Below are 115,343 nucleotides of genomic sequence, written 5' to 3' on the forward strand. Positions count from 1 at the left end.
CTGGGCTGGCTCTTTACTGAGCGGGTCCGCACCGGGCATTACACCGCCATGGGTGCTGCATCCGGCATGGTCGCCGGCCTGGTGGCCATCACGCCAGCGGCCGACGTGGTTTCCCCGCTCTGGGCCATGGTCATCGGCCTCTTGGCTGGTTTCGTCTGCTGCCTGGCCTGCGGGCTCAAGTTCCGCTTCGCCTATGACGACTCCTTGGATGTGGTAGGCATCCACGGTGTGGGTGGTTTATTGGGCACGCTGCTGATAGGCTTCTTTGGTACCGGCACGGGCTTCCTGGCCGGCGGCAATTTCCGGCAGCTGCTGGTTCAGTTCCTGGTGGCGCTGATTGCGATCATCTACGCAGCTGCAGTCACTGGTGTGATCGCCTTTGTGCTGGAGAAGACCATTGGTTGGCGAGTCAGCAAGGATCAGGAGGTCATCGGCGTCGATCAGAGCGATCAGGGTGAGAGCGCCTACGACTTCGGATCCATTCTGAACTGATCAGAGAGGAAGGCAGCATGAAACTCATTACCGCCATCGTTCAGCCCGGACGGCTGGATCAGATTAAACAGGCCCTGACCGAGGTCGGCGTGCACGGTATGACCGTCTCGTCAGCCCAGGGCTATGGCCGGCAGGGCGGCCATAAGGAGGTCTACCGGGGCAGCACTGTCAAGGTGGACCTGGTTCCCAAGGTGCGCTTGGAGGTGTTGACCGAGGATCGCCGGGTCGACGAGCTGGTCAACGCTATCGTCCAAGCTGCGGCCACCAACACCGTGGGCGACGGCAAGGTCTGGGTGCAGACCCTGGACTCGGTGGTCAGGGTCCGTACCGGGGAGACCGGCGTCGACGCCATCTGAGGCAGCTACCTGCTGCCGTCTGCATGGTCGTCTTCCTGCTGACCAGTTTCGCAGGATCCCATCGCTGTGGTTCATTTCATGGCCGAGCGGTCGGGGTCCTGCTTTTTTCTATGACTCTTCAGGCTTCCTTGACCTGGCCAATCGTCCCCATCCAGACATCGGTGCGCGTTCTCCAGCCATTGCAGATAGCTCTGACGCCGATGAAGAGGACATTGAGCACGGCCCAGAGCATGGCTATCCGCCAGGTGGGCGTCCAGCTCATGGCCAGAGCCGTCATGCCCAGCAGCCCGATCAGGTAGATCACAGCGGTCAGGGAGCAGGTGGCCGCCAGATAGCGATAGTCCCCGGCCCCGATCAGGATCCCGTCCAGGGCCCACATCCATCCGGCGATGGGCATGAAGACTCCCTGGACGATCATGCCCACGGTGATCAGCGACCTGATGGCGGGCGTGGGGCTGAACAGGGGGGCGGCGAAGAGGCCCAGGGCGATCATGACCAATCCGACCAGCACTCCCATGGCCATGCCGGCCCTGGCTGACAGGTCGGTCATGACCCGTGCCCGCGACCGCTGTCCGGCGCCCAACTCGGTGGCTGCCAGTGACTGACCGGCGATGCCCACGGCATCCAGCATATTCAGTCCGAAGTTCCAGGCCGAGTTGACCCCCTGATAGGCCGCCAGCACCTGCTCGCCCAAGTGGGCTGCAGCCACCACGGTCATAAAGAGGCAGACCCGCAGGGCCAGGGTCCGCAGGAAGAGCGGGAAGCCGTCGCCCATGCTGGCCGCCATGCCTGAGAGCCGGGGCCGCAGTTGGGCGCCTTCCCGACGGGCCCAGACCAGGGCGGGGATGGTCAGGAAGAGCCCCATAGCCCACTCGGCGATCAGGGTGGCCAGGCCCGAGCCCAGAATGTCCATGTGCAGGCCGAAGACCAGAAGGATCTCCAGGGCGGTGTTGAGGATGGCGCCTGACACGGCGGCTACCAGGGTGATCTTTACCTTTTGCAGTCCACGGAAGATGCCGTTGGCCGCGTAGACCAGGAGCATGGCCGGAAGGCCGAAGACCAAAGCATTCAGATAGGTCTGCGCCGCCTGCAGGACCGGCCCACGGGCTCCCATCAGGCTGCAGATGGGTCGGCTCAAAGCCAGGAGAACAGCGCAGACGACCAGGCCGATGACGAAGGCCAGCCACATGCCGTCCACACCGGCCTGCATCCCCTCCTTGCGGCGGCCGGCGCCCATGAGCCGGGCCACCTGGGAGGTGGTTCCGTAGGCCAGGAAGATGCACAGGCCCACAGTGGTCAGCACCACGGTGGATCCGATGGAGAGCCCGGCCAGGGCCGAGTCGCTGATGTGGCCCACGATGGCGGTGTCGATCATGACGAAGAGCGGGGAGGCGATCAGCTGGCCGAAGGTGGGTATGGCCAGTCCGGCAATGGTCCGGTAGGTCGCCCGCCGCTCTTCCGGTGTGATCGATCCGGTCTTGGTTTCGGGGATGTTCCTGTGGCTGCGCATGGACGCCATGCTAGTGCTCGGGCCTGAAGACACAACCCCTGGAGCCAGCCCGTGGACGCCCTGCGGGTAGATGACGTATCACCAAACAGCCCTGAGTGCAAGCTGGATTGACGATGTGGAAGACTGTCCCCAAGTTTTGCACAGAGTTATACCCATGAGGTGGATAAGTTGCGCACATGTCCTCTAGGACACGCCTTGAATGTGGATAACTTATTTTTCTGTACACATACAGGGCGACCCTGTGCCCGTCCAGTACGGTCGGCGCGTCCCGGTGAATGCCTTGAGTGAAATCCGTCTCTTGGGGCTGCCAAGGACGGTCCTCTTCGTAGAATCGTGGCTATGGCTTCCGACGACTACACCGACTACACCCATCCCGAACAGCGTCCCACCGATCATGCCCAGACCGGCCGCGACATGCTTTTCGACCGGGTGCCCCCGCATGACGACGATGCGGAGATGGCCGTGCTGGGCGGCATGCTCATGAGCAAGGATGCCATCGGCGAGGTCAGCCAAATGATCGACATATCCGACTTCTATCAGCCCAAGCATCAGACCATCTATGAGGCCATCGTTACCCTCTTCTCGGCCTCCCAGCCGGTGGATGCGGTTCTGGTGGCCAACGAGCTGCTCAAGTCCGGGGACCTGGAGAAGGTGGGCGGCACCGATTATCTGCACTCCCTGGTGGCCTCGGTCCCTACAGCCGCCAACGCCACCTACTATGCGGAAATCGTTCACCAGCGGGCCATCCTGCGCAATGTGATCGCGGCCGGCACCAAGATCGCCCAGCTGGGCTACTCGGCCGAGGGCTCACAGGCCGAGGACATCGTCAACCTGGCCCAGGCCGAGGTCTACGAGATGAGCGTGGGCAGGGTCCGCCAGGATTACGAGGCCATCGGGCCGGTCGTCCACGACACCCTGGACCAGCTGGACAAGCTGCAGAACGGCGACTTGGAGCGGGGCGTGCCCACCGGTTTCAAGAGCATCGACGACGTGACCCAGGGCCTGCAGCCCGGGCAGATGATCGTGGTGGCCGGCCGCCCCGCCATGGGCAAGTCCACCCTGGGCATCGACTTCGCCCGCGCCGCGGCCCTCCATAACAACATGACCACGGTGGTCTTCTCCCTGGAGATGAGCAAGAACGAGCTGGCCCAGCGCATCATCTCGGCCGAGACCGACATTCCCTTGGTGGCCCTGCGCCGAGCGGACGACATCACCCCTGAGCGCTGGAATACCCTGAACACCTTCTGGAGCAGACTCCAGGACGCCCCGCTCTTCCTGGACGATTCGCCCAACATGAGTCTGATGGAGATCCGGGCCAAGTGCCGTCGGCTCAAGCAGACCAACGACTTGAAGCTGGTGGTCATCGACTACCTGCAGCTGATGACCTCGGGCAAGCGGGTCGAATCCCGCCAGCAGGAGGTCTCCGACTTCTCGCGCGCTCTGAAGCTGCTGGCCAAGGAGCTGGAGGTCCCAGTGGTGGCGTTGAGCCAGCTCAACCGTGGTCCCGAGATGCGCAACGACAAGAAGCCCATGCTCTCCGACCTGCGCGAGTCGGGATCCATCGAGCAGGACGCCGACGTGGTCTTCCTGGTCCACCGGCCGGACTTCTACGACAAGGAGGACCGCCCGGGCGAGGCCGACATCATTCTGGCCAAGCACCGCAACGGCCCCACCGACACCTTCAAGCTGGCCTTCCTGGGCGAGAAGTCCAAGTTCAAGGACATGCCCCAGGACTACCAGCAGGGAGGGGTCTGATCATGCGTTCCACGGCTTCCAAGGCGCAGCCTGCCGATCAGCCCGGTCGTTCCCGTCGGCCTTGGCGCTCGCTCCTGGCCCTTCTGGTCGGCAAGGCGGTGCGCCACTTTTCGCGTCTGTCCCATCACGGCGGTTCGGCCCTGCCTGGCAAGGTGGTGGAGCGGATCGACCCGGGCTTCCTGGCCAGGACCCTGTCGGGGCTGCCTCGCGGGGTGGTTCTGGTCTCGGGGACCAACGGCAAGACCACCACTACCCGAATGGTCGCCTCCATGCTGGAGTCCCTGGGCCTCAAGGTCTTCACCAACCCGACCGGGTCCAACTTCACCCGTGGCGTGGTCTCGGCCTTGGTTTCCACCCTGGGGCTCTCCGGCCGGCTGCATGCCGATATTGCCGTCCTGGAGTTGGACGAGGCCTATGCGGTCCACTTCGTGCGACAGGTCAAGCCCCGCTACGCCCTCCTGCTCAATGTCATGCGCGACCAGCTGGACCGGTTCGGGGAAATCGATACTACTGCCCGGCTGCTGGGTCAGGTGGCCCAGGCCACCACAGGCACGGTGGTCCTCAACCGGGAGGATCCGCGCATCTCCAGCCTGGCTGCTCAGACGCCGGCCCAGACCGGTGTGGCCTACTTCGGCCTGTCGGACGATCTGCTGAGCTATTTCCCCACCGATGACGACATGCATGCCTCGGATCAGGATGCTGATGGTGCCGGTGCGGCAAGCGCTTCCCGCCCGGTCCGCCCCGGTCACCGGCTGCCAGCCGAGGTTACCCTGGAAAGGGTCATGGACCACAGGGCCGCCTTCCGTCTGGATGGTCGGCTTCTGGAGACCGATCTGCGTCTGGAAGGCGTCTACAACCTCTACAATGCGGCAGCTGCCCTGGCGCTGGTGAGGGTCGTTCTTGAGGACAGGGAGCCTGATGATGCGGCGCTCATGGACGCCCTGTCCAAGGTGACGCCCGCCTTCGGCCGCGGGGAGGTCATCACTTACCAGGGCGCGCCGGTTGAGCTGGTCCTGGTCAAGAACCCCATGGGCTTCCGCCTGGCCCTGTCCTCCTTCAACCCTGCCGGCCAGGACACCATGATCGCCATCCGCGACGAGTACGCGGACGGGCGTGACATGAGCTGGCTCTGGGATGTGGATTTCACCTCGCTCAGGGATACCGGCGTGGCCATGGTCTCCGGCACCCGGGCCTATGACATGGCCCTGCGCCTGGCCTATGACCAGGTGCCCACGGAGGCGATCGAGACCGACCTGGATCGGGCGCTGACAGCATTCCTTGAGGTGCATCCCGGCCGACCCAAGCGAATCTACTGCACTTACACGTCTATGCTCCGGCTCCGGTCCGCCCTCGGCAGGATCACGAGCGTTGACGATGCCGGGGTGGGCGCATGAGCGAGCGAACCAAAAGGAGCGCAGGAATGCGGCAGACACAGGATAAGGCCAAGGCTGTGGGAGACCATCCGCCGCTGCAGATCCTCTCCCTCTACCACCGTGACATGAACATCTACGGGGATTCTGGGAACATACTCAGCGTGACCCGCAGGGCTGAGCTGTACGGGTTCCGCCCCATGGTCCGCTATTACGATCCCGGTGATGCCTGGCCCGAGCGGATCGATATGATTCTGGGCGGCGGCGGCCAGGACCATGGCCAGGAACGGATCATCGACGACCTGCGGGAACGGGGCGGTCTTCTGCATGATCTGGCCGACCAGGAGGTGCCCATGCTGATGATCTGCGGGCTCTATCAGCTCTTCGGGCATTATTTCGAGACCTCCGACCATGAGCGCCTGGAGGGGGTCGGCATCCTTGACGTGCATACCGTTGCCAAGCCCGAGCGGATGATCGGCAACCTGGTGGAGCAGGCAGAGGACTTCGGCAGGGTGGTCGGCTACGAGAACCATTCGGGCCTGACCTACCTGGGGGAGGGGGCCCGTCCCCTGGGCATGGTGACCGAGGATGGCCGAGGCAACAACGGCAAGGACCACACCGAGGGGGCCCGATGGAAGAAGGTCATCGGCACTTATATGCACGGGTCGCTGCTGCCGAAGAACCCGGCCGTTACGGACTTCCTTATCAAGGGTGCGGCCGAAAGGCGGTACGGCCAGGGCACCTTCGCCCAGATGAAGGAGACCATGGGCCAGAAGAGCCGGAGCGAGCTGGAGCGTCTGGACTCCCTGGCTGATCAGGCCAGCCGTATTGCCGCATCAAGGCCACGGTGATAGGAGCCTGCGGTTCCTTCGGTTCCGGCACAGGGGCGTGCCAAGGAGGCAAGGCGCTGCGGTCCCTCTTGCCATGGTGTTGAATCGGATCGGTCAATGATAACCAGCTAGACTGTAAAGAGAGACGGCCGCTCGTCTCTTGGCGGTCAAAAGGGCCCGGTACTTCAAGGGCGTATGAATGCTGGGAGGCATATCATGTCGGATTTGCATATTGGTGACGGATTGCACAAGGTGCTTCTGGCTGGCATTGGAGCGCTGGCCACAGGCGTGGAGAAGGGCCAGGAGGTCATCGACAGCCTGGTGAAGAAGGGCGAGCTGACGGTCGAGCAGGGGAAGATTCTCAACACTGAGCTCAAACGGAACAGGAAGACCCCTCCCGCTCCTGAACCTGCTGACAGCGCTGCTGCACCGGCTGCTGGCGCGCCCAGGCCTGCGACCCATGTTGCTCCTGACCCCCGTCGTCCCGACCATGATCCCTTGGCGCCAATGCCGAATCGTCGGTCCGGGTCCATCCCCATCACCTCCAATGATCCCATTGCAGGTCAGCAGGGCTGAAAGGCAGTCAATTACTGTCAGCGTCGGTCGTCTGCGCCGGAATGTCTGCCGCTGGTCGGCCATGCGGATAAAGGACGCAGGTGAGTGGTGAGTATGGATGCCATGAACGGACATGATGCCCCGGTGCAGACCATTGGCCTCTTCGGGGTCGGCACGGGAGAGCGGCAGGGGGCGGCAGGAAGGATCCGGCACAGGCGTGGCAGGGCCCGTCGACTGGCTGAGATGATCCGCATCGCCAACCGGTTCGACATCATCCACGGGCTGACTCCGGTCACCATGCGTCGACTGTTCGAGGCGCTTGGGCCCACTTTCGTCAAGGTGGGCCAGATTCTCTCCATGCGTTCGGAGATCCTGCCGGAGGCCTTTTGCCGTGAGCTGTCCAAGCTGCGCGCCGACGCGGATCCCATCCCGTATTCCGTGGTGACCAGCACCCTGGCCGCCGAGTATGGCCGTCCGCTCGACCGGATCTTCTCCTCCATAGACCCTGTTCCCTTGGGGTCGGCTTCCCTGGCGCAGGTGCACCGGGCCCGCCTGGTCAGCGGTGAGGACGTGGCCGTCAAGGTCCAGCGCCCAGGGATTCAAGAGACCATGGCCCAGGACATCGACATCCTGCGCAGCATGGTCAAGTGGGCCTCCCGGTTCGTCCGCAGCACCCAGGTGATCGACATCCGAGGAGTGGTCGAGGAGCTCTGGGAGACCTTCCAGTCCGAGGTCGACTTCCAGCGGGAGGCCGCCAATCTGGCGGAGTTCAAGGATTTTTGCGGCTCATACGCCTACATCGACTGCCCGAAGCCCTATCCCGAACTGTGCACCAGGCATGTGGTGGTGATGGAGTACATCGACGGGATATCACTCTCACGGCCCGCCCAGCTGGTGGCCCAGGGCTATGACCTGAAGGAGATCGGCACCAAGCTGGTCGACAACTATGCCACCCAGATCATGGACCGGGGCTTCTTCCACGCCGATCCGCACCCCGGCAACATCATCATCCGCGATGGTTCCATAGTGCTGATCGACCTGGGGATGGTCGGCCGCCTGGACGAGGTGACCAAATCGGCTTTGAAGGACATGATTTTTGCAGTAGGCCGCGAGGATTCACCAGCCCTGGCTCAGGGGCTGCTCCGTTTCGCCGGTACGGGAGAGGCCAGAGCCGAGGACTACCCTTATCTTCTTGCCGACCTGGATGCGGTCGTCCAGCGGTTCGGCAAGCTGGATCTGGCCGATCTGGACATCGCCGAATACGTCAATGCCGTGATGAGGCTGGCCGCCCGGCATGGCATCAAGGTGCCGGGGTCGGTCACCATGGTGGCGCGGTGCCTGGTCACCCTTGAAGGACTCTTGGACGAGTTCCTGCCTGAGGCCAACATCGTGCAGATCATCACTGATCATGTCGCCTACAGCCAGAGCACGGGGTCCATCCTCAAGGAGGAGGCCCGGAAGCTGGGCATCCAGGGCGACCTGGCCCTGCATGGCCTTTTGGGCGCCCTGGCCGAGTCCCAGACCGCGACCAAGATGCTGACCCGGGGCCAGCTGCGCGCCAATGTGCAGCTGGTAGGCTCCGAGGAACCTCTGCAGCAGCTGTCCGACATGGTCAACAGACTGACCATGGCCCTCATTGTCGTCGGACTCTATGTGGGCTCTTCAATCGTCTACTTCGCCCGCGTCAAGCCGGTGGTCTTCGGCATCCCGGTGGTCAGCATGCTGGGGTATGTGGTGGCCTTCATTCTTTCGGTTTGGATAGTCCTGGACATCCTGATCAAGCACCGGGCCCTCAAGCGTCGGCGACGCAACGGCGAAGCCTAGGCTGAGAGCCGGTCCATCCTGCACAGATACTGTCAGATACTGTCAGATGCTGAATCAGTTGGCGAAATCCTCCACGGTCTCAGGATCCTCATGGTTCATGAAGGCGGATTTGCCGGTGTCCATGGCCCGCAGCCGGTCCATCTCCTGGTCGCTGAGCTGGAAGTCCCAGATGTCGAGGTTCTCGCGCATGCGCTCCCGGTGGGTGGTCTTGGGGATGACGATGACCCCGTCCTGGACCAGGAAGCGCAGGGCTACCTGGGCAGCGGTCCGGCCGTGTGATTGTCCGATCTCGGTCAGGGTCGGGTTGGTGAACATCCCCTGGCGGCCCTCGGCGAAGGGTCCCCAGGACTCGATCCGGGTGCCGTACTTGTCCATGTAGGCGCGTTCCTGGGGGCGCTGGTGGAAGACGTGGGTCTCCAGCTGGTTGACGGCAGGGACGATTTTGTTGAACTTGACCAGGTCCACATACCGGTCGGCGTAGAAGTTCGAGACGCCGATGGCCCGCAGGACCCCCTGGTCATAGAGGTCCTCAAGGGCGTGCCAGGCTGCGTAGTAGTCGTTGAAGGGCTGGTGGAGGAGGACCAGGTCCAGGTGGTCAGTGCCCAGCTTCTTCATGGACTCCTCGACCGAGGCCTTGGTCTTGTCGTATCCGTAGTTGGTGATCCAGACCTTGGTGGTCAGGAAGACCTGGTCGCGGTCGAGGCCGCTCTGGGCCAGGGCATCTCCGACGGCCTGCTCGTTTCCATAGGCCTGGGCCGTGTCGATGGCCCGGTACCCGGTCTCCAGGGCGTCCAGAACCGAGCGGCGGCACTCGTCTAGGTCGGCGATCTGGTAGACCCCGAAGCCTTCCATAGGCATGAGGACGCCGTTGTTGAGCTTAACGGACGGGACGGAGGCGGATAAATCATTCTGCATGGTATTGCGCTTCTTTCTTGGCAGATTGCTCGACGGAGTTGGCTAAAGGCGGGAGCGTGCCTCTCTGATCTGCTTGTTCAAGGATAGGGCCTTCAAGCAGCTTGAAGTCAAGCTCAGCAAAGCGCGTCCAGCCTCCTGCGATGCTAGCGTGGGTAGTGAAGTAGCTGATGGCTGGAGGCGATGATGGGGTCTAAAGCACGATTGGCCGGCAAGGTCGCACTGGGTCTGGGATTCGGTGTTTTGGGAGGCTGGTGCTGGGCCCTGGCCCCTGGCCTTTCAGTGGTTGCGGGCCGGAGAAAGCCCGTCGGTCTGTCCTTGCATCCCTACGCCCATAGGGGCCTGCACGACGCTGGCTCGGGGATGGAGACGGCCAATCCCAACCCTGGACAGACCGCCTACCTGCACCGTATCCATGACTGCCTGAAGATTGAATCCGATCGTCCCTCAGGCAGGCACGCCTCGGCCCAAGCCAAGTCCCCTCGGGTAGTGGCGCCTGAAAATTCTCTGGCTGCCTTCGAGGCGGCCTGCAGGGCCGGCTACGGGATTGAGCTGGATGTTCATCTCAGCCGGGACGGCCAGGTGGTGGTCATCCACGATGGAGACCTGCAGCGGATGGCTGGCGTCAACCGGGCAGTGGCGGACCTGACCTATGAGCAGCTGCAGAGGATTCCACTGTGCCCAAGCCCTGCCCAGGCTCTTGAGTCCGGGGAAGGAATTCCTGGCTCTGCCGACCACGATGGCGGTCCTGAAACGGAGGGCGGGGACGGGGGCCTCAACGATCCCGAGGCGCAGCATGTGCCTCTTCTGTCCGAGGTGCTCGCTCTGGTGGATGGCCGGGTGCCCCTGGTCGTCGAGATCAAGATGGACAGGGGCTTGGATCGGGAGCTCATGCGTCGGACCGATGCCCTCCTGTCCAGGTACCAGGGCCCCTATGTAATTGAGTCCTTCAACGTCCTGGCCCTTGCCTGGTATCGGGTTCACCACCCAGGCGTCACCAGGGGGCAACTGGTCGCCCCCTACCATGGCCGGGTGGACTCCCGCTCATCGGCCCTGCGCTGGATGGCCGGGTCCCTCCTCTTCAACTGGCTGGGGCGGCCGGACTTCGTGGCCTGCGAGTGGCACAGCGGGCACTCACTGCCCATGCGTCTCTATCGGTTCCTAGGTGGAACGCCCATTGCCTGGACCGTCCGCTCCGAGCATGCGCAGGAGGGGGCCAGTCCGGACTTTGATGGGATTATCTTCGAGTCGTATCTGCCTGAGAGCTGAACCAGCTATACAGGCCTGAGGCCGCGGCGGCCAGGCCTATCGCCCAGAGGGCCATGATCAGGAAGTAGCCGTAGGGGAGAGGCACGACGCTCATGTCCACCTGGCCGGACAACTGATGGAAGATGACGGCCAGTACCCCCGCCATGGCCAGGGCTGAAAGCAGGATGGCCGAAAGAGCATCGATTACTGACTCCCCAATCGAAGAGCAGACCAATGTTCCACGTGAAACACCGGCAGCCTGCATCCTTCGGTTCTCCTGGCGGCGCTCGTTGACTGCGATGGCGCATGCCTGGATCAGGAAGATGGCCGTCAGGACGATGGCCCCGTTGACCATCTGGGGCATGGCCCGCTGCACCTCCTGGGACCTTTGGATTTCGGAACGAATGTACTCCTTCTTGGTGCAGGCCTTGATGCCCTTCCTGTCCCATGAAGCATTGAGCTTATTGATCAGATCGTCTGTGCGAATTTCAGGGGCGGTCCTGGCCAGGGTGGTCGATCCGCTGTTGTCTGGCGCCAGCTGCAACAGGTCTGCATCCGTCATCAGGTATTGGCCCATCTGCCCTGTCGGGGTCATATCGACTACGGCGGTGATGGTCAGCGTATGGCCTTTGTCGTACCTGTCGATCAGAGTCAGCTTGCGTCCGATGGGGTTTTTCTCCTGAGCGCGGCCACTGGCAATAACGGCGATCTTGCCCGGCCCCAGATCCGCAGCGGAGCCCTCGATGAAGATTGGGCTAATGGTATTGACGCTCTTGCCTGCTTTGTTGACATGCATAGCCATGACGGAGGGTTCGCCATTGCCGCCGGTATCTTCCTTGTCTGCAGTTTTCCAGGATCCCTCGCTATAGGTGACGGCGGATTCGACGTCTGCAGTGGACCGAAGCTGGCGATCCAGGTCTCTTGGATCATTGCTCTCTGCAGTGATCATGGTTTCGGCAGCGACCGGCTTATACCGGCTTATGGCTTCTTGCGCCCAGCTGGACCGTACTAGGGCTATTATTCCGGTCACGATGACCAGCATCAGTATGATCGGCACTGCGACGGCGGTAGAGCTCCGGTTTTCCTTTCGTGCCCTTTGCCGTGCCAGGAGTCCTGCACCTCGGAAGGCCAGTTGGAAGGGGATGCCGATCAGGTTGGCGCAGGCCGGAACCAGGACAGGGGCCAGGGCGCCGATGATGACGAGCAAGCAGCCGGTTGAGGCCAGGATCTGGATTTCAATGTCCATGTCGTTGAAGCGGTGATAAATCATGGCCAGTCCTCCAGCCAGGCCAGCCAGGGCGATTATCAGGCGAAGAGGGCCGATTGACTTGGTTCCCGACCGATTCCCTGAGTCCTGCAAAGCCTCGATGGGAGAGATGGCGGTAATCCTTCTGGCAGCGAACCAGGTTCCTAAGAGGCCTGCCAGGAGTATCCCGGCGAAGGCGAGGACAATCCCCATGGGGTGGGGATGCGCGGTCATTTCTAGCGCTTCAAGGCCTGAGTTAATCAGGGACTTGGCGAATGCGGGCACCAGCAGGCATCCCGCCAAACTGCCCATGAGGGCGGCTAAGCCTACCGGAATCATGAATTCCAACAGGGAGATGAGTCTCACGGTCCTGGGAGAGGCGCCGGAAAGCCGCATCATGGCATACTCGCGACGACGGCGCTCGATCAGGAACCCCACGGAGGTGATGACCAGGAAGATGGAGACAAACCCGCATATGCAGGCGTACGTTATGGATATCAGTGCAGCGCCGTCTTGTAAGGACAGGGTCATAGCGCGGTCGTAGGAATTCATTGCGTGCGTATCCGGCATCCCGTCGCCCCTCCGAGCGGCAATGGCTACCTGGGCCCAGGCGCTGGTTAGGGCCGAAGCGGCCATGACCGCCAGGACCATGACCGTGTAGGAGGACCGATGCTCATGCAGAAAGGACTGCACCAGGGAGCCCAGTCCAGGAGTGCGTGCCTTGGTTCGACCTGCGGTTTGCGAGCCGCCCCCGCCCATCGGTCCTGGGGTCCTGGTTCCTGCCAGCGATCTACCTAGGGAAAGGGACTTGCCCTCCATGGTGTGCTCCTTTCTCGCCCTTGAATGCCGCTGTTCTTATTGCAACACCGGGCAAAGGCCCACTCAGGGTGTTTTCAGGGTCAGACCAGGGGAGAACCAGGGTGGCGATCAGCGATTAGGCACTCTCGTGCGAGAGGTGGGCAAGAGGACAGAGGGCGAGAGGGTGGAAGTCGAGGGATAGACGGTTGGGAGAATAGAGGTCGGGAGGATTACAGACATGATGACTGGTTCGCTAAGCTCCATGGCATTGCAGAGCTGGCAGTTTCTATAGCGACGACTTCATAGCGAACCTATCCTCGCTGACGGGGTAGGGGAGGGAAGCCTAGTCCATTTTGCACAGCATCCGACGGGACGGCCATCGAACACCGTTGAAAAAAGGACCCGAATCGTGCAGATTCGGGTCCTTGTCAGGTATGGGGTTCGTGCCCCGTCAGTTCGTTGGATCAGTCGATGACGCCGTAAAGGCGGTCGCCGGCATCGCCCAGGCCGGGCACAATGTAGGCGTGCTCGTTCAGTTTCTGATCGACTGCGCAGACCACCACCTTGAGGTTGATGGAGGGGTCCATCTCCTCCTTAAGGCGGTTCAGGCCCTCGGGAGCGGCCAGAATGTTGATGGAGGTCACGTCCTTGGCGCCGCGCTCGGCCAGGTATTTGGTGGCGGCGATCAGGGTGCCGCCGGTGGCCAGCATGGGATCCAGCAAGAAGCACTGACGGCCGGAGAGGTCCTCCGGCAGGCGGTTGGCGTAGGTGATGATGTCCAGGGTGTTCTCATCGCGCTTGAGGCCAAGGAATCCGACCTCGGCGGTGGGCAGCAGACGGGTCATGCCGTCAAGCATGCCCAGTCCGGCGCGCAGGATGGGAACCACCATGGGGCGCGGGGAGCAGAGCTTCTTGCCCACCATGGGAGCGACCGGGGTCTCGATTGGGTGGTCTTCGATGTCCAGATTTCGGGTGGCCTCATAGGCCTCAAGCATGACCAGTTCGCTGATCAGCTCGCGGAAGGTGTTGGAAGGGGTGTTTTTGTCCCGCAGTACGGTCAGCTTGTGCTCGATCAGCGGGTGTTCCAGTACGTGAAGTTCCATACCTCTCAGCGTAGCTCAGCGGGTCGGCTTCTGGTAGCGACCGGCAAGCCATGCTGCCTTCGATTTGGGAATGGAAATGAAAACGCCGAACCATGCAAGCGCCTGTCGGCGCAAACGCCGCTCGCAGCGGCAACAAACGGAGCCCGGGGCTTAGCCATGGTCCGGCGCAGTCCCCATTGTAGGGCATGCCGGAGTCTGATCTGTGCTCACGGCGCGCTTACGCTTCCGGCTTGAAAGGGCGGCGGGCTCTACTCCAGCCGTCCCCGCCGCCAGAGCGAGGCGCCCCGCATAAAGTCACGGGCTGTCTGATTGAGGGAGTTGACCGTGCGCTGTGCCGCGTCGACCTCCTTAGCTTCCTGACCGTCCAGCTGCCGGCTCTGGGCATCCCGGATGGTGGTCTTGATGCCGCGGGCGATCACGTCGCAGAAGGCTCCGGCCCGTTCCAGGGCTATGGCGAAGTCGCCTGTGAAGGCTCCGGAGAGGATGGAGTCGGCGGTTCGGATGATGTCGTCGGCCTCCGGGGCCTGGTCTACGCCGGCGATGGCTGATGCAGCGGTGTCGGTGGGTTCGCCCAGCCGCCACAGACGACTGATTCCGTCAGCGTCCTTACGCATCCAGCTGCGAAGCATGTAGAGCCGCCAAAGAATGCCGGGCAGGGAGTCGGGGTCGCTGTCGCTCCAGAGCTCGGCCACGACATCCACGCCTTCGCGGTCCACCAGGGTCAGAACCCGTTTTACTATGACGGGGTCGGCGCTGTGGTGGACCCGGTCCAGCAGGGAGGCTGCAGACACGTGGCTCATCTCGCTGATCTGCTGCGGATCCATGCCTCCGGAGAGCTGGTCGGCGATGGCCGGGTCCAGCTGGCCTGGGCGTGAGGGCCTGGATGCTCCGGTGCCGGATGCCACGAATCCCGTGCGGGAGGAGCGGATTGAGGATGAGCCGATTCTGGAGTTGCTGTCAGTAGACAATGGGAGTCACCTTCTGTATGTCGATGATGGTCGGATGATTGGGGTCGCCGGCCAGACTGAGGACGACGGCGTTGCCGGTGGGCATGAAAGGGGAGTCGTCGGGCAGCCGTTTGGACAGTGATCTACTGGAGCACAGCCCGCGAAGCTTTTCGAAGATGCCGCCCAGGACCGGACGATGCATGCAGATCATAGTGGTTCTGTTGCCTGTCAGCAGGTCGGCCATCTGCCTGTCCAACCAGCTGTGGGCCTGTTCGGGGCGTCGGTGGTAGGCGGACTCCGTCAGGCAGGCCACCATCTCCATGGGCAGGCCTACCTCGTCGGCGTAGGGTCGCAATGTCTGCACACAACGGATCCAGGGTGAGGACAGGAGGCGGTCGGGCGCGAAGCAGGCCAGCTCCCTAGCCAGGGCGTAGGAGGTGCCGGCGCCTTTGGGGGTCAGAGGACGATTCGCGTCCTTGCCTGTCCACTCCTTCCGTGCCACTGCCTTGCCGTGGCGGACGATGATCAGCTGACGGGCCCGGATGCCGCCCTGCTCCACCCGATCCACGAAGGTGTCCAGTATGGTTCTGTCGCTGGGGTGGGTCAATAGTTTGCGGGCGTCGGAGGCTCCGACCCATCGTATCTGGTCGACTTCCCTGGAATCAGGCCGGTGGATGGGCCCTAGCAGCGCGCTCTGACCGGCGGCGTGTTCCGGGTCGGTCGATGTGGCCATCCAGTAGCAGATATGTTTGAGTCTGCCGCCCTTGCCGCCCCGGCGTCGGCCCTCGTTGTTCAGCGGATATTCGGCATCCCCTAGGTATGGCCCCAGCCGGACAAGACAGCCTGTCTCCTCGCCGACCTCGCGCACGGCCGCCCGCATGTGGGTCTCACGATTCTCCAGCTTGCCCTTGGGCCAGCTCCAATCGTCGTACTTGGGACGATGAACCAGGCAGAGCTCCAGCTCATCAAGGTCGGAGCGTGGGCTGGCTCCTGGGGCTGCTCGGCCGTCGTCGCTGAATTTCATCCAGCCCTGGAAGCTTGTGCGCCACCGGTAGAGGATGGCTCCGGCTGCCTCGACCGTCCTGCTCATGGCCGGATGCCATCCCGATCATCCACCTCGGCGGCGGACCTGCCGGCCTGGAGGCGCATCATCATCGCCTGGCCCTGGGGGTTCGGGCGTGACGGTCGATCAGGTACTCCTGCGAGTCGACCAAAGGCCGGCCCTGGTCATCCCGGCTGTGGCGCACGTAGGTGCCGTCGGGCTGCATGTGCCAGGAACTGGTGGTGTCAGCCATCTGCAGATCCACATAGTCGATCAGCCCCTGCACCTGCTCGGGGGCAGTGATCCGGACCAGCGCCTCCACACGGCGGTCCAGGTTGCGGTGCATCAGGTCGGCAGAGCCTATCCAGACTTCTGGACCGGCGAGGGGGCCCTCGCCGATCTGGGGGCCCTGGGAGTTGGCGAAGGCGAAGATACGGCTGTGCTCCAGGAACCGTCCCAGGATGGAGTGGACTCGGATGTTCTCACTCAGCCCGGGCACGCCTGGCTTCAGGGCGCAGATGCCGCGCTCCACGATGTCGATGCGGACCCCCGCCTGGCTGGCCCGGTAGAGGGCGTCGATGATCTTTTCGTCCACCAAGGAGTTGACCTTGATTCGTATCCATGCAGGCTTGCCGTTCAGGGCAGTCTCTTCCTCGCGGGCGATCCGCTGCAGCAGCCCGGAGCGGACCGTGCGCGGGGCTACCAATAGGCGGTGGAAGGATGACTTGGGCGCATAGCCTGACAGCTGGTTGAAAAGCCGTGTCAGGTCCTGTCCCACCACCGGGTCACAGGTGAGCAGACCCAGGTCGGTGTACTGGCGGGCGGTCTTGGGGTTGTAGTTGCCGGTGCCTACGTGGCAGTAACGACGCAGGCCGTCCTGCTCCTGACGGACCACCAGGGAAAGTTTGCAGTGGGTCTTGAGTCCCACGATCCCGTAGACCACATGGACGCCGGCTCGTTCCAGCTGACGGGCCCAGGCGATGTTGGCCTCCTCGTCGAACCGGGCCTTGATCTCGACCAGGGCCAGAACCTGCTTGCCGGCGTGTGCGGCATCCACCAAGGCATTGATGATGGGCGAGTTGCCCGAGGTCCGGTAGAGGGTCTGCTTGATGGCCAGCACTCGCGGATCGGCCGCCGCCTGCTCCAGGAAGGCCTGAACCGAGGTGGAGAAGGAGTCATAGGGGTGGTGAAGGAGGATGTCATGCTCGCGGATGGCAGCGAAGATGTCCTGGGCCTGGCTGGATTCCACCTCGGCTATCTGCCGGTTGGTGGTGGGAATGAAGGGGCGAAACTTGAGGTCGGCCCGGTCGATGGACTGCAGCTCGAACAGGACCGTGCAGTCCAAGGGTGCGGGCAGTCGATAGACCTCCTCCTGGTTGACCCGGAGCTTGCTGGCCAGCAGCTGTGAGAGGAAGGGAGAAGCGGAGTCGGAAATCTCCAGGCGGATGGGCGGTCCGAACCGACGCTGCAGCAGCTCCTTCTCCATGGCGTTGAGCAGATTTTCGGCGTCGTCCTCTTCTACGTCAATGTCTTCGTTGCGGGTGACGCGGAAGGAGCGGGCCTCCTTGATGATCATGCCTGGGAAGAGGTATTCCAAGTGGGCGATGATCAGGTTCTCCATGGTGATGAACCCGTAGCGCTCCTCCCGGCCCTCCTCGTCGGTCAGATCGTCCACAGGAACCAGGCGGGAGAGATTGTCGGGAATCTTGACGCGGGCGAAGTGGGTCTTGCCTGAGGTCGGGTTCTCCACCAAGACCGCCAGATTCAGGGAGTTGCCTGAGATATAGGGGAAGGGGTGGGCCGGGTCGACGGCCAGCGGGGTCAGGACCGGAAAGACCTGGTTGCGGAAGAAGTTGGTGAGCCGTTCCTGTTCCTGGCTGCTCAGCTGTGTCCAGCTCAGCAGGATGATGCTTTCGGCGGCCAGATCCGGCAGAATGTGGTTGATGACATAGTGGGCATGCTCGTCCTGCAGCTTGTGCGCCTGCTCGGAGATGGCCCTCAGTTGTTGACGGGGGCTCATTCCGCTGGCGGCCGTCACAGCGATGCCGGTGTCCACGCGACGCTTCAGACCCGCCACGCGGACCATGAAGAACTCATCAAGGTTGCTGGCGAAGATGGCAGCGAAGTTGGCGCGTTCCAGCAGGGGCACGCTCTCGTCTTCGGCCAGCTCAAGCACGCGTTTGTTGAACTTGAGCCAGCTCAGCTCCCGGTCGAAATAGCGATCCTCAGGCAAGGGCGAGACCGGGTGATCCGAGTGCCTGGATACATGCCGTGCCTGGCCGTCGGTCTCGGCAATATGCTCCGCGATCTGGCTGCGTAGCAAGGCCTTGGAGGGTGCGTCAAATTTCTGAACCATACCATAGCACTCTATTCGCAGGTGCCGTCCTCTGCAATCGTCGATAACGCTTGTGGATAAATAGGAACGGCCCCCCGCAGGAGGCCGTTCCCACAAGGTCGATCCGGATGGAATCTCTGCACAACATCATCGTTGCAACGGTCAAGTCTTATACACCCGTTCAACGTATCGGTCCTAGTGGCCATACACTTTGTGGGCTTCCTCGTTCTCGAACCGTCCTTGTATATGCCATTATGCCAGTTTTCAGGCCGTTGGCAAGCATGACTGGCAGTTGGGGCGAAGCAAGTAATCGGCTTGGTCTTTTGTGCGATTGCGTGCATTACGGCGGGCTGAATACGCCAAGTTTGGAGGAATCTGTTGCTTCCCTGTGATCATCTGTGGCCTTTCATAGGTGTGGGCTCAAAAATGCTGCAGTTTCAGGCGTGTCGTAATCTCGATGGATTTATGCACAGTGAGGGTGAAGCGATGTGGAAACATGGGGTCATTCGACCACATAAGCTCTGGGGACTGGTGCTGATGCCAGGGGGCGGGTGTACTGGGAGCCATGACTGGAATGAGCATAGGTAGACCGCCGACGATGATACAAGGCGGCATGAAAGGGCGAGCGCCCGAATGGACTCCACGCTTTTTTAATTCAGTCGGGTTGTCTCCGGAACACCGACCAGGAAGAGTGGCGGGCGCGGCCCGACAGTTTGATTTTCCGGGATCCTCAGGATCAGGTCGCCTGCAAGACGAGGATGCCGTTCGATTCAAGCAACCCATCCTGTCCGATCGGCGGAGTGTAGGTAAAGATGCTGAACATGAGTCCGTCGTGGCCGGTCTGGTCTTTCTCTCGGCCTCGGGAGGAATTGGGCTGACAACCATGACGGCTCTGATGGGCAAACAGCTCCGAGACATGGCCTTGTCATGCGCTCTGGTGGATCTGGACCTGGACGGCGGAGGGATGGATGTCCTGGTCGGCGTCGAGGGAGCGCCTGGTATGCGGCTTGGGCGAATCCACGCGCCCTTAGGCCGGGTGGATCCTCAGGCACTCCGTGAAGAATTGCCGACTTGGGATGGCATCCCGCTGCTCAGCAACGATCCTTGGAGTGCCCCGCCACAGGGCTGGTGGGATCTGGATGCGGCAGTCAGCGCAATGGCTGGATTTGCTGATCTCTTGCTGATCGATGCCGGTCGGGGCCGGGGTCTGGGTAATCTGCGCTCGCTGAAAGGGCTGCCATCGCTGTTGATGGTGGACATGACCGTGCTGGGCCTTGCACGGGCGAAGGCGCTTCTCCATGCTCTGAACGGCCGGAGCAATGCTGGTGATCGAGCCCAAGACAGTCCATTGATTTCATGTAGGCCCCCCATGGCTCTGATTGGAATGATGCCCACACCGCACCGGGTCAGTCATGGCGTCGACCCGGAGCAGGCGGAGGATTTTCTGGGCCGATCGGTGGACGTGGTTCTTAAGCCGCAACAGAAGCTGTCGGCATCCGTTCTGGATGGGCGTGGCCTCGAACGGGTGCCGCGTGCTTATGCCCGGGCCCTTCATCCCCTGGTTGAGCGGATCGCAGGAATGATCGTCGTAGGGGAAAGAAGAGAAGAACGGATCTCTTCTCGCGGATCGGTTCGGTCCGGGGCTGTCAAATGATCATAGGAAGCGGGGAAAGCAATGAAGGTCGATTCTCTGACGACGATTCCGATCAGCCGCCCACTTTCGGATACTTGGATGGGCTGACGAACGATCCTGCGGTGACTGACATCGCAGTGACCGGGCAGGGCAATGTCTGGATCGACCAAGGCGCGGGCATGGAGGAGGTCCTGCTTCGGCCTGGATTCGCAGGCCCTCGAGCTGTGAGGGACTTTGCCGTGCAGTTATGCGCTCAGCTGGGACGTCGCCTGGACGATGCCCGGCCCATGGCTGACGCTTCCAGCAGGGAGGGGATCAGAGTCCACGCCGTGCTGGCCCCACTTGTTCCCGAGGGTGCCGCCATTTCCATCAGACTGCCCAACAGACACCCGCCAAGTCTGGAGGAGCTGGCTGCTGCCGGGCTGTGTCCCGCCAGCTGGCTCTTCATCCTTCGGGCGCTGGTGGTCAATCGGGCCAGCATTCTAGTGACTGGTGGCACGGGTGCAGGTAAGACCACACTCCTACGGGCCCTGCTAGGCATGTGTCCACGGGAGCAGCGGCTGGTCGTCGTGGAGGAGGTGCGTGAACTGGGTCGTATCGCCGGCCATGGGAATATGGTTTCCTTGGCTGTCAGAGAATCCAACGTCGAAGGGGCGGGGGGTGTTGGGCTGGTCGATCTGGTGAAAGCCACATTGCGCATGCGGCCCGATCGGATCATCCTGGGCGAGTGTCGTGGCGAGGAGATAGCTGATCTGCTGCGGGCTTTCAATTCCGGTCATAGGGGCGGCATGGCAACGCTGCATGCCGACAATGTGGAACGCGTTCCCGCCAGGCTGGCGACTCTGGGGTTGCTGGCTGGGTTGCAGCCGAGGGCCCTGGCTGCTCTGGCGCAGGGGGCGTTCGATGCTGTTATCCATCTGGAACGTTCCGGCGGCCATAGACATATCGCTCAAATTGGCCGACTGACAACTGCAGCTGATGGCCGGCTTCTTGGGGAGGCCGTCTGTACATGGACAGGCCGAGGGGCCGCTACGTATGGAACGGCCTGGTCAACGTTCGCCAGGCGGTGGGGCATTGTGACCAGCGCCCCGGCGAGCGTTCCGTAGTTGAGGTGAATTATGCATGACGAGACTGCAGCCTGGCTGGCTGCAATGTTGACGGCCATTGCTTTTCTGGCCTTGCTTCCGCCGAGCGGCAGCGTGGCCGCACGGCTGAAGGCCATGTCAATCAGGCCCTCTGCACAGTCGGATCGGCCTGGCTTGGCGGTGCTGGTCACTTCCCTGCTGGCCTATGTCGACAATGGAGGCGGTCTGGTAGAGGCTTTCGAGGAGGCATCCGGGCGGCGGTTCGCCACCCAGGAGGTCACGCGGGAACGTGTGATGGCCATGCTGGAGAACCGGTGCCTGCCTCAGGAACGGGGGCCGACTCTGACGATTATGGCCCAGGCTCTGATGGCCTGTTATGGTCTCAGCGCCATCCTGGGCTGCCGGGCTTCTGATGGGCTGCGGACTGTGGCAGCTATGCAGAGGCGGCGGGCGGCACTGGATGAGGCGCGAGAAAAAGCCTTTGCTGTGCCTAGGGCCACGATCCGCCTCCTGTCAACCTTGCCGGTGCTGACCATCATCATGGGAGAGTTCATGGGTGCGCGACCGTTCTCCTTCCTATGCCGCCCAGGCTTGGGAACCATATGTCTGATCCTTGGGGCGGCCTTCTATGTTTTTGGTCTGGTTTGGATGCATCTGCTGATGAACGATCTGGGCAGGGAGGATCTATGGATCTGAAACCACTGATTGCCGCTCTGTCGACCATAGTGGCCTTGCTGCTGATGGAATCCGACGGCCAGAGTGAGCGATTAGCCCATGAGCAGGTCTCCACGCCGTCCTTGAGCCTGGTATTGGCCTTGTTGGGAGTCGCTGTTCGTCAGGGGGCCTCCCTGCCTAGGGCCCTGGGTGTGGTTGGTGGACTGCTGCCAGGTCCTTATGGGCTTCGGATGGTTCGCGTGGCTCACCTGCTCGGACGCGGCAACGGATGGGATTTGTCCTGGTCGGGAGCGATCGGGGATCCTGATTATGGGCAGTCCATGCAGGTCCTGGCTGACTGTCTGGAGCCGTCCTGGCGTTTGGGATCATCACCTCTGACGCGTATCGAGACGACCCTGCGCCAGCTGGATTACCATGCCCGCAGCGTGCTGGCCCGGGCTACAGCGGCGATAACCGTCAGGCTGCTGGTGCCGACCGGACTGTGCATTCTGCCGGCCTTCGTGCTGATCGGAGTCATCCCCTGCATTGCGGCCTTCGTAGGCCGGATTTCCTGAGGGCATGGAGTCCATGCTGACAGAGTTGTCCACAGGCTCCCGATGCAGGTCCACTCGTCCACATGCATCCGATAAGGCGACCGAGGCCGACCGGAACGGGCACAGTGAAAGGTACCGGATGCCGATTCCCTGAGGAACGGCCATTCGCCGGGGCGGGGAAGACAAGGAAAGGCAAAGGTGAGAACGATGACATATTCACAGGAGGTTGCGACGGTCTTCCATCTGCAGACCAGACAGGCAGGAGGGCAATTGGTGCCAACTGAGACATGGCCTGCTGCAGGTGCCGGGTCCTGGTGGCTGCAAAGAATGAGGCAGCGCTCCAACCGGTTCATAACGGCTTTGTATGTTCGCATCAGCCAAGCTATGGACTCTGCAGCGAGTGCCCTGCGTGCGCGTATGGGTGTGGTGCTGGCCAGACCTGAATCGGGGGCCATCACTGCCGAATACGCCGTGATCATGGTGGCAGCTGCCACGCTGGCCGGTGTATTGCTGGCCATTGTCAAATCCTCTTCCACGCGCACTCTGTTGATGGGTTTGGTGAAGAAGGCGCTCAGTGCCGTTGGCTGAAAGACGGTCCGAGTGGAGACGACGGTGGCGATCCGACAGCGGCACGGTAACGGCCGAGTTCGCCATCGTGCTTCCCGCTGTCATGGTTCTGGCTCTCTTACTGCTGACGCTGACTCAGACGATCAGAACCGGCATGGTTTGTCAGGATGCGGCTAATGCGGCTGCCAGAGACCTGATCGTCACCCGGGGCAAGGACGATCCCCAAGGGCTGGTGCACCGGATGGCCGGTCCGCATACTCAAGTGAAGTTGAGCCCATCGGCCGGACAGACGGCAGTCAGGGTGTCATGCCCAGTGGTTTCCGGCCCGATGGGCGTGCTGCCTGCACAGGTCCATGGCGATGCCGTGGCCATATTGGAGGAATGAGTCATGCTCGGACATGTCAGGAGGACGCGCGCGGAGCGTACCGGTTCATGGCTAGGGGGTTCGGATCCTGGATCTGGTACGGTTCTGGGCATCATGCTGATGGCTCTGGTTGGTCTGGGTCTGGTTCTGGCGGCCCTGCTGGGCAATCTCATGATCTGTCAAGCACATGCACGCACCGGTGCCGATGTCTCGGCTCTGGCTGCAGCTTCTGCCCTGGACGAAGGGCAGGCGCAACCCTGTACTCTGGCCTCCCGGGTCGCCCGTCTCAACCGCGGGGTTCTGACAGACTGCCAGGTGGATGGACGCGACGTGAAAGTCTCGGTGGGGGTAGATACCGGAGTCTCGATGATGCCGCGTCTGGTCCAGTCGGCCCGGGCAGGGCCTGAGCCCTGTGAATGAGAACAGGAAGCGTGGTCGGAAGCCTTCGGAAGGAAAGCGAACGTGTCTAAAGAAATGGATAGCCTTGAACCATGGCACTAGCACTCTATCGGCGGTATCGGCCTGACACTTTTGACGGCATCATCGGTCAGAAGCAGGTCACGGTGCCCCTTACCCGAGCTCTGGATGAGAACCGGCTGACCCATGCCTACCTGTTCTCCGGTCCCAGGGGATGTGGAAAGACCAGCAGTGCCCGGATTTTCGCCCGCTGTGTCAACTGCGCCAAGGGACCGACCAGCCATCCCTGCGGCGAATGCGACAGCTGCAGGGATCTGGCTACCGGAGGCCCCGGTTCCATCGACGTGGTGGAGATTGACGCCGCCAGCCATAATGGCGTCGACGATGCAAGGGAGCTCAGGGAGCGGGCAGGCTTTGCCCCTGTGCGTGACCGCTACAAGATCTTCATTTTGGATGAGGCTCATATGGTCACCCAGCAAGGATTCAACGCCCTGCTGAAAATCGTCGAAGAACCGCCGGAACACGTCATGTTCATCTTCGCCACCACAGAGCCGGAGAAGGTGATCGGCACTATCCGCTCCCGCACCCACCATTACCCCTTCCGTCTCGTGCCCCAGGAAGTCATGGGGCCTTATCTCGAGGGCATCTGCGAAAAAGAGGGCATCAAGGCCGAACCCGGTGTCCTCAAGCTGGCCATGCGGGCTGGAGGCGGATCGGTGCGTGACACCCTTTCTGTATTGGACCAGCTCATGGTAGGCGCTGACGAGCACACCATCACCTATGATGCGGCTGTAGCTCTGCTGGGGTTCACTCCTGCCACACTGATCGGCGAAGCTGTGGATACGCTGATCGACCACGATGGTGCTGGCCTCTACGGGGTCATTCAAAAGGTTGTCGTCGGCGGGTTCGAGCCCCAGCGCTTCGTTGAGGATCTGCTGGCCCATGTCCGCGACCTGCTGGTTCTCAAACTGGCGGGGGACCGGGCTGAAAGCGTGCTGAGCGAAGATGGCGACGACGACCAGGTGGCCGATCTGCGTCGGCAGGCGGATGCTTTGGATCTGCAGGTCCTGACCAGAATGGCCGACATCATCAACGATGCGCTGGCGGGAATGAACGGGGCCACCTCGCCCAGGATGCGCTTGGAGCTGCTGGCCGCCAGGCTGCTGGCAATTGGCTGCGAACCTATGGAGCAAGCAACGGTTGCAGGGGGAGCTTCCATCGGTGGTGCGGCCCCGGCGCCCGCCCGCAGCGGGTTCATTGGCGCTGACAGGTCTCAGCAGAACGGTCGGCCGTCCAGAGCACCCCAATCTGGTCGTGCTGACGGTGCTGATCGCCCCGAACAGCCTGGCGGGGCGGGTTCGTCGTCTGCTGCGACATCCGCTACCTTTGCCGGGTCTCAGAACATAGCAGGTTCCCATTCCGATTCTCCAGCTGAGGGAAGGCAAGAAGGCGAAGGGCGGCCTGATCATTCCGGCTCTGCCCAACTCGAGCGCAAGGAAGTCCCCTCCTCGCCGGCTCGACAGCCGGTGGCGCAGCGTGATACTTCGCGCGGACCGGGAACAGAGATCCCGACCGGCACAGAGCTGGACAAGCGCTGGGATGCACTGGTGGCTGCCCTGCCGGATGAAGTACGCCAGTATGTGGTGCGGGATCGTGTGCCTACCGTGGCCATGAAAGCAGACCCATCGGGCCGCCAGCGATTGTCTATGACCTTTGACCGTCCACTCAGCCAGCATGCTTTCGCCATGGCTGTGGCTGCGCAGTCGGTTGACGGGGAGACCAAGGTGCCACGTATCGTCATGGTCCGCGCTCGCCAGGAGTTCGGACAGTCCACCATGATCGCTCCATCGGGGACGGCTGCCAACGGCGAGACTGTGGAGTCCGTCAACAGGATGTCTCCCCAGCGTCGTGCAGAGGTCAAAAAGGAGGTGGCGCTAGCGCGAGCCGGTTTGGCCACCATGAACCTTGGAGCGGCGGTTATGCCTCATGCGGCCACGGAACAGGGGCATGCCCCTCGGGAGATGACGGCATCTGCTGGTCATGAGGGTGGGACTGGAGCATCGGCATCGGAGGGGAGGTCCACCTCTGGAGAAGCTGCAGGAGACGGGAACTCCGACGACGCTCACCACCCAGTCGGCAGTCCGGTCCAGTCGTCTCCGCAACCGTTGCCGTCGGCGGGCTTTGGCTCCACTGCTTCGACGGTATTGCCAGACGATGATCCCTGGGCCCACCCCATGCCAGCGACACATGCGCCGCAAAAGGTCTGGCAGCCCGGTAAGGGCAGCGACGGTTCCAATGGCCAGAAAGACCATGAGTCCAAAAAGGTGGCCCTGCCGGACATGACCGATGACACGGATCCCTGGGCTGTGCCCGATTCCGGGACCAGCGCCGCAGTCTCTGCAGAGTCCTCCAACAGTCAAGGCCATGAAGCTTCTCAGTCGGTAGATTCATCCGGTCAGGGAGGTGTCTCGAGCGCCACCTCGGCTCCGACATTGGGAACTGGATCGGTTTCCGGTGAAGGGGCCATGGCGACTGGCGCATCAACCTTGTCGGATACGCAGAGCGACGATCACGGTTCCGATGCTGTCGGTGGCTCGGATGGCCCCCAGACAATGGCAAAGGTTGCTGGAGCTGAGGGCAGGAGAGTGCCAGCAGGCTTCGCTAGTCCGGCCTCCAGTGGTTCCGGTCAGGACGGGGCCTCGTCTGCTGCGGTTTCCTCCCAGGCCTTAAGGCCGTCAGTGGATCCTGAGGACGATGTCTATTCCATGGACGATGCCAGACTCGGGGCGGACAATGCCATGAACCAGGATGAACTGACCAAATTGTTTGACGTGACCAAGGTGGAGGACTTTGCTGCTGACGATCCCCAGAATCCGATCAACGTCCAAAAGCGCCGGCAGGAACAGGCGCAGCGACAGGGAGGTGAATGATGGCTGCTACCTATGATGGAGCCATTCAAGAGCTGATCGATGCTTTTGCGCAACTGCCGGGCATCGGTCCCAAGGGTGCGCAGCGCATCGCCTTCTACATTCTGGGAGCCGATCGGCGTAGCGCTCAGGATTTGGCCGATGCTATCGTCGCTGCCAAGGAGAAGGTTCGGTTTTGCGAGATCTGTGGCAATGTCTGCGAGACCAGCCCATGCCCTATCTGCCAGGATCCGCGTCGTGACCGCAGCATCATCTGCGTCGTCGAGGAACCCAAGGATGTCATGAGCATTGAGCGGACCGGAGAATATCGGGGCCTTTATCATGTCTTGGGCGGGGCCATCGACCCCATGTCCAACGTCGGTCCTGGCGATCTGCGCATTCCCGAGCTCTTGAAGCGGTTGGGCACGGATCAGGTCAAGGAGGTCATGCTGGCCTTGGATCCCAACATTGAAGGCGAGGCCACCACCACCTACCTGGGACGGCTGCTGGGCCCTCTGGATCTGCGGGTCACCAGGCTGGCCAGCGGTCTGCCTGTCGGCAGCGATCTGGAATATGCCGACGAGATCACCCTTGGCCGGGCAATATCCGGCCGTCGCGATCTGTAAGGCCTGCGGTCACTGATTAGCGGCTTCCCTGGCTGCCGTCAATGTTCCGCATATTGGTGGAGGGGGTCTGATAGAACGGTGTCGTTCGTATAATCCATGTAATCAACATGTTGCAGATGATGGTCTAGTGGCTTAACCGTCGCGGGATGGAACAGCAGTGGCACTTATCGTTCAGAAGTATGGCGGGTCCTCGGTGGCGGACTCGGACTCCATCAAGCGTGTGGCCAAGCGCATTATTGACACCAAGCGCGCCGGCAATGACATTGCTGTGGTGGTTTCCGCTATGGGGGACACCACTGATGATCTGATTGACCAGGCCATGGACGTGGATTCCAATCCTCCTGCCCGAGAGATGGACATGCTCATGACGGCGGGTGAGCGCATCTCCATGAGCCTGCTGGCCATGAGCATCCATGCACAAGGCGAGCATGCCCATTCCTTCACCGGCTCGCAGGCGGGATTCATGACTGATGCACGCTACGGCGCAGCCCACATCCGCCATGTTCGACCCCAGCGAGTCATGAAGGCCTTGGACCGAGGTGAAGTGGGGATTGTGGCCGGCTTTCAGGGGGTCAATCCAGACGGCGACGCCACCACCCTGGGTCGTGGCGGCTCGGATACCTCGGCTGTGGCCCTAGCCGTGGCACTCAAGGCGGATGTCTGCGAGATCTATACCGATGTGGACGGGGTTTTCACCGCCGATCCGCGCATCGTTCCCACCGCCCGTAGAATCGCCCGCATTTCATATGAGGAGATGCTGGAGATGGCGGCCGGCGGATCCAAGGTGCTGGCCCTGCGCTGCGTGGAGTATGCCCAGCGTTTCCGCATGCCCATCCATGTGCGCAGTTCCTTTTCCCATCGCCCAGGCACGCTGATCATGCCCGACGATGTCGATGCTGACAAGATTCCCAATTTGGAGACCGGCCAGCTGCCGGATCGCCCCGCCGCACGCGCTGACAGGTGACGGGATATGACGGAAGGAAGGACATGACCAACGGCGAATCCATGGGCGACCTGTTCCCGGACCTGAACGGCCCTGAGTCACCCATCATCTCAGGGGTTGCCCACGACCGCAGCGAGACTCAGGTCAGTCTGCGGGCCGTGCCCGACCGACCTGGCGTGGCCGCACAGCTTTTCACCATCCTTGCCGAGGGCGGCATCAACATCGATATGATCGTCCAGGCTGGGGCGGCTACCGGTACCGTAGACATCTCTTTCACGCTCCCGTCCGCTCAGGCTGATCAGGTGGTCCCCATGCTGGATGACTCCCGCGAGCAATTGGGGTTCCGGTCAGTGGATATCAATCCCGAGGTGGGCAAGGTGACCCTGGTAGGCGTAGGGATGAAAACCCATTCGGGTATCACCGCCACCTTCTTCCGGGCCTTGAGCGACCGACATATCAACGTGCTCATGATCTCGACCTCCGAAATCCGCATCTCCGCCCTGGTGCCCATCCAGGACCTGGACGAGGCGGTGCGGGCCATCCATACGGCCTTCCACTTGGATGCCGATCAGGTCGAGGCGGTCGTTTATGGCGGCACGGGTCGCTGAGCGAGAAGGAGAGAGCAATGACGGATAAGGCTGATTTGGCGAACAACGGACGTCGTGGCATCAATGTAGCCGTGCTGGGCGCCACAGGTCAGGTAGGCATGGTCATGCGCCGCATGCTGGACGAACGGGACTTCCCGGTGGCTGACTTGCGATTCATGGCCTCGTCGCGGTCTGCCGGAGAGCAGTTGCCTTGGCGTGACAGGACCATCACGGTTGAGGATGTTGAGCAGGCCGACCTGAGCGGGATCGATTTGGCCATCTTCTCCGCCGGCGGTTCGACCTCAGGAACCTGGGCCCCGCGTTTCGCCGAGGCCGGAGCCTACGTGGTCGACAACTCCTCCCATTGGCGGATGGATCCCGAGGTCCCCCTGGTGGTGTCCGAGGTCAACCCCGAGGACCTGGATCTTATCCCCCGGCGGATCGTGGCCAATCCCAATTGCACCACCATGGCCTGCATGCCGGTGCTGAGCCCCTTGGCCAAGGCGTACGGTCTGCGCCGTCTGATCGTCTCCTCCTACCAGGCCGTGTCGGGGGCTGGTCGTGCCGGCGTCCTCCAGCTGCGCGACGAGGCCAAAACCGCCGTGGAGCAGGGTGCCGACCGACTGGTCTTCGACGGATCGGCCATCGAGTTCCCACCGCCGACCAAGGTGGTGCGCACCATCGCCTTCAACGCCGTTCCTTTTATAGGCGACTTGGTCGATGACGGCAGCGGGGAGACCGACGAGGAGCAGAAGCTGCGCAATGAGAGCCGCAAGATCCTGCACCTGCCTGATCTGGCCGCCTCCTGCACCTGCGTGCGGATAGGGGTCTTCACAGCCCATGGCATGAGCATCAACGCCGAGTTCGAGCACGACGTCACCCCAGATCAGGCCCGCGACCTGCTGTCCAAGGCTCCTGGAGTAAGTCTTGCGGATATACCCACTCCTCTGGACGCCGCCGGCAAGGACCCCAGTTTCGTGGGCCGCATCCGCCAGGACCAGGCTGTGGAGGGCAAGAGGGGATTGTCCATGTTCGTGGCCAATGACAACCTGCGCAAGGGAGCCGCCCTCAACGCCGTGCAGATCGCCGAGCTGATCGCCCGCAAGCACTTCGCCGACAGGCTCTGATTGCGCATCTGGGCTGATTGCGTGACATGTCCAAAGTGTCCTGTGCATCTTCTGAGCATGGGATGACCGGCTCTGCCAGGCCCCGTCTGCCTGATGGCTTTCATGTAGGGTCAGCCCTGCTTGGCCTTTGCTCGGCTCGAAACCTGTGAGGCTGGTCCGCCTGATCCCCTCTGCCGTCGATCCAGCTCAAGTATCCCCTGGGCCGTATCGCGGTCGGTGGCCAGTGCTGAGATAAGCCCGGCTCGCAGACAGGCGAGGATGCTGGCGACTTTTTGCGGCCCCCAAGCCACGCCTATGACCAGGGGGATCCGCTTCAGGCGTTCGAATTCAATCGATATAGTGCGTTCGCACAGGCTGGTTCGGATGTGGCGACCCTGGGCATCGATGTGATGCCCGCAGATGTGTCCCACGGCCTTGAGCTCGGTCACCTCCTTGATGAAAGCCGCATTCTCGTAGTCTTTGAAAATGTGTCCTGACCTTCCCTCCTTGACCGACCCGACTCCTACCACAGCAACGTCGGCATGTCCGCCCAGAGTCAGGGTGTCGGCGATCTGGCGTTCTTTGCGCATGGCTTCAGCTACGGATGTTGAAGAAAGGATCATGGGCACCGGCAGCGACGAGTAGCTGCCGCCCAGTCGCTGGGCCAGCATGCGGCATATCTCCGGTGAATCCGTCATAGGATTGGTCGGCGAGAGGGAACCGATCATCTGCACGACCTTGGACTTTGCCCAGTTTTGCAGGGGAACTTCTCGAACCGTGTAGGCGACGGCGTTGCCATTGGAGACGGTTATCAAAGAGTCGGGCTTGGTCTGCTCAACCAGGAGAGATGCCGCGCTTCGGGGCACAACGTCATATCCGGTGCATCCTTGCGGTGGCTCTGAGACTCGGGCGCAACGGAGGTTGAATTGTCGGATCAGCCTGGACTCCAGGTCTTCAAGCCGCTCTAATGGATTCTCAATGGAGATCTTCACCAGTCCTCGGTCTTGGGCCTCTTTCAGCATTCGGGAGACGGAGGGTCGGGAATAGCCTGTCGCTTCGGCGATCTGGGACTGCAGCATGTGATCCTGGTAGTACATGCGGGCTACGCGAAGAAGCAGCTGGACCCGCTTGCGGGCATCGGAAGTGGTCATCATCTGTAAATCGCTGAACATATGTACATGTTATCAGAATTCGCATACACGAGCCCAGCTGTCCCAAATGGTCTAAAGAATGCTCTTGTAATGCTGAAAATGAAATATATATAGCAATAGAGTCATTGTCCAAGTACATATGTTCATCGATATCCTTGTTGTTCTCTGACGGTTCACATAGTCTGTTTCCCGTCAAAGGCACCGGAAGGAAAAGCCTGAAGACCGGTGCCGCGAAATCGCAGAGCACAACCAACAAAGGAGTTCACATGGCATTCGCACGAACCATTCTGGGAGATGTCGACCCGAGCACGCTTGGCGTAGTCAACAGCCACGACCATCTGATCCGGGTGGGAGCCGGTGAGGTCTACCTGGACAAGGACCATCAACTGGATTCGGTCGAGAAGGCAGAGACCGAGGCCGGATATTTCGCCAAGGCCTCGCTGAACTGGAGCAAGCAGGGCGGCACTGTGGTTGATATGTGCCCCATCAACTGCGGCCGTGACATCGAGAAGCTGGCTGAGGTGGCCCGCTCGGTGGAGAACCTGCAGATCATAGGGGCCACCGGCTTCCATCGTGAGCATGTCTACCTGGAGACCCAGTCCCACTGGATCAACCGCTACAGCGTCGATCAGATCGCCGATCTGGTCATCGCCGATATCCGTGAGGGCATCGATCGCAACGACTACACCGGCCCCCTGGTGGATCGCAGCCCCTATAAGGCAGGTGTCATCAAGATCGGCACTGCTTACGGCGAGATCACGCCTTTCGAGCATAAGTGCATGGAGGCTGCTGCCAAGGCGGCCATCGAAACCGGCGCTCCCATCAACACACACACCACCTATGGAACCTGTGGCCTGGAACAGGCCCAGACCCTGATTGGATTGGGGGTCCCCGCGGACCAGATCGCCATCGGCCACATTCAGCGCAATGCTGATGTTTACTACCTGGAGGAGATCCTGGATCTGGGCGTCTATCTGGAGATCGACGGCACCAACAGGATCAAGTATCAGCCCGATTCCAACAGGATGATGGAGCTCAAGGCTTTCAAGAAAGACGGCTATGAGGACCGTATCCTCCTGGGCACGGACTCCGGCAAGCGCTCCTACCAGAAGGTCTACGGCTCTGTGAGCGGCGTGGACTACAACCCGGCAGTGGACGGCCCCCGCATGATCGCCGAAGGCTTTGATCCCGACTACGTGGACAAGCTGCTCATTCGTAACGCCCACAACTTCTTCTCCTTCCGTAAGGAGGCCTGAGCGCGATGGCAGCAGACAAGACCCTGGAACGCCCCCAGCTTCAGATCGCGCTGGACACCTTTGATATGCCCTCGGCCCTGAGGCCTCTGAATGCGGCCGTCAGCCAAGTGGATGTCATCGAGTGCGGAACGGTCCTGATCATCGCCGAAGGGCTGAGAGCCGTGCGCGAGATCCGTGCTCTCTATCCCAATAAGACCATCCTGGCTGATGTCAGGATCGCCGAGGCTGGTGCGGTCATCTCCCGCGCCTGCTTCGAGGCGGGTGCCAGCTGGGTCTCGGTGGTCGCCGGGGCCAGCATGACCACGGTCGAGCAGGTGGTGAAGGTGGCCCAGGAGTTCGGCGGTGAGGTCCAGATTGAGCTGGGTGAAACCTACGATCCCGAACAGGCGCGCGAATGGCGGCGACTTGGAGCTACCCAGGTCATCGTCCATCGTTCTCGCGACGCTGAAGCGGCCGGAAAGCTGACCTGGGGGGAGGACGACAAGGATCGCATCCGCCAGCTGCATCAGATGGGCTTCAAGGTCACTGTGACCGGCGGGGTCACGGCCAAGGATCTGCCCTTCTTCCAAGGAGTTCCCGTCGGAGTGGTGATCTCCGGCCGCGGCATTGTCAAGGCTGACGACCCCCTGGCCGCTGCGACCGAGCTGCGGGAGACCATCGGCAGGGTGTGGCCGCAATGAGCGGCAGCATCACCCTGGGCATCTATGAGAAGGCCCTGAAGTCCCCCGCCGAGCCGGATGATTGGGATGCGTTCATGTCCCAGGTGGCGGCCGATGGGTTCACCTTTATGGACCTGTCCATTGACGAAAGTGACAAGCGGATGGCCCGCTTGGACTGGACGGCTGCCCAGGCTTCCGCCTTCCGCCAGGCCGCTGACCGCCAGGGCGTCCAGGTCGGAGGGATCTGCCTGAGCTGCCACCGCAAGGTGGGCCCCGGCTCGGCCGATCCGGCCATCCGCCGTCAGGCCTACGAGATCTTCCTCAAAGCAATCGATCTGGCTCATGAGGCGGGCATTCCCCTGATCCAGGTAGCCGGTTACTACGCCTACTACGAGAACCCTGATCCTGGCCAGCGCGCCAGGTATGTGGAGGTTCTGGCCAGGGCGGCTGAGTATGCGGCCCAGGCCGGCGTCATGCTGGGCATAGAGAATGTGGACGGCAATGACATCACCTCCATCACCAAGGGTCTGTCCATCTGCGATCAGGTCGGGTCATCCTGGTTGAGCATGTACCCGGATATCGGCAACCTTTATGAGCAGGAGCTGGATGCCGTGGCTGAGCTCAGGGCTGGAGCCGGCAGAATGCAGGCCATCCACGTCAAGGATGTGCTCCCGGGGCAGCCGCGTCGCATCACCATGGGCGAAGGCTGTGCCGATTTTCCCACGGCTTTCGCCGAGCTGGCCCGGCAGTCCTGGTCGGGGCGGATCATGCTGGAGATGTGGAACGATGATTCGGATCAGGCCGATCAGATCGTCACGAATGCAAGGAAGAAAGTGGAAACCTGGTTGCGCGGGGCCGGCATGGAGGTGCTTGACCCCAGAGGCTGAAGTACAGGTCGCAGCGGTCACGGTTGCGACCCGGGGGTGGTTGTGCCGGTCCTCCACCCCCTTGGCATCGGCAGGGAGGCAATGATGCCAGCGGTCGCCCCTGGAGGGTCGACCCGATCGGTGCGAGTTTGAATGTGACAGGTCGTAATACGGAATGAAGCGGACGTTGTGGTCCATTCTAGAGAAGCGGCCATGTAGACAAGGAGCAAGTGATGGCAGAACATGCATATGACCTTTCGACCATAGGAGAGGGGCAGATCAGGCTCACGGTCAGGAGGGGGGAGCGGCTGATGAACGCCCGGTCGGTCCTGATGAATCCAGCCTGTTCCGAGGCCAATGTGGCTGGAGTGTTGGCTCAGCTTCAGCGCAAGACCCTGTGGACCTCTTCGCTGCCGGAGGGGGATTTGGGCGAATACGTCCTGAGCGAGTACAGGTCTGTGGGTGTTGATCTGAGCACCATGGTCCGCAAGCCGGCCAGCCGAATCGCCCTCTACTTCATGGAGCCGGGCGAGCCCCCCATGCCGGCCAACGTCATCTACGACCGCGAGTACACCCCCTTCAGGTCGACGGGGATCGAGGATTACGACTGGGACCGGATACTGGACACCCGCCTGCTCTTCCTGACCGGCATCACCGCGGCCCTGACCGATACCACGGCTCAGGTGGTGACTTATGCGGCCGAGCAGGCGGAGAAGCGCGGCATCGACATCGCCTTTGACGTGAACTTCCGCAGCAAGCTCTGGTCTGGTGACCAGGCCAGAAAGGTTTTGGAGCCCATCGCTCATAAGGCCCGCATTCTCTTCTGCTCCATCAAGGATGCCAAAAGCGTCTTCGGAATCGAGGGGGCAGGCGAGGAGGTCTGCGAACAGCTCTACCAGCGCTTCGGCAATGAGTACATCGTTTCCACCAATCACTTGGATGGTCCTTACTTGAGAACCTCCAAGGGAATCAAGAAGTACGTCACCACAACGGTTCCGGTGGTGGATCGTCCCGGCGCCGGGGATTCCTTCGTGGCTGCCACCCTTCATGGCTTCCTATCCGATGATGTGGAGTGCGGTGTCAGGTGGGGACAGCGAGCCGCCGAGTATGCCCTGACGCATATGGGCGATCTGACCCGTATCCGCGCTCAGGAACTGGATATTCCGCTGGGCGGGGATATCAACCGCTGACCGTTCTTTCATGATCCAAGGCCGCCGCAGCATTCTTCAAGGAAGGAGAGAGCGACCTGGATCCTCAGGTCAGATCCGTACGGGGGTCGGGCCGTCATCATCATGACCATCCGAGAAAGAAAAGCACCATTATGAGTGATACACATGTCACACAGGCCGAGGAGACACTGACCGCATACGAGCAGATAGACGCTCGTCCCCTGACTGGACATCAGAAAAGCATCATCGGCCTGGCCATAGCCGGCAACATATCCGAATTCTTCGATATGTTCCTGATTGGTTTCGTGGTCTCCCTCCTGACTTCGGCCTGGCACCTGACCGGGGTTTCCGCTGGAATCATCCTGGCCTGCTCCGGGCTGGGCACGGTCATCGGATCCATCCTCTGGGGGCGTTTGGCCGATCGCTTTGGCCGCAAGCATGCCTTCCAGTGGTGTGTTCTCTGCTTCGTGGTCTTCACGGCCCTGTCAGTCTTCCTGCCTGACGGTGCCTGGATCCTGCTGGCCATCCTGCGCATCGGCGTGGGTGTCGGCGTAGGCGGCCTGAACATCATCTCCATCCCCTACGTCCAGGAATTCGTGCCGGCCAGACAGCGCGGCATGCTCTCCGGCCTGGCCTCGGTCTTCATTCCTCTGGGTCTGCTCTTGGGATCCGTCTCACAGAGCCTGATTGGCGACAATTGGCGCGTGCTGGTGGCCCTGGGCGTTATCCCTGTCCTTCTGCTGTTCTGGTTGGCGACGGTGCCGGAGTCCCCTCGTTTCTATCAGAGCGTGGGACGTGACAATGATGCCCGCAAGGCCTTGGCATGGGCTCTTGAGCTTCCCGTGGACCAGGTCGGTACCCTGCCCAAGGTCGAGCAGGAGCAGAAGGCCAGCTATCGCCTGCTCTTGTCCAAGCATTTAAAGCCGCTGATCATCATTTCGGTTGGCTCCTTCTGCTTCATTCTGGGTTCCTTCGCCATCCAATCCTGGGGTCAAACGCTGATGAAGGATGCTTTCGGCTTCTCAACGCAGATGGTGGCCTACCTGTTCATGGGCGTCTCCGTGGCCGACTGCATCGGCAGATTCGGCTCTGCCTGGCTGGCTGACATCATCGGTCGGCGTTGGACCATGTTCTCCTTCGGCATCATCGGGGCTCTGGGATGCTTTTACGCGGCCTTCTTCCACAATTCCGGCTGGCAGTTCTATATCGCCGTCCTGGTCATCATGACCTTCGCCGACGGTGTCTTCGGTATTCTCAACGCTTTCGGCGGTGAACAGTTCCCCAACGATGTTCGTTCCACCGGACTGGGGCTGGGATACGGCATCGGCGCCACGGCCAAGATTGTAGGCCCTATATTCATGGGGCTCCTGGTGGGCGGCGACTATGTCTCCCAGCACATCAACATTGGCGTTGTCACCACGGCATTCACCTTCTTCGGTGTCTGCCTGGTCATCGGCGCTGTTATTTATCTCTTTGCCCAGGAGACCAAGGGCAAGGATCTGGAAAGCCTGTGAGGATGCGCAGCAAGGTCTGCACGCGCAGGTAAGCAAACCGGGCCGGCTTTTCGTAGGAAGGGTCGGCCCCTTATTGGGAATGGTGGTGGTTCGTATGACGTCCTTGGCTGATTTTTCTGATGAGGTACGTGTCGAAGTGGGGTTGGTTCGTGAGCATGTTGCCGCCCTGCATGAGCAGTTGATCAAGTGGGGGCTGGTGGTGTGGACGGCGGGGAATGTCTCGCAGCGCCTGCATTCAGCCGACTTGCTGGTGATCAAGCCATCCGGGGTGCGCTATGAGCAGTTGACTCCGGAATCAATGGTGGTCACGGATCTGGAAGGGCATGTAGTGGACGGATCTGCCGCCCCCTCCTCGGATGTGTTTTCGCACGCCTACATCTACCGGCACATGCCTGAAGTATTTGGCGTGGTGCATACGCATTCGACCTTTGCGACGGCCTTTGCTGCAGTGGGCCGGTCGATTCCATGCGTATTGACGATGATGGGTGACGAGTTCGGTGGTCCGGTGCCGGTGGGTCCCTTCGCCTTGATCGGTTCGGACCAGATAGGCCGCGGGGTGGTCGAAACCCTGGCGGAACATCCGGGCTGTCCTGCGGTGCTCATGCGCAACCACGGCCCCTTTACGGTCGGAGCGGATGCTGAAGCTGCGGTCAAGGCGGCGGCGATGACGGAGGAGGTGGCGCGTACGGTGTGGGCTGCTGAGCAAATCGGTACGCCTGTGCCATTGTCCGATGAGGATGTGGCCAGTCTGAACGACCGTTATCAGCACGTGTACGGCCAGCACTAAATCGGAATACGATACCTCGCCCTGGCAGGTGAGTGTCGAGAGTGTAGGTGCTCGCGGGGGCAGATTCGAATTAGACTGGAGGCCATGACCAGATCTTCCCAAGAAGTGCAGCGGCAACTGGATCGGATCGTGGCCCTGGGCTATCCGGATGTGGCGGACATCAGCGCCGCCGCCTTCAGAGCCTTGGCCCAACCCCTGATTTCCGCGCTGGAGTCCACTGAGCTGGGCGAGCAGATCCTGCTCATCCCCACCAGGGAGCTGGTCTCGCCCGAGTCGCTGATCGCCCGGACCAGCATCAACCGCATGGCCGGCTTCACCACCATGCCGCCGCGTGACATCGCCAGCTTCCTGCCGCAGAACGGGTTCGAGCCGCCCGAGGGTCCCTTTTACATCGTCCTGGAGCCCCATACCGGCACCTGCTACACCAACCGCGAACCCGACGTGGCCCGCAAACTGATCGACTCCGACGACCGTCTACCTCTGACCTTGGAGGAGGGGCTGGCCATCGCCACCCAGCATCCCGACTGGCTGGCGGTCAAGAACGGCTTCAACCTGCTGGGGTCCCACAGCGCCGATGGGCGCGTGCCCAGCATCTGGATGAGCCAGAACGCCCCCCGCCTGGGTTCGGTCTGGCCCAACTCGCGTCACACCTGGCTGGGCAACGCCTATTGCGAGGGCCGCCGCGGGGTCTCCCTCTTCCAGTGAATCTCTTCCGCTGAATCTTATGAATCTTATGAAGTGAGCACTCTGTCAGCGCTTGCATCGTGTGGTATCTGCATCCTTGGCAACCTCGCGAATTATGCCAGACTCCGCGCGCTCGCCTTCCGCTGCGTCGTAATGCGGACCCGGACCGCATGTCCCGGCCCTCCTCCGGTAAGATAATGACACCCCCGGTGCGGTTTCGACATGCCCGAACGCCTATAGCCGGGCGACATTGTGGTTTCCGACGAACGAAAGAAGGAGGAGAGATGGATCAGGATCGTGCATCCGTGTTTGATCTTGCGGCCCAGGCCGCGGCGTCCAATGGAGGGAACAACGATCTGCTGCTGCCTCCCCCCAGGTTCGTGGGTTCGCCGCAGAAGCCCAGCGCCATGCCCTACACCAAGTATGTGGCCTACAACAAGCAGGTCCCCTTTGACTATCCGCAGCGCACCTGGCCGGGCAAGACCCTGAAGCGGGCGCCCCGTTGGTGCTCGGTGGATCTTCGCGACGGCAACCAGGCCCTGGTCGACCCCATGGATTCCGAGCGCAAGCTGAGATTCTGGAATCTGTTGATCTCCATGGGCTTCAAGGAGATCGAGGTGGGCTTCCCCTCGGCCTCCGAAACTGATTATGACTTCATCCGCCTGCTGATAGAGCGCGAGCTGATCCCTGACGACGTAACCATCGTGGTCCTGACTCAGGCCCGCGAGCATCTGATCCGCCGTACCTACGAGGCCCTGCGTGGGGCCAAGCGGGCCGTGGTCCACTTCTACAACTCGGTCTCGGTCCTGCAGCGGGAGGTCGTCTTCCACAAGGACAAGGCCGGCATCAAGCAGCTGGCCACTGACGCAGCCGAGCTCTGCCGATCCCTGGAGGCCGATGCCGGGGGCACCGACCTTTCCTACGAGTATTCGCCCGAGTCCTTCTCAGGCGCAGAACCCGAGTACTCCCTGGAGGTCTGCAACGCGGTCATCGACGTGATCCGGCCTACGCCGGAGCACCCCATGATCATCAACCTGCCCAACACCGTGGAGATGACCACCCCCAATGTCTTCGCTGACGAGGTGGAGTACATATCCACCAACCTCAAGGACCGGGATGCAGTGGTGCTCTCCCTGCACCCCCACAATGACGAGGGCATGGCCGTGGCCGCCACCGAGCTCAGCCTGCTGGCCGGGGCCGACCGGGTCGAGGGCTGCCTGCTGGGCAATGGCGAGCGCACCGGCAATGTCGACATTTGCACGGTGGGGCTGAACCTGCTGGTCCAGGGGATCGACCCCCAGCTGGACTTCTCCGACATGCCCGGCATCCGTCGGACGGTGGAGTACTGCAACCAGATCGCCGTCTCCGAGCGTCACCCCTATGTGGGCAACTTCGTCTTCACGGCCTTCTCCGGCTCCCATCAGGACGCGATCAAGAAGGGGCTGGATGCCCGGCAGCAGGCGGCTCTGCGCGCCAACGCCAACCCCGACGACTTCCTCTGGCTGGTGCCCTACCTGCCCATCGATCCCAAGGATGTGGGCGGCAACTACGAGGCCATCATCCGGGTCAACTCCCAGTCGGGCAAGGGCGGCATGGCCTACCTGCTCAAGGCCAACCATCATCTGGATCTGCCCAAGCGCCTCCAGGTGGAGTTCGAGCGGCTGGTTCAAAGCTATGCCGACAAGACCAAGCGCGAGGTCAAGGATGCCGACATCTGGCGGCTCTTCAAGGACGAGTATCTGCCCGTGGAGGCCGGCGGGAGCGTGGTCGGCGGCGAGTCCATGGCCGATCAGCGCGACGAGACCCTGCAGCAGTGGGGACGCTTCAAGCTCCTGAATGTGGCAGTCACCTCCGGCGAGGACGGCTCCGACACTGTTCTCGATGCCACCCTGCTGGACCGGGGACTTGCCCCAGGCGATCCTGAGGAGCGCCGTCGTGTTCAGGGGCATGGGAACGGTCCTATTGCGGCCTTCCTGGATGCACTCAAGTCCCTGGATCAGACCGTTTCGGTTCTGGACTACGCCGAGCACGCTATGACCGCAGGCACGGATGCTCTGGCCGCCTCCTACGTGGAATGCCGGGTGGGCGAACCGGCCAGGTCCCGGGTGATCTGGGGCGTGGGCATCGATTCGTCTATCTCCACCAGCTCCCTCAAGGCCATCATCTCGGCCCTCAACCGCTTCCAGCGCGGCTAGAGATCATAGGGGATAAAAGCAACCCCAGACCAGCTAGACCAGCCTTACGGTCCGATCCGAGCGCAGCTGTTTCGTCCGGATCGGACTGGTCTGTCCGGACAGCCTTACTGTTGGGATGACTCTGACCCGGAGTTGCCCTCGGTGGTTCCGCCGTTGCCGCCTTCGGCCCCGCCTCCATTGCCTGAGCCCGAGCCGCTGTCGGCTCCTGACTCCTCCTGCGGGACTATCTGCTGCTGGTTACGCTGCTGAGGCACGTATTCATAGTTGTAGTTGCGCCTGGGCGTATAGGAGTAGCTCGGCTTATACCCGGTGCCCCAGCTGCCGTCCGGTCCGCCGATCTTGCCATGGTCCTCGGCCGCAGGGAAGCGCTCCACCGGGCTGTTGCCCAGGGCCGACTTCATGTACTGGGTGAACAGCTGGACCGGATAGAACTCGTTCTGATAGACATCAGGCACCTTGAGGGCACTGCCATCCTGACCTTGGTTCCAGACGGCGAAAGTGGTCAGCAGCGAGGGGGTGAATCCGATGAAGGAGATGGCTGTCTGATCGTTGGCTGTACCTGTCTTGCCGGCGATGGGCCGGCCCAGGGAACGTGCGTAGGAGGCGGTGCCGTACTGAACCGTGGTGGTCATGGCTTTCTGCAGCAGGGCCACCTGGTCGGCATTGAAGACCTGGTCCGACTGGATGGCCGCGGTGTAGAGCTCCTGATCCTTGGCGTCCTTGACCTGGGCCACCAGATGCAGCAGGGGTCGCTTGCCCCCGTTGGCCAGAGTGGCGTAGCCCTGGGTCACGTCATAGACCGAAAGGGCATCCAGACCCAGCGTGTCGAAGGTGGTCGTGTCGTCGATCTTGCCGGTGATGCCGGCCGTGTGTGCCAGCTGGGCCGTCTTCTGGGAGGTCACGTGCTCGCCCAGATCCATGAAGACCGTGTTGACCGAGTTGGCGAAGGCCGAGTAGAGGTTGATGTACCCGTAGCTGACCTGCCCGGCATTAGCGACGGACTTGCCCACGCTGGAGAAGGTGCGTGGAGAGTTGCCATTGAAGACCGTGTTGAGGCTGACCCCATCCTGGATGGCTCCCAACAGGGTGTAGGCCTTCATGGTCGAACCCACCTGGAAGGTGGCCTGGTCCACATTGTTGAGCTGGTGGGTCAGATAGTCGTCCCCCGCGTACAAGGAGATGATGGCGCCGGTCTTGGGGTCGACTGAGAGCCCTCCGGTCTGCAGGGTGGGCGGCTGGTGCTTGTTGCCGGTGGTTGGACTGGCCACCTGGAACATCAGATCCTGTTTGTCTTTCTGAATGGTGGTGATGATCCGGTAGCCGCCCGTGTCCAGGTCGTCTGCCGTGAAGGGGGCCTTTTTGCCGGAGGACAGCTCGTTGCGGACCATGCGCAGCAGGTAGCCGTTGGGCCCCTGGTAGACGTTCTCCGGCGAGTACTTGATGGTCTGCGGCATCTGGGCGCCGACCCGGTCTTTGTGGCTGATGTAGTGGTCCTCTTCCATGATGCCCAGCACCCGGTGGAAGCGCGATTCGGCCTGCTTGGGGTTGATCGCCGGATCCCAGGAGGCCGGGGCGGGGATGATGCCGGCCAGCATGGCCGACTCGGGCATGGTCAGGTCCTTGGCGTCCTTGCCGAAGTAATTCTGGGCGGCGGCCTGGATCCCGTAGGCGCCGCGGCCGAAGTAGATGGTGTTCATATAGTTGCACAGGACCGTGTCCTTATTCTCGGTCCGGGAGATCTTCAGGGAGAGGATGGCCTCGCGCAGCTTGCCCTTGTAGGAGGTGGTCTCGCCCAGATAGTAGCGCTCGGCGTACTGCTGGGTGATGGTGGATCCGCCCTGCCGGGTGCCCTTGGTCACGTTGTTGAGCAGGGCCCGGCCGATGCCCTTGAGGTCGATGCCGTTGTCCTTATAGAAGGAACGGTTCTCCGAGGCGACCACCGCATTGCCCACATACTTGGGAAGGACCGTGCAGTCGATGATTTCCCGGTTCTGGTCGGCGTAGGTTCCGATGGGGGTGGTGCCGTCCGCATAGTAGACCGTGGTCTTTTGCGCCAGGGCCTGCTTCTCCGGCGGGATGATCTCGGTGGTCAGATACAGGTAGGCGAAGGCCGCCGCCCCGGCGACCAGCACCAGTCCCAACAGGGCCAGGATCCACTTAAGCACGCGATGTGACTTGCGACGTCGTCCGCGGCGGGGCCCGTTACCCCGGGGGTTCCGGTCGGCATGCCGCGAGGTGGGGATGTCGGTGCGATTGCCGCCCCCGCGCGACCCGGACTGGGCCCTGCGGGTGGGCGAGGTCGAACTGACTGAACGAGTCTGATTGGCCATGCCAACCACGCTATCCGGCAGGGCTGAAAACTGTTCGACCTAGGGCTGAACGTTCATCATTTTCGTACGTTTGTGCCCTCCCGGGAGGTCTGTCCTGCCGGCTGGCACGCATATGAGGCTCCATGCCACCATGCAATCCACCGGGAGAAGGTATGCTTGGGTTGGAAATAACTCAGTAAATCAGAGGAGTTTGTATGAGCATCCGTGTAGCTATAGCGGGCGTGGGCAACTGCGCTTCCTCGCTGGTACAGGGAGTCGAATATTACAAGGACGCCAAGGATGATGACAAGATCCCTGGCATCATGCATGCCAACTTCGGAGGCTACCGCATTCGTGACGTGGAGTTCGTGACAGCCTTCGACGTGGATTCCCTCAAGGTCGGCAAGGACCTGAGCGAGGCCATTTTCGCCTCGCAGAACAACACCTACAAGTTCTGCGACGTTCCCAACAAGGGCGTGGAGGTCCTGCGCGGGCCGACCGGCGATGGACTGGGCGAGTACTACAGCAAGATGATCACCGAGTCGGATGCGGAGCCCGTGGACGTGGCCGAGGTTCTGCGTGACAAGAAGGTCGACGTGCTGGTCTCCTACCTGCCCGTCGGCTCTGAGCAGGCCGACAAGGCCTACGCCACCGCCGCCATCGAGGCCGGGTGCGCCTTCGTCAACTGCCTGCCTGTCTTCATCGCCTCCGACCCCGAGTGGGCCCAGAAGTTCCGCGATGCCGGCCTGCCCATCGTGGGCGACGACATCAAGAGCCAGGTGGGCGCCACCATCACGCACCGCGTCATGGCCCGCCTCTTTGAGGACCGCGGCGTGCGTCTGGATCGCACCTACCAGCTGAACGTGGGCGGCAACATGGACTTCATGAACATGCTGCAGCGCTCCCGCCTGGAGTCCAAGAAGGTTTCCAAGACCCGTGCGGTCACCTCCATCGTTCCCCACGATATGGATCCCCACAACGTCCACATCGGTCCCTCGGACTATGTGGCCTGGCTGGATGATCGCAAGCTGGCTTTCGTGCGTCTGGAGGGCACCACCTTCGGCGATGTCCCGCTGAATCTGGAGTACAAGCTGGAGGTCTGGGATTCGCCCAACTCGGCCGGCATCGTCATCGATGCCCTGCGTGCCGCCAAGATCGCCCTGGACCGCCACCTGGCCGGCCCGGTGCTGGCACCCAGCTCCTACTTCATGAAGTCCCCGGCTGTTCAGCATGAGGACAACGAGGCCCGCCAGCTGGTCGAGGATTACATCGCCGGCAAGGTCGAGGGCGACGAGAGCGCCCTGGATGCCGATGTCAAGGCCGCCAAGGAGAACGGCAAGGACGTCTGGCACGCCTGAGCCTGCAGATTCTGCCTGATTGATGTCTGGGGCGCCTCTTCCAAGGTCGTCCCGGAGGCATGAGTGGCAGATGCTTGGTCTGGAAAGAGGCCGACCGCTTTTCATGGGCGGCCGGCCTCCTTGTATTCTGAACGGAACAGTGGCTTCGGATTTGCTGACTCAACCTGGCGCTGGACTCTTCAGTCTCAGGCTTCCGTCAGGAATTGCCTTGAGAAGATCGTCAGGAGTGCGATCAGGGTTTCAGTCCTTGGTGTGGCCTACCAGGGGGGCGATCCGCTTGTCCCAGGCATCCAGGGCCGAGTTGATGACCTGGTGCATGTCATAGTAGGCGTAGGTGCCCAGGCGGCCGCCGAAGACCACCTTCGGCTGCTGGGCGGCCAGCTGCTTGTACTGGGTGTAGAGGGCGCGGTCGTCGCCCGTGTTGATGGGGTAGTAGGGCTCGTCGCCCTTGCCGGCGAAGCGGCTGTACTCCTCCCAGACCACGGTGCGCTCATGGTTCTGGCGGTCGTAGCGTTCGGGGTTGAAGTTCTTGAACTCGATGGCGCGGGTGTAGGGCACGTCGGGATCGGAGAAGTTCATGACCGGGCAGCCGAAGTGGTCGTCCTCGTCGTAGCGGCGCTCCTTGAAGTCCACGGTCCGCCACTTGAGCTCGCCCAGACGGTAGTCGAAGTAACGGTCGACCGGGCCCGTGTAGACCACGGGGACATGCCCCACCAGAGCATCCCGGTTCCAGGGCTGGGAGTCGTCGAAGAAGTCGGTCTTCAGGCTCACCTGGATGTGTGGGTCGTCGATCATCCGCTCGAACCAGGCCGTGTAGCCGTCCTTGGGCAGGCCCTCCCAGGTGTCCTTGAAGTAATGGTTGTCGTAGTTGAATCGCACTGGCAGCCGCTTGATGATGGAGGCGGGCAGCTGGGAGGGGTCGGTCTGCCACTGCTTTGCTGTGTAGTTCTTGATGAAGGCCTCATAGAGGGGCCGGCCGATCAGGCTGATCCCCTGGTCGTTCAGATTGCCCGGGTCGGTTCCGGCAAGTTCGCCAGCCTGCTCCCGAATCAGTTCCCGAGCCTGCTTGGGGGTGTAGTGGGCGTGGAAGAACTGGTTGATGGTGCCCAGGTTGATGGGTAGGGGATAGACCTCGCCCTTGTGGGTGGTGTAGACCCGATGGGTGTAGTCAGTGAATTCGGTGAAGCGATTGACGTACTCCCAGACCTTGCGGTTGGAGGTGTGGAAGAGGTGTGCGCCGTACTTGTGAATTTCGGCCCCGGTCTCCTCGTCCATGTAGGAGTATGCGTTGCCGCCGATGTGATCGCGCACGTCGATGATCTGCACTCGGGCTCCACTGTGCTCGACCGCCTGCTGGGCCACGGTCAGGCCAAACAAGCCAGCGCCTACAATCACCAAATCAGCATCCATGTCAGCCATTCGTCTTCTGCCATCCATCCCTTGTCGCTGTGATGCCGGGGTGCCTATTGTCTATTGTCAGGGTCCGGCATGATCCGTGATCAACCGCTGGAGTACGGCGATCCTGTTGTTTACATGCTAGCGTACGGGCCTGGTTGGGGAAACGGCGGGCGGTGATGTCAACTGAATGCGCACCTGGCATGGAGGGTTCGGTGCCTTTCAGTGGACAAGTGGAATCTGTCTGCTATCATGGTGACTTGCTCTCACGTGGCGTTATGTCACCCAATCCCCCCAGGGCAGGAATGCAGCAAGGGTAAGTGGCCTCTGGCGGGTGCGTGGGAGTTTTTTCATAGTTGTCCTGTCTGGGCTGGCTGAAGTCGTGAAGGGAACGCGTCCGTCGGACGGGGTGTCGGCTGTCGACCCAGGGGTTGGTTAGAGTCTTGAGGTATGACCAACAAGCACAAGCAGGGCGAAGCGCAGGAAGCCTGGTACCGGGATCCGAATGAGCAAACCGAAGCGGACGGCAGCCATGTTGACCGGGATCCTCTGACGTCTCGCCCCCGGATTTCGGCCTTGGTTCTGTGCCTGGTCACCGGCCTGGCCTGCCTGGGTCTGGCGGCTCTGGTCTGGTGGGCAGCTGTGTGGACTGTTCCCGGGCAGACCTATGACGACATGGCCCTGACCAACTTCCGCGGTTTCCTCGATCAGGCGCCCCTTGTCAAGGCTTATCTGGGACTGTTCGCCATGCCCTATGTGACTGTGGTGATCTGCGTGGTGCTGGGCCTTGCAGCCCTGGTGGTTGTTCTGGTCAGGCGCCGGTGGTGGCTGCTCGGCCAGGTTGCCGTTTATGCTCTGGTGGTCTACGGGGCGGCGCGTATGCTCAAGCGCTTCCTGCCTCGCCCGGTGCTGATCCATTCTCAGGCCTCCACAGCCAATTCGGCCCCATCAGGGCACACCATCCTGGCTTTGGCGGTGGTGCTGGCTCTGCTCTGTGTGGTGCCGCGTGTTTGGAGGGTCCCGGTCGCCTTGGTGGGGTTCGCCTTTGACCTGTCTGTGGGCTGCTCGCTGGTGCAGGGAGGTTGGCACCGACCCTCAGACGTGGTCATGGGCATGCTTATTCCGGTCGGTCTCTGTCTTATTGCTCTGGCCGTCACTCGTGGCACCGGGATGGACGTTCCTGGAACCAGGATGTCCTCGGCTTCGATCCAGATTGTCGCCACCTTGATGCTGGTGGCAGGGTTCCTGGGGATGCTCTATGCCTGCTATGTCATTTGGCAGGTCAGCCCTGGTCTGGAGATCGGCGCTCGGTGGGCGGCCTACGGGGTTCATTGCTCGGCCGTCATACTGATGGCCTCCCTTCTGTCGCTGACCCTGGGGCTGGTTCTGGCGCTGAGGCAGATTACGGCCTCGCCTCTGACCAGAATGGGCCTTGTCGGTCGGCCCCCGGCTCCTCCCCAGAATGACTGAAGTCAGTCGCTGAGCATACTGAACGTCTCTGATTCATCCACCATGGATCCCAGGGATCCACACCCATGCACAATGACCCCTTGATTTGCATGGTGACGGAACCTCGTGAGTAAGATGGCGTGCGAAAGACCACAATATAAGGAGAGGCCATGGCATCCGGCAATAAGCTCGTCATTGTTGAGTCGCCAACCAAGGCAAAGAAGATCGGCGGGTACCTGGGCAAGGGCTACACGGTCATGGCCTCGGTGGGCCATATCCGCGACCTGGCCCAGCCATCGCAGATCCCGGCCTCCCAGAAAAAGGCCTACGGCAAGTTCGGCGTGGACGTGAACGATGGCTTCAAGCCCTACTACATCGTGGACGACAAGAAGAAGCACACGGTGTCCGAGCTCAAGAAAGCGCTGAAGAACGCCGACGAGCTCTACCTGGCCACTGATGAGGATCGGGAGGGGGAGGCCATCGCCTGGCATCTGGTGCAGACCCTCAAACCCAAGGTGCCGGTCAAGCGCATGGTCTTTCATGAGATCACTCCCGAGGCCATCAAGGATTCGCTCAAGCACACCAGGGACGTGGATGCCCACATGGTCGATGCCCAGGAGACCCGCAGGGTTCTGGATCGGCTCTATGGCTATGAACTTTCACCGGTGCTCTGGCGCAAGGTGGGTCCGGGGCTGAGCGCCGGGCGTGTCCAGTCTGTGGCGACTCGGCTGATTGTGGAGCGCGAGCGTGAGCGCATGGCCTTCGTCAAGGCCTCCTACTGGGATCTGCTGGCGCATCTGGTGCAGGAGGATGCTGGGGAATCGTCATTGTCGGGCAGTTTTCAGGCGCGGATGATCGGCCTGGGAGAGCAGCGGCTGGCGGTCTCCAAGGGCTTCACCTCCAAGGGCCAGCTGACGCAGGCTGCAGCCAAGGAGCAGGTCCTGCAGCTGGATGAGCAGCACGCCCGAGGCCTGGCTGAGACGCTGAAAAATCAGGACTTCACGGTGACGGGTATGGAGACCAAGCCCTACCGGCGGCGCCCCCAGCCCCCCTTCACTACGTCTACCCTGCAGCAGACGGCAGGCAACCGGCTGGGCATGAGTTCCCGGGCCACCATGCGCGCTGCCCAGGGGCTCTATGAGAACGGGTTCATCACCTACATGCGTACCGATTCGGTCACCCTCTCCCAGGAGGCCATCGCTGCTGCCCGCAAGGGGGTCGAGCGTGAGTACGGGGCCGAATATCTGTCGGCCGAGTCCAAGCAGTATGTAACCAAGACCGCCGGCGCCCAGGAGGCCCACGAATGCATCCGGCCAGCCGGTTCCACCTTCCACAGGCCTCAGGAACTGGCCGACCGTCTGGCCCCTGACCAGCTCAAGCTCTACACCCTGATCTGGCGGCGCACCCTGGCTTCGCAGATGGCCGACGCCACCGGGTCTACAGCCACCATTCGCCTGTCGGCGCAGGCGGGCAAGGAGGGTACAGCCCTTTTCCAGGCTTCAGGCACCGTCATCAAGTTCCCTGGCTTCCTCAAAGCCATGGGTGCAGGCTCTGAACAGACTGATGAGGATTCTTCCCTGCCTCCGGTCCAGAAGGGCGACGTGCTTCGTGCTGCTGCCCTTGAGCCTGAGGGTCATGAAACCCAGCCGCCTGCACGCTACACCGAGGCCTCCCTGGTTAAGACCCTGGAGGCCAAGGAGATCGGCAGGCCTTCCACCTATGCCAGCATCATCTCGACCATCATCGATCGCGGATACGTCTACGAGCGTGGCCGTGCCCTGATCCCTTCCTGGCTGGCCTTTTCGGTAGTCAGGTTGCTGGAGACCAATTTCCCCAAGTATGTGGACTACCAGTTCACGGCACAGATGGAGAACGGCCTGGACATGATCGCCCACGGCAAGGAGCGGGGCAAGGACTGGCTGACCCGGTTCTACTTCGGCTCTGGCCCGGGCGCTGCTCAGAACGCTGATCAGGCTCATCAGGGCTTGCAGGAGCAGGTGGCCCAGTTGGGAGACATCGACGCTCGCAAGATCAACACCATCGAGATAGGCGATGGCCTGCAGGTGAGGGTCGGCCGCTACGGCCCCTATCTTGAGGATACGGCTGACCTGGATGCCGACGGCAATCCCAAGCGCGCCTCGTTGCCACCAACCATGGCTCCGGACGAGCTGACGGTGGCAGCGGGCCATGAGCTGATCGCAGCCAATGCTGGCGGTCCCCGTCAGCTTGGCAAGGATCCGGAGACCGGCGGTCGGGTTGAGGTGCGCAAGGGTCGATTCGGGCCCTATGTGGCCCTGATCAGCCCAGAAGAGGAAGCGGCCGAACAGAAGAAGCCTGCCGCTAAGACTGCAAGGACGGCCAAGCGAACAGGTCCTAAGCCCAAGATGGCTTCGCTCTTCAAAACCATGGATCCAGACACGGTCACCCTGGAGGATGCCCTGAAGCTGCTCAGCCTGCCCAGGACAGTGGGCAGCATCGAGCTGACCGATGCCAAGACGGGAGCAACCAGCCAGGCCACCGTCACAGCCAGCAACGGCCGCTATGGCCCCTACCTGACGGCCACCAAAGCCGACGGCGGCACCGAGACGCGTTCGCTGACCGACGAGGATCAGATTTTCACCATTGACCAGTCCGGGGCCAAGGCCCTCTTCGACCAGCCCAAGTACGGACGGCGTTCCCGGAGCGCGGCCAAGCCTCCTCTTCGTGAGCTGGGTACGGATCCTGACAGCGGCAAACCCGTCACCATCAAGGACGGATTCTATGGTGTCTACATCACCGACGGGCAGACCAACAGGACCCTGCCCAAGCAGTACACGGCCCAGTCCATCGAACCGGAGGTGGCCTTCCGCCTGCTGGCAGAGAAGCGCGCGGCCGAACCCGCCAAGCGGCGTGGCAGAACCACTCGCAAGTCGACCGCACGAAAGGCGACTGCCCGCAAGTCGGCTACTCGCGCCCGCAAAACCACAAAGAAGGCCGCGGCCGCCAAGACTTCCAAGAGTACGGAGCATCAGGCATGAGTGATGGTTTGTTCATTTCCTTCGAAGGTGTGGATGGGGCAGGCAAAACCACCCAGGTTCAACGAGCACACGACTATCTGCAGGAGTGCGGACTGCGATCCCAAGTCACCCGCGAACCAGGCGGCACCCCTGTCGGATTGACCATTCGGGAACTCGTTCTGCATGGCTTGGCTGCTTTCCCCTCGGTTGCCGTGACCGGTGGCACTGATGTGGTTGATGCCTCCGACGATCTGGCCCCCAGGACCGAGGCCCTGCTCTATGCAGCGGATCGGGCCGAGCATGTGGCCCAGGTGGTGCGTCCGGCTCTGGATCGCGGAGACATTGTGCTCTGCGACCGCTACCTGGATTCCTCAGTGGCCTATCAGGCCGGAGGCCGTGATCTGTCGGCGGACGTGATTCGTCGGCTGAGCCTGTGGGCCAGTCAGGGTTTGTTGCCTAAGCGCACCTACCTGCTGGATGCGGATCCGTCTCAGTCCAAGTCGCGTCTGGATCATGAACCCGATCGGCTGGAGTCGGCTGGCGACGACTTCCAGCAGCATGTGCGTCAGGCATTCCTGCAACTGGCTCAGAGGGAGCCTGACCGGTTCCTGGTTATCGACGCCACCCAGTCCATCGACCAGGTCTGGCAGGTCATCCAAGATGATTTGGACAAGCTGATTGAGGGCCGCGAGCCTGATCTGCCACAGGTCGATGATGAGAATGATGATGCCGATGCTCAGGACGATGCCGACGATGACGAATCGACTGCAGGATATGAGGACGACGGGCAGGATGCCGAGTCGGACTGGACTGAGGCTGCGGATAGGTCCGATCAGGCACCGGAGGCTGATGACGACCTGCAGGGTCAACTTGATGATGAGCAGGACGATCAGTCCATGGATGCGGAAACAGTCGGCGGTGATGCTGACGACGATTCGATTCCTGTGGATTCCCCGGCTCGCTGGCTGCTCCGGTCCCGCCTGCTGCGGAAGACCCGATGAGCGTCTGGGATGCCATTGTAGGCCAGCAGCCCACGGTCGATCTGCTCAAGCGGACGGTGGCCGTTCAGGCGCAGGGTCATGACGAGGTGGCGCAGTCCTGGCTGATCTGCGGCCCTCCTGGATCAGGACGCTCCAATCTGGCCCGGGCTTTCGCGGCGGCCCTGATCAGTCCGGATCAGGGCCTGAGCGACCAACCCACCCGCGTCACTCAGCAGGTCCTGGCAGGAACCCATCCGGATGTGACCATACTGTCCACCAACAAGGTCACTATCGGCATCAACGAGGTCAGGGAGCTGATCATGACCTCGGAGCAGATGCCTTCAACCTCGCGTTGGCGGGTCATCATCATTGAAGACGTGGACCGGATGCTGGAGCGGACCACCAATGTGCTGCTCAAGGAGATCGAGGAGCCGGCTGAGCACACTATCTGGCTCTTGTGTGCACCCAGCGCCCAGGATGTGCTGCCCACCATCCGTTCACGGACCAGGGTGCTCAACCTGGCGGTGCCGTCCAACACCGCTGTGGCCGATTTCCTGACCGATCAGGTGGGCGTGGACCGGCCTCTGGCCGCCAAGGCCGCCCGTTTGGCTCAGGGACATATCGGCATCGCTCGTCTCTATGCCACCAAGGATCAGGTTCTGGCCGACCGTGATGAGCTGGTGGTAGGCCTGCTGGGTCTGCGGCGCGCCTCGGATGCCGTGGTCTTGGCTGGTCGGGTGGTCGATGCGGCCCGCGATCAGGCCACCGCCACCGTAGACGACGAGGTGGCCAGGGACGAGCGGGAGTTCCGGCAGATCAACGGACTCAGGGACAAGGAGCGTATTCCCCGGCAGCTGCGCGGGGCCTACCATGCCTTAGGGGGCAAGGATCAGGTTCGTCGGCGGGTCACCAGGCTGACTCGGGATGTGCTGGACCGCAACCTGAGTACCCTGGCCAGCGTCTACCGGGATGTGGGCGTCTTGCAGAACGGCGCCGAGGAGAAGGCCGGCTTGGTCAATCTGGAGAATCGGGCGGCAATTGCCGATCTGTCCGTCAGACTTTCCAGGCAGGGGGCTATCGATCGCATTCAGCTGATCGCCCGGGCTCGCAGGAGACTGGCTGCCAATGGTTCGCCGCTCTTGGACTTCGAGGCTCTTTTCTGTACCCTGCTGGTCTGAGCGCAAACCCAAGGGTTCGTCAGGCGAAAGTGCCTGGCGAGGTCATGTTGCTGCTGCCGATCCTTGGCGACCAGGTCGATTCCCTGCACTCCAGTGCCGGCGGCAGAGCCACATGGGATGGCAGAATGGACTGTCCCTTGGCATCGACCAACCGCAGGGCCTCCTGGACGATGCCCTCCAGGGGAGTCTTGACTGCGGTCAAGGTCGGACTGCTGACCAGGCAGGCAGGGCTGTCCACGAAGGCGGCCACCTTGATTTGGTCGGGGACCTGGAAGCCTAGTTGGTTGCAGGCCATCAGAGCGCCCAGAGCCAGCGAGTCGTCCCCGCAGATAATGGCATCGGGATGGTCGTTTCCCGCGCTGAGCATGGTTGCGACGGCATCGTGGCCGCGTTGCATGCTGCATGGGCCGAACTGGACCCAATCCGGCTGAGGAGTCATCCCCAAGGTGTTGGTCAGGGTGGAGAAGGTCGTGAAGAGCTCGGAGGCAGCGCTGGTGCTCAGTTCACGGCTCAGATAGGCCACGGCATGCGCGTTCTGTTCGGCCAGGTGGGCAATGATCAGCCGCATGGAGGCGGCCTGGTCCATGCCGACCCAGCTGGTGTGGTAGGAGACCGGTCTGCCGCCGACCTGGACGATGGGCAGCCCGGATGGCAGGTCAGCCGGCATGCCGACCGGATCGTCGTCCGGCGAAGGAACGACGATGATTCCTTCGACCTGTCGGGCCGCCATTGATCTGATGGCCGCCTCGCGCTCCTGGTCGCCCCTGACGGATATGACCAGCAGGTAGCGGCCCTGTTCGGTCAGCCTTCTGCTGAGCAGATCCAGAATGGATCCGTCTAGCCCCGCGGAGGTGCCGCACAGAACCAGCCCTACGGTTCTGCTGCGGTCCGAGCGGAGTGCGCTGGCAGCAAAGTTGGCCGAATAGTTGAGCTTCTCGGCCGCAGCCCTGACCCTGCGGCTGATGTCGTCATTCTTGCTTCTATGGCCGGAAAGGACGCGGGACACAGTCGCCGTGGAAACTCCGGCCAGAGCTGCGACGTTGGCAATGGAAGGCTTATTGTCCGCCGTGTGTCCCATTGGTTCCCTCGAAGATCTCTCCGCGGATGTCGGTTGCAGCTGGCGGCGGGGTTACTCGGCCTGGGTCAGCTTGGTGACCAAGGAATCGGCCACGGACTCGGCCTCGTCGCCATCGACGGTCACAGTGACCTTGTCGCCCTTGGCGATGCCCAGGCTCATGACCATCAGAATGCTGCCGGCGTCCACGGGATTGCCCTCGCCCTTGGCTATGGTGACCTTGCATCCGCTGGATGCGGCGGCCTGCGAGAACTCCGAAGCGGGCCTGGCGTGAATGCCGACCGGGTCGGTGATGACGGTGGAACGTTGTGCTGTTGCCATGATGACCAGCTCTCCTGAAGATATGGCCGATCCTGTCGAACCGGCATGTCGAGTGATGAATACGCTGGTTATCTTACCACCGTCAACAAGGAATTACAGAAAACGATTACCGTTGAAAAACAAATGGATTTGTGTATACTGAACATCGTTGCTTAAAGAACGTTTCCACCGCCGTTGTGGAGCTTGCCTCAAGGGCGGCCTGCACGCAGTGGCCAGGCACTAAGGAGTGCGACATGGAGATCCAAGGCGTGGGCATTGGCCGCGGCGTTGCCGTTGGCCCGGTTATCCATATGGCGGCCGGACTGGATGTGCCCGGCGATGAGGCGAGGCCTGAGAACCTGACGGCGGATGCTGAATTCAGCAGGGTCGAATCCGCCCTGGCATCGGTCAACAAGGACCTGCTTGCGCGTGCCAAGGCCGCCCAGGATGGGCAGGGGGCCAAGGATGCTGCTCCGATTCTGACCGCCTTGGCCCAGATGGCCCAGGACCCGGCCCTGAAGACTTCGATCCGATCCCTGCTGGATGGTGGCAAGACCGCCGAGCGATCCGTCTATGAGGCTTTTGCCGACTTCGAGGGAAAGCTCCAGGCCATCGGCGGCTACATGGGGGAGCGTGCCAACGATCTGCATGATGTAGGCCAGCGTGTCATCGCCCATCTGCTCGGTGTCCCGGCCCCGGGCGTACCGGAAAGCGACAAGCCATTCGTCCTGGTCGCCCCTGACCTGTCTCCGGCCGATACCTCCAGCTTGGACATGACCAAGGTGCTGGCCATTGTCACCATTGAGGGCGGTCCGACCAGCCATACCGCCATCCTGGCCCGGTCCAGGGGGATCGTCGCCGTCGTGGGCGCTCAGGACGCAGCCGGGCTGTCCGACGGACAGACGGTCATCGTCGATGCAGCTGCCGGCAAGGTGACTGCCGATCCCAACCAGGAACAGATCGAGAAGGCTGAGCAGGCCCGACGCGAAGCGGATCAGGCCAAGGCTTTGCGAGGCCGCCCTGGCCAGCTCAAGGATGGAACCAGGATCCCCCTCCTGGCCAATGTCGGCAAGCCCGCGGATGCTGATCCGGCCTTGGAGTATGGCGCCGAAGGGGTCGGACTCTTCCGCTCGGAGTTCCTCTTCCTGGGCAACGAGCAGGCTCCCGGCGTCGAGGAGCAGGCCAAGGCCTACCGTGCTCTTCTTGAACGCTTCCCTGGCCGCAAGGTGGTCATCCGCCTGCTGGATGCCGGCGCCGACAAGCCTCTGCCCTTCCTGACCCAGGCTGACGAGCCCAATCCTGCCCTGGGGCTGCGTGGTCTGCGCACGCTGAAGGTCCACAGCCAGGTTCTGGAGGATCAGCTGGAGGCCTTGGCCCGGGCCGATGCCGAGACCGATGCTGACCTGTGGGTCATGGCGCCCATGGTCGCTGACGAGCACGAGGCTGACTACTTCGTCCGTCTGGGCAAGAGCAAGGGGCTCAAGCGCGTGGGCGTCATGGCCGAAGTTCCTTCGATTGCACTGATGGCCGACAAGGTGGCCAAGGTGGCCGACTTCGTCAGCATCGGCACCAACGACCTGACCCAGTACACGCTGGCCGCCGACCGCACGCTGGGTTCGGTCGCCTCCTATCAGACCGCCTGGCATCCTGCCGTCCTCAGGGCCATCAAGCTAATCGCTGATGCCGGTCAGGCCAATAACATGCCTGTCGGAGTCTGCGGCGAGGCTGCTGCCGATCCGGACCTGGCCGTAGTTTTGGCCGGCATCGGCGTGACCAGCCTGTCCATGACGCCGGTCGCTCTGGATGATGTCCGCGCCGAACTGGCCAAGCACACCATGGACGAGGCCAAGGCGCTGGCCGCCAGGGCTCTGGACGGGGAGTTCTATCATCCCCAGGGGTGGTGAGTAGTCGGCCGGATTCACGCAAATCCACCGGATCTAGTGCAATCGAGCAAGTCAAACAGCACGAGCAAGGAGCAGACATGACGGATTTCCAAGCCTTCCTTCCCGACACATCCTTCGCCCTGGATGTACCGGCGACTGACTGGCGGGATGCCATCCGCAAGGCGGGCGACAGGCTGGTGGCCTCCAGGTTCACCACCGATGCCTACACGGACCAGATGATCGAGACCGTCGAGAAGATGGGACCCTACATCGTCATCGCCCCCGGTCTGGCTCTGGCCCATTCCCGGCCCAGCGAGGCGGTCCTGGGAACCGGCCTGAGCTGGGTAAGGCTGTCCACGCCTGTCGAGTTCGGCAACAAGGCCAACGATCCGGTCTCTTTGGTGATCGGTCTGGCCGGACGGGATGAGCAGGAGCACCTGCAGGTGATGTCCGCCATCGCCGGTGCACTGACCGACGCGAAAAAGACCCAGCAACTGGCCAAGGCCGGCACCCCTGACGAGGTCCGCGCCATTCTTCAATCGTGAACAAGAAGCAGTAAAAGCAAACAAGGAACAAAGGAGCAACTCATGGATATTCTCTGCGTATGCGGCAACGGCATCGGCACCTCGGTCCTGCTCAAGGTCAACGTCGAGCAGGTGGCATCGGAGCTGGGCATGGACGTGACCGTGACCACCTCCGACGCGGGCAGCGCCAAGGGCACGGCCAACATGAACGACCTGGTGCTGACCTCGCCCCAGCTGGCTCCCGAGCTGGAGGGGACCACCACCCCGGTCGAGACCGTCCAGAACTTCATGGACAAGGACGAGATCAAGGGCATCCTGGAGCAGTACGCCGACTGATGCGTCCGGCGGGCATTCGTCATCGCCAGGCCGATGGGACGCCCGCTCTTTCGAGGTAAGAACAAGAGAGAAATAGTAAGGACAAACAATGAATGTCTTCCTTGCGGTGCTGAACTTCATCAGCCAGGAGATTCTGAATGTGCCCGCCTATCTGATTGGCATCGTGGCGGCCATCGGCCTGATCGCCCTGAAACGGAGCGCGGGCCAGGTCATCTCGGGTGCCCTCAAGGCGGCCATGGGCTATCTGATCCTGGGCGCCGGTGCCACCGTGGTGACCAACGCCCTGGATCCCTTCGGCAAGCTGGTCTTCAAGGCCACTGGCGCCCACGGGGTCGTCCCCACCAACGAGGTGATCGTGGCCCAGGCCTCCAGCCAGTTCGGCGCAGCCTCCGCCTACATCATCGTGCTCAGCTTCATCGTCATGATCCTGCTGGCACGGTTCACCCCGCTCAAGTACGTCTTCCTGACCGGCCACCATATGGTCTTCATGTCCACCCTGCTGGCCCTGGTCCTTTCGATCGGGTTCGGCAAGGGCAACAACCTGCTCATCGTGCTGATCGGCTCCCTGCTCATGGGCGTGATCATGGTGGCCATGCCCGCCTTCGCCCAGCCATACATGAACCGGGTGACCGGCAGCGACAAGCTGTCCATCGGCCACTTCAACACCTTGGGCTACGTGGTCTCGGGCGCGGTCGGCAGCGCTGTGGGTAAGAAGTCGCGTTCCACCGAGGACATCGACTTCCCCAAGGGGCTGAGCTTCCTGCGTGATTCCATGGTCTCCACCACCCTGCTCATGGTCGTCCTCTACCTGGTCTTCGCTGTCTGGACCGCCTTTGTGGTGCCGGCCAAGGCCGCTTTCGCGGTCTTCCCATCGCACCCGGCCAACTGGGGAGCCTTCTTCATGGCCGCCTTCGCCCAGGCCTTGCAGTTCGGCATCGGCGTGAGCATCATCCTCTACGGCGTCCGCATCATCCTGGGCGAGCTGGTGCCCGCCTTCCAGGGCATCGCCAACAAGGTGGTCCCCGGCGCCCGTCCTGCACTGGACATCCCCATTGTCTTCCCCTACGGTGCCAACGCATCCCTGATCGGCTTCCTGGCCTCCTTCGCCGGTGGTCTGGTGGCTCTGGTCATCATTGCCGTCTGGCTTGGGCCTGTCTGGGGTCTGGCCCTGATCCTGCCGGGCATGGTGCCCCACTTCTTCGATGGCGGCGGTGCCGGTGTCTTCGGCAATGCGACCGGCGGCCGCATCGGAGCCGTGGTCGGCGGCTTCATCAATGGTCTGCTGATCACCTTCCTGCCGGCCATCCTGATGACGGTTCTGGGCAGCTTCGGCCTGTCCAACGCCACCTTCGGCGATGCCGACTTCGCCTGGTACGGCACCGTGGTCGGCAAGCTGGCCCAGCTGGGTATCCCTGCCGGGGCCGTGGTCCTGGTGGTCCTGGCTGTGGTGATCTTCGCCCTGGCCTGGATCTGGCAGGTCAAGGTGGTCAACACCGGATGGATGCCTGCCGCCAAGCATGCTGAGTTCATCGCTGATGTCGAGGCTAAAGAGAAGGAGGCCAAGGCTCAGGCTCGTGCAGCCGCCAAGGCCGCCCGCGCCGAGGCCAAGGCCGCCAAGGCAGCAAAAGCCGAATAGGCATGTGCAAGCGCGCCCTGTAGGCGCCAGGAGAAAGGTCCTGCTGATTCCTTTCTCCGCCCCAACTCAGAGTCGCCCGTTTCCTTTCTACGTAGAGGGAAACGGGCGACTCTTGCATTTTGACCCAGCGCGATGGGCTTTATTGCTCCAAGCGTCTTTAACGGATGAACTTGACCCCGTCACTGGAGCGGGCGAGAATCGAACCATGAGGATTATCACAGATTTCGGCACCATTCCCGATCGGTACGCCAAGCGTGCCCCGCAGTCCCTTACGCGCAAGGGACGTCCTGTCGTCTCCTTCCCCTTCCGGCTTGAAGATGTACCCCAGGAGGCCCGTTACCTGCATTGGATGCTGGTGGATCCTGATTCCGTGCCGGTCTGCGGCTTCCCATGGATCCACTGGTCCCTGGCCAATCTGCCTGTTGACGCTCTGGCTGCCCTGCAGTCTGATGAGGCTGACAGCTCTGTGCTGGCCATTCCCGAGGACTTCTCCAGAAACCTGCCCAATCTGATTCCCGGCGTGCCTCAGGGCCGTACTTCGGCCGCCTCGCCCTTGGTCATGGAGGAGGAGATCGCCGACGATCCCGCCGTGCTCATGCGCTACAACGGCCCCACCCCACCAGACCAGGTCCATGACTATGTACTCTCGGTCTGGGCCACGCGGGATGCTCTTCCTGGTCTGGAAGAGGGATTCTGGCTGAACGCCCTGGTCCATGCCATTCATTCCGCTCAGCCTGTAGCCGCTGCAGCCCGGGTTTGGCTGCCAGCCGATGCATGAGAATTTGATTTAGCGCACATCCCCTGATATTGGGACCGATATTGGGGCGGTCTGGCACTAGAGTGAGGCCATGCCCCAAGTGCGCAGACGGCCGTCATCCCTGCCTGCCCACGCAGTCGGTTGGAACGGCATTCCCCGGCATCCGGACTGGTGATGACAGTTGACCGCAATCAGACAAAGGAAGACGCTTATATGCCCTGCACCACGCTTCTGATAGGCAAGCACGCCAGTTATGACGGATCCACCATCATCGCCCGAAATGAGGATTCAGCCAACGGGGAGTTCCGTCCCAAGCGTTTCGTCCTGGTCGCTCCCGACCAGCAGCCACGGCACTACCGCAGCGTGATCAGCCACTTGGAGATGGATCTGCCCGAGGACCCCATGCGCTACACCTCGGTGCCCAATGCTGTGCTCGATCAAGGGTTGTGGGCCGAAGCGGGCGTCAACAGTGCCAACGTGGCCATGTCAGCCACCGAGACCATCACCACCAATGAGCGTGTTCTGGGCGCCGATCCGCTGGTGGAGCTCACCCCCGCCCAGGGCCGTCCGGGGGAGGAGGGCTACCTGGCCGAGGTGCCCGGGGGCATCGGCGAGGAGGACCTGGTCACCATCGTCCTGCCCTATATCCGCTCGGCGCGGGAGGGTGTCCTGCGGCTGGGTTCCCTTCTTGAGCGCTACGGCACCTATGAGATGAATGGCATTGCCTTCAGCGACGTGGACGAGATCTGGTGGATGGAGACCATAGGCGGCCATCACTGGATCGCCAAGCGGGTGCCCGATGACTCTTATGTGACCATGCCCAACCAGCTGGGCATTGACGAGTTCGATCTGGACGACGCCTTCGGGGAACAGACCGATCACCTTTGCTCGGCCGACCTGCGGGAGTTCATCGCCGACAACCACCTAAATCTTGCCGTGGAGTCGGCCTCGCCCTTCAATCCGCGTGACGCTTTCGGATCCCATAGCGATTCGGATCATGTCTACAACACGCCCCGGGCCTGGTATATGCAGCGCTTCCTCAACCCCTATGACGAGATCTGGGACGGACCGGATGCCGATCATGCCCCCACCAGTGACAACATCCCTTGGTGCCGCCAGCCCGAGCGTCTGATTACCGTGGAGGATGTCAAGTATCTGCTCAGTTCCCACTACCAGGGCACGCCCTACGATCCCTATGGGCGGACCGGCGACGATCACACCAAGGGGCTCTACCGGCCCATCGGCATCAACCGCAACGACCAGCTGGCCCTGATCCAGCTGCGCCCCTACCGGCCTGAATCCTGCCGGGCCATCCAATGGATGTCCTACGGGTCCAACGCCTTCAATGCCTTGGTTCCCTTCTATGCCAATGTGGATCGGACGCCTGACTATCTGGCCAACGCCACTGACCGGGTCTCCACGGACAGCCTCTACTGGTCCGACCGGCTGATCGCCGCCCTGTGCGATTCCGAATTCGCCGGCACCTCGGCGGCTGTCGAGCGTTACCAGCAGAGCGTGGGCGGCGAGGGCCACCGGCTGATTGCCGCCGCTGACGAGCAGGTGGCACGGCTGGAAGGCGCCGACCAGGGCACCGACAACGCCGAGGTGCGCCAGGTGTTGGAGGCCGCCAACCAGGACATGGCCGACCGTCTGCGCAAGGAGACCGATGACCTGCTTGGCCAGGTGCTCTACACGGTCAGCATGGGCATGCGCAACGGCTACCACCTGTCCGACAACTGAGCCATCCGATTTGCAAAAACCATTAAGGAGGAGAGCCTCATGAGGGGTTTCGACGATTATGTCAGGCCATACGGCTTGTTTGACAAGATCGATGCCTTCGGCTACTTGAAGGATTTGCGGGAGCATCCGGATATGCCGCGCAAGCAGGGCCGGGTGCTGTTGGTGACCGCCGACACCCCGCTCAAGGCCTCGCGAGGAGAGGGCAAGACCACAACCACCATCGCCCTGATCGACGCTCTGCGCGCCCGAGGGGTGGATGCTGCGGCCGTCCTGCGTCAGCCCAGCATGGGCATCACCGCAGCCGGGTCCAAGGGTGGCGCCTCCGGTGGCGGCAAGTCCTCCCTGACGCATCCTGAGCTGGTGGACTGGGGTCTGTGCGGGGAGATGGCGGCTATCGAATCCGCACAGAACCTCTTGGTCTCCTTCGCGGAGAAGGCTGTGGACGAGGGCCGGCTGGACACCGTCCTGGTGCCCCGGGTCAGCGAGGTGCCTTCGCGGTCCTTGCGGCAGATCACCGTGGACCGAGGCAAGGGCGATCTGCCCGAGCGGACCGTGCTGACGCCAACCTGCGAGCTCATGCAGATCGTCGTGCTCTCCCGGAGCATGGAGGAGATCGAGCGGCGTGTGGCAGCCATGGTCGCGGGGACCTTGGACGGTCGCCCGGTCACCTTTGGTGAGTTTGTGGACCTGTGGCGGATCACCGGCATTCTGACCGATGCGGTCAAGCCTGCCTTCACGCAGACCTTGGAGGGTTCACCGGTCTATGTGCATGGCGGGCCTTTCGCCAACGTCTCCATCGGCATCCCCAGCCTGGTGTCCGTGGAGATGGCCTGCGCAAGACATGATGTGGTCGTCGTCGAGGCGGGCTACGGAGCTGATGCCGGTGCCCAGAAGTGGCTGGACATCGCCGCCCGCGAGTACGGGGCCCAGTGGCCGGCCGCCGCCGTGGTCGTCACCCGTGCCACCACCTGGCGGGACGATCCCAAGCTGAGCTGGCGCTACCCCTTCCATGTGCATCGTCTGGAGGGATTGGGCATCCCCACCTTCCCGCTGATCAACCTCTGGGAGGGCGAGGACGATCAGGTGGATTCCTTGCGGGAGACGGCCGACGGTCTGGGCTTCCGCAGGCCCATCGCGGGCAACCTCTTCCGTGACGGGGGCAAGGCCCTTGAGCCTCAGCTGGATGATCTGGTCAAGGCCCTGCAGGAGCCTGCGAAGGCCCAGGCGGATACAGCCAGCCTGCATGATATGTCCGTGCCGGATCGGATTCGCTGGATCGCCCAGAGCGCCTACGGCGTGCCGGCTGATCGGGTCATTGAGCGTGAGGGCTTCCAGGACAGCCTTCAGGCGGCCTCCGACCTTTGCAACAAGGCAGGCATCTCCCTCGAGGATCTGGTGGTGGTGGCGGTTAAATCGCCGGCTACCATGACCGACGATGACCGGGCCGACCAGGACAAGCGCACAGTCACCCTGAAGAAGGTCGAGGCCCATACAGGGGCCGGTCTCCTGCAGGTGAACCTGACCACTTCCCTGACCACGCCCATGCCCAAGATCGTCTAAGCAGGCCATGCATGGATTCGGCAGACCTGTGACGCGCCGTGTTGCGGGTTTGCCGAAACCGTGTATAGTATCTACTTGGCTCTTGAAAGTGCCCTGCCCCTATAGCTCAGTTGGCTAGAGCAGCTGACTCTTAATCAGCGTGTCCGGGGTTCGAGCCCCCGTGGGGGCACAGAGTCAAAACCCTGCAGCCGCAAAGGCTGCGGGGCTTTTTAATGTCCGATGGATCCGTGCGAGAGTCGAATTGGTCGGACATTTGTGTGACAAGAGTCCTCGCCAAAGAAAGCTCTGGCGCAACATTCCGTGCCTGCTTGGCATGGAAGCCGCAAAAACAGCGTTCGTGCATTCCTGACCGGCAGAAAAGCATGCGAATCTTGTGCTTACGAATCAAGCGGACAGATGTATGAGCAGGCGGGAGCTGCTTCAAAAACTGCCGAGAGCGCGAAATCCGTCTGGGACATGGATAACCGTGCGTGGTTCTCAATGCGCCATGATCAGCAGCGGCTGGAATAGAATATGCATGCCGGTTTAAGTGCAGTCGTGTTGATGGTGACACGCGGTTGGGGCTGGCGCTTTATCGGATTTCACTGAATCACTTGAATCAACGGAGATCATAAGCGCTTCTCGGCCTAGTGCCATCACCTGTTTTTATTGAATGATGCTCATGCCTTGGCCCTTATATGACCGGTTGGGGAAAGGGGTGCCACGGCGGCATCAAGAGAGGGGTGAAGGATTGAATGGAATATTCGCTCATGACCAAGTTGGCCGCTGAATGTGTCGGCACCGCCATATTGATGATCTTCGGGAACGGCGCGGTCGCCGACGTGGATCTGGAGGGCACCAAGGGCCGCCATTCCGGCTGGCTCACTATTGCCATGGGGTATGGCTTCGGAGTCATGTTTCCCGTGCTCATGTTTGGCGGGGTATCCGGAGCCCACATCAACCCGGCCATGACTCTGGGACAAGCCGTCATCGGCATCTTTCCCTGGAGCCAGGTTCTGCCATATATTCTGGCGCAGTTGGTCGGGGCGGCCTTGGGCCAGTTGGTGGTCTATGCCTGCTACTTCCCGCACTACCGCATGACCAAAGACCCTTCGCCGATCTTGGGCACCTTCTGCACCACTGACGCCTCGGGCTCGTTGGTCAACTACTTCATCAATGAGTTCTTTGGCACGCTGGTGTTGGTCCTGGGAGCCCTCTGCTGTCTGCAGGGCCCTTGGGGGTCTAAGTGGTTGGCTGCCGCCTCCATTGTTGTCGGCTTGATCGTCTGGGGGCTGGTCACCTCTCTGGGCGGTCCAACCGGCCCCGGTTTGAACCCCGCACGTGATCTGGTGCCGCGCTTCCTTCATTGGATTCTGCCCGTGCCCAACAAGGGAGATTCGCGCTGGAGGGAGGCTTGGATCCCAGTGGCGGCGCCCATCATCGGTGCCATCGTCGGAGCCGTGATTTTCAAGGTCCTCTTCGCCGCCTGATCAACGGCAGCCAAGGTCCCGGGCTCCTTCTCGGAGGCCCGGGAACCGGCGTCTGAACACGCAAGCATAGACATCATATTGTCATGTTGTTATAATGTTTGCGGAATTCGAGGTTGAAGATTCCGTGGGGAGGCATCCACCCTCCCGCGAACGTTCGCTACGAAGCGGATGGACTTCATTGTATGCGAGGAGGCAAATTGCTGGACGAGTATTTCCCGGAAGGCACCGTCATGTACAGGGACGGCGTGGCCGATTGGGAGGAAGCAGTGGATGTGGTCACCGCTCCGCTGGTTGACTTGGGAAGGATCAAGCCCTCTTATGTGGAGGCCATCAAGGCTTCGATACGCAAACCAGGCGGCACCTACATTGATCTGGGTCAAGGCATCGCCATGGCCCACGCTAGGCCGGAGGCAGGCGTTGTGACCACTTCCCTGTCGGTGCTGAAGGTCGGTAGGCCCTTTTTGCTGGCCGATTCACAGGATCACCCGATCAGCACGTTCTTCTGCCTGGCCGCGCAGGACTCGAACAGCCATTTGAGCCTGATGCAATCGTTGGCGACCTTCCTGAGTGACGGCACTAATCAGGAACGGCTGGGCAAGGCCGCGAACGTTGAGGAATTGAGGACGATCCTCAAGGAAGAAAGGTAATCAATATGAAGATTCTGACGGTTTGCAGCACTGGACTGGGGTCGAGCTTCATCACCCAGCTCAACATTGACAAGGCCTTGAAAGAGCTTGGTGTGACCGGTGTCGAGACCGACCATAGCGATTTGGGCTCGGTCAACAAGGGCGATGCCGATCTTATTTTTGTCGGGCGTGATATCGCTGATGCTGCCAAGGATCTGGGAGACGTGGTTGTCCTGAACAGCCTGATCGATATGAATGAGATCAAAGAAAAGCTGGCCGAGGCCCTGAAGCGCCATGGCATGGATGTTCCTCAAGGAGGGCAGACGGCATGAACGGTGCATTAAAGGTCCTTTTGGACATTTTCCGACAGCCTGCCGTCATTGTCGCGCTGATCTCCCTGATCGGTCTGGCCCTGCAGCGCAAGTCTGCTACGGACGTCATGAAGGGGACTGTGAGGACGTTCGTAGGCTTTCTGGTTCTGACCGCAGGCGCAGGTGTGGTGACTAATGCCTTGACTCCGTTCGGGGATATGTTCCAGCATGCCTTCCATGTTCAGGGCGTCGTCCCTAACAACGAGGCCATTGTCGGCACGGTCCTGGTCAAATACGGCTCTATCGCTGCTCTGATCTTCTTCTTCGGGATGATTGTCAACATCCTGCTTTCAGCTACTTCATATTTCAAATATGTGTATTTGTCGGGCCACGTAGCCTTCTATATGGCCACGATGATAACCGTCATTTTCGTCACAGCCGGATTCCCCACCTGGCAGACTTTGCTCTGGGGATCTATCGCCCAGGGGCTGGTCGTGACCCTTTCCCCTGCAATTGTGCAGCCCTTCATGAAAAAAGTCACTGGCACCGATGATGTGGCCCTGGGACACACCGGCGGCTCGGGCATCGCTCTGGGCGGTCTGGTGGCCACGCTCACCCGCAGCAAGAAGCATCCCTCCAAATCGACTGAGGAGATCAACTTCCCCAAGAATCTGGGCTTCCTGCGCGATACCACGGTCATCGTAGCCCTGTCTATGGCCGTGATCTATGTTGTTGTGGCGCTCTTCGCAGGTTCTGCTTATATTGAGAGCAAGCTCAGTGACGGGCAGAACTTCATCGTCTATGTGATCATTCAGGCAGCCACTTTCTCAGCCGGCGTCTATATCATCCTGGCGGGTGTTCGTGTGGTCTTGGGTGAGATCGTTCCAGCCTTCAAGGGCATCAGCGAGCACCTGGTCAAGAACGCCAAGCCTGCACTGGACGTTCCTGTCACCTTCACCTTTGCTCCCAACGCCGTTCTGATTGGGTTCCTGTCCAGCTTCGTCGGCGGCATCGTAGGCATGGCCATCTTGGCTTTGGCCGGTACGACCGTCATCATCCCCGGCGTCGTGTCTCACTTCATGACCGGCGGCGCCACAGGCGTGATCGGCAACGGCGCAGGCGGGCGACGTGGAGCCGTTCTCGGTTCCTTCGTCAACGGACTGGCCATCACCTTCCTGCCCTACCTGCTCTTGCCGGTGCTAGGCTCCTTGGGCAAGGGAGCCGCCACGTATTCTGGTCCTGATTTCGGCGTTGCTGGTCTTTTCCTGGGGTATCTCGATAAGGCAGGCGGGCAGATTGCCATGATTGTGGGAATCATTGTCGTGCTGATCCTGGTCTATGTGGTTTCCTACTTCATGAACAAGCGTAAGAAGGCCAAGGCAGCTGCCTGAGGACGAAACCTGATCCTGTCTGAAGTAGGCAGAGATGAACAAGAAGGGCCATGGTGCTCGATGGGCTTTCCACAATCGAAACCATGGCCCTTCCGCCGCAGCCGGATTTTTCATCCTGGTCTGCAACAGTGTACAAACGCGAAACTTGTACTATATCGTGGAAGATGACAATCCTTGGTTGGCGCGTATGGCGGGATTGCAATTCATGAATGCAATGAAGTCGGGTGGGGGGTCGGTTCTGCAATGGTAGATGGAATTCCCAAGTATGTGTCCGTGCGAGACCATTTGCGCGGGAGCATCAAACGGATGAAGGATGGAGCGCAGCTGCCTACTGAGTCCGAACTCTGCGCACGGTACAAGGTCAGTCGCATCACGGTTCGCCATGCCATCGAAGATCTGATTCGTGAGGGGCTGATCGTTCGCAGCCAGGGCAAGGGGACCTTCAAGCTGAAGTCGCCCACTTCTTCCCGCGAGGTAATCAACGGCCGCATCAGAGGTTTCTGGCGCCAGCAGCATGACCTGGGCAGAACGGTCAAGACCCGAGTGCTGGGCAACAGGATTGTCAAGAAAGCCGATATTGCATCAAAGCTGGGTCTGGAGGCTGAAGCGGACCTAATCGAGCTGGAGCGGCTGCGCTATGTCAATGGCAACCTACAGCAATATGTCTGCACCTACCTGCCGGATGCACAGTTTCCGGAGATACTTGAGCATGATTTCTCCGACGGATCCCTCTATGACTTCATAGAAGGACGATACGACGTCAGGCTCGCCAGGAACGAGGTCGTGGTTCGCATCGAGAATGTCGATTCGCGGATAGCCGGGTACTTTCATGTGGACAAGGGTCGGCCCGTGCTGGCTATGGACTCCACCGTCTTCGACGGATTCGGCTCGGTGGTGGCATTCGGCGTGGCTCTTCAACCGCCGGCATATTCCGAAATAGAGTTCGTCATCAACAGCGTGCCGGACTCCAGGTAATATTCCCTGCTCAGGAAGGTCGTAGTGGCCTCTGGCGATGACTGTGCATGTTGCCCGTCCCTTGGACGGTCCTTCAGGGTGGTGTTCGGACATTGCGGTCTAGTTCCTGTGGCAGGTGTGCGCCTGAATGAAATCCCCTGTCTGTGTGTCATGCTTGTCGTGCTTGAATGGTTCGTCCTGCCATGGATATGATTGACCATATATGCCCGATTCCTCGCAAAGAGTGCATCGGAGATGGGAAGGCAGGTACGACCATGGGGCGTCTTCAAGGCAGGAAAGAGCGCGAGCCGTTTGTGCTTGAGCATGCCAGTATCGCGACCGGCGATGAACAAGGCACGGTCCAGAAGGATATGTCTGTTCTGGTGTCCGCGGACGGCCGGATAGAACAGGTCTGCCCGACCCCGCTGGCCTATGTGCCTTCCGGATATCACCGGATCAACGCTACGGGCAAGTTTGTGGCACCTGGACTCATCAATGCCCATACTCATCTCTTTGCCGACGGCAAGCCCCTGTCCGGTGGTACTGACCTGTCGCCGCGCGTGGTCGATGCTGCTTTGAAAGTGGTGCACAGCCCCGCCGGCAGAGTGCTTATGGATGCCAGGATCAAGGGCAACGTCTCCACGCTGTTGAACTCGGGCGTGACGACCATTCGTACCTTGGGCGATGTGGGCTATGAGGCGGTTCGTCTGCGCGACAAGATTGATGCAGACGAGCTGACCGGCCCGCGCATGCTGGCTGCGGGTCCGCTCCTGGCAATCCCTGGAGGTCACGGCGATCCCTTCATCGCTCTGTCCTGCTCCTCTCCCGAAGAGGCCAGGCGTCGGACCAGGGAGAACCTGGACCATGGGGTCAATGCCATCAAGGTTGCTGCGACCGGCGGCGTGACCGATGCCACCAAGCTTGGCGAGGCCGGTAGCCCGCAGATGACCGAGGAGGAAATGGCCGCTGTCTGCGATGAGGCCCATGAGTTTGGTGTGCTCGTCGCAGCACACGCTCAGAGCCCCGAGGGGGTCAAGGCCGCTCTCAAGGCGGGCGTGGATACCATCGAGCACGGCAGCGCTCTGGATGACGAGATGATTGGGCTCTTCCTTGACAATCCGCGCTCGCTTCGTGGCTTCTCGGCCTTGGACCCCACCCTGTCCGCCGGGCTGCCTCTGGTCAAGATCAGCCAGCAGGAGCTGGGGATCAGCGATATAGTACGCGGCAATTCCGAGCTGGTCGTCGACGGCATGGTCAAGAGCGCCAAGCAGGCTCATGAGAACGGCATTGCCGTCGGCGTTGGCACCGACACCGGCATGACCTTCGTGCCCCAGTACGGCACTTGGCGAGAGCTCGACTATCTGGTGCGGTACGCGGATTTCACTCCGGCACAGGCCTTCCACGCCGCCACCCAGGTCAATGCCCGAAACCTGGGCTTCGACAATGTCACTGGCTCGGTCGACACGGGCAAGGATGCGGATCTGATCGTCCTTGACGAGGACCCTGCCAAGAATGTGCGGACCCTGGCTGATCCCAAGCTGGTCATCGTTCGTGGCAAGCCGGTCTGGCGTCCTGAGGTCAAGCACTTCGAGGAGATCGACCGTCTGCTCGACAGCTTCTGACCATTTGCCTGGGGCCACTCAAAGGCATGCAATAGCTGATTTGCCTGATGATTCCCTGATGACCGGATGGTATGCAAGCATGTCGGTATGCACAAGGGAGAACCGAGAGTGGATCAGGGCGACCAAGCCAAGGTCGTAGGAAGGTTGGCTCCTTCGCCGACTGGGCGGATGCATCTGGGCAATATCTATGCATGTCTGGCGGCCTGGCTGGGTGTCAGGTCGCAAGGATCTGGCGGGGTACTGCGGCTTCGCATTGAAGACATAGATACGCCGAGGGTCGTCAAGGACGCTGACCGTTGGATCATGGATGACCTGGCCTGGCTGGGATTGGATTGGGACGGCGAGGTGGTCTACCAGTCCCAGCGCGCCGATGCTTACCATCAGGCATTGAAATTACTGGAGTCGTCGCAATTGATTGGCGGGCAGTCCCTGATTTACCCCTGCTTCTGCTCCCGTGCCGACATCCGCGCGGCATCGGCGCCGAATGAAGGCGACGGGTTCATTGTCTATCCGGGTACCTGCCGAGGACTTTCCCCCCAGGTGGTCAGTGAAAGGCTGGCTCAAGTGCAGCGGCACAGCCTCCGAATCGCAGTCCCTGATCAGCCCGACGAGTCGGATGCCATCTGTCGCTTCGACGATCTGATCTTTGGCCCGCAGTCCTTCAATTTGTCCAGGCAGGTCGGCGATGTGGTCGTCAGACGTTCGGACGGCTTGGTTTCCTACCAGCTGGCGGTGACGGTGGATGACCTGGCCATGGGGGTCAATCAGATTGTGCGAGGAAGGGACCTGCTCAGATCCACAGCCATCCAGATGTGGATCAGGTACCACCTGCAGCCGCAGGCTCCTCGTATTCAGTATGCCCATTTGCCGCTGATCGATGGCGTTGACGGCAGACGGATGTCCAAGCGCTTCGGATCGCCGGACCTGGGGTCGCTGAGAAGGGACGGCTGGTCGGCCAGGCAGGTGCTGGGGGTCTGCGGCTGGCTCCTGGGACTTTTGGAACGGCCCAGACCTGCCAGTGCGCGGGAACTGCTGGATGGTTTCACGTGGAACACACTGGCTGCCGATCGCAAGGACCGGCAGCTTGACCTGAGCAAGCTGAACGTTTCTGACCTAAAGCCGAGTCTGTAGGTTTTCGATCCCGGCTCATCAGTCTTTCCGGTATGAGCCACTGGCTACCATGGCCTCAGTCAAGGCTTCCGGATTTTTAAGGAGGTAGCGGGTCATGGTCGCCTATATGGACCACAAGGATCTGGGCAATCGGCAGATTAGCCGGGAACGGGCGGTGCAGATCACGGATGGGGTCAAGCGTGTGGCTGACAGGATCGCCAAAGCGGAGGACTCCGCCGGCCGAAAAGAAGGCTCGGTGACTCTGCTGGCGGCCACCAAGACCCGCGATGTGGGCGAGATCATGGCAGCCATTGATGCCGGGGTGCGTCGGATCGGCGAGAACCGTCCTCAGGAGGTCACCGCCAAGGCCCAGGGATTGCTGGAGCTCTGTCGGGACAAGGGACTGGCCCTTGGCACCGAGGTTGCAGATAACGATAACGATTCATCCAGCGTGGGCTTCCATCTGATCGGGCAGCTCCAATCAAACAAGATCAATAAGATCCTGCCGTATGTCGACACGGTCGAGTCGGTCGACGGGCCCTCGCTGGCACGAAAGCTGGCCACCCGGGCATTGGCGGCGGGCAGAACTATGGGCATACTCCTTGAGGTCAACGAGTCCGGCGAGCAGGCCAAGTCGGGATGCGCCCCCGACCAGGCCCTGGATCTGGCCTATGAGCTGGCCGCTATGGAGGGAATCCGGCTCAAGGGCCTGATGACTGTCGGTGCACATGTGGACGACGAGGCCGTCATCAGGAGCGGATTCGCCCATCTGCGCGGTCTGCGCGACCGCATCAGGGATTCGGGGGAGCCGGGTACGGACACCTGCACCATGCTGTCCATGGGAATGACTGGAGACATGGAGTATGCGGTGGCTGAGGGGTCGACCGAGGTCCGTGTAGGCACGGCCATCTTTGGCCCGCGGGCTTTTATCTGACCAGCTACTGTCTGTTTCGGAACCCGATCCTGTCAAGAGGCTCCGCCTGGGGCTAGACTGTGCCCTATGAGAATCGCGCGTTTTTCCTACAAGGACACCCCACGGTACGCCTTTGTCCAAACTGACAAGCAGGACGGCAAGGACTACCTGGTCGAGCTGAGCGGCTACCCCCTGACCGGCCAGCAGGTCGAGCCCACCGGTAAGCGCTACCCCCTGGATGACGAGGATGTGCGGCTGCTGGCTCCGGTGATCCCCTCCAAGATCTACGGAGCAGCCAAGAACTACCGCGCTCATGCCGCCTACATGGCTGAGCATGGTCAGTCCTCGAACCCGGAGCCTCCGGAAAAGCTCATGCTCTTCATGAAGCCTTCCACCTCGGTCATCGGCCCTGACGACCCCATTGTCAAGCCTTCCTACAGCAAGGACATGAATTACGAGCCCGAGGTGGCCGTCGTCATGGGCAGGATGGCACGGAAGGTGAGCGTCAATGAGGCCATGGACTATGTGCTGGGCTACACATGCGTCAACGATGTGACCCTGCGCGACCTGCAGAAGAATGATCCTATGTGGACACGCTGTAAGGGCTTTGACACCGCCTGCCCCCTTGGGCCTTGGATCGAGACCGACCTGGACTATCGGGATGCGAAGATCTCCTTCAAGCTCAACGGGGAAGAGGTGCCCGAGGCCAGCGGCACCACCGCCAACCTGATCCACTCCATTCCTGAGCAGATTGCCTTCATCTCCAGCTTCGCCACCCTGCTGCCCGGCGACGTCATCATGACCGGTACCCCTAACGCCACAGGTTCGTTGAAAAACCGCGACGAGGCCACGGTCCAGGTGGAGGGAATCGGCTACCTGCGCAATGTGGTCATCGACGAGTAGCCAAAAACAGTAAAACACGCAAGGTAAAAACTTGAGTCGTTTAGGCTCAAGTTTGGGAATAGGTATCCTCATTTCGCTGTTGTAGAAGACAGATGAACCCGTGACGGGGCCCGGTCGAGTGATTCGGCTAGCCCCGCCGAAGAATGTTGGAGGATGCTCTATGAACGAAAACTTCACCACCATGGCTCAGCAGGCCATCGGCGATGCTATCCAGTCGGCTTCGGCGGCTGGCAACCCCCAGGTGGATGTGCTCCATCTGTTGGATTCGCTGCTGCGTCAGCAGTCCGGGGTGGTGCCTGGACTGATCCAGGCGGCCGGTGGCGACAGCCAACGAGTCGGAGCCGAGGTCCGTCAGGCCCTGGTGGCTCTGCCGTCGGCCAGCGGATCCACGGCCTCCCAGCCCGATGCCAGCCGTCAGCTCAGTATGGCCCTGGCCCAGGCCGAGAAGGAAATGCAGGCCATGGGGGATGAGTACGTCTCCACCGAGCACCTGCTCATCGCCATAGCCCAGGGTCCCTCGCAGGCCGCCGATATTCTGAATCGGAACGGTCTGCAGGCCGATACCCTGCGCAAGGCCGTGCCCCAGGTGCGCGGCGGCGCCAAGGTGACCAGCCCGGATGCCGAGGGCACCTACAAGGCCCTGGAGAAGTACTCCACCGATCTGACTGCCCAGGCCAAGGAGGGCAAGCTGGACCCGGTCATCGGCAGGGATCAGGAGATTCGTCGTGTCATGCAGATCCTGTCCCGGCGGACCAAGAACAACCCGGTCCTCATCGGCGAGCCCGGTGTGGGCAAGACCGCTGTGGTCGAGGGTCTGGCCGAGCGCATCGTGGCCGGTGACGTACCTACCACCCTGCAGGGTAAGAGGCTGATTTCCCTTGATCTGAGTTCCATGGTGGCTGGCAGCAAGTACCGGGGCGAATTCGAGGAGCGCCTCAAGGCCGTCCTCAACGAGATCAAGAGCGCCAACGGTCAGGTCATCACCTTCATCGATGAGATCCACACCATCGTCGGGGCTGGTGCGGCCGAAGGATCCATGGACGCAGGCAACATGCTCAAGCCCATGCTGGCCAGGGGTGAACTGCGCCTGATCGGCGCCACCACCCTGGACGAGTACCGTGAGAACATCGAGAAGGACCCGGCTCTGGAGCGCCGCTTCCAGCAGGTCTTCGTGGGTGAGCCCTCCGTGGAGGACACCGTGGCCATCCTGCGTGGTCTCAAGCAGCGTTACGAGGCCCACCACAAGGTGACCATCGGGGATGATGCCCTGGTCGCGGCAGCTACGCTGTCCAACCGGTACATCTCTGGTCGTCAGCTGCCGGACAAGGCCATCGATCTCGTTGACGAGGCCGCTGCCCACTTGCGGATGGAGCTGGATTCCCAACCTGAGGAGATTGACGAGCTTCAACGCCGCGTCACCCGTCTGGAGATGGAGGAGATGCAGCTGAAGAAGGCCGATGACCCGGCCTCCAAGGACCGCCTGAGCAAGCTGCAGGCTGAACTGGCGGACTCCCGTGAGAAGCTGGGTGGTCTCAAGGCCCGTTGGGAGAACGAGAAGGCCGGTCATAACAAGGTCGGCGACCTGCGCGCCCAGCTGGATGCCAAGAGGGTCGAGGCCGACAAGGCCACCCGCGAGGGTGATCTGGAGAAGGCCTCCCGCATCCTCTACGGGGAGATCCCTGGCATTCGCAAGCAGCTGGCCCAGGCGGAGAACGCCGCCGAGCAGGCCAAGAATACCGCCAATGATGCTGGTCCCGATGGGGCTGACATCGCCGGGGGGCCGGCCCAGGAGCCCATGGTTCCCGACCACGTTGATGCGGATTCCGTGGCGGAGATCGTCTCTGACTGGACCGGCATCCCTGTGGGACGGCTCATGGAGGGCGAGAACGAGAAGCTCCTGCATATGGAGGACTACCTGGGCAAGCGGGTGGTCGGCCAGCAGGAGGCCATTCATGCAGTATCCGACGCGGTCCGGCGCTCGCGTGCCGGCATCGCCGACCCTGACAGGCCTACCGGATCCTTCATGTTCCTGGGCCCCACTGGAGTAGGCAAGACAGAGCTGGCCAAGGCCCTGGCCGACTTCCTCTTCGACGACGAGAAGGCCATGGTCCGCATCGATATGTCAGAGTACATGGAGAAGGCCTCGGTCTCTCGTCTGATCGGCGCTGCCCCCGGCTACGTGGGCTATGAGGAGGGCGGCCAGCTGACCGAGGCCGTACGTCGGCGGCCCTACTCGGTGGTCCTCTTCGACGAGGTGGAGAAGGCCAACCCCGAGGTCTTCGACCTGCTCCTGCAGGTTCTGGACGACGGCAGGCTGACCGATGGCCAGGGCAGGACGGTGGACTTCAAGAACACCATCCTGATCATGACCTCCAACCTGGGCTCGCAGTTCCTGGTCCGGGACGACCTGGACGAGGAGGGCAAGCGCAAGGCGGTCATGGATGCCGTGCACGCCAACTTCAAGCCTGAGTTCATCAACCGGCTGGACGATCTGGTCATCTTCCATCCGCTGACCCGCGACGAGCTGGGTTCCATTGTGAACATCCAGGTCAAGCAGGTGGCCCAGCGGCTGACCGACCGGCGCATCACCCTTGATGTCACCGACTCTGCTAGGGAGTGGCTGGCCAACATGGGCTACGACCCGGCCTTCGGCGCTCGTCCCTTGCGTCGGCTGGTGCAGACTGAGGTGGGCGATCAGCTGGCCAGGATGCTGCTGGCTGGCAAGGTCCACGACGGCGACACGGTTCTGGTGGACCAGACCGGTGGCGACCACCTGGAGCTGACTGCCTGGCCCACCGAGAATCTGGTGGACGACTCGGTCACGGTCGACGATGTGACGGCTGATGGCGATGCCGATGCTGATGCCGGCGATGGCGGACGCGATGGTGGCCGTGGCCGTCATGCCGCTCGTGGCGACGATCAGGATCAGGCCCAGTCTCACTGAGATCAATTAGGGTCGGCACCCGGGATTATCCCCGGTGCCGACCCTTTTGGTATATCGCCTAGTGTGCTCTATGGATTCAGTCCATGGCGGCCGCCGGATCCTGGCCCTCTTGCATGGATTCCCACTGGCTGTCGACGATGACCTGGGGGCGCCGTGCTGCGACCGTCGGAAGTTGGTCCGTGTCGATCAGGGCGAGGTGCAGCCAGCGGCGGCGCAGGTGCCGCAGCCGGTGTAGACGACGAACGTTGAGCATGGCCAGAATGGTGGACAGGGCCCCTGTCACTGCCGCGATCATGGGGTTGAGCATCCAACCAAGGAAAGGTTGGCAAATTCCGGTGGCAACGACCAGGGCGATGATGTTGTAGACAGTGGACCAGGTCAGGTTCTGCCTGATGACCTGGGTTGTGGCCCGGCTCAGTTCTATGGCCCTGCCGGTTCCGTCCAGATCGCCCTGGTGCAGGATGAGATCCGGTTGCATCGGGTCTGTACCGTCCGCATCTGCCTGAAGCTGGGGACCCAGAGCGATGCTTACTCGGGCCTTGTCTGTCAGCTCATGATCAGCGCTTGTCGCAGCTGCCAAAGCCACTAGTCTGGTTCGGCCCTGTTCCCGGGTGGAGGTGGCGTTTTGTCCAGTCCGATCCGCCGGTCCGCCCCTGCTGGTCCGGGTCAGGTCGTGGTTGAGCCTATCCATGCACTCGCGTTTGCGCTCGGGGGTCAACTGGGTGATCAACATATCCACGCCTGCCTGACGGGCTGCACGCTCGATCCTGTCGTCCGGCTGGCGGCTCCCGTCCAGGATCAGGCTGCTTACCCGCAGGGCGCGTAGATGGGTGGCGGTTCGGGTCAGGGATTCCGTATGCACTCCTTGGCCCTCCGAGTCATCGGGATCCAGCAGAGAGGAGTCGTCCAGAATCAGGGTCCGCACCCGGCCCAGGCGGTTCATGGCTCGTGGCGAGGTGAAGAGCAGGCCGTGGGCCAGGCCCGTCTCCAGGCTGGTTCGGAAGGCCATGGGGATGGTCATGGCTGCGACGGCAGGGCAGGCGATGGTCAGTACGCAGACGGCATTGCCTACAGCGTGGGCCAGGTGGGGCTGCGGACCCAGCATGAGCCAGAGCATGAAGGCCCAGACTGCCAGGATCATGATCATGGCGATGGCTGTGTGGACGATCCGATCCATCCTGCGCATGTCCGAGGATCGCTCGACCAGGGCCTGGGGGATGATCTTCGCGAGTCTGGCTGCGTAGGTGTTGTCGCCGACGGCATCAACGCGGATGGACAGTCGGCCCTCCAGAATCTTGCTGGAGGCCAGGATCCGGTCGCCGGGTCCGCATGGCCGGGGTCTGTCACCGCCTGTCAGCTCGCTGTCGTCCACCAGGGCCGACCCTGATTCCACAACTCCGTCAGCAGCGGGCCGCTCACCTGTGCGTACCAGGAGCAGATCGCCTGGGCGGATCCGGTCACGTGCAAGGATCTGGGCGGGGACGGATTGCGGATGCTCAGGATCGGCTACCAGGCCTGAGGCTGGCCGTATCTCCGTCAGGTGGTTCAAGGAGGCCACCAGGGAGGCTTCCATTCTGGTGCCGATGACCCGAGCCAGCAAGAGAAGGGTGATGACCACGCCGATCAGATCGAAGTAGGGGGATCGGGAGCCCTCCGGCAGCTGGGATCCGGCCAGGCAGGTGATCAGGCTATACAGGTAGGCCAGGCTTGTGGCCAGCATGGCCAGGAGGTCGGGGCTGCAGCGGTGCTCGGTCATGGCCTTCCAGCCGTCCGTGAGTATTCCACGGCCGCAGTAGAAGAAGACTGGGGTTATCAGAATAGCCTGCACCCAGGGGCTGGTCAGCCAAGAGGGTAGCAAATCGGGGCCGAAACGATCGAACAGATCCAGAACCAGGACGGGCGCGGTGAGCAGGGCGCTGACGATGGTCGGCCTGATCAGACGATGACCGCGGGAGTCCAGATCGGCCCCCCACCTGCCCCAATCCTCGGGATCGCGCCAAGCACGGTTGGCTGGGGAGCCCGTGCCTGCATCCTGGCCATGGACATGAGCCGACGGCATAAGGAAGTACCAGATGATCAGCCAGGTGACCGCACAGGCCACGACCAGATCGGCTATCGCCAGGAAGATATCGATACCCACGGATCTCCTTCGGTCTTGCTCCAACCCCTTGATATTTCCTATTTTGCCCGTCGTCGGGGCCTGGCACTGGTTTCAAGGCCGATTCCTTGCGGAAAAAACGAATTTTCGAACTACCGTCGACAGCCTGCCGGGCCGGCACGGCCTTGGGGTCCAGCGTTGGGGGTTTACTAGAACATATGTTCGATTCTACGTCATCAGTGGTCATGGTGGTGCTTCTCCTGCTGATCGGTATGGTCCTGGGGGGGTTGGCCGGGTATGCGCTGGGTCGTACCCAGGGCCGCAGGGCCGTCGGCATGGGGTCTGATAGCCAGGTGGATGAGCTGCGCTCGCAGCTGGATCAAGCCCAGGACCGGCTCCATGGATCCGAGGCGGCCTTGGTGGAGGCGCGGACCAAGGTGGATGGCCTGAACCGCGAGCTCTCCTTTGTCAAATCCCAGCTAGCCCAGGCCCAGCAGGCCGAGCAGATCAGAATCGAGCAGGAGCGTCGCCGTGCCCAGGCTCAGGAGGAGGAGAAACGGCGCAGGCAGGCTCAGAATCTGGAGGAGGAGAGCAAGGTGCTCTCGGCCTTGGCTCCGGTACAGAAGAACCTGGATGCCCTCCAGCACAAGGTGGCCCAAATCGAGGAGGGCCGCAAACAGGAGATGGGCTCCCTGGGACAGCAGCTGAAGAGTCTGGGTGAGCAGCAGGGGAGACTGGACAAGGAGACCAGCTCTCTGGCTTCGGCCCTGCGCAACAACAAGGTGCGTGGCGCTTGGGGCGAGGCTCAGCTCAGGAATATCGTCGAGTCGGCGGGGCTCTTGGAACATGTGGATTTCGACACCCAGGTAGTGGTCACCGCCTCGGATGGACGTGTCCTGCGTCCTGACATGGTGGTTCACCTGCCTGGCGGCAAGACCATCCCCATTGATGCTAAGGCCCCCTATTCCGACTACCAGCGGGCCTGCGAGATCCCCGACACCGCTTCGGATGACGAGCTGCACCGCCGGGACGAACTGCTCAAGGCGCATGCCCGGGCCCTGCGCGAGCATGTCAAGGCCCTGGCCGACAAGGAGTACTGGAACGCCTTCGAAACGGCCCCGGACTTCGTGGTGGCCTTCATCCCCAACGACTCCCTTCTGCAGGCCGCCCTGGAGGTGGACCCCACCCTGATGGACGATGCCTTTGCGCAGAAGGTGGCCCTGACCTCGCCGGTGACCCTCTGGGCTGTGCTCAAGTCGGTGGCCTACGCCTGGCAGCAGCAGAACCTGTCCGAGGACGCCCGCACCCTCTTCACGCTCACCCACGAGCTCTATGACCGCTTTGTGGTTCTGGGCGATCGGGCCAACAAACTGGGGCGCTCCATCACTGCCACGGTGACTGCCTACAACAAGTTCGCCTCCTCCTTGGAGTCGCGGGTTCTGGTCACCGCCCGCAAGCTGCAGCAGATGGATCCTGCCAAGGTCATCGATTCGGTCGATATGATCGATTCGGACAAGGGCAACATCAGAGAGCTGACGGCTCCGGAGGTTCTTTCCGACCAAGGGCAGTGAGTATCGCTTAGGGGCCTCCGGCGCTAATCTGATAAGCATGAACGAGGCAACGAAGAGACAAGAGGGTTCATCCTTCAGGCCCACTGGGTCGCCGGATCTGATTGGGCGCGAATCCGGAACAAACCTGCCTGAGCCTGTCGACCAGCTCCGTGCGCTCCTTGCCCAGGAGATCGGCGGGCGTCCCTTCACCGAGCTCAGCGGGGTCACCTTTCACCACCGCGGGGCCGAACTGGCCGGGCATGTTCTTCTGGACACCCTGGAAGATGCAGGATATTCGGTCGACGACTTCGATGCGGTCGGGGCGCTTACCGCTGCTGCTGTGCCACTGGCTGATGCCATGCTTCATGCAGCGGCCTCGCGCGGGCAGGATTTGGACGCCTTCGTCATGGACTTCGTCTACCCCTCCATCAAAGGCCCGTCCATCGAGGGCAGGCGTGTCATCCTGCTGGATGCTTGGCTGGGCAGAAAATCCTACGTGCAGACTTCATCCCTGGTCACCTTGGGCAAGAACAACGAGCTCAATCTTGACTGCGGGATCATCCAGCGCCAGGGCGCGAAGACGCTGGCCATCGCTTCGCTGGTGGGCGGCCGGACAGGCGGCAGCATTCAGGTGGTCGATCCGGTGGACGGATCCCGGCAACGGCTGCCTTTCATCTGTGCCTACCAGGAGGATCAATTCGTCGGTGCGGCCGACGATTCCCCGGAGCGATCATGAGGGAGCCTGATCCAGTGACCCAAGCGGCCATGGCCTCAGATGAGCCGGTCTTCCGGCAGGTGGGGGTCGGCCCCTGGCAGGAAGAGCATCCTGAGCAGCCCATGCCGACGGACCCGCGCTATGACCGCGCATTGCTGGATCAGGGGGATCGCCGCAACGTCCTGGACCGATACCGCTACTGGAAGGTCGAGGCCATCCGGGATGACCTGGATCGCCGGGGTCGTCATGAGTTTGAGGTGGCTGTGGAGAACTGGACCCACGACTTCAATATCGGCTCCATGGTCCGCACAGCCAATGCCTTCGCCGCCAGCCGCGTCCATATCGTCGGACCTCACAAATGGAACCGCAAGGGCTCGCTGATGACCGAGCTCTACCAGCACGTGGTCCACGACCCCGACATAGCGACCATGGCGACCGCCCTGCGAGAAGAAACAGCCAGGCAGGGGGAGTCCATGCCCCGTATGATTGCCATCGACAACGTCCCCGGGGCCGTACCCATGGAGACCTACCGCTTTCCCCGTCGCTGCCTGCTTATGTTCGGCGCTGAGGGGCCAGGGCTGTCCGAGAAGGCCTTGGAGTTGGCGGACGATGTAGTTTACATCTCCCAGTTCGGATCGGTGCGCTCCATCAACGCCGGGGCTGCGGCTGCCGTAGCCATGCACTCCTGGATCTGTCAGCATGCGGAGGTGGCAGGTCCATGATCGTCATCGACTCGCTGACCAAGCGCTACGGCTCCCACAAGGTACTGAACCGTGTCTCCTTCACGGCCAGGGACGGTCGGGTGACTGGGCTTGTGGGGCCCAAAGGTGCTGGTAAGTCGACTGCTCTGCGCATCGCTCTGGGGCTGGTTCGCCCTGATGCAGGCAGGGCCCTGTTCGATGGCCATCCCTTCGTCCGGCTCTCATCGCCCATGCGGACGGCGGGGGCAGTATTGAATCCAAGCGAGGCCCATTCTGCCTGCAAGGCCAGGGACCACCTGTTGGCCTTGGCCGCGGTCAACAGCATTGATCACCGTCGGGTGGACCAGGTACTGGAGATGGTCGGCCTGCAATCGGTCGCCGACAGGCCGATGGGCTCCCTTTCTCTGGGGATGAGTCAGCGGCTGGCCCTGGCTGCAGCCCTTCTGGGCGACCCCCACAATCTGGTTCTGGATTCGGAGGGAACCGAGCGGATGAGGGGCATCTGGCGCAGTCTTGCCTCACAGGACCGGGCAGTCCTCCTAAGCTCCCGTAAGATTGACGAGGTAGCTCAAATCGCTGACGATCTGGTCATCATCGCCAAAGGACGGATCCTAGAGAGAACGACCGTGGCCCAGTTCATCGGCGAGCACTCCCGTGACTCCATTTATGCGGTGACGCCACAGCCTGACCAATTAAAGGCCGCCCTGGCCACGGCTGCCGGAATCAGCATCACCCGTCTGCCCCCGGACAAGCACTGTCCTCCCGATGCCGCCCGCTTCCGCATCCAGGGTGCGCCCCTGGCTTCCACAGCCTCGATTCTTGCCCAGGAGGGTGTGGTGCTCTACGAGTTTCAGCAGGAGAAAGTTTCCCTGGAACAGGCCTACAAGGGCGTCATTCACGGCGAAAGGGATGCGCGGTCATGAGTGCCGACAACGGTCGCCGAGCCCGTCAGAGTCGCCGGGAGGTAGCCGCAGAACCTGATTACGCAACTCCACGGCATGGTTCCGCCTTTACCCGGTTGCGTCGGACCTCGGGGCTGTCCTTCCTGGATTCGCGTCGTCCATCCGGTCAGCTGACTCTTTCCGGGGCGATCCGAGGGGAGCTGCGCAAGATGCTGTCCCTGCGCTCGACATGGGCCCTGCTGCTGATCGTCATGCTGCTGCAGCCGTTGAGCACCGGCCTGATGGCTTGTGCGACCCGGATCTTGGCTGGCCTGGACCGGCAGATCGATGACTTCCCAGCCCACCTCGCGTCTGCCTCCGGTGACGTTTTCTGGCTGGCCGTTGCTTCCGGCCTGTTTCCGGCCATGATCGTGGCGGGCATTCTGGGGGTTCTGGTCCTTACACGCGAGTTTTCTGGCGACACCATTGAGAGCACGCTGATGGCCAACCCTCGTCGAGGCATGGTCCTGATGGCCAAGGGTCTTGCCTTGACATTGCTGACTTGGTTGGCGGCACAGGTGGGCCTGCTGATCAGCTGGATCCTGGCAACCCTGCTTCTGCCAGGCAAATCCGGCGCCTTGCCCGCCTACCAGCCTGGGCTTGCGCTGATTGATCTGCTGGGCGGCCCGCTCCTGCTGGTCCTTTTTGCCTTGATGGGCCTGGGTCTGGGAGCCTTGAGTCGATCCAAGGCCGGCGGGATCGGCTTGTTCTTGGGGCTGACTGTGGTCCTGCCGCTGATTCTGTACCTTCTGCGGGGTTTAATCCCTCATGCCGGCTGGCTGCAGACCCTCTTCAGGCTGACCCCCGCCAGTCTGCTGGGCACCTTCCTCTCAGGTCTGGGCTGGGCGCCAGAAGCAGGCATCGGATGGTGGCCGACCTGGTGGCAGGCGGGCCTGATTCTGACGGTCTGGACAGCCCTGTGCTGTGCTCTGGGAACCCTGGTCTTCCGGCGTGCAGACATCGTTTGACCCTGTCTTCTGCGTGTCATAGAGCACCCATATGATAAGTGGTATGCCAACTTTTACACGTGAAGAGATCAAGCACTTGGGCGATCTGGCCCGAATCGCCTTGACGGATCAGGAGGCCGACCGCCTCAAGGGCGAGCTCAATGTGATCGCCGATTCCATCACCAAGGTCCAGGAGGTGGCCGGCGATGATGTGCCGCCCACTGCCAATCCCATTCCTCTGGAAGCCTACCTGCGCCCCGATGAGGCTGAAGAGCCGCTGACCCAGGAGGCTGCCCTTTCGGGGGCCCCGGTCACCGAGTCGGGCATGTTTGTGGCCCCGCGCATTCTGGGTGAGGAGTGAGACGATGAGCGCACAGGAAGAATTGGTCAAGCATTCCGCCTCCGATATGGCCGCGCAGCTGCGATCTGGGCAGGTCTCCAGCCGTGAACTGGTTCAGGCCCATCTGGATGTGATCGAGGCCGCCGAACCCAGCATTGATGCATTCCTGCAGGTCAGCGCCGATCAGGCCCTGGAGCAGGCCGACGCCTTCGATCAGCGTCTGGCTCATGAAGGCGCCGAGGGGCTGCCGGAACTGGCCGGCGTGCCCATTGCCATCAAGGACATGATCGTCACCGAGGGCATCCCCACTACGGCCGCATCCAAGATCCTTGAGGGATGGGTGCCGCCTTACGATGCCACCGTCATCAAGAAGCTCAAGGCTGCAGGGATGCCCATTCTGGGCAAGACCAACTTGGACGAGTTCGCTCAGGGATCCTCCACTGAACACTCAGCCTTCAAAACCACACACAACCCCTGGGACACCGAGCGGGTTCCAGGCGGTTCAGGCGGCGGCTCGGCCTCGGCTGTCGGTGCCTTTGAGGCTCCGCTGGCCTTGGGCACCGACACCGGTGGATCCATTCGCCAGCCCGGATCCCTGACCGGCACCGTAGGCGTCAAACCCACCTACGGCGGCGTCTCCAGGTTCGGGGCCATCGCCATGGCCTCTTCCCTGGATCAGATTGGCCCGGTTTCCCGGTCAGTGCTGGATGCGGCCCTGCTGCAGGAGGTCATCGGCGGCTATGACCGCCGGGACTCCACCTCCATTCCCAAGCCGGTTCCCCCTCTGGCCCAGGCCGCTCGTCAGGGCCAGAAGCGCGATCTGAAGGGCCTCAAGGTGGGTCTGGTCAAGGAGCTGGGCGGCGAGGGCTACCAGCCCGGCGTCGAGGCCCGCTTCAATGAGGCCGTTTCGTTGCTAGAGTCCATGGGTGCCGAGGTTGTCCAGGTCTCCTGCCCGCACTTCCCCTACGCGCTGGCCGCCTACTACATCATCATGCCCTCCGAGGTCTCCTCCAACCTGGCCCGTTACGACGGCATGCGCTACGGCCTGCGTGTCATGCCCCCCGAGGGCGTCCCCCAGACGGCTGCCAACATGATGGCTGCCACCCGTGAAGCCGGGTTCGGCGACGAGGTCAAGCGCAGGATCATCCTGGGCATCTATGCCCTGTCCGCCGGCTACTACGACGCTTGGTACGGTTCGGCCCAGAAGGTCCGCACCCTGGTCATCCGCGACTTTGAGAAAGCCTTCGAACAGGCCGATGTCCTGGTCTCGCCCACGTCGCCGACCACGGCCTTCCGCTTTGGCGAGAAGATGGACGACCCGTTGGCCATGTATCTGAACGACGTGGCCACCATCCCGGCCAACCTGGCTGGCACTCCAGCCATGTCGATTCCTGCCGGGCTCAGCGACGACGGATTGCCTGTCGGCTTCCAGTTCTTCGCCCCCCAGATGCGCGACGAGGTCATGTACCGGCCTGCCGCCGCTCTTGAGGCAGCCCTGGAGGAGCAGTGGGGCGGGCCCATCTCCAAGAAGCTGTCCACCCCCTGGCTGGATGGCCTGGCTCAGGATTCGACCAAGTAGGCATCGGAAGGAAACGGAATCATAATGGCTGAAAAACTGATGAAGTACGCCGATGCCGTGGCCAAGTACGACCCGGTGTTCGGCCTGGAGGTCCATGTCGAGCTCTGCACCAACACCAAGCTCTTCTGCCCGGCCCATATCGAGTTCGGCGGCGAGCCCAACACCCAGCTGACCCCGGTCTCCCTGGGTCTGCCTGGCAGCCTGCCCGTAGTCAACAAGACCGCCATCGACTATGCGGTCAAGCTTGGCCTGGCCCTGCACTGCAAGGTCAACGAGTGGAGCCAGTTCGCCCGGAAGAACTACTTCTACCCGGACATGCCCCGCGACTATCAGATCTCCCAGTATGACAAGCCTCTGAATGGCGAGGGCTACCTGGACGTGGAGCTGGACGACGGGAGCATTTTCCGTGTGCCCATCGAGCGGGCCCATGTGGAGGATGATGCCGGCAAGAACACCCACGTAGGCGGGGCAGACGGCCGCATCGAAGGCGCCGACCACTCCCTGGTGGACTACAACCGTGCCGGTGTCCCCCTGGTCGAGATCGTGACCAAGCCCATCGAGGGCGCCGGGGCACGTACCCCCGAGGTGGCCGGGGCCTACGTGAGGGCCATCAGAGACATTGTCCGGGCCCTGGGCATCTCCCACGCCCGGATGGAGCAGGGCAACATGCGCGCTGATGTCAACGTTTCCCTGCACGCCGGGCCGGACGCCCCTCTGGGAACTCGGTCGGAGACCAAGAATGTCAACACTTTCAAGGGCATCGAGAAGACGCTGACCTACGAGATCCGCCGTCAGGCCGCCCTGCTGGAGTCCGGCGGGGAGGTGCTGCAGGAGACCCGCCACTGGGATGAGTCCACGCAGACCACTGCCGGCGGCCGGGTCAAGACCGATGCCAACGATTACCGGTACTTCCCTGACCCTGACCTGGTCATGGTCCATGTGACCAAGGACCATATCGAGGAGCTCAAGGCCCAGATGCCTGAGATGCCGCGTGAGCGCCGCGCCCGTCTCAAGAAGGAGTGGGACTTCACCGACCGTCAGATGCAGGACGCAGTCAACGCCGACGCCGTGGATCTGATCGAGGACACGGTCAAGGCCGGCGCCACGGCTGCCGGAGCCCGCAAGTGGTGGCTGGGCGAGATCTCCCGCGAGGCCAACACCCGTGGGGTCAGCCTGCAGGAACTGCCCATCTCGGCTCAGGATGTCGCCGATGTGGAGCAGCTGATTGCTGACGGCAAGCTCAACGACAAGCTGGCCAAGCAGACCGTCTCCGGCGTGTTGGCAGGAGAAGGCAAACCCGCCGAAGTTGTCAAGAAGCACGGGTACCAGGTGGTTTCGGATGACGGGGCTCTGGACGCAGCCGTCGATCAGGCCCTCAAGGACAACCCGGACATCGTGGCCAAGCTCAAGGGCGGCAATATGAAGCCCATGGGCGCTATTATCGGAGCGGTCATGCGGGCCACCAAAGGTCAGGCCGATGCCAAGGCAGTCAGCAAGATCGTCATGGAGCGCATCGCTAAGTCCTGATCAGGCCCGGTCCGCCGACCTGATTCCATCGGGTTCAGACCGGCGGACCTGCCCGGCTTCTCATGGTTTTCCCAGGGGCGAGGGATTACAATTGATTGCCATCGCAAGGTGGCGACCATGGAGGTGACGTGATGTCTATGAGCGGCAGGGACAATAACCGACCGCAGACGCAAGCTGAAAGACCTGACGACGTGGCGAGCCGACAGCTGCCCGACCGGATCGAGATCCCCTATATCCGGGGCGAGATGTTGCACCTGCGTCCGGCGGTTATCGCCGATCTGACGGCAATGGATCAGCTGGAGGCCTTCTATAATTCCACGGGCATCACCGGTAAGGGACCAAGCGCCGAACGAGCCGTCGTCAACGCTTGGGTGCGTCGGTCGGTGGCCTGGTCCAAGGGCCTGGCCGCCCGTGATTCAGGCGTGGGCGACCCCGAGTCCCGTCGCACCCTGGCCTGGGCCATGGTCACTGATGCGGACACCGACCAGGACGGCTCGCCCGATGCCGATGCCACCAAGGGAGTCATCGGCATGATCTTCCTGATCGACGTGGACGGCTGGTCGCGTTCAGCCAGGATCCAGGTGGTCCTGGGCAGGCATTTCCGCGGGCGCGGGTACTCCCGCGACGCCATGCCCAGAATCATGACCTACGGGTACGCGGCTGCTCCTACGGGTCTGGGCCTGCACCGGATCTGGGTGGCTGTGCCAGAGAAAAACACACGCTCCATCTCCGTCTATCAGTCCTTGGGATTCATGATTTCGGGCACCTCCCGTGATGCGCTCTGGGACGCCGAGAACGGCAAGTATCAGGATCAGATCGTCATGGACGCCTTGGTCGACGAGTATGATCCCATCCGTTCTTTGAATGCCTTCGGCATGCATGTCATCCGTGAAAATCCTGGCGTGGCCGAAGCCCTTGTTGCACACGGATACGCTGCGGATGAGGATGGCGGCATAAGCGGGTCCGAGGAGTCCACTCCGGCAGCTCAGGATTCGCAGGCATCAGGTGATCGGACCCATCTGACGCCGAAGGGTGGCCCGCATTCAGCGCAATCTGCTCAAGGCCATGCAGGACCCGATAGCAGGAATGATGGGAAGGCGGTCCCTGTTCAGAAGGACGCTGAAGATACGGGGGAGGGGTCCGGTTCCGAAGAATCCGTTGCCGAGCAGTCCGACGAGGAGCACACGGCCTCGGACTGGGCCTATGGGTCGGCTGAGGCCAAACGATCCAAACGCGCCTGGTGGCGTACGCTTGGCCATGGCCGTGATCGCGCGAATGGAGGTAGTCGATGAGTGCTGAGGATCTCGACAACTACGAGACCAACGCCGAACTGGCCTTGTACCGCGAGTACCGGGACGTGATCAAGCTGTTCACCTACGTAGTCGAGACCGAGCGGCGGTTCTACCTGGCCAACAAGGTGGACTTCAACGTCCGGTCCGCTGGTCAGGACGTTTACTTCGACGTCCGTTTGACCGATGCCTGGGTCTGGGATGTCTACCGGTCCAGCCGGTTCGTCAAGAACGTCCGCATCGTCACCTTCAAGGATGTCAATGTGGAGGAAGTGCAGAAGACAGACATCGATATCCCCGATTCGTTGGGTTAGGCATCGCGCAAGGGCGAGCATCATCACGTTTGTTCCACGCAATGGCGGGAATTCGTGTGGGAAGTCCTTCGGCAGTCTCTGACTGGGGACGATCCGGGTACAGTGGTGATGATTTTATATGGTTTTCAGGAGGTTGGCATGGAGCGCAAACAGTCCGTGATCGTCATCGGCGGAGGGCCCGCCGGCTTGACAGCGGCATGGGAACTGGTCAAGGACGGCGGCGACGAGCGCTATGACGTCACTGTGCTGGAGGCCACCGATGCCTTTGGCGGTATTTCCCGCACAGTCCGGCACAACGGCAACCGTATGGACATCGGCGGCCACCGGTTCTTCTCCAAGGATGACCGGATCATGGACTGGTGGAAGGAGGTCCTGCCCCTGCAGGGCGCGCCATCCTATGACGATAAAAAACTTGGCCGCCACCACGACCTGGAGCCCGGTGGCCCCGACCCGGAAAAGACCGACCGGGTCATGCTCAAGCGTCATCGCGTCTCCAGGATTTACTGGAACCACCACTTCTTCGACTATCCCATCTCCTTGACACTCAACACTCTCAAGGCCATGGGCTTCAAGCTGACCATGCAGGCCGGGTTCAGCTATCTGAAGTCCGTCGTCCACAAGCTGCCTGAGGACAACCTGGAGAACTTCTACATCAACCGCTTCGGTCGCAAGCTCTACTCCATGTTCTTCGAGGGCTACACCGAAAAGCTTTGGGGCCGCCACCCCCGTGAGATCAGCGCAGACTGGGGTGCCCAGCGGGTCAAGGGGCTCAGCATCATGGGCGTGCTCAAGAACGCCTTCCAAAAGCTGCTGCCCAAGAAGCGCGACGCCCATCAGGTCGAGACCAGCCTGATCGAGGAGTTCTGGTACCCCAAGCTGGGCCCGGGCCAGCTCTGGGAGACCGTGGAGCGTCGCAACGTGGAGCACGGGGTTCATGTGATCACCGATGCCCGTGTGATCGGACTGACACAGAGCGAGGGCCACATGACCGGTGTGATCTATCGCAACGCTGATGGCAAGGAAGTGACCCTGCAAGCTGATCAGATCATCTCCTCCATGCCCATCAAGGACCTGGTGGAGGCCATCGCCCACGAGGAGCCCTCCACCGACAAGGAAATGGTCAGGGTGGCTCAGGGCCTGCCCTACCGCGACTTCGTGACTGTTGGCCTGCTGGTCCGCCACCTGCGCATTCGCAATACCACCTCCATCAAGACCCTGGGCGATCCGCCCATCGTTCCCGACTGCTGGATCTATGTGCAGGATCCCGGCTACAAGATGGGCCGCATCCAGATCTTCAACAACTGGAGCCCCTACATGGTCAAGAATGTGGACGGCACTGTCTGGATCGGCCTGGAGTACTTCTGCAAGGAGGGCGATGACTTCTGGAGCATGAGCGATCAGGAGACCACTGACTTCGCCATCAAGGAGCTGACCCGGATGGGCATCATCAACGGCCCTACCGACGTGCTGGACTCGCACCGGGAGCGGGTGGTCAAGGCCTACCCGGCCTACTTCGATACCTACGCTCAGATGCCGGAGCTGGTCCAATGGCTGGATTCCTTCGGCAACCTCTACTGCGTGGGCCGCAACGGGCAGCATCACTACAACAACCAGGATCACTCCATGGCCACATCCATGGAAGCTGTGGCCAACATCAAATCGGGGCGTACTGACAAGACCAATGTCTGGAATGTCAACACCGAGAAGTCCTACCACGAGGAGAAGTAAGCAAACCTCAGTCTTCGTTTTCCTTCAAGCCTCCGACTGCAGGGTCGGGGGCTTGGTCATTTTATGACAGGGCGATGGCCGGGGGCTTCAGTGGCAGGCCCAGCAGCTGCGAGAAAAAGGCCACGCTCTCGCGGACACGTTGACGGACCACCTCTCTGATCTGCGGGTGGCCGGCGGCTCCTCTGCCATTGCTGACGATGGACGAGAGCCCGTCGGCCATCAGCCAGGCTACAGTGCGGGTGCTGGCTGTTTGGATCAGCTGGGTCTGCGGCAGGTCGCCCCGATCCAGCCAGCGGTCCAGAGCCTTGGTCAAAGGGTCGATGATCTGCCTGACGAAGCCCTCCATCACGTTGCTGTTGGTGCTCAGGTAGCTGTACCAGTTGGCCTTGTCTGCGAAGATGACATCCATCTTCCAAATGGCCCGTATCAGATGCGGGCAGATGTCGTCCAACGCCTCTTGAACGCTCAGATCAGGGTTCTGCAGAATATCAACCACATGATCCACGTAGGAGGCCAGATAGGTGCGCACGCAGGCATCTATCAGGTCGTCCTTGGATGTGAAATAGTAATAGAAAACGCTCATGCCCACGCCCTTGCCGTGGTTCATGGCGTGGATTACATCGCGCAGGGAGGTGTTTGCAGCACCTTTCCGGTCGAAGACCCGCATGGCGGTGGTTACGAATTCGCTCCGCCGTTGCTCACGCAGAGATGATCGGTCATTCATATGCCCAGTCTAGAGGCTTATCCATGAATTGTTGGACACGCAGGCTGTTCCTTGCACCGGTCGGGCACTCGTTGTAGGCTTATGGAAGTTCGATAAGCCGAGTCGGCATCGAATTTTCATGAGCGGTACCCCCGCACTATTCTCAAGCTATTTGCCTAGCCTAATTAGGCATAGCGAAGGAAAGGCATTACAACAGTGGCAACGAGCCAAGATATTCATTCCATGAAGCTGCCCGAACTCAAGGAATTGGCCAGGCAGTTGGGGTTGCGCGGTATTTCCGGCATGCGCAAGCCTGTCCTGATCGAGACGATCGAGGCGGCACGCTCGGGCGGCAAGGCCCCTGAGGGAGTAACCGTGGGCAAGCCCAAGGCCGCGGCCGCCGTGGCCAAGGGGGGCCAGGCCGACGAACAGCAGCAGCCGACAAAGCAGGAGGCGAAGTCCTCTGCGGAGGGCGGACAGGAATCCACGGAGACCAAGGAATCCAAGGATGATCGTCCTGTCGGAGACCTCTTCGATGTTTTGGGCATTGACGATCATAAGAGCGGCCATACCGAGCGCAGGAACCGCTTCCCTCATACTGTGGCCGACGAGGAGAACGTGGTCATATCCCGGCGGCGTCACCGCAGCACGGATTCGTCCCGGGGCTCCCGCACCAACCGTGGCCGGAGCGAGCGTGAGCATGGTGAGGAGCGCGAAGGCTCCGGCTCCGGTTCAGTGCGTAATTTGGACGATATTCTGGCAGCACTGCCCTCACGGAACGACCGCCCTCGTCGGCGCAGCTATGAGGATCGTGGCGAGGATGGGCGCGACTACCGCCACAACGGCTATGATCGCCGAAACCGGGGCGATCGCAATGACCGCAACGATCGCAACGACCGCCGCAACCGCAACAACCATCGCAGCAGCGGCCGGGATCGTGACTATGAGCCCAGGGAGAACTTCAAGCCCGAGGATCTGGTCCCCGTGGCCGGCATTGTGGATGTGCTGGACTCCTACGCCTTCGTGCGCACCTCCGGCTACCTGCCTGGCCCCAACGACGTTTACATTTCCATGGGTCAGGTCAAAAAGTACGGCCTGCGCAAGGGCGATGCCGTGCACGGTTCCATCCGTCCCCCTCGCGAGGGTGAGCATCGCAATCAGCGGCAGAAGTTCGTTCCCCTGCAGGCTATCGACACCATCAACGGCATGAGCGTGGAGGATGCAGCAGGGCGACCTCACTTCAACAAGCTGACCCCCCTCTACCCGCAGGAGCGCATGCGGATGGAGACCCAGCCCAAGAACATCACCGGTCGTCTGATCGACATCGTCGCCCCCATCGGCAAGGGTCAGCGCGGTCTGATCGTTTCGCCTCCCAAGGCTGGCAAGACCCTGACCCTGCAGTCCATCGCCAACTCCATCACCGCCAACAATCCCGAGGTGCATCTGATGGTGGTCCTGGTGGATGAGCGGCCCGAGGAGGTCACCGACATGGAGCGCACGGTCCAGGGCGAGGTCATCTCCTCCACCTTCGACCGTCCGGCCAGCGATCACACCACCGTAGCCGAGCTGGCCATCGAACGGGCCAAGCGTCTGGTGGAGCTGGGGCAGGATGTGGTGGTCCTGCTGGATTCCATGACCCGTCTGGCCCGCGCCTACAACATCTCGGCTCCCGCCTCCGGCCGCATCCTCTCCGGCGGCGTGGATGCTCAGGCCCTCTATCCGCCCAAGCGCTTCTTTGGCGCCGCCCGCAACATCGAAAACGGTGGCTCCCTGACCATCATTTCCTCGGCCCTGGTGGAGACCGGGTCCAAGATGGACGAGGTCATCTTCGAGGAGTTCAAGGGCACCGGCAACATGGAGCTGAGGCTGACCAGGGACCTGGCCGATAAGCGCATGTTCCCAGCTATTGACATCAACGCCTCCGGCACCCGGCGCGAGGAGCTGATCACTGCGCCCGAGGAGCTGGCTGTGGTCTACCGGCTGCGTCGCCTCCTGGGCGGCATGGAGACCGAGCAGGCCTACCAGACTCTGGTACCCAGGCTGAAGAAGACGGCCACCAACCGGGACTTCCTGTCGGCTATCAACCAGTCCATGCTGGCTCAGAAGTAGGACTGAGCAGGCGAACATGCGCGCAACCCGGTCCAGGGTTGTAGCCTACAGTTCGCGCTAAGTCACAGATTAATAGGGGCAGGGTGTCGGCAATGCGATACCCTGCCCCTGTTTTGTGCCCCGATGACACATCAGAGATCAGCGGTTAAGATATAGGCGTTTTCTATCGACGACTTTCCTTACGGCTTCTACTATGTCTTTTGCGGTCATTCCATACTGCTGGGCCAAGTAGTCCTGGTCGCCGACCTGGCCGAATCGATCGTGTACACCAATGAATTCCATAGGAACCGGACAGCTACCTGCAACTGCTTCGCTGACGGCAGCGCCCAGGCCAGTGTTGACATTGTGGTTCTCGGCGGTCACGATGGCCCCGGTCTGTTTGGCTGCGTCGATCACAGCCTGATTGTCCAGCGGCTTCCAGGTGAACATATCAAGGATGCGGACGGCTATGCCTTCATCGCTGAGAGTGCGGGCGGCTTTGATGGATTCAGCCACGCAGACGCCGCTGGCGATGATGGTCACTTGTGCATCGAACTGGTTCATGACCTGCACAGCTTTTCCTATTTGGAAGGAAGTTCCCTCCCGATAGACCTTGACGCACTGCTTGCGTACCAGCCGCATGTATTGCATGCCGTAGTTTTGAGCCATCCAACCTATCATCCACTTCAGCATGGTGATGTCGGTGGCTTCCAGAACGGTCATTGAGGGGATGCCCCTCATGATCCCCATATCCTCGAAGGACATGTGGGTGCCGCCGTTGGTCTTGGCCGTAATACCCGGGTCGGAGCCAATGAGTTTGACATTGGCCTTGCTGTAGGCGCCAGAAATGAAGATCTGGTCCATGGCTCTCCGGCTCATGAAGGAAGCGAAGGTGTGTGCGAAGGGTATTTTGCCGGTCAGGGAGAGCCCTACTGCAGTGCCGATCATGTTGGCTTCCTGGATGCCGCAGTCCACCGTCCGTTCTGGGTAGGCTTCCTGGAAGGGCTTGGTGCCCATGGCACTCATCAAATCAGCATCCAGCAAGACCAAGCGCTCCTCGTCGGCCGCCAGATTGAGGAGGCATTGGCAGAAGGCCTGTCGCATTTCCTGTTTCTCGTTTTCCAAAGTATGCTCTATCATCCCTGTTTCCTCTTCACCTGTCCTTGTGCAATTGAGCTTGCGTGCATGGATTTCACCCTCAGGCTGCATCCATCATTGCTTGGATTTCAGCCAAGGCCTGGTCGCGCTCCTGCTCGTTGATCGATGTTGAATGGCTCTTTGGAGTTCCGGCAATCTCGGACCATCCCAGGCCCTTGACCGTGTGAAGCACGATCATTGAAGGTCGGCCGTCGCCCTGTCCATCCTTACTGCCGACTGTCTCCAAGGCTTGAAGAATGGAAGGGACGTCATTGCCATCGGGAACGTCAACGACCTGCCATCCAAAAGCCTCGAATTTGGCTGCGGCGTCTCCCAAGGAGCAGATGTCCTTGCAGTATCCGTCCAGCTGCAGGCCGTTATAGTCCATGAAGGCGATTAGATTGCTCAGGCGATGCTGAGCTGCAAAGAGGGCCATCTCCCATATCTGCCCCTCCTGGCTCTCGCCGTCCCCTATGACCAGATAGACCTTGTTGCTCCGGCCATCCATTTTCAGACCCAGAGCAATACCAGCGGCTACTGAGGCTCCCTGACCCAGGGACCCGGCGGTTACGTCCACCCCGGGAACCTTGAGCCTGTCGGCATGACTGGGAAGGTTGGTCCCGTTGCGGTTAAGGGTATTCAACCAATCCATGGGGAAGTATCCGCGCAGGGCGAGTGTGGCATACAGGGCCGGGGCGCAGTGCCCCTTGGACAGGACGAACCAGTCCCGGTCGGCCCATTGTGGATCCTCGGGTTTGATTGTCATCTCGTGTCCGTATAAGACGGCCAGGAGGTCGGCTATTGACAGGGATCCCCCGACGTGGCCGGTCCCGAAGGTCGAGATTTCCTTGACTGTCTCCTGTCTGATTCGACCAGCGAACTGCTTGAGTTCTCTGACCTTGTCCGCATCGGTGCTTTCATTCATGTTGATTTCCTTACTGTTCTTGTAGATTGGTCGTCATTGCAGCGGTGTTTGGTTTTCCTGATTGCTCTCTTATCTGCGCTCGGGCGCATGCCTGCCCAGACTGGCCTGGGCTGCGGCCAGCCTTGCCACCGGCACCCGGTAGGTCGAACAGGATACATAGTCCAGGCCAATACGCTCGCAGAATTCGATGGAGGACGGATCTCCGCCGTGCTCGCCGCATATGCCGACCTTCAGGTTCGGACGGGTGCGTTTGCCATACTTCACTGCCATCTCAATCAGCTTGCCGACCCCCGCCTGGTCCAGATGGGAGAAGGGGTCTTCCTGCAGAAGCCCTTTGTCGTAATAGTCCTGAAGGAAGGAGCCGGCATCGTCCCGGCTCAGTCCGAAGGTCATCTGGGTAAGGTCGTTGGTGCCGAAAGAGAAGAATTCAGCGCCAGCTGCGATATCACCGGCCAGCAGTGCTGCCCTGGGGGTCTCGATCATGGTTCCGACCGAGCAGTACATGGGAAGCCCGGATTCCTTGATGACGCGGTTTGCCGTCTCCTCCACGATTTGCTTGACATATTCGAATTCCGCCGGCTCGCTGACCAGAGGCACCATGATCTCTGGAGCAAGGGACCAGTCAGGGTGTCGGCGCTTGACCTGGATGGCGGCTTCCACCACGGCTCGGGTCTGCATGCGGGCGATGGCGGGGTAGGTGACTGCCAGGCGTGAGCCGCGGTGCCCCAGCATGGGGTTGACTTCAGTCAGTTCGTCAGCGGTGTCTTTGATCTCCTCGGCCGTATGTCCGGTAGCCTTTGCCAGGGCTTTGACAGCCTGAGCGGTCTTGGGCAGGAACTCATGCAGTGGAGGATCAATCAGTCTGACGGTCATCGGCCTGCCGCCCAAGGCCTCATACATGGCCGTAAAGTCTTCCCGCTGCATGGGCAGGAGGGCGTTGAGGGCTTCCTGACGTTCTTCTTCGTCTGCTGCCACTATCATCCGTCTGATGGCTTCAATGCGATCAGGCTGGAAGAACATATGCTCGGTGCGGCACTGGCCAATTCCCTCAGCGCCCAGCTCCTGTGAGCGCCGGGCGTCCTCCGGCGTGTCCGCGTTGGCCCTGACCTCCATGCGACGGAAACGATCGGCCCATGACATCACGCGTGCGAAGGGCCCGGTTTCGCAGGAGGGGAGTGTGGTCAATTTTCCGGCATAGACCTTCCCGGTTTCCCCATCCAGGGAAATCCAATCGCCTTCCTTGATGTCCTGGTCCGCCAGGCGACAGTCGCCATCATCCGTGAATTCCAGGCTGGACAGGCCCGACACGCAGCAGCGCCCGATCCCCCTGGCCACCACGGCGGCGCGGCTGGTCATGCCCCCGCGGGAGGTCAGAATTCCCTCTGCGTGGTGCATGCCCACAATATCCTCAGGCGTGGTGTCACGTCTGACCAGGATCACCTGTTCGCCGCGCCTGCTCCAAGCCTGTGCGGCCTCGGCTGAAAACACCACCCTTCCCGTGGCCGCTCCGGGTGAGGCGGGCAGGCCGGTTCCAAGCTCCTTGCCGGTCTTCAAGGCTGCGGGGTCGAAGCGTGGGTGCAGAAGCGCGCTGACCTGCAGCGGGTCTATTGAACTTACTGCATCCTCCTGGGTGAGCACGCCCTCATCGACCAGGTCGCTTGCTATTTGGAAGGCAGCTTGAGGAGCGCGTTTGCCGTTTCGCGTCTGCAGCATGTAGAGCCGGCCCTCTTCGATGGTGAACTCCATGTCCTGCATATCCCGGTAATGGAGTTCAAGCTTATGGGCGATGTTAACAAAGGTTTGGTAAATCTCAGGGCTTCGCTCAGAAAGCGTACTGAGCGGCTCGGGGGTGCGGATCCCCGCCACGACATCCTCGCCCTGGGCATTCATCAGATACTCCCCGAACAAGCCTTTCTCTCCGGTAATCGGATTTCGGGAGAAAGCCACCCCGGTTCCGGAATCCTGCGACAGGTTGCCGAAGACCATGCGTTGCACTGTCACAGCGGTGCCCAGGTCGTCGGGGATATTGTTGATCTGCCTGAAGTAGACAGCCCGTGAGTTGTTCCAGGATCGGAAGACTGCCTTGATGGATTCGAAGAGCTGGATGGTGGGATTGGTGGGGAACTCGTGGCCTTCCCGCTGCTTATAGTCGTCCAGAAAACGGTGGGCCAGCCATTCCATGTCCTCGGCATCCAGGTCGTTGTCGCTGCTGACTTGTCGCTCGGCCTTGCGCTCAGAGAGGCGCTGTTCGAAGACTTCCTCGGGCATGCCCATCACCACATTGCTGTACATCTGAATGAATCGGCGGTAGGAGTCCCAGGCCCAGCGGGGGTTGCCGGTCTTGCTGATCAGAGCCTGCACCACCTCCTGGTTCAGCCCCAGGTTGAGGATGGTGTCCATCATGCCGGGCATGGAGACCCGGGCTCCTGACCTGACCGATACCAATAGGGGATTATCGCTGTCCCCGAGTCGTTTGCCGGTGGCTTCCTCCAGATCAGACAGACTGCTCAGAACCTGCTCGCGGATTTCCTGGGTGATGTCGTTGGATCCGGATAGATAGCTTCTGCAGGCCTGTGTGGTGATAGTGAAACCTTCGGGCACAGGCATGCCCAGTTTGGTCATCTCGGCCACACCCGCTCCCTTGCCTCCCAGCAGGTCACGCATGGAGGCATCACCTTCGGACAGTTTGTATACGAATCGTTCTGTAGTGTTACGCATAGCATTTCCCTCATTGGATCGATGGCATTGGATAGACAATACGCGCCGTGTTCATTCTCGGCATTGGCAAAGGTAGTCAGCCTCCAGCCGGATTCAAGTCCATCTTGGTTCTTTGCCAAGATTGGGAGCGTTCTGCCAATTTTTGTGCAGGAATCGGTATTGTTGCCATAAGGGTGACTTTCAGACCAGAAGGTTGATGACGGCGATGACTGCGAAGGCATAGATTGCCACAGTAAAGGCTTTCTGGTTGACGTGACCGGCGATCAGCCTGCCGCAGAAGACGGCGAGCAGTGTGAGCGGGAGAACGCATAGGAGGGCAAGCGTGGTTTCCCTATTGATCGTGTTCAGCCCGACTGCGAAAGGCAGCTTCACCATATTCACCACCAGGTAGAAAGCTGCCGTGGTGCCTAGGAATTGTTTGACCGGCAGCCGCTCGCTGCTGAAATAGACGGCTGTGACCGGTCCTCCGGCATTAGCCACCATGGTGGTGAAACCCGCCAGGACGCCGCAGAGCATGTGGAAGGCCGCGCTTATCCACCGCTTCTGCCTGTTTTTGCCTCTGGTTTCGGCTTTGGGAGCTTCACTTGCCCTTCCGTACCGCGTTTTCAGCGCGGTCCCTATGCGTGAGAGGAAGTAGAGCGCAACGAAGCAGGCAAGTATGACCCCTATGGTCTTTTTGGTCGCGTCATTGTCAGCGTGATACAAGAACCAGACGCCGGCAAGGATGCCTATGGTCACAGTCGGCAACAATCTAAGCAGGGAGGCCAGCACGATGTCGTGCCGGTACGCCCAGATGGCGGTCCAGTCGGCGATGATGGCCATGATCAGCGTCAGTTCGGTGGCTTCTTTAGCGGGCATCAGCGAAGCCAGAGCGGCCACTGCCAGGATGGCTGAGCCTGGTATCAACGACTTGTCCAGGCCGATCAGCACAGCAGCTGCAGCCAAACCGATGATCAGCCACAGATTCATGCTGAGGCCTTTCCTTGTCGGTGCACTTTTACGAAAAATATGTGTCGGCCGACACTGCGTCACTTCAGTGCCGGCCGACATGGCAACTGCTGAAAAACAGACAGCTGCGTTCAGGCTTCCGCTACCAGGCGCTCTATGGTCTCACGCTGGTATACGGACGTTTCGTGGGCGGTCTCGTCCTCGGCGAATACGTTGGAGACGATGATGGAATCCTCTCGGTCCAGGAACCCATTCTTCTTCAGGGCGGCGAACAGGGCCTTGAAGTCCACATCGCCGTCGCCCACCTTCAGATGCTGGTGAACGCGGGCGTTGGTCCCCGGAGGGTTGGTTATATAACGCAGATCGTGCGAACGATGATGGTCATAGCTGTCCGAAATATAGACCGTCCTGAGTCGTTTGCCCGCCAGGGCGGTGATCCCCTCCACATTATTGCCGTAGTGGAAGGTGTGAGGAGCCACGTAGACCGCACCGACCAGCGGGCTGTTCAGACCTCTGGTGATCCTCAGTGCATCGATGCCGTTCTCAACGAAATCGTAGGGGTGCGGGTCGAAGTTGATGCGGATGCCTTCCCGCTCAAGCAGGGGCAGTATCTCCTCCATGGTCGCGTAGAAGGCCGCCTCGGACTCCTCATAGCGCTCGGGTATGCCGCTGAATTCGCTGTTGATGACGTGCACGTCCAGCAGAGCTGCGATTTTGATGGCCCGTTTCCAATTGCGCACGGCTGTCTGCCGCTCGCGCTCGTCGGGCCAGGAGGTCCTGTAGACCGGCAGCAGTGAGCACAGCTCAACATGCGCCTTCTTCAGGGCGGCCGCGAAGTCCTTGACTAGTTCGTCGTCCGCCTTGGGGTGCAGATAAAACGGCAGGAAGGCATCATGGGGAGCCAGCTGCATGTACTTATAGCCTGCGTCCGCTACAGCCTTGGGCAGATCCAGGAATGGCAGGTCTGGATGGAATGGTGTGGGATCCAATGCGATTTTCATATTGTCTAACCTCGTTGTCGGAACTTACGGATGCCCCTGATTCGCCCTGTCCGTCGGCATCCTCGCTGCGGACAGGGTAGGTATGCGCCCGGAGTTCAGGGTTTCAATCCTCCGGGGCGCTTACAGGTGCGTCAATTGTTTACTCGTTTACAGGTGCGTCAATTGTTTACTCGTTTACAGTCTTGCGATGATGTCCTGGCCGATTTGATCGGTGCTGCGTTTGCGTGAGGAGTTCTCCTCGGCATCCACTTCCACGGCACGATCGATGCGGGCGGCTGCTTCGTCGTACCCGAAATGCTGCAAGAGCATGGCGGCAGACAGGACCGTGGCCGAAGGGTTGGCTATGCCCTTGCCCGCAATGTCGGGGGCGGAGCCGTGGATGGGCTCGAACATGGAAGGATGCTCGTCAGTCACATTGATGTTAGCTGATGCCGAATAGCCGATTCCGCCCACAACTGCACCGGCCTCGTCAGTGATGATGTCGCCGAAGAGGTTGTCGGTCACAATCACGTCAAACCGGGAGGGATCGGTGACCAGGAATATGGTGCAGGCGTCGGCATGCAGGTAGTCATAGGTCACGTCGGGGTACTCCTTGCCGACCTTGTCCATGACCCACAGCCAGAGTTGGCCGGCGTAGTAGAGCACGTTGGTCTTGTTGACCATGGTTACGTGCTTCTTGCCTCCGCGCTTGCGAGCCAGCTCAAAGGCAAACCTCACTGCCCTCTCGATGCCGAATTCGGTGTTCATCGAGGTCTCGGTGGCTATGGCGTGCTCAGTGCCCATGCGCAGCAGACCGCCCATGCCGGAATAGAGGCCTTCCGTACCTTCTCTAATGACGACGAAGTCGATGTCGCCGGGGTTGGCCAGTGGTGATTTGACGCCAGGGTAGAGTTTGGAAGGCCGCATGTTGATGGCCTGGTCGAATGCGAAGCGGAGCTTGAGCAGCAGGCCGCGCTCCAGAATCCCCGACTTGACTCGAGGATCGCCGACAGCCCCCAGGAGGATGGCGTCCTTTTGGTCCATGTCCTTGAGCTGGTCATCTGTGATGAGGGTACCGTCACGCAGGTAGCGATCTGCGCCCAGATCATAGTCGGTGTAGTTAAAGGAGACGCTGTCACCAACGGCTTCCTTGAGTACGGCTTGGGCGACCGGCACGATTTCACGGCCGATTCCGTCACCAGGAATGACTGCGACGTCCAATATCCTCGTTGATGTTTGAGTATCCATGCCCTCTATGTTAATGACTACCTGACGATATGGCAATCGAAAAACCCTTGGAAATACCGATATACGGAATTTTTATATCAAAATTAGTATATTTGAATTGAAAATTCGCCATACACTTGATTTACTTATCAAAATAGGTAGAGGTCTGTCCAATAGCTGCATAACATGAAAATGCATCGGATCATTCGACAGATGGTAAGCTGAATATGCGTACCTTCTGCTGATCCTTGTGCATCAGTCCTTGGGTGTCGCCTGGGGAGGGTGACACGAGGGCAGGCAACACCTCAACAATGCAATTGAATAGAATAAAGCAATCAAAGCACGAATTCATGGACCTGAACTGGCAAGGATGCAAGTAGAGGGGGTCGTGGGATATGACACCCAAGGATTATAAAAAGTGGATACCGGCGGATATGATCACGGCGACCGTTCATCGCCTGAGGTCCTTTTGCTCCCCAGTGACTATTTTTCGACCCAACGTACAGACTCGGTTCTGCAGCAGGTCGAGAAGGAACAGTTCAACGATATTTCCGCCAATGACTCTTTTAAGGCCGCCAGTCGGTATTGGGTCCGAATCGACCGGCCGAGCAGCTGCCTGCCGCCCTGATGAGAGCAATGGAGACTCTGACCGACCCGGCGACCACTGGCGGAGGCGTCGTGTATTCGTCGGCCAACAAGGTCCTGGCAGAATTTGCAGAGAAGACCGGGATTCCGGTTGGAAGCACCCAGGCAGGCAAGGGCGCCCTGCCCTATGACCATCCTATGAACTCGGGCCCCATGGGTGCTCTAGGACTGCGCTTTGCCAACCGTCTGGCCCACACTGCAGACCTGGCCATCGGTGTCGGCACACGTTATACGGATTTCACCTCGGCATCCAACACGATGTTCCAGAACCCCCAGGTGCACGTCGTCAATATCAATGTCCTCTCATTCGACGCGCATAAGGAGGCGGCCATTCCAGTCATTGGCGATGCTCGGGAGACGCTGAGCGAGCTCCAGGAGGTCCTGGGCGATTGGCAGGTGGATGAGGATTATCGTCGTGAGGCCATGGCCCAGGCCGACGAGCAGCGGTAGGCAGTGGACTGCATGGTCCAGCATATTCCAGGCACCGAGGGGTTGGGTCAGAAGGAAGTCATCGGCATTGTCAACGAATTCGCCCGTCCTCAGGATGTGGTCGTGAACGCCGCTGGGTCCATGCCCAGCGATCTTCAGAAACTCTGGAAGGCAGGCAGTCCGCTGGGCTACTCGGTTGAATACGGCTATTCCTGCATGGGTTATGAGATTCCTGCAGCTCTGGGCATGCGGATAGCTGATCCCAGCAGGGAGATCTTCTCCTTCTTTGGTGATGCCTCCTTCATCATGTACCACCAGGATGTATTGACCGCTATTCAGGAGCGGGAGAAAATCATTCTGCTGCTCTTGGACAACGGCGGTTATGGGTCGATTCATTCATTGTCCATGCAGGTGGGCTCTCAGGGGTTTGAGACCAAGTATTACTACCGGGGAGGTAACGGACGGCAGAATCTTAAGGAACCGCTGCAGGTAGATTTCCCCAAGATCCTGGAAGGGTACGGGGTCAAGACGTATACCGTCGAGGATGCAGACCAACTGCGACAGGCTTTGCACAAGGCAGTCGCCAGCAATCAAATCACCGCTATCTATGCGAAAGTAGCGCCGGCCGAGCGTGACGATGCAGCTGATGCATACTGGGAAGTGGCCACTCCTGAAGTGGCTCATATCGAATCCTGGATAAAGGCCCATCAGGAATATGAGAGGATCCGCGATTTGCAGCGGAACTATTTGTGACCTGCTCATTTCGGGAATGACCGAAACCTGGGTTGATGAACTGCTGTCGGAGACTGTGCAACCGCAGCAATTTGGTGATTGATGTCAGTGCCCCCCTCCCCACTGCGTCTTGGGGAGGGGGGGCACTTGCCTGGGGTTCTGTCAGACTAACTGTCCGGGTTTTTGTCTTCCGACATTCGTCATTCAGCCACCCCGTTCTCCCGCCGCTGGTATCTGGCAGCCATGGCGGCTCCCATGGCCAGCAAGCCAGCCATGACCAGCAGGATCATGCCCGTGCTGCCGGTCAGGGGCAGGACGGCCAACTGGTCATATGTGTAGGGCAGGGTCTGATCCTTCTGATTCACGCCTACCAGGCTCCATTGAATGATGGTATCCACCTGCCTGGGCCTGTAACGAGGAGTGATTGCCAACCAGGTGCCGTTCTGATACTGCGGGGTTCCCTCTGTAGCCAGTCCGGCGAAGGTGACCGTCTTAACCAGGCTTCTGATCACGACAGCCTGTGGCGTCTTGCTGTTGAGGTCCGGCCCGGACTGATCGTCACCCAGCTGGCCGGAATCGTCGGCACCCCATCCGTAGGCCAGGCCGTCGGAGCCTAGGGCCAGTGAGCTCGGGTCGCCCGTGCTGACGGCTGTGAAACTGAAATCTGCAGGCGTGTCCTCGGGCTTGGCCAAGGATGTTGGGTCTGAGCCTTCTGCGGCATTGCTCCAGGTCAGGATCTGTCCATCGGAGCCCAGGGCGGAGGATGCTCCGGTGCCGGCGCTGATCTGCGTGATGGCAAACCCCGTCGGCAGTCCGTCGGGAAGGGTCAATAGGGCAGGGGTTTTCTTGTTCTCGCCCTTGACCTGTCCCCAGGTCCAGATGCGTCCTTGGGAATCCAGGGCCAGAGCCTGGTGGTCTCCGGCGCTGATGGCGCTCATTTCGCCAGTTAGTCCTTGAACGGCAGACGGGGTGGGATTGGCGCCGTCAGCATTGACCGGCAGGGAGGGGTCGCCCAGCTGGCCGGAATCATTGGTGCCCCAGGCGTAGACCTGTCCATCCACGGTCATGGCCAGCGAATACCGGCTTCCGGCACTGATTGCCGTTGTGGTTGTCGGGATTCCGGTCACCATGGCAGGGCTGGTTCGCCCGTCTGGCGAGACGGTATCGCCGCCGGCATTATCCAGGCCCAGCTGCCCGTATTGGTTGGCACCCCAGGACCAGACTCGTCCCTGGGAATCCAGAGCCAAGGCATGTCCACCACCGGCGCTGATGGACCGGATCTTGTCAGGCAGACCAGGTACCAGATGGGGCCGGCCCTGGGCATTTAGGGTGGAGTCGCCCAGCTGGCCAATGTCGTTGTTGCCCCAAGCGTAGGCCTTTCCATCGGAACCTAGAGCAAGGCCATAATCCCGGCCCGCGCTGACCTGGGTGAAGACGAAGTTGGCTTCCGCTTTCTCGGGCATGTCCACTCGGACCGGCATGGTGCTGGCGCTGCCCTTGGCGATGTTCGCGTTGCCCAGCTGGCTGCTGTTGTTCTTGCCCCAGGCGTAGGCCTTCCCGTCGGACCCTAAGGCCAGGGACCAGTGGGAACCGGCACTGACCTGGCTGAAGCGAATGCCCCGCAGGGCTGGCGGCGTCAGGGTGACCTTCGTTCCGCCCATCTCGGTTCCATGGCTCGGGGTCATGCTCCAGTTCTGATTCTCAGGGCTCCAGTGGGCCTTGAGCGTCATGGAGCTGGTGACTGGCTTGGAGAAGTCGTAGGCGGTCTTGCCTAGGAACCAGCCGTCGAAGCGGTAGCCGGCCTTGGTCGGATCAGCGCTGGGGCGGACTGCCCGCTCTCCCGCTTCCAGACTCTGGCTGGGTGGTGCCGGTGAATCGCTCTCTGACTGGAAGGTTACGGTCACCCCGCGCGCCAGGTAGCGGAAGGGCAGGTGGACCTGGGTCTGTTCTTGATCGTTCAAGGTCCATGTCAGGGCCACATCCACCAGCCCTGGGGCGTGCGGCGGGGTGCTAGCCGTCCAGGTCCCGTTCTTTTGCGCCTGCATTCCGGTGGTGATATCCGTAGTGTCGAATTTGATTCCGGTCAGTTTCGCCGGCCAGGGGAAGGCGACCGCAGAGGGCCGGTTATGGGCGCCATCGCCGCTGGTACCCTGACCCAGCTGACCCTCGTCGTCACGTCCCCAGCTATAGGTCTGGCCGTCGTCGCCGATAGCCAGGTTAAAATCTTCGCCAGCGCTGATGCTGATCCAGTGCCGACCGGCAAGCTTTGGATCTTCCAAGCGTTCCGGAGTGGTCTGGGGGCTGTCTGCTGCAGAGGTCTTGCCGTCGCCCATTTGTCCGTAGCTGTTGTCGCCCCAGGCCCAGATATTGCCATCTGAATCCAGAGCTATGGCGTGATTGGAACCGTAATGGTGGCCACCAGCGATGGCGGTAATTCTGGTCCCTTGGGGGAAGCTGACCTGAACGGGGTCTTTGAACACCTCGGTCTTGCTGGCGCTTGACCCGTTGCCGATCTGGCCGTTTTCGTTCATTCCCCAGGTCCAGACTTTTCCCTGGTCATCCAGGGCCAGGGTGTTCTCAAAGCCGTCTGCGATGGCCACCACATGGACCTTGTCAAGGCCGTGGATCTTGATCGGCGTATAGTTTCCTACGACCGCGCCGGCGGATGGATCCAACTGGTGGTAAAGGTTGCTTCCCCATGACCATACCGTGCCAGCGTCGTCCAGAGCTGTTGAGTAGTTCATTCCTGCCTGCACAGCTATGATTTTGTGGTTCTTATCGAATCCCTGGATGAGGCTGGGCGTGGAGTCGCATATGCCGTCGCACTTATGGCGGCCGGTTTCTCCTTCACTGCAGGTTCCCCAGCCATAGACGTTGCCATCCGATCCTATGGCCAGGGTGTGATTGTGACTACCGGTGACGGCCTTGTAGGTGAATCCGGCCGGCACTCCTTCAGGCAGCATCACCTTGACCAGGTGTTCCGAATAGTTATGCATGCCGCTGTCAGCCACATTCGGGTTGCCCAAGGTCTTCAGATAGTTGTACCCCCAGGACCAGAGGGTGCCATGGTTGTCCAGGGCCATGCTGAAGAACCGGCCAGCGTTGACACTGACAAACCGAAAATCCTTGTCATTGCGGGCTTCTTCGGGCCGGGGCACCCTTATGGGCGTCGACCTGTTGACAATAGTGCCATCACCTAGCTGACCAGCACGGTTAAAGCCCCAGGCGTAGACGTTGCCATCCGATCCCAAAGCCAGCGAGAACCGGGTGCCTGCACTAACCTGGCTGAAACGGACACCGGAGGGTGGAGGCGGGGTAAGGGTCACTCCGGTGCCTCCTGATTCTGGTCCCTCTTGCGGTTGCATGGTCCAGGTCTGGTCGGCGCGGGCCCACTTGGCTTTCAGGGTTAGGTTCGCATGCACAGGTGCGGAGAAGTCATAGGCTACCTTGCCTGCGAACCATCCTTCGAGAACGAATCCTCGGCGGGTGGGTTCAGGACTGGGGCGCGCAACTTGGGCGCCATCGGCCACAATCGAAGTTGTCGGGGGCGCGGACTGCATGTTGTAGTCGAATGTGACTGTGTGGCTGGTGGCATTCGATGGGGAAGAGGCGGTTGAGGTCGGTTCCGAGGAACCTGCTGTGCCGGGCGAAGGCGAGGACGGGGAGGTGGGCGATGTGCTGGCGGCAGGCGCTGATTGTCCTGTTGCCACCGCACCAGAGCCATTGGACAGGGTGGGCATGCCCGACGGCGATGATGAAGGACCGGGAGCAACCGAAGGAATCTGTCTGGGAGTATTGGTTCCAGTACCAATTGCTCCAGTTCCCTGAGTCGCGACTGCGGTCTCATTGGACTCCGGCGCTGCTTGACCGAATTGCAGACCAAGCATGCTGCAGACAACCAAGACGCAGCAGAGGCTGACGAGCAGTGTGACGCGACGACTACGTACCATCTTCATGTGAAGGCATCCTCCCCCATGCGTCCGGCACTTGTATAGGCAGGTGTAGACGAACGAGACTCTCTCCCCAAGAGTCAATAATCCCATCCACTACAATAACACCAGTGTCACAGTGGTGGCAGGGCTTGTCGTAGTCGCCTAGGGCGCTTGATTAGACTGGTATTTTATGAGCGATGCGAAGATGGAAACAGTAATCGATGACCAGGCGCAGAGCGGGGGTCCACAGGCCCAGGTCGCCCGCCAGGTGGAGGAACTGCGTGCCGATGTGGACACCATCGATGCCGCCGTTGTCGCCATGCTGGCCGAACGGTTCAGGGTGACCCACCGCATCGGGCTGCTCAAGGCTCAGGCAGGATTCGCCTCGGCGGATATGCGCCGGGAGAGCACACAAATAGCTACCTTGCGAAACAAGGCTGATGATTACGGGCTGGACCCGGATCTGGCTGAGGCTTATCTGCATCTGGTGGCCGATGCCGCCAAGCGCGACCACGAACGGCTGGCCGATCAGGCCAACTCACACTGAGGAAATCCATCGTATGGTCATGGCCGACGGCTCGGATCAATTCCTATGCCGTCGGCCACAAGGTATCAGCGAGTACTGGTTAGAGTCTGACGAGCCATTTCCAAGTAATGCTGTCTTGCTGCCAGGACAGTCACCGTTATGAAAAGTCCGACAAGCAGCACGATGAGCAGACCCTGGCTACCGGTCAGAGGCAGAATATCCTTGTATGTAAAGGGCAGATTCTCGGTTTGAGGGTTGCCTTGGCCCACATTCCAGGTGATGTTGACTGTTGTCCGGCCCGCCTTGAAGGCTGGGGTATAGAAGGTCCAGGTATTCCATGATCCCCATGCGTCGGCTGTGCCGCTCCGGGTCAGTTCAAGAACTGCGGCAGTATCCGGATCCGTGCCGACTGTGACCGAGCTGATGGTCAATTGCGGCGGGCAGACCAAGGTGGCTGCCTTGACGGAAGTGCTGTCCAAATTGGTTCCTAGCTGTCTGCTGCTGTTGTCGCCCCAGCCATAGGCCATGTCATTGGAGTCGATGACCAGGACTTGGCGCTCGCCTGCACTGATCTGTATGGCGTTGCCGTCCTTGTTCGCCAAAACGGGGGATGTGCTGATGGATCCCGTGATGGAGACATTGCCCAGGGCGTTTTGACCGTTGTTTCCCCAGGTGTATATCTTCCCTTTGTCGTCGATTCCTGCGCAGAACCATCCTCCGGCGCTGATCTCGGTGGGTTTGAATCCATCGCTGCCTCCGTCGGGATCGGCCACCAAGGTTGGTATTGCGGCATCATTGGTGTCTCCGGTGCCCAGTCGCCCGTCGGTATTCGCACCCCAGGCGTAGGCTTTGCCGTCTCTGCCAATGGCCAGGGAGTGCGAGCCTCCTGCGCTGACCTGGGTGGCGAAGAACCCTATCGATCCGTCCTCGTATTTCACGGGTGACGACACCGACACAGGAGTGGCCTGTGAGGATTTGGCATTGTTGCCCAGTCTGCCGCTGTCGCCGTATCCCCAGGCGTAGGTTTGTCCGCTTATGCCGATGATCAGAGAGTGCTGGTATCCCGCACTGACCTGCCTGACTTGGAACCCAGGACTGGTGGCGCTTGCGTTGACGGCTACAGGAGCAGGGGCGTTCCCGGTCGTGTTGCCGTCGCCCACCTGTCCGCCGTTGCTCCTGTCCCCCCAGGCATAGGCCTGATGATCCTTGCCGACGGCCAGGGAATGATAGCCGCCTGCGCTTACCTGGGTGTAGGCGAAGTCAGTACCTGCACCGGAGGGCTTCTTCACCTGAACGGGCGTCTTGCTACTGTCCTTGCTGCCGTTGCCGAGCTGCCCCCTGCCGTTGTCTCCCCAGGCGTAGGCATTGCCGTCACTGCCGAGGGCCAACGAGAATCCATATCCAGCGCTTACCTGGGTGTAGGCGAAGTCGGTACCTGCGTCGGATGGTTTCTTCACCTGAACGGGCGTCTTGCTACTGTCCTTGCTGCCGTTGCCGAGCTGTCCCGTGCTGTTGTTTCCCCAGGCGTAGGCGTTGCCGTCACTGCCGACAGCCAGGGTATGGTTTTTGCCTGTACTGACCTGGGCGAAGCGGATGCCGCGCTGCGAGGGCGGAGTGATGGTGACCTGGTATCCGCCAGTGGATGGACTGACGGTTGGGTCGACAGTAGTTGGAGCCGAAGGCGTCCAGTGCGCGACCAGGGTCAACGGGTCCGTGACTGGCTTGCCGAAGTCGTAGGCCACATTGGAACTGCCGTCATCCGCTTTGACGAACCACCCGTCAAAGAGGAAGCCCGTCTTGGCCAGGGTCTGTCGGGGTACCAATTCACCTTCCTCGATGTCCTTGCTTGTCCATGCGGCTCCAGTACCTCCCTCAGGGTCAAGCGTTATGCGCTTCTTGGTTCGATCGAAGGTGTAGTCGAACTGCTGTGTCTGCTTTGAGTCTCCGGAGTCGTCGGCGATAGTCCATGTGATGGTGAAACTGGATGGGCCGTATGGGTACGCGGGCGTGACGAAGGTCCAATCCCGGTTTTCATCCCAGGTGTCTTTGCCTGTCTGGGTCAGATTCGTGGCTGGCTCGGTGCTGCTGGCCATGGTGCCGAAGACGACCTTGGCCAGGGTGATCTGCGGCGGCTGTGTGGCGCCGGGTCTTAATGCCGATACGCTTTGTCCCAGCTGGTTGTAGTAGTTGTATCCCCAGGTGTAGAGCAATCCGTCTGACCCGATGGCCGTCTGGTGATGGCCGGAGGTGGCTACCGCGCAGGCCTTCACCGATTGGGCCAGAGTGATGGCTTTCGGATTGGTCTGCCATGCATCACTATTGCCGTTGCCTAGCTGGCCGTAACCCTGATTGCCCCAGGTGTAGATTCTTCCGTTGGTGTCTATGGCTTCGGATCCATCGTCGCCTGCACTGATGGCGGTGATGTTGACAGCCTCGTCTCCGAAGCTGATCTTAGTGGATCCTTTCGTGCTGACATTGGTATCGGTAGTGGAGCCGATGGCGGTGCCGGAACCCCATCCATAGAGGTCATGATCCGTATCCAGCGCCAGCACGTGCTGGTAGCCCGCGCTGATGGCGATATAGAACCGGGCATCAGGCTGTCCGGTGTCCAGGTCTTGGACGCGTGTCGGCGTCGGATTGTCACCAAGGGCGCCGTTGCCGAGCTGTCCCTTGCTGTTCTCGCCCCAGGCCCAGGCGTGGCCTTGACTGTCCAGGGCCGTGCCTGTGGTGAACCCTGCGCTGATGGCGGTTATGTTGGACAGCGCCGTGACCTTGGCAGGGGAGGAATGGCTGTTCTTGTCTGAGCTGCCGTTGCCGAGCTGGCCTTGAACGTTGTTGCCCCAGGTGTAGACTGTACCGTCCGAGGCCAGGGCCATGGCGTATGCCCGTCCCGCGCTGATTGCGGTGATTTTGGCATCGCCTGTCTGTGCCTTTACTGGTTCGTTGGAATTATCGGTAGTGCCGTTGCCGAGCTGTCCCTTACTGTTGCTACCCCAAGTGTAGACTGTGCCGTCCGAGGCCAGAGCCATGGAATAAGCGTCGCCGGCGCTGACGGCTATGAAGATTTTTCCTTTTATGGCATCATTTTCGGTAATCCGCACAGGTGTCGTCGCCGTGCCTGAGCTTTTGCTGTTCCCCAGTCCGCCGCTAGCCTGATTTCCCCAGGCGTAGACGTGTCCGTCAGAACCCACAGCCAGGGTGTGGTAGCGCCCGGCGCTGGCCTGGGCAAACCTCACTGCTCTGGGCTTGGGGGGAGTCAGGGTGATTTTGGAGCCCCCGGTGTCGTCGCCATGGAGGGCATCCGAGGTCTTCCATTTCATGTCTGACGAAGACCAATGCGCTTTCAGATTCAGCGGCCCGGTGACAGGACTGCTGAAGTCGTAGGCCACATTGGAGCTGCCGTCCGCCTCCTTGATGAACCAGCCGTCGAAGAGGAAACCTGCCTTGGTGACGGTGGGGCGCGAAGCCTGCTTGCCTGCGGTGACGAACTGGTCCGAGGCTGATGAGCCTCCGTCCGAATCAAAAGTGATCTTCTGGGCAGTGGGTGTGAATGTATAGTTGCCGATGCTTTGCCCCTGCTGTGCGGCGCCGCCAATGGACCATTGACCGTCATTGATTCTGATCTTGGTGGTTCCGTAGGTGTGGTGCGGGGTGGTGACCGCCCATGGGGTATTGGCGCTCCAGGCGTCGTCGCCTGCTGAGGTTCGGCTGATCGGGCTGTTGCTGTCGGTCTTGGCTACATCCGTCCTGCCGAAGGTCACCTTGGCCAGATCTATCTGGGGCGGGATGACCGCTGCAGGCTTGGTCTGCGAACCGCTTTGAGGTCCCTTGCTGCCTTGTCCCAGCTTGCCGCTTTTTGCTTCCCCCCAGCTGTAGGGGAGCCCGTCCGAGCCGATGGCCAGGCTGTGCCGGCAGACATCGAATGCGGTGACTGTGACGCCTGTCAGGCTCACCTTGGTCATAGTTGATTTGGGGCTTGTGGTGCCGTCGCCCAGCTGGCCGCTGGAATTGCTGCCGAACATATACAGGCTGCCCGCAGAGTCGACTACCGCAGAGGAGTAGTCCCCGGCGCTGGCTGAAACAGGCGTCGCCGCTCCCGTGGGCAGGCTTACCGGACTGGGGTAGAAGGAGTGGACGCTGTCGGCATTGGCGTCATTGCCCTTGGTCAGGGGATAACCCCAGTAGTACACCTTGTCTGTATTGCTCAGTGCAAGGACGTGCAGGTACCCTGCATCGATGTCGGTGTAGACAGTGCTGTCTGGGTTGCCGGTCGAGTCGCCGTAAATGCGCGATGGAGTGTAGACATTGGAACCACTGCTGGTGCCGTCCATGGTGCCGATGCTGAGCTGGCCGCCCTGGTTGCGTCCCCAGGCGTAGGCATGTCCTTGGCTGTCCAGCGCCGTTTGAAAATCGTATCCGGCGCTGATGGTGGTGAAGGTGACGCCGGATGAAGAGACCGCTGCTGGTGAAGCGTTGACGTTGACACCCGTGTGCCCGTTGCCGAGCTGGCCGTATTCGTTGTCTCCCCATGTGTAGATCGTCCCGCTCGAGGACAGGGCCATGGCATGCCAGTATCCGGCGCTGATGGCAGTGATGTTGGCGGTGAGATTCGCCTTTACCGGTACTGAAGAATTCGTGGTGGACCCGTTGCCGAGTTCGCCGCGACTGTTGTCGCCCCAGGTGTAGACGGTGCCGTCCGAGGCTAGGGCCATGGAGAATGTGGTTCCCGCGCTGACGGATATGAAGGTCTTTCCCTTGATGGCCTCGTTTTCGGTAATCCGCACTGGCGTGTTTTTGTTGATTGTGGTGCTGTCGCCAAGCTCGCCCTTGCTGTTGTCGCCCCAGGCGTAGACGTGGCCGTCCGAACCTACGGCCAGGGTGTGGTCGTGGCCGGCGCTGACCTGTGCAAATCTCACTCCTCTGGGCTTGGGGGGAGTCAGGGTGATTGCGGAGCCCCCGGTGTCGCCACTGCTGACGTCAGCTGTCGTCCACTGGGCGTCGTTGACCGACGACCAATGGGCCGTCAGCGACTGCGCGCTGGTGACCGGCTTGCCGAAGTCATAGGCCACATCGGAGCCTTTGAGGAACCATCCGTCAAACAGGTAGCCTGATTTGGTGACGGTAGGAGGGGATGCCAGATGACCTGAGGTTACTGTCTGGCTCAGGGCTGGCGAGCCGGATACCAGCGAGCCCCCGTCAGGCTCGAAAGTGAGGGTATATGAGGATGAATCCCTGGTCTGGGGTGACTTGTCTCTCGGTGAGCTGTCCCTGAACGGTCTGTCCGCCCTTTTGCTGTTGAATGGTTGGACGGCCTTGAATGGTGAAGGATTGTTGCTGGCCAACGGTGACGGTGAGGCGGTCGGGGCAGCGGCTCCAGCCTGTGCCCCGCTGCCTGCCCGGAGCAATGGACTTGCGCTGCTGTCAGGATTGGGCGAGGGCGATTCTGTGGCAGATGCAGGTGTCATGTCGCCGGTGGTTGCGTATGCGCCTGTTGATGCTCCGATCAGCGCCAGCCCAATCATGGCTGTCAACGTCACCAGTCTGCGGATGCCATGAGCATTCCCCATTCGTCTCTTCCTCCCCAAGCGTGCCGATTCCCCAGGTTGTGGCCCCAAAATCTGCGTCGACGCACACTAAAATAAAGTCCCTCTATAACTTTTACTGTAGCATTGCAATCTTTGTGCGGTTTAGAGTGTTGTGGTCAGGGTGTTGCAGGGCAAATTCACTGCAAGAGGCATGCTGTTGATTATGGAAGCTGTACTTTTTGCATGAACGACGATGGCTTGACTGGCATTGCAGATTGTCATTGTCACCAGTGACACGGATAAGAAAACCGAGGCGGTGCCTATGGCCGAACCGCCTCGGTTGTATTGGGGAATTGTGGAGCCTACTTGCGAGGCTTCTTGGCCGGGGGCTCGCCCAGCTGGCTGGCTGTCACTCGGATGCCCGCTTCATCCTCGCCGGCTCCCTCGGTCTCGGGCTGGGTGGTCTCTTCGACCAGATCCAGATTTCCGGTGACCCTGCCCGCTTCGGCTATGTCGTCCAGGGCGGCCTTGACCGCTTCCAGGCCCTCTGGCGCCACACTCAAGGATGCGGAGATGATGGGGGTTTTCATGGAGACCTTAGCCTCGGATTTGATCCGCCGCAGGGAGGCCAAGGCTTTGCCGGCCCAAGCCAGAAGAGCGGGATCCTGGCCCTGGGCGGCTGCCCGGTAGGATTCTGGACGTGGCCAAGAGGCCCGGTGAACCGATCCATCCCCCTGGTGCATCCACTGCCAGGCCTCCTCGGTGGCGAAGGGCAGGAAGGGGGCCAGGAGACGGTCGAGAGCGTCCAGGACCAGTCCCAGGGTTGTGCGGGCGCTCAGCACCTGAGCCTGGTCAGGGGTCCTGCCGGTGGCATCCGCGGTTCCGTAGGCCCGGTTCTTAGCCAGCTCAATGTAGTTGTCGCAGAAGTCCCAGAAGAAGGATTCGGTCACCTCCAGGGCCTTGGAGTGCTCGTAGGATTCCAGGGCCTTGGTGGCTTGGTCGATCACCTGGGCAAGGCCGGCCAGGACCGCGCGATCCAGCGGGACCGTGACGTCAGCGGGGTTCCAGGTGGCTTCCGCTGCCTGGGTGACCTTATGGTTCTCATCCTCCCGCCCGATGGTCAGGGTGAACTTGACGGCGTTGAGGAGCTTGACGGCCAGACGGCGGCCGATCTTCATCTGCCCCTCATCGTAGGTGGCGTCCAAGCCCAACCGGGCGCAGGATGCCCAGTAGCGCACAGCGTCGGCTCCATACTTCTTGATGGGTTCGTCCGGCACCACCACATTGCCCTTGGACTTGCTCATCTTCTTGTGGTCCGGATCCAGGATCCACCCCGACAGAGTGGTGTCGCTCCACGGCAGGCAGCCGTTCTCCAGATGGGCCCGGTCCATGGAGCTGAAGAGCCAGGTGCGGATGATGTCCTGGCCCTGGGGGCGCAGGTCCATGGGGAAGGTGGCCTTGAAGAGGGCCTGGTCATCCTCGCCTGGTTCTGCCCAGTGGGTCACGATCTGAGGGGTCAGTGAGCTGGTGGCCCAGGTGTCCATGATGTCCTTCTCGGCTGTGAAGCCGCCGGGCTGGTCGCGCTGGGATTCCTCGAAGCCCTCGGGCACATCGCTGCTGGGGTCGATGGGAAGCCTGTCCTCGGCCGGGGTGATGGGATGGGCGTAGTCGGTCTCGCCGTTCTCCTTGACCGGGTACCAGAGGGGGAAGGGAACGCCGAAGAAGCGCTGGCGGGAAATCAGCCAGTCGCCGTTCAGGCCCTCGACCCAGTTGTTGTAGCGCACCCGCATGAAGTCCGGGTGGAAGTGGAGTTCCTTGCCGCGCTCCAGCAGCTCCTGGTTGAGTTTCTGGTCGGTGCCGCCGTTGCGCAGGTACCACTGACGGGAGGTGACGATCTCCAGGGGCTTGTCGCCCTTCTCGTAGAAGTTGGTCATGCGCTTGGTGGGCTTGGGCTCGCCGTCCAGGTCGCCGGACTCGCGCAGGGCGTCCACGATGATCTTGCGGGCCGAGAAGGTGGTCTTGCCCTCGGTCTGTTCGAAGATGCGCCGTCCGCCTTCATCGGTGATCCAATCCGGCACATCCATGACGATTCGTCCGTTGCGCTGGATGATGGACCTGGTGGGCAGGTTCAGATCCCGCCACCACTGCACGTCGGTTACGTCGCCGAAGGTGCAGCACATGGCGATGCCGGCGCCCTTGTCCATCTCGGCGGCGGGATGGGCCAGGATGGGCACCTCCACCTTGAACAGGGGGGAGTAGACCTTCTGACCGAAGTACTTCTGGTAGCGCTTGTCGTCCGGGTGGGCGATCAGGGCGCCGCAGGCCGCCAGCAGCTCAGGCCTGGTGGTCTCGATGTATATCGGCGTGCCGTCCGCGAACCGGAAGGCCACCCGGTGGTAGAAGCCGTCGTACTCACGCGACTCCAGCTCGGCCTGGGCCACGGCGGTCTGGAAGGTCACGTCCCAGAGCCCGGGGGCCTCCTTCTGGTAGGCCTCGCCCCGGGCCAGATTCCGCAGGAAAGCCTTCTGCGCCACCCGGCGGGGATGCTCGCCGATGGTGTGATAGGTCTGCGACCAGTCCACTGACAGGCCCAGCGACCGCCAGAGCTGCTCGAAGAGCTTCTCGTCCTCGGCGGTCAGTTCCTCGCACAGTTCGATGAAGTTCTGGCGGGAGACGGGCACCTGGTCCTTGGCGCTGATCTTCTTGCCCTTGGTTCCGTGGAAGGGGGGCTTGAAGTTCGGATCGTACTTGAGCGAGGTGTCCACGCGAACCCCGTAATAGTTCTGGACCCGCCGCTCGGTGGGCAGGCCGTTGTCGTCCCAGCCCATGGGGTAGAAGACGTCGTAGCCCTGCATCCGCTTGAACCGGGCGATCACGTCGGTGTGGGTGTATGAGAAGACGTGCCCCACATGCAAATGCCCCGAGACGGTGGGCGGCGGGGTGTCGATGGAGTAGACGCCGGAGCGCTCGCGGGTGTTGCGGAAGCGGTAGACGCCGGACTCATCCCAGTCGCGGCACCACTTTTCCTCCAGGCCATCCACGCCCACCCTGTCAGGCAGGGGGGTCAGATGGGCATTGACGATTCCTTGGTGTTCAGCAGACATACCAGCATTTTATGGACGAATGATGACAAGGGGCCCCCGTCTCCTCACCCCTTGATGTGCAGGTTCCACAGGGGCAGGTAGCGATCCGTCAGGTAGCCGGGCATGCCCTGGAGACGGGGAGTGCTCAGGACCAAGGGCGTGCGCTCATAAAGCCAGTCGCTGGGGGAGAGGTCGCTGACCTGTTGGGCGAAGGCTCGCAGCCGCTGGGCATAGGTGTTCTGGTCGGTGCTGGCCTTGACCTGCTTCCAGGATTCCTGGACTTCGGTGTTGTCGAAGAGCATGGTGGAGTTGGGGTCGGCGAAGCGGCCGATGTCGTCATTGTCCATGACCAGCAGGGCCATGTCGTAGTCGTGACGGGTGAGCACCTGGTCGCGGAATGCAGCCTGATCCACCATGGAGACCTGGGTGGGGATACCCACCGCCTTCAGCTGCGTGCTGATCAGATCGCCCACCTGGCTGCCGAATTCCTGGGGATAGACCAGGCGCAGGCCGCCGTGATAGTAGGACTGGGCATAGTAGGAGGCTCGACGAGCCGCTTGGACACGGTCGAATGGGAAGGCCTGCAGACCGGGATCGTAGCCTGGGCTGAGCGGGTTGAGCGGTCCGCCCAACGCCTTGGCTCCGCCGCCTTCCAGATCGGCCAGTGCCTGGCGGTCCAGGGCATAGCGGACAGCCTCGCGCATATGTTGGTCGGACAGCAGGCTGGATGCCTCGTTGTTGAAAGCCAGGACCACATTGTTCGTGCTGGGTGTTGCTGTCGGAGCCTTGCCAGCCTGCTTGGCGGTAGCCGGATCCATGTCCACTACAGCGTCCAGACGCCCCTGGTTCAGATCCTTGACGGTCTGCTCGGGGCTGCCGGCATAGCTGAAGATGACCTTGTGGATGGCGGCCTTGTCCGGGCCTCGGTAGGACTTGTTGGTGGTCAGGGTCAGGCTGGCTTCCGGTTGCCAGTCATCCACTTGGTATGGGCCTGATCCGGCCGATTGGGTGGAGTAGTTGACGCGGGCCTGGCGATCGTAGACAATGCCGGCCCGACCGCTCAGAGCGTTCAGCAAGAGGGCGTTTGGGCTCTTCAGTCTGATCACCAGGGTGGCATCATCCGGGTTGGTGACCTTGGCCAGGCCATCCAGGTCCTGGTGGCCCTGATACCGGTGCTCGATGATTTGGTGCAGGGACCAGAGGGCATCCTCTGAGGTCAGCTGGCGCCCGTCGGCGAAGCGGGCGTCGCTGCGCAGATGAAAGGTGTAGAGCAGACCATCGGCGGAGACCTCCCAGCTCTGGGCCAGTCCAGGAGTAGGCCGACCTTGGGCGTCGGGCCTGGTCAGGGTCTGGTAGACGTTGCCCATCAGGGCCTGGTCAGTGGCCCGGCCGGGCTCAGTGCGGATGTCCAGGGAGACTGGGGCCTGCCGGGCCAGGATGCGCACTACCTGGCCCGAACCTCCAAGGTTCCAGGGCAGCCGCCACCCTCCTCGGCCAGTCAACAATGGCCAGGCCATGTAGGTGCCCGCGGTCAGGACCGCCAGTACCAGGATGAAGATGATTCCGGAGCTGATTCCTCTGTGTCTGCCGCGTGCCATGGTTTTGATTCTATCGAGAGGCCGGTCCGGCCAGGAGTTCGGCGCTGGGACATGTCTCGGCCAGTGGGCAGTGCAGGCAGTCGGGCTTGCGGGCGTGGCAGGTGGCCCGGCCGTGCAGAATCAGCCTGTGCGACAGATTGGTCCAGTCCTCGGGCGGGAAGCAGTCGCAGATTTCGTGCTCGATCTTCACCGGATCGGGGTGAGTGCTGCGCCAGTCGGTCCGCCAGCGCAGGCGGCCGGTGACCCGGGTGACGTGGGTGTCCACCGGGAATCCGGGGATGTTGAAGGCGTTGCCCAGGACCACGTTGGCGGTCTTGCGCCCCACGCCGGGCAGGCTGGTCAGCTCCTCCATGGTCTGGGGGACCTTGCCGCCGTAGTCCTCAGTCAGCATCAGGGAGAGCCCCAAGAGGTGGCGGGCCTTGGCATGGTAGAAACCCACCGGGTGGATGATGGCCTCCAGCTCGGCCGGCTGGGCCTGGGCCATGGCCGCAGGGTCTGGATAGCGCTCGAAGAGTTCGGGGGTCACCGAGTTGACCCGCTTGTCGGTGGTCTGGGCGCTCAGGACCGTGGCCACCAGCAGTTCGAAGGGGTTGCGGAAGTGCAGGGCGCAGACCGCCTCGGGAAAGACCTGGCAGAGGATGCGGTACTCCTCG

General features: G+C 61.4%; 89 protein-coding genes, 1 tRNA gene, 1 other RNA gene and 3 pseudogenes (2 of these 94 cut by a window edge). 68 read left to right on the forward strand and 26 right to left on the reverse strand.

Annotation, left to right across the window (positions count from 1 at the left end; all coding sequences use genetic code 11):
* Both AC0AII_RS00215 and AC0AII_RS00220 read left to right on the forward strand, forming a co-directional pair.
* Positions 1-492, forward strand: the 3' portion of a protein-coding gene (locus tag AC0AII_RS00215; RefSeq protein ID WP_198199509.1) for an ammonium transporter. 774 nt of this gene lie to the left of the window's left edge; the window shows 492 of its 1,266 coding nt (coding positions 775-1,266); its start codon lies beyond the left edge, outside the window; its stop codon occupies positions 490-492.
* Positions 493-509: 17 nt separating this feature from the next.
* On the forward strand, positions 510-848 hold the full coding sequence (locus AC0AII_RS00220) for a P-II family nitrogen regulator (protein ID WP_101432992.1): 339 nt from the start codon (positions 510-512) through the stop codon (positions 846-848).
* 118 nt (positions 849-966) lie between these two features.
* Here the strand turns inward: AC0AII_RS00220 and AC0AII_RS00225 are convergent, their stop codons facing one another.
* Positions 967-2,358, reverse strand: a complete 1,392-nt coding sequence (locus AC0AII_RS00225; RefSeq protein WP_490445697.1) for an MATE family efflux transporter — start codon at positions 2,356-2,358, stop codon at positions 967-969.
* 414 nt (positions 2,359-2,772) lie between these two features.
* Between AC0AII_RS00225 and dnaB the strand changes: the two genes are divergently transcribed.
* The 5 genes and pseudogenes from dnaB to AC0AII_RS00250 all read left to right on the forward strand — a co-directional run bounded on the left by dnaB (position 2,773) and on the right by AC0AII_RS00250 (position 8,692).
* Positions 2,773-4,113 (forward strand): replicative DNA helicase, encoded by a 1,341-nt coding sequence (gene dnaB / locus AC0AII_RS00230; protein WP_101433023.1) that lies wholly within the window; start codon positions 2,773-2,775, stop codon positions 4,111-4,113.
* Positions 4,113-5,507: a Mur ligase family protein gene (locus AC0AII_RS00235; RefSeq protein ID WP_490446079.1), complete on the forward strand. Its 1,395-nt coding sequence runs from the start codon at positions 4,113-4,115 to the stop codon at positions 5,505-5,507. The genes dnaB and AC0AII_RS00235 overlap by 1 nt, the downstream gene beginning before the upstream one ends.
* Positions 5,508-5,533: 26 nt before the next feature.
* Positions 5,534-6,334, forward strand: a complete 801-nt coding sequence (locus tag AC0AII_RS00240; protein WP_490445698.1) for a type 1 glutamine amidotransferase — start codon at positions 5,534-5,536, stop codon at positions 6,332-6,334.
* A gap of 195 nt (positions 6,335-6,529) precedes the next feature.
* A pseudogene (locus AC0AII_RS00245) lies at positions 6,530-6,769 on the forward strand (phasin family protein); the annotation flags it as partial.
* Between the two features lie 213 nt (positions 6,770-6,982).
* Complete coding sequence (locus tag AC0AII_RS00250) at positions 6,983-8,692, forward strand: ABC1 kinase family protein (RefSeq protein WP_490446080.1); 1,710 nt, start codon at positions 6,983-6,985, stop codon at positions 8,690-8,692.
* Between the two features lie 54 nt (positions 8,693-8,746).
* On the opposite strand, the gene AC0AII_RS00255 is transcribed toward AC0AII_RS00250, so the two are convergent.
* Positions 8,747-9,607: an aldo/keto reductase gene (locus tag AC0AII_RS00255; RefSeq protein ID WP_490445699.1), complete on the reverse strand. Its 861-nt coding sequence runs from the start codon at positions 9,605-9,607 to the stop codon at positions 8,747-8,749.
* A 183-nt stretch (positions 9,608-9,790) separates the two neighbouring features.
* On the opposite strand from AC0AII_RS00255, the gene AC0AII_RS00260 reads away from it, so the two are divergent.
* Entirely contained in the window at positions 9,791-10,873 is a 1,083-nt protein-coding gene (locus AC0AII_RS00260; RefSeq protein WP_490445700.1) for a glycerophosphodiester phosphodiesterase family protein, read from the forward strand.
* On the opposite strand, the gene AC0AII_RS00265 is transcribed toward AC0AII_RS00260, so the two are convergent.
* The 5 genes from AC0AII_RS00265 to AC0AII_RS00285 form a co-directional block, all read right to left on the reverse strand.
* Positions 10,842-12,917, reverse strand: a complete 2,076-nt coding sequence (locus AC0AII_RS00265; RefSeq protein ID WP_490445701.1) for an ABC transporter permease — start codon at positions 12,915-12,917, stop codon at positions 10,842-10,844. The genes AC0AII_RS00260 and AC0AII_RS00265 overlap by 32 nt on opposite strands.
* A gap of 443 nt (positions 12,918-13,360) precedes the next feature.
* Positions 13,361-13,999 carry a uracil phosphoribosyltransferase gene (upp, locus tag AC0AII_RS00270; protein WP_015022561.1) on the reverse strand — a complete coding sequence of 213 codons (639 nt, stop codon included), beginning with the start codon at positions 13,997-13,999 and terminating at the stop codon, positions 13,361-13,363.
* A gap of 248 nt (positions 14,000-14,247) precedes the next feature.
* Positions 14,248-14,943, reverse strand: coding sequence for a hypothetical protein (locus AC0AII_RS00275; protein ID WP_024626983.1), 696 nt, complete (start codon positions 14,941-14,943; stop codon positions 14,248-14,250).
* 13 nt (positions 14,944-14,956) lie between these two features.
* A complete protein-coding gene (locus tag AC0AII_RS00280; RefSeq protein ID WP_490445702.1) occupies positions 14,957-16,036 on the reverse strand; it encodes an NUDIX hydrolase in 1,080 nt (359 codons plus the stop codon).
* A gap of 61 nt (positions 16,037-16,097) precedes the next feature.
* Complete coding sequence (locus AC0AII_RS00285; protein WP_144084917.1) at positions 16,098-18,344, reverse strand: RNA degradosome polyphosphate kinase; 2,247 nt, start codon at positions 18,342-18,344, stop codon at positions 16,098-16,100.
* Positions 18,345-19,155: 811 nt separating this feature from the next.
* Between AC0AII_RS00285 and AC0AII_RS00290 the strand changes: the two genes are divergently transcribed.
* From AC0AII_RS00290 to AC0AII_RS00345, 12 genes are all read left to right on the forward strand, one after another.
* Positions 19,156-19,977 carry a CpaE/TadZ family protein gene (locus AC0AII_RS00290; RefSeq protein WP_490445703.1) on the forward strand — a complete coding sequence of 274 codons (822 nt, stop codon included), beginning with the start codon at positions 19,156-19,158 and terminating at the stop codon, positions 19,975-19,977.
* Complete coding sequence (locus AC0AII_RS00295) at positions 19,974-21,062, forward strand: TadA family conjugal transfer-associated ATPase (protein ID WP_490445704.1); 1,089 nt, start codon at positions 19,974-19,976, stop codon at positions 21,060-21,062. Before AC0AII_RS00290 ends, AC0AII_RS00295 begins: the two co-directional genes overlap by 4 nt.
* A 12-nt stretch (positions 21,063-21,074) precedes the next feature.
* Positions 21,075-21,737, forward strand: coding sequence for a type II secretion system F family protein (locus AC0AII_RS00300; protein ID WP_490445705.1), 663 nt, complete (start codon positions 21,075-21,077; stop codon positions 21,735-21,737).
* Positions 21,728-22,270, forward strand: a complete 543-nt coding sequence (locus AC0AII_RS00305; RefSeq protein ID WP_490445706.1) for a type II secretion system F family protein — start codon at positions 21,728-21,730, stop codon at positions 22,268-22,270. The genes AC0AII_RS00300 and AC0AII_RS00305 overlap by 10 nt, the downstream gene beginning before the upstream one ends.
* 186 nt (positions 22,271-22,456) lie before the next feature.
* Positions 22,457-22,837 carry a DUF4244 domain-containing protein gene (locus AC0AII_RS00310; RefSeq protein WP_490445707.1) on the forward strand — a complete coding sequence of 127 codons (381 nt, stop codon included), beginning with the start codon at positions 22,457-22,459 and terminating at the stop codon, positions 22,835-22,837.
* Entirely contained in the window at positions 22,830-23,201 is a 372-nt protein-coding gene (locus AC0AII_RS00315) for a TadE family type IV pilus minor pilin (protein WP_490445708.1), read from the forward strand. The genes AC0AII_RS00310 and AC0AII_RS00315 overlap by 8 nt, the downstream gene beginning before the upstream one ends.
* A 3-nt stretch (positions 23,202-23,204) precedes the next feature.
* Positions 23,205-23,600, forward strand: a complete 396-nt coding sequence (locus AC0AII_RS00320) for an Rv3654c family TadE-like protein (protein WP_490445709.1) — start codon at positions 23,205-23,207, stop codon at positions 23,598-23,600.
* A 71-nt stretch (positions 23,601-23,671) separates the two neighbouring features.
* Entirely contained in the window at positions 23,672-26,527 is a 2,856-nt protein-coding gene (gene dnaX / locus AC0AII_RS00325) for a DNA polymerase III subunit gamma/tau (protein WP_490445710.1), read from the forward strand.
* Positions 26,527-27,129: a recombination mediator RecR gene (gene recR, locus AC0AII_RS00330; RefSeq protein ID WP_015022549.1), complete on the forward strand. Its 603-nt coding sequence runs from the start codon at positions 26,527-26,529 to the stop codon at positions 27,127-27,129. Before dnaX ends, recR begins: the two co-directional genes overlap by 1 nt.
* A 157-nt stretch (positions 27,130-27,286) precedes the next feature.
* Positions 27,287-28,093 (forward strand): aspartate kinase, encoded by an 807-nt coding sequence (locus AC0AII_RS00335; RefSeq protein WP_101432975.1) that lies wholly within the window; start codon positions 27,287-27,289, stop codon positions 28,091-28,093.
* A 23-nt stretch (positions 28,094-28,116) separates the two neighbouring features.
* Positions 28,117-28,680, forward strand: coding sequence for an ACT domain-containing protein (locus tag AC0AII_RS00340; RefSeq protein ID WP_015022547.1), 564 nt, complete (start codon positions 28,117-28,119; stop codon positions 28,678-28,680).
* 17 nt (positions 28,681-28,697) lie between these two features.
* Positions 28,698-29,786: an aspartate-semialdehyde dehydrogenase gene (locus AC0AII_RS00345; protein WP_490445711.1), complete on the forward strand. Its 1,089-nt coding sequence runs from the start codon at positions 28,698-28,700 to the stop codon at positions 29,784-29,786.
* A 110-nt stretch (positions 29,787-29,896) separates the two neighbouring features.
* Here AC0AII_RS00345 and AC0AII_RS00350 read toward each other — a convergent pair whose 3' ends face one another.
* Positions 29,897-30,937, reverse strand: coding sequence for a sugar-binding transcriptional regulator (locus tag AC0AII_RS00350; RefSeq protein WP_490445712.1), 1,041 nt, complete (start codon positions 30,935-30,937; stop codon positions 29,897-29,899).
* A gap of 245 nt (positions 30,938-31,182) precedes the next feature.
* Here AC0AII_RS00350 and AC0AII_RS00355 point away from each other — a divergent pair, with 245 nt between their 5' ends.
* From AC0AII_RS00355 to leuA, 8 genes are all read left to right on the forward strand, one after another.
* Entirely contained in the window at positions 31,183-32,172 is a 990-nt protein-coding gene (locus AC0AII_RS00355) for a phosphotriesterase family protein (RefSeq protein WP_045935859.1), read from the forward strand.
* 5 nt (positions 32,173-32,177) lie between these two features.
* Entirely contained in the window at positions 32,178-32,852 is a 675-nt protein-coding gene (locus AC0AII_RS00360; RefSeq protein WP_024626967.1) for a 3-keto-L-gulonate-6-phosphate decarboxylase UlaD, read from the forward strand.
* On the forward strand, positions 32,849-33,718 hold the full coding sequence (locus AC0AII_RS00365) for an L-ribulose-5-phosphate 3-epimerase (protein WP_490445713.1): 870 nt from the start codon (positions 32,849-32,851) through the stop codon (positions 33,716-33,718). Before AC0AII_RS00360 ends, AC0AII_RS00365 begins: the two co-directional genes overlap by 4 nt.
* Positions 33,719-33,930: 212 nt before the next feature.
* Complete coding sequence (locus AC0AII_RS00370; RefSeq protein ID WP_490445714.1) at positions 33,931-34,887, forward strand: sugar kinase; 957 nt, start codon at positions 33,931-33,933, stop codon at positions 34,885-34,887.
* Positions 34,888-35,018: 131 nt separating this feature from the next.
* The gene (locus AC0AII_RS00375; RefSeq protein WP_490445715.1) at positions 35,019-36,380 is read left to right on the forward strand and encodes an MFS transporter; all 1,362 of its coding nucleotides are present in this window, start codon (positions 35,019-35,021) and stop codon (positions 36,378-36,380) included.
* 94 nt (positions 36,381-36,474) lie between these two features.
* Positions 36,475-37,167, forward strand: coding sequence for an L-ribulose-5-phosphate 4-epimerase (locus AC0AII_RS00380; protein WP_144085197.1), 693 nt, complete (start codon positions 36,475-36,477; stop codon positions 37,165-37,167).
* A gap of 84 nt (positions 37,168-37,251) precedes the next feature.
* Positions 37,252-37,872, forward strand: a complete 621-nt coding sequence (locus tag AC0AII_RS00385) for a DUF5701 family protein (RefSeq protein ID WP_024626962.1) — start codon at positions 37,252-37,254, stop codon at positions 37,870-37,872.
* Between the two features lie 263 nt (positions 37,873-38,135).
* A complete protein-coding gene (gene leuA, locus AC0AII_RS00390; protein ID WP_490445716.1) occupies positions 38,136-40,046 on the forward strand; it encodes a 2-isopropylmalate synthase in 1,911 nt (636 codons plus the stop codon).
* 104 nt (positions 40,047-40,150) lie between these two features.
* Here the strand turns inward: leuA and AC0AII_RS00395 are convergent, their stop codons facing one another.
* Positions 40,151-42,376, reverse strand: a complete 2,226-nt coding sequence (locus AC0AII_RS00395) for a transglycosylase domain-containing protein (RefSeq protein ID WP_490445717.1) — start codon at positions 42,374-42,376, stop codon at positions 40,151-40,153.
* A gap of 194 nt (positions 42,377-42,570) precedes the next feature.
* Between AC0AII_RS00395 and AC0AII_RS00400 the strand changes: the two genes are divergently transcribed.
* Positions 42,571-43,713, forward strand: a complete 1,143-nt coding sequence (locus AC0AII_RS00400) for an inositol-3-phosphate synthase (protein WP_490445718.1) — start codon at positions 42,571-42,573, stop codon at positions 43,711-43,713.
* Between the two features lie 240 nt (positions 43,714-43,953).
* Here the strand turns inward: AC0AII_RS00400 and glf are convergent, their stop codons facing one another.
* The gene (glf, locus tag AC0AII_RS00405) at positions 43,954-45,132 is read right to left on the reverse strand and encodes a UDP-galactopyranose mutase (protein WP_490445719.1); all 1,179 of its coding nucleotides are present in this window, start codon (positions 45,130-45,132) and stop codon (positions 43,954-43,956) included.
* 236 nt (positions 45,133-45,368) lie between these two features.
* Here glf and ffs point away from each other — a divergent pair.
* The 5 genes and pseudogenes from ffs to AC0AII_RS00430 all read left to right on the forward strand — a co-directional run bounded on the left by ffs (position 45,369) and on the right by AC0AII_RS00430 (position 51,711).
* Positions 45,369-45,459: signal recognition particle sRNA small type (gene ffs / locus AC0AII_RS00410), an RNA gene on the forward strand.
* Positions 45,460-45,558: 99 nt separating this feature from the next.
* Complete coding sequence (locus AC0AII_RS00415) at positions 45,559-46,578, forward strand: phosphatase PAP2 family protein (protein ID WP_490445720.1); 1,020 nt, start codon at positions 45,559-45,561, stop codon at positions 46,576-46,578.
* Between the two features lie 149 nt (positions 46,579-46,727).
* The gene (topA, locus tag AC0AII_RS00420; protein ID WP_490445721.1) at positions 46,728-49,574 is read left to right on the forward strand and encodes a type I DNA topoisomerase; all 2,847 of its coding nucleotides are present in this window, start codon (positions 46,728-46,730) and stop codon (positions 49,572-49,574) included.
* Positions 49,571-50,224, forward strand: a pseudogene (gene tmk, locus AC0AII_RS00425) (dTMP kinase); the annotation flags it as partial. The gene topA and the pseudogene tmk, both read left to right, overlap by 4 nt.
* A 326-nt stretch (positions 50,225-50,550) precedes the next feature.
* Positions 50,551-51,711, forward strand: a complete 1,161-nt coding sequence (locus tag AC0AII_RS00430; RefSeq protein ID WP_490445722.1) for a DNA polymerase III subunit delta' — start codon at positions 50,551-50,553, stop codon at positions 51,709-51,711.
* A 19-nt stretch (positions 51,712-51,730) separates the two neighbouring features.
* On the opposite strand, the gene AC0AII_RS00435 is transcribed toward AC0AII_RS00430, so the two are convergent.
* Positions 51,731-52,789, reverse strand: coding sequence for a LacI family DNA-binding transcriptional regulator (locus tag AC0AII_RS00435; RefSeq protein WP_101432962.1), 1,059 nt, complete (start codon positions 52,787-52,789; stop codon positions 51,731-51,733).
* A 51-nt stretch (positions 52,790-52,840) separates the two neighbouring features.
* Positions 52,841-53,107, reverse strand: coding sequence for an HPr family phosphocarrier protein (locus AC0AII_RS00440; protein WP_463316175.1), 267 nt, complete (start codon positions 53,105-53,107; stop codon positions 52,841-52,843).
* Positions 53,108-53,340: 233 nt separating this feature from the next.
* Between AC0AII_RS00440 and ptsP the strand changes: the two genes are divergently transcribed.
* The 18 genes from ptsP (at position 53,341) to clpB (ending at position 73,765) form a co-directional block, all read left to right on the forward strand.
* Positions 53,341-54,990, forward strand: a complete 1,650-nt coding sequence (gene ptsP, locus AC0AII_RS00445; RefSeq protein ID WP_490445723.1) for a phosphoenolpyruvate--protein phosphotransferase — start codon at positions 53,341-53,343, stop codon at positions 54,988-54,990.
* 77 nt (positions 54,991-55,067) lie between these two features.
* The gene (locus AC0AII_RS00450) at positions 55,068-55,514 is read left to right on the forward strand and encodes a PTS sugar transporter subunit IIA (RefSeq protein ID WP_490445724.1); all 447 of its coding nucleotides are present in this window, start codon (positions 55,068-55,070) and stop codon (positions 55,512-55,514) included.
* Positions 55,515-55,556: 42 nt separating this feature from the next.
* Positions 55,557-55,829: a PTS sugar transporter subunit IIB gene (locus tag AC0AII_RS00455; protein ID WP_024626949.1), complete on the forward strand. Its 273-nt coding sequence runs from the start codon at positions 55,557-55,559 to the stop codon at positions 55,827-55,829.
* A gap of 88 nt (positions 55,830-55,917) precedes the next feature.
* The gene (ulaA, locus tag AC0AII_RS00460) at positions 55,918-57,465 is read left to right on the forward strand and encodes a PTS ascorbate transporter subunit IIC (protein WP_144084940.1); all 1,548 of its coding nucleotides are present in this window, start codon (positions 55,918-55,920) and stop codon (positions 57,463-57,465) included.
* A gap of 205 nt (positions 57,466-57,670) precedes the next feature.
* The gene (locus AC0AII_RS00465; protein ID WP_490445725.1) at positions 57,671-58,243 is read left to right on the forward strand and encodes a YbhB/YbcL family Raf kinase inhibitor-like protein; all 573 of its coding nucleotides are present in this window, start codon (positions 57,671-57,673) and stop codon (positions 58,241-58,243) included.
* Between the two features lie 192 nt (positions 58,244-58,435).
* The gene (locus tag AC0AII_RS00470; protein WP_490445726.1) at positions 58,436-59,962 is read left to right on the forward strand and encodes a C69 family dipeptidase; all 1,527 of its coding nucleotides are present in this window, start codon (positions 58,436-58,438) and stop codon (positions 59,960-59,962) included.
* A 39-nt stretch (positions 59,963-60,001) separates the two neighbouring features.
* A complete protein-coding gene (locus AC0AII_RS00475) occupies positions 60,002-61,522 on the forward strand; it encodes a formate--tetrahydrofolate ligase (RefSeq protein WP_490445727.1) in 1,521 nt (506 codons plus the stop codon).
* Positions 61,523-61,617: 95 nt separating this feature from the next.
* A tRNA-Lys gene (locus AC0AII_RS00480) sits at positions 61,618-61,691 on the forward strand.
* A 565-nt stretch (positions 61,692-62,256) separates the two neighbouring features.
* Complete coding sequence (locus tag AC0AII_RS00485) at positions 62,257-62,991, forward strand: MIP/aquaporin family protein (protein ID WP_490445728.1); 735 nt, start codon at positions 62,257-62,259, stop codon at positions 62,989-62,991.
* Between the two features lie 182 nt (positions 62,992-63,173).
* A complete protein-coding gene (locus AC0AII_RS00490; RefSeq protein ID WP_101432954.1) occupies positions 63,174-63,638 on the forward strand; it encodes a PTS sugar transporter subunit IIA in 465 nt (154 codons plus the stop codon).
* A gap of 5 nt (positions 63,639-63,643) precedes the next feature.
* Entirely contained in the window at positions 63,644-63,949 is a 306-nt protein-coding gene (locus AC0AII_RS00495) for a PTS sugar transporter subunit IIB (RefSeq protein ID WP_198199565.1), read from the forward strand.
* Complete coding sequence (ulaA, locus tag AC0AII_RS00500) at positions 63,946-65,319, forward strand: PTS ascorbate transporter subunit IIC (protein WP_490445729.1); 1,374 nt, start codon at positions 63,946-63,948, stop codon at positions 65,317-65,319. Before AC0AII_RS00495 ends, ulaA (AC0AII_RS00500) begins: the two co-directional genes overlap by 4 nt.
* 243 nt (positions 65,320-65,562) lie before the next feature.
* The gene (locus AC0AII_RS00505) at positions 65,563-66,294 is read left to right on the forward strand and encodes a GntR family transcriptional regulator (RefSeq protein ID WP_490445730.1); all 732 of its coding nucleotides are present in this window, start codon (positions 65,563-65,565) and stop codon (positions 66,292-66,294) included.
* 254 nt (positions 66,295-66,548) lie between these two features.
* Positions 66,549-67,895 carry a metal-dependent hydrolase family protein gene (locus AC0AII_RS00510; RefSeq protein WP_490445731.1) on the forward strand — a complete coding sequence of 449 codons (1,347 nt, stop codon included), beginning with the start codon at positions 66,549-66,551 and terminating at the stop codon, positions 67,893-67,895.
* Between the two features lie 87 nt (positions 67,896-67,982).
* A complete protein-coding gene (gene gluQRS / locus AC0AII_RS00515) occupies positions 67,983-69,026 on the forward strand; it encodes a tRNA glutamyl-Q(34) synthetase GluQRS (RefSeq protein WP_490445732.1) in 1,044 nt (347 codons plus the stop codon).
* A 94-nt stretch (positions 69,027-69,120) separates the two neighbouring features.
* Entirely contained in the window at positions 69,121-69,939 is an 819-nt protein-coding gene (locus tag AC0AII_RS00520; protein WP_490445733.1) for a YggS family pyridoxal phosphate-dependent enzyme, read from the forward strand.
* A 66-nt stretch (positions 69,940-70,005) separates the two neighbouring features.
* Positions 70,006-70,821: a fumarylacetoacetate hydrolase family protein gene (locus AC0AII_RS00525; protein WP_490445734.1), complete on the forward strand. Its 816-nt coding sequence runs from the start codon at positions 70,006-70,008 to the stop codon at positions 70,819-70,821.
* A 160-nt stretch (positions 70,822-70,981) separates the two neighbouring features.
* Complete coding sequence (clpB, locus tag AC0AII_RS00530) at positions 70,982-73,765, forward strand: ATP-dependent chaperone ClpB (protein ID WP_490445735.1); 2,784 nt, start codon at positions 70,982-70,984, stop codon at positions 73,763-73,765.
* A gap of 76 nt (positions 73,766-73,841) precedes the next feature.
* Here clpB and AC0AII_RS00535 read toward each other — a convergent pair whose 3' ends face one another.
* Positions 73,842-75,905 carry a P-type ATPase actuator domain-containing protein gene (locus AC0AII_RS00535; protein WP_490445736.1) on the reverse strand — a complete coding sequence of 688 codons (2,064 nt, stop codon included), beginning with the start codon at positions 75,903-75,905 and terminating at the stop codon, positions 73,842-73,844.
* Positions 75,906-76,081: 176 nt separating this feature from the next.
* On the opposite strand from AC0AII_RS00535, the gene AC0AII_RS00540 reads away from it, so the two are divergent.
* The 11 genes from AC0AII_RS00540 to AC0AII_RS00590 all read left to right on the forward strand — a co-directional run bounded on the left by AC0AII_RS00540 (position 76,082) and on the right by AC0AII_RS00590 (position 87,494).
* Positions 76,082-77,434: a DNA recombination protein RmuC gene (locus AC0AII_RS00540; protein WP_198199579.1), complete on the forward strand. Its 1,353-nt coding sequence runs from the start codon at positions 76,082-76,084 to the stop codon at positions 77,432-77,434.
* 37 nt (positions 77,435-77,471) lie between these two features.
* Entirely contained in the window at positions 77,472-78,149 is a 678-nt protein-coding gene (locus AC0AII_RS00545) for a type I phosphoribosyltransferase (RefSeq protein ID WP_232349472.1), read from the forward strand.
* Positions 78,146-78,850: a TrmH family RNA methyltransferase gene (locus AC0AII_RS00550; protein WP_490445737.1), complete on the forward strand. Its 705-nt coding sequence runs from the start codon at positions 78,146-78,148 to the stop codon at positions 78,848-78,850. Before AC0AII_RS00545 ends, AC0AII_RS00550 begins: the two co-directional genes overlap by 4 nt.
* Positions 78,847-79,752 carry an ATP-binding cassette domain-containing protein gene (locus AC0AII_RS00555; RefSeq protein WP_490445738.1) on the forward strand — a complete coding sequence of 302 codons (906 nt, stop codon included), beginning with the start codon at positions 78,847-78,849 and terminating at the stop codon, positions 79,750-79,752. The genes AC0AII_RS00550 and AC0AII_RS00555 overlap by 4 nt, the downstream gene beginning before the upstream one ends.
* Positions 79,749-80,738, forward strand: a complete 990-nt coding sequence (locus AC0AII_RS00560) for an ABC transporter permease subunit (RefSeq protein WP_490445739.1) — start codon at positions 79,749-79,751, stop codon at positions 80,736-80,738. The genes AC0AII_RS00555 and AC0AII_RS00560 overlap by 4 nt, the downstream gene beginning before the upstream one ends.
* 43 nt (positions 80,739-80,781) lie before the next feature.
* A complete protein-coding gene (gene gatC, locus AC0AII_RS00565; RefSeq protein ID WP_015022515.1) occupies positions 80,782-81,078 on the forward strand; it encodes an Asp-tRNA(Asn)/Glu-tRNA(Gln) amidotransferase subunit GatC in 297 nt (98 codons plus the stop codon).
* 4 nt (positions 81,079-81,082) lie between these two features.
* Entirely contained in the window at positions 81,083-82,636 is a 1,554-nt protein-coding gene (gatA, locus tag AC0AII_RS00570; protein WP_144084954.1) for an Asp-tRNA(Asn)/Glu-tRNA(Gln) amidotransferase subunit GatA, read from the forward strand.
* 24 nt (positions 82,637-82,660) lie between these two features.
* Complete coding sequence (gatB, locus tag AC0AII_RS00575; protein ID WP_144084955.1) at positions 82,661-84,163, forward strand: Asp-tRNA(Asn)/Glu-tRNA(Gln) amidotransferase subunit GatB; 1,503 nt, start codon at positions 82,661-82,663, stop codon at positions 84,161-84,163.
* Positions 84,164-84,294: 131 nt separating this feature from the next.
* Positions 84,295-85,455 carry a GNAT family N-acetyltransferase gene (locus AC0AII_RS00580; protein WP_490446081.1) on the forward strand — a complete coding sequence of 387 codons (1,161 nt, stop codon included), beginning with the start codon at positions 84,295-84,297 and terminating at the stop codon, positions 85,453-85,455.
* Positions 85,452-85,766 (forward strand): DUF2469 domain-containing protein, encoded by a 315-nt coding sequence (locus AC0AII_RS00585; protein WP_015022511.1) that lies wholly within the window; start codon positions 85,452-85,454, stop codon positions 85,764-85,766. The genes AC0AII_RS00580 and AC0AII_RS00585 overlap by 4 nt, the downstream gene beginning before the upstream one ends.
* 138 nt (positions 85,767-85,904) lie before the next feature.
* Positions 85,905-87,494 carry an NAD(P)/FAD-dependent oxidoreductase gene (locus AC0AII_RS00590; protein WP_490445740.1) on the forward strand — a complete coding sequence of 530 codons (1,590 nt, stop codon included), beginning with the start codon at positions 85,905-85,907 and terminating at the stop codon, positions 87,492-87,494.
* Positions 87,495-87,555: 61 nt separating this feature from the next.
* Here the strand turns inward: AC0AII_RS00590 and AC0AII_RS00595 are convergent, their stop codons facing one another.
* The gene (locus AC0AII_RS00595) at positions 87,556-88,218 is read right to left on the reverse strand and encodes a TetR/AcrR family transcriptional regulator (RefSeq protein WP_490445741.1); all 663 of its coding nucleotides are present in this window, start codon (positions 88,216-88,218) and stop codon (positions 87,556-87,558) included.
* Between the two features lie 222 nt (positions 88,219-88,440).
* Here AC0AII_RS00595 and rho point away from each other — a divergent pair, with 222 nt between their 5' ends.
* Positions 88,441-90,306: a transcription termination factor Rho gene (rho, locus tag AC0AII_RS00600; protein ID WP_490445742.1), complete on the forward strand. Its 1,866-nt coding sequence runs from the start codon at positions 88,441-88,443 to the stop codon at positions 90,304-90,306.
* 138 nt (positions 90,307-90,444) lie between these two features.
* Here rho and AC0AII_RS00605 read toward each other — a convergent pair whose 3' ends face one another.
* The 6 genes from AC0AII_RS00605 to AC0AII_RS00630 all read right to left on the reverse strand — a co-directional run bounded on the left by AC0AII_RS00605 (position 90,445) and on the right by AC0AII_RS00630 (position 98,241).
* A complete protein-coding gene (locus AC0AII_RS00605; RefSeq protein ID WP_101432932.1) occupies positions 90,445-91,425 on the reverse strand; it encodes a transketolase family protein in 981 nt (326 codons plus the stop codon).
* 58 nt (positions 91,426-91,483) lie between these two features.
* On the reverse strand, positions 91,484-92,347 hold the full coding sequence (locus AC0AII_RS00610; protein ID WP_490445743.1) for a transketolase: 864 nt from the start codon (positions 92,345-92,347) through the stop codon (positions 91,484-91,486).
* A 69-nt stretch (positions 92,348-92,416) separates the two neighbouring features.
* The gene (gene ppdK / locus AC0AII_RS00615; protein ID WP_490445744.1) at positions 92,417-95,065 is read right to left on the reverse strand and encodes a pyruvate, phosphate dikinase; all 2,649 of its coding nucleotides are present in this window, start codon (positions 95,063-95,065) and stop codon (positions 92,417-92,419) included.
* A 180-nt stretch (positions 95,066-95,245) separates the two neighbouring features.
* Complete coding sequence (locus AC0AII_RS00620; protein WP_490445745.1) at positions 95,246-96,034, reverse strand: sulfite exporter TauE/SafE family protein; 789 nt, start codon at positions 96,032-96,034, stop codon at positions 95,246-95,248.
* Between the two features lie 110 nt (positions 96,035-96,144).
* Positions 96,145-97,014, reverse strand: a complete 870-nt coding sequence (locus AC0AII_RS00625) for a sugar phosphate isomerase/epimerase family protein (protein WP_490445746.1) — start codon at positions 97,012-97,014, stop codon at positions 96,145-96,147.
* Between the two features lie 174 nt (positions 97,015-97,188).
* Positions 97,189-98,241 (reverse strand): 3-isopropylmalate dehydrogenase, encoded by a 1,053-nt coding sequence (locus AC0AII_RS00630; protein WP_101432927.1) that lies wholly within the window; start codon positions 98,239-98,241, stop codon positions 97,189-97,191.
* A gap of 615 nt (positions 98,242-98,856) precedes the next feature.
* Between AC0AII_RS00630 and AC0AII_RS00635 the strand changes: the two genes are divergently transcribed.
* Both AC0AII_RS00635 and AC0AII_RS00640 read left to right on the forward strand, forming a co-directional pair.
* Positions 98,857-99,315 (forward strand): hypothetical protein, encoded by a 459-nt coding sequence (locus AC0AII_RS00635; RefSeq protein ID WP_490445747.1) that lies wholly within the window; start codon positions 98,857-98,859, stop codon positions 99,313-99,315.
* 12 nt (positions 99,316-99,327) lie between these two features.
* Positions 99,328-100,047: a thiamine pyrophosphate-dependent enzyme gene (locus tag AC0AII_RS00640; RefSeq protein ID WP_490445748.1), complete on the forward strand. Its 720-nt coding sequence runs from the start codon at positions 99,328-99,330 to the stop codon at positions 100,045-100,047.
* A 179-nt stretch (positions 100,048-100,226) separates the two neighbouring features.
* Here the strand turns inward: AC0AII_RS00640 and AC0AII_RS00645 are convergent, their stop codons facing one another.
* Complete coding sequence (locus AC0AII_RS00645) at positions 100,227-103,391, reverse strand: RCC1 domain-containing protein (protein WP_490446082.1); 3,165 nt, start codon at positions 103,389-103,391, stop codon at positions 100,227-100,229.
* 39 nt (positions 103,392-103,430) lie between these two features.
* Positions 103,431-103,598: pseudogene (locus AC0AII_RS00650) on the reverse strand (hypothetical protein); the annotation flags it as partial.
* Positions 103,599-103,614: 16 nt separating this feature from the next.
* Between AC0AII_RS00650 and AC0AII_RS00655 the strand changes: the two are divergent.
* Both AC0AII_RS00655 and AC0AII_RS00660 read left to right on the forward strand, forming a co-directional pair.
* Complete coding sequence (locus AC0AII_RS00655) at positions 103,615-103,854, forward strand: hypothetical protein (RefSeq protein ID WP_490446099.1); 240 nt, start codon at positions 103,615-103,617, stop codon at positions 103,852-103,854.
* Between the two features lie 294 nt (positions 103,855-104,148).
* Positions 104,149-104,505 carry a chorismate mutase gene (locus AC0AII_RS00660; RefSeq protein ID WP_490445749.1) on the forward strand — a complete coding sequence of 119 codons (357 nt, stop codon included), beginning with the start codon at positions 104,149-104,151 and terminating at the stop codon, positions 104,503-104,505.
* 65 nt (positions 104,506-104,570) lie between these two features.
* Here AC0AII_RS00660 and AC0AII_RS00665 read toward each other — a convergent pair whose 3' ends face one another.
* From AC0AII_RS00665 to nth, 4 genes are all read right to left on the reverse strand, one after another.
* Complete coding sequence (locus AC0AII_RS00665; protein WP_490445750.1) at positions 104,571-110,051, reverse strand: RCC1 domain-containing protein; 5,481 nt, start codon at positions 110,049-110,051, stop codon at positions 104,571-104,573.
* A 320-nt stretch (positions 110,052-110,371) separates the two neighbouring features.
* Complete coding sequence (valS, locus tag AC0AII_RS00670) at positions 110,372-113,113, reverse strand: valine--tRNA ligase (RefSeq protein ID WP_490445751.1); 2,742 nt, start codon at positions 113,111-113,113, stop codon at positions 110,372-110,374.
* Positions 113,114-113,157: 44 nt separating this feature from the next.
* Positions 113,158-114,690: an ABC transporter substrate-binding protein gene (locus AC0AII_RS00675; RefSeq protein ID WP_490445752.1), complete on the reverse strand. Its 1,533-nt coding sequence runs from the start codon at positions 114,688-114,690 to the stop codon at positions 113,158-113,160.
* 10 nt (positions 114,691-114,700) lie between these two features.
* A protein-coding gene (gene nth / locus AC0AII_RS00680; RefSeq protein WP_144085202.1) for an endonuclease III crosses the window boundary here: on the reverse strand, positions 114,701-115,343 show its 3' portion. The gene runs 5 nt beyond the window's last position; 643 of the gene's 648 nt are visible here — the last part of the coding sequence; its start codon lies off the right edge, out of view; its stop codon occupies positions 114,701-114,703.

This window comes from Bifidobacterium sp. VU/mBH4 (B4) (assembly GCF_058199535.1).

Bases quoted from the DNA above. Each gene is read 5' to 3' on its own strand.
- AC0AII_RS00220 (WP_101432992.1), top strand. From the start codon at position 510: ATGAAACTCATTACCGCCATCGTTCAGCCCGGACGGCTGGATCAGATT.
- AC0AII_RS00225 (WP_490445697.1), bottom strand. From the start codon at position 2,358: ATGCGCAGCCACAGGAACATCCCCGAAACCAAGACCGGATCGATCACA.
- dnaB (WP_101433023.1), top strand. From the start codon at position 2,773: ATGCTTTTCGACCGGGTGCCCCCGCATGACGACGATGCGGAGATGGCC.
- AC0AII_RS00240 (WP_490445698.1), top strand. From the start codon at position 5,534: ATGCGGCAGACACAGGATAAGGCCAAGGCTGTGGGAGACCATCCGCCG.
- AC0AII_RS00250 (WP_490446080.1), top strand. From the start codon at position 6,983: ATGGATGCCATGAACGGACATGATGCCCCGGTGCAGACCATTGGCCTC.
- AC0AII_RS00255 (WP_490445699.1), bottom strand. From the start codon at position 9,607: ATGCAGAATGATTTATCCGCCTCCGTCCCGTCCGTTAAGCTCAACAAC.
- AC0AII_RS00260 (WP_490445700.1), top strand. From the start codon at position 9,791: ATGGGGTCTAAAGCACGATTGGCCGGCAAGGTCGCACTGGGTCTGGGA.
- AC0AII_RS00265 (WP_490445701.1), bottom strand. From the start codon at position 12,917: ATGGAGGGCAAGTCCCTTTCCCTAGGTAGATCGCTGGCAGGAACCAGG.
- upp (WP_015022561.1), bottom strand. From the start codon at position 13,999: ATGGAACTTCACGTACTGGAACACCCGCTGATCGAGCACAAGCTGACC.
- AC0AII_RS00280 (WP_490445702.1), bottom strand. From the start codon at position 16,036: ATGAGCAGGACGGTCGAGGCAGCCGGAGCCATCCTCTACCGGTGGCGC.
- AC0AII_RS00285 (WP_144084917.1), bottom strand. From the start codon at position 18,344: ATGGTTCAGAAATTTGACGCACCCTCCAAGGCCTTGCTACGCAGCCAG.
- AC0AII_RS00295 (WP_490445704.1), top strand. From the start codon at position 19,974: ATGATCATAGGAAGCGGGGAAAGCAATGAAGGTCGATTCTCTGACGAC.
- AC0AII_RS00300 (WP_490445705.1), top strand. From the start codon at position 21,075: ATGCATGACGAGACTGCAGCCTGGCTGGCTGCAATGTTGACGGCCATT.
- AC0AII_RS00305 (WP_490445706.1), top strand. From the start codon at position 21,728: ATGGATCTGAAACCACTGATTGCCGCTCTGTCGACCATAGTGGCCTTG.
- AC0AII_RS00310 (WP_490445707.1), top strand. From the start codon at position 22,457: ATGACATATTCACAGGAGGTTGCGACGGTCTTCCATCTGCAGACCAGA.
- AC0AII_RS00320 (WP_490445709.1), top strand. From the start codon at position 23,205: ATGCTCGGACATGTCAGGAGGACGCGCGCGGAGCGTACCGGTTCATGG.
- dnaX (WP_490445710.1), top strand. From the start codon at position 23,672: ATGGCACTAGCACTCTATCGGCGGTATCGGCCTGACACTTTTGACGGC.
- recR (WP_015022549.1), top strand. From the start codon at position 26,527: ATGGCTGCTACCTATGATGGAGCCATTCAAGAGCTGATCGATGCTTTT.
- AC0AII_RS00340 (WP_015022547.1), top strand. From the start codon at position 28,117: ATGACCAACGGCGAATCCATGGGCGACCTGTTCCCGGACCTGAACGGC.
- AC0AII_RS00345 (WP_490445711.1), top strand. From the start codon at position 28,698: ATGACGGATAAGGCTGATTTGGCGAACAACGGACGTCGTGGCATCAAT.
- AC0AII_RS00350 (WP_490445712.1), bottom strand. From the start codon at position 30,937: ATGTTCAGCGATTTACAGATGATGACCACTTCCGATGCCCGCAAGCGG.
- AC0AII_RS00355 (WP_045935859.1), top strand. From the start codon at position 31,183: ATGGCATTCGCACGAACCATTCTGGGAGATGTCGACCCGAGCACGCTT.
- AC0AII_RS00360 (WP_024626967.1), top strand. From the start codon at position 32,178: ATGGCAGCAGACAAGACCCTGGAACGCCCCCAGCTTCAGATCGCGCTG.
- AC0AII_RS00365 (WP_490445713.1), top strand. From the start codon at position 32,849: ATGAGCGGCAGCATCACCCTGGGCATCTATGAGAAGGCCCTGAAGTCC.
- AC0AII_RS00370 (WP_490445714.1), top strand. From the start codon at position 33,931: ATGGCAGAACATGCATATGACCTTTCGACCATAGGAGAGGGGCAGATC.
- AC0AII_RS00375 (WP_490445715.1), top strand. From the start codon at position 35,019: ATGAGTGATACACATGTCACACAGGCCGAGGAGACACTGACCGCATAC.
- AC0AII_RS00380 (WP_144085197.1), top strand. From the start codon at position 36,475: ATGACGTCCTTGGCTGATTTTTCTGATGAGGTACGTGTCGAAGTGGGG.
- AC0AII_RS00385 (WP_024626962.1), top strand. From the start codon at position 37,252: ATGACCAGATCTTCCCAAGAAGTGCAGCGGCAACTGGATCGGATCGTG.
- leuA (WP_490445716.1), top strand. From the start codon at position 38,136: ATGGATCAGGATCGTGCATCCGTGTTTGATCTTGCGGCCCAGGCCGCG.
- AC0AII_RS00395 (WP_490445717.1), bottom strand. From the start codon at position 42,376: ATGGCCAATCAGACTCGTTCAGTCAGTTCGACCTCGCCCACCCGCAGG.
- AC0AII_RS00400 (WP_490445718.1), top strand. From the start codon at position 42,571: ATGAGCATCCGTGTAGCTATAGCGGGCGTGGGCAACTGCGCTTCCTCG.
- glf (WP_490445719.1), bottom strand. From the start codon at position 45,132: ATGGCTGACATGGATGCTGATTTGGTGATTGTAGGCGCTGGCTTGTTT.
- AC0AII_RS00415 (WP_490445720.1), top strand. From the start codon at position 45,559: ATGACCAACAAGCACAAGCAGGGCGAAGCGCAGGAAGCCTGGTACCGG.
- topA (WP_490445721.1), top strand. From the start codon at position 46,728: ATGGCATCCGGCAATAAGCTCGTCATTGTTGAGTCGCCAACCAAGGCA.
- AC0AII_RS00430 (WP_490445722.1), top strand. From the start codon at position 50,551: ATGAGCGTCTGGGATGCCATTGTAGGCCAGCAGCCCACGGTCGATCTG.
- AC0AII_RS00435 (WP_101432962.1), bottom strand. From the start codon at position 52,789: ATGGGACACACGGCGGACAATAAGCCTTCCATTGCCAACGTCGCAGCT.
- AC0AII_RS00440 (WP_463316175.1), bottom strand. From the start codon at position 53,107: ATGGCAACAGCACAACGTTCCACCGTCATCACCGACCCGGTCGGCATT.
- ptsP (WP_490445723.1), top strand. From the start codon at position 53,341: ATGGAGATCCAAGGCGTGGGCATTGGCCGCGGCGTTGCCGTTGGCCCG.
- AC0AII_RS00450 (WP_490445724.1), top strand. From the start codon at position 55,068: ATGACGGATTTCCAAGCCTTCCTTCCCGACACATCCTTCGCCCTGGAT.
- AC0AII_RS00455 (WP_024626949.1), top strand. From the start codon at position 55,557: ATGGATATTCTCTGCGTATGCGGCAACGGCATCGGCACCTCGGTCCTG.
- ulaA (WP_144084940.1), top strand. From the start codon at position 55,918: ATGAATGTCTTCCTTGCGGTGCTGAACTTCATCAGCCAGGAGATTCTG.
- AC0AII_RS00465 (WP_490445725.1), top strand. From the start codon at position 57,671: ATGAGGATTATCACAGATTTCGGCACCATTCCCGATCGGTACGCCAAG.
- AC0AII_RS00470 (WP_490445726.1), top strand. From the start codon at position 58,436: ATGCCCTGCACCACGCTTCTGATAGGCAAGCACGCCAGTTATGACGGA.
- AC0AII_RS00475 (WP_490445727.1), top strand. From the start codon at position 60,002: ATGAGGGGTTTCGACGATTATGTCAGGCCATACGGCTTGTTTGACAAG.
- AC0AII_RS00485 (WP_490445728.1), top strand. From the start codon at position 62,257: ATGGAATATTCGCTCATGACCAAGTTGGCCGCTGAATGTGTCGGCACC.
- AC0AII_RS00490 (WP_101432954.1), top strand. From the start codon at position 63,174: ATGCGAGGAGGCAAATTGCTGGACGAGTATTTCCCGGAAGGCACCGTC.
- AC0AII_RS00495 (WP_198199565.1), top strand. From the start codon at position 63,644: ATGAAGATTCTGACGGTTTGCAGCACTGGACTGGGGTCGAGCTTCATC.
- ulaA (WP_490445729.1), top strand. From the start codon at position 63,946: ATGAACGGTGCATTAAAGGTCCTTTTGGACATTTTCCGACAGCCTGCC.
- AC0AII_RS00505 (WP_490445730.1), top strand. From the start codon at position 65,563: ATGGTAGATGGAATTCCCAAGTATGTGTCCGTGCGAGACCATTTGCGC.
- AC0AII_RS00510 (WP_490445731.1), top strand. From the start codon at position 66,549: ATGGGGCGTCTTCAAGGCAGGAAAGAGCGCGAGCCGTTTGTGCTTGAG.
- gluQRS (WP_490445732.1), top strand. From the start codon at position 67,983: ATGCACAAGGGAGAACCGAGAGTGGATCAGGGCGACCAAGCCAAGGTC.
- AC0AII_RS00520 (WP_490445733.1), top strand. From the start codon at position 69,121: ATGGTCGCCTATATGGACCACAAGGATCTGGGCAATCGGCAGATTAGC.
- AC0AII_RS00525 (WP_490445734.1), top strand. From the start codon at position 70,006: ATGAGAATCGCGCGTTTTTCCTACAAGGACACCCCACGGTACGCCTTT.
- clpB (WP_490445735.1), top strand. From the start codon at position 70,982: ATGAACGAAAACTTCACCACCATGGCTCAGCAGGCCATCGGCGATGCT.
- AC0AII_RS00540 (WP_198199579.1), top strand. From the start codon at position 76,082: ATGTTCGATTCTACGTCATCAGTGGTCATGGTGGTGCTTCTCCTGCTG.
- AC0AII_RS00545 (WP_232349472.1), top strand. From the start codon at position 77,472: ATGAACGAGGCAACGAAGAGACAAGAGGGTTCATCCTTCAGGCCCACT.
- AC0AII_RS00550 (WP_490445737.1), top strand. From the start codon at position 78,146: ATGAGGGAGCCTGATCCAGTGACCCAAGCGGCCATGGCCTCAGATGAG.
- AC0AII_RS00555 (WP_490445738.1), top strand. From the start codon at position 78,847: ATGATCGTCATCGACTCGCTGACCAAGCGCTACGGCTCCCACAAGGTA.
- AC0AII_RS00560 (WP_490445739.1), top strand. From the start codon at position 79,749: ATGAGTGCCGACAACGGTCGCCGAGCCCGTCAGAGTCGCCGGGAGGTA.
- gatC (WP_015022515.1), top strand. From the start codon at position 80,782: ATGCCAACTTTTACACGTGAAGAGATCAAGCACTTGGGCGATCTGGCC.
- gatA (WP_144084954.1), top strand. From the start codon at position 81,083: ATGAGCGCACAGGAAGAATTGGTCAAGCATTCCGCCTCCGATATGGCC.
- gatB (WP_144084955.1), top strand. From the start codon at position 82,661: ATGGCTGAAAAACTGATGAAGTACGCCGATGCCGTGGCCAAGTACGAC.
- AC0AII_RS00580 (WP_490446081.1), top strand. From the start codon at position 84,295: ATGTCTATGAGCGGCAGGGACAATAACCGACCGCAGACGCAAGCTGAA.
- AC0AII_RS00585 (WP_015022511.1), top strand. From the start codon at position 85,452: ATGAGTGCTGAGGATCTCGACAACTACGAGACCAACGCCGAACTGGCC.
- AC0AII_RS00590 (WP_490445740.1), top strand. From the start codon at position 85,905: ATGGAGCGCAAACAGTCCGTGATCGTCATCGGCGGAGGGCCCGCCGGC.
- AC0AII_RS00595 (WP_490445741.1), bottom strand. From the start codon at position 88,218: ATGAATGACCGATCATCTCTGCGTGAGCAACGGCGGAGCGAATTCGTA.
- rho (WP_490445742.1), top strand. From the start codon at position 88,441: ATGAAGCTGCCCGAACTCAAGGAATTGGCCAGGCAGTTGGGGTTGCGC.
- AC0AII_RS00605 (WP_101432932.1), bottom strand. From the start codon at position 91,425: ATGATAGAGCATACTTTGGAAAACGAGAAACAGGAAATGCGACAGGCC.
- AC0AII_RS00610 (WP_490445743.1), bottom strand. From the start codon at position 92,347: ATGAATGAAAGCACCGATGCGGACAAGGTCAGAGAACTCAAGCAGTTC.
- ppdK (WP_490445744.1), bottom strand. From the start codon at position 95,065: ATGCGTAACACTACAGAACGATTCGTATACAAACTGTCCGAAGGTGAT.
- AC0AII_RS00620 (WP_490445745.1), bottom strand. From the start codon at position 96,034: ATGAATCTGTGGCTGATCATCGGTTTGGCTGCAGCTGCTGTGCTGATC.
- AC0AII_RS00625 (WP_490445746.1), bottom strand. From the start codon at position 97,014: ATGAAAATCGCATTGGATCCCACACCATTCCATCCAGACCTGCCATTC.
- AC0AII_RS00630 (WP_101432927.1), bottom strand. From the start codon at position 98,241: ATGGATACTCAAACATCAACGAGGATATTGGACGTCGCAGTCATTCCT.
- AC0AII_RS00635 (WP_490445747.1), top strand. From the start codon at position 98,857: ATGGAGACTCTGACCGACCCGGCGACCACTGGCGGAGGCGTCGTGTAT.
- AC0AII_RS00640 (WP_490445748.1), top strand. From the start codon at position 99,328: ATGGTCCAGCATATTCCAGGCACCGAGGGGTTGGGTCAGAAGGAAGTC.
- AC0AII_RS00645 (WP_490446082.1), bottom strand. From the start codon at position 103,391: ATGCAACCGCAAGAGGGACCAGAATCAGGAGGCACCGGAGTGACCCTT.
- AC0AII_RS00660 (WP_490445749.1), top strand. From the start codon at position 104,149: ATGAGCGATGCGAAGATGGAAACAGTAATCGATGACCAGGCGCAGAGC.
- AC0AII_RS00665 (WP_490445750.1), bottom strand. From the start codon at position 110,051: ATGGGGAATGCTCATGGCATCCGCAGACTGGTGACGTTGACAGCCATG.
- valS (WP_490445751.1), bottom strand. From the start codon at position 113,113: ATGTCTGCTGAACACCAAGGAATCGTCAATGCCCATCTGACCCCCCTG.
- AC0AII_RS00675 (WP_490445752.1), bottom strand. From the start codon at position 114,690: ATGGCACGCGGCAGACACAGAGGAATCAGCTCCGGAATCATCTTCATC.